Raw genomic sequence first — 114009 nt, 5'->3', positions numbered from 1 at the left:
CGCATCCGCGCCGCAGGCAACACGCCCGAAGGCATCCGCCGCATCATCTCCGCCAAGCTCGAAGAACAGACACCTGACCCGCAAGTTGAGGTCCGCCGTGCGGCAGGTGACGGCTCCACAGTTTCACTTGTTGGCACAGTAGGCGCACAAGGCGTCTATCCCATCGAACGCCCGACCCGCACCCTGTCCACGATGCTGGCGCAAGCAGGCGGTGTGACCATCGTGCCGGAGATCGCTCAGATCACCGTTTTGCGCGGCAACGAAACCGGCCAGATCTGGTTTCAGGATCTCTATGACAATCCGGAACTCGACATCGCCCTGCGCGGCGGTGACCGCATTCTGGTCGAAGAAGACACCCGCGCCTTCACTGCACTTGGCGCCACCGGCACCCAAAGCCGCGTGAACTTCTTCACCAAGGATCTGTCTGCTATCGAAGCCATCGCACAAGTCGGCGGGTTGATGGCCACCTCCAGTGACCCAACCGGTGTGTTCATTTTCCGCAACGAAGCTGACTTAGTTGCCAACAATGTCCTGGGCCGCAAAGATCTCGATGGCGCGCAACGCATGGTTTATGTCCTGAACCTGACCAAGCCAAACGGCATGTTCACCGCCCGTGACTTCATCGTCCGCGACGGCGACACACTTTACGTGACCGAAGCGCCAATCACCACATGGAACAAAACCATCGCAGCCATCACCGGCACACTGACTTCGGCAGACACGCTTCTGGCCGTTGGCGGCATCAGCACAGGTGGCTAACTTTGCTTGACCCCACAACCGAAGAAGCCGCCGGGAGCACCAATCCCCGGCGGCTTTTTGCATTCAATGGCGGTTTCTTTTTCCAGAAACGCCTACGCCGTATCCTGTCGCTCGCAGGGTATGAGCTGCGCTTCGGCCGCCCCACCACCGACGACTTGATCGCGATCTGGGGCAACAGCCCCACCGCCCATCGCGGCCATGCCATGGCGGAAAAAACCGGTGCCAAACAGCTCTATGTCGAGGACGCATTTTTGCGCTCTCTCTTCCCCGGCCGAACCGGTAAGGAGCCTCCTATTGGCTTGATGATCGATGGCATTTGCCCACATTTTGACCCCAGCCAACCCTCTGATCTGGAACGTCTACTTAAGCACGAACCGCTGGACGACACGGTTCTGCTAAACCGCGCTCGCGGTGCCATTGAACGGCTTAAGGAAACCCACCTCACCAAATACGCTGCGGTTGATCCGGATCTAGCCGCCCCCGATCCGGGTTATGTGCTGGTGATCGACCAAACCCGCGATGATGCCGCTGTGACGGCCTCTGGCGCCAATGATCTGCGCTTCAAAGAGATGTTGGTCATGGCGCAGGAGGAGAACCCCGGCGCGCGCGTCTTGATCAAGACCCATCCGGAAACCCAAAACGGGGCACGCGCAGGCTACTACAGTGAAAAAGACACCCGCGACAACGTCGAGCTCTACACCGATCCCATCAGCCCTTGGGTGCTGCTCGACGGCGCCATTGCTGTCTACACGGTCTCCTCACAGCTCGGCTTTGAAGCCATTCTTGCCGGACACAAACCCCGTGTCTTTGGGCAGCCGTTCTATTCTGGCTGGGATCTCACCCAAGACGAGTTCCCGCTCTACCGCCGCCAACGCCGCCTGACCCGCGCACAACTCTTCGCCGCCGCGATGATCCTCTACCCGACATGGTACGACCCTTGCCGCGACAAGCTCTGTGACCTCGAAGACAGCCTAGAACAACTCGCAGCTCAATCCCGCGCATGGCGCGAAGATCGCCAAGGCTGGAACGCCTTTGGTATGCGCCTGTGGAAGCGCAAACCGCTGCAAGGCTTCTTTGGCCACCACAAAGCGCTTAGCTTTGATAAGAAACGCTCCTCCCGTCCCGCCATGGTCTGGGCCAGCAAGCAAGGCCCGGATGGCGCGACACGTATTGAGGACGGCTTTCTGCGCTCCCGTGGCCTTGGGGCGGAGCTTGTCCCACCTTTGTCCTTGGTCTGTGATGACCTCGGCATCTACTACGACCCCACGCAGGAAAGCCGCCTTGAAAAGCTGATCAGCCAACGCGCCACCCTACGTCCGGCGCAACAGCTCCGCGCCGAACGGCTGATCAAAGCCCTGAAAAAACATCGTATTACCAAATACAATCTCGGAGGCACCTCCTTTGATCTGCCCGAAGGCCACCGCATTTTAGTGCCTGGCCAGGTCGAAGACGACGCCTCCATCCTCACTGGCACCACAGGGATCGCTACCAACCTCGCCCTGCTGAAAGCCACCCGCGCCGCCAACCCAACCGCGCGCATTCTCTACAAGCCGCACCCCGACGTCGAAGCAGGTCTGCGCAAAGGGCACGTCGCCCGCGAAGACGCAGAAGCTTTGGCCGACATTGTGTTAGATCAAGGCGACATGGCCGCGTTACTTGAGCAGGTCGATGAGGTCTGGACCATGACCTCGCTGACAGGTTTCGAAGCGCTGCTGCACGGTTGCAAGGTCACCACATTAGGCGCACCGTTTTATGCGGGCTGGGGCCTCACAGTTGATCGCGGTGACGTTCCCGCTCGCCGCACTGCCCAGCCCAACCTCGAAGGCCTCGTACACGCTGCATTGATCGATTACCCGCGATACCGCGACCCGGCGTCCGGCCTGCCCTGCCCTGTTGAAGTGGCCTTGGATCGCCTGGCTTCTGGCGAGATCCCACATCCTGGTTGGGGCAATCGGTTGTTGTCTAAACTACAGGGTCGCTTTGCCAGCTACCAATCGCTCTGGCGCTGACTGTCACCGCGGATGGCGCTGTGCTTCGATGCGGTGCCAGACACTCATGACGTCTTGCCCCATGCGTTGATGGGACACCAAATCAAACCGAGGCGCTTCGCCTAAGCGGGCCAACCCCATGGCACCAATGGCCGGATGGCCTTCGGCGCCGATCACCGCACCTGCGGAAAAGGTAATCAACTCATCCACCACGTCTGCAGCCAAAAGCGACGCCGCCAACGCCCCGCCGCCTTCGCAAAACACGCGCGTCAACCCTTGTTTTCCAAGCGCTTCCAGCACGCCTTGCGCGGACAAATGCACCCCATCCAACCGACACGGCAACAGAACAGCGCCAAGATCACGCCAAGTCTGTTGCAACGACGCATCCGCGTCACTGCCATGCACAATCCAAACCGGCACGTCTTTGGCCGTCTGCGCCAGAACACTCATCAACGGCAGGTCCAAGCGCCGCGACACCACCACTCGCACCGGCTGCGCCACCTCGCCAAACTCGCGCACTGTCAGCGAAGGATCATCCGCCCGCGCAGTGCCGCCTCCAACCATCACAGCGTCGTGGCGCAGGCGCATGCCATGCACAGCCCGGCGCGACTCCGGTCCGGTGATCCAACGGCTTTCGCCCGTGGCCGTGGCAATCCGCCCGTCCAACGTGGTCGCCAGCTTCAAGGTCAAAAACGGTCGCCCAAGATCGGTTTTCAGGAAAAACCCCTGCAGATCGCGCGCCGCTTCATCTGCTAGAACACCTGTGGTCACCTCGATGCCCGCATCTTGCAACATCGCCAATCCGCGCCCAGACACGCGCGCATCACTGTCTTCCACAGCCACCACAACGCGCGCCACCTGCGCCTTAATCAAAGCTTCTGCACAAGGCGGCGTTTGTCCATGATGGGCACAAGGTTCCAGCGTCACATAAGCCGTGGCGCCCTGTGCGGCGTCCCCAGCTTGCGTCAACGCTTCTGGTTCCGCATGTGGTCGCCCGCCAGGCTGGGTCCAGCCCCGCCCGACAACGCGTCCGTCTTTCACAATGACACAGCCCACGGCTGGATTTGGCCAGCAGAAACCTTGACCGCGCCGGCCCAATGACAGGGCCAACGCCATGTAACGGCGATCAGTCACGTTTACTCCTCAGGAGATTGGTCGGGACGCAGTTCGCTTACAAATTTATCAAAATCATCGGCCGCTTGGAAGTTCTTGTAGACGCTGGCAAAGCGCACATAAGCAACGGTATCAATCCGCGCCAGAGCTTCCATGACAATCTCACCAATGGTTTTAGACGGAATATCCGTCTCGCCCATGCTCTCCAGTCGCCGCACGATGCCGCTGATCATCTGATCGATGCGCTCCGGCTCCACTGGACGTTTCTGCATGGAAATACGGATCGAACGCTCCAGCTTGTCGCGGTCAAAGTCTTCGCGACGGCCGTTGGATTTCACCACCACCAAATCACGAAGCTGCACACGTTCGTAGGTTGTGAACCGCCCGCCACAAGCCGGACAAAACCGCCGACGACGGATCGATACGTGATCCTCCGCTGGCCGCGAATCTTTCACCTGAGTGTCGATGTTTCCGCAAAACGGACAGCGCATAGACTTCCCCTTGTTTCATCTGCTCTTTGCCTGTGCCGCAATAGGTTACGGCGTGGGTTGGGTATTTTCCCAAGTTATCCACAGGCACTATAGGAGAGCTACAACTCTTTGGGTAGAGGCAAAAAGCCACCCCAAGATAGGCGGTACTGGGAAAACACATCCCGCTTTCCCCCTGAAGATTTTCCGCCACGGCCCTATATCAATTGCATAGGCCCAACGGTCTTCCAATCATGCACCTAAATGCGCTGTCACACCCCTCGTGTGCGGCGCATTCCTGTGTTCAAACAGATAAATTCCCTGCCATGTTCCCAGTGCCAGCTGCCCGTTTGCCACCGGAATTGACAGCGACACCGGCATCATAGCCGCCTTGATATGCGCTGGCATATCGTCTGGCCCTTCGTAGGTGTGCGTCAAGTAGCCCATCGATGGATCAGAAGTTGGCGGAACCAGGCGGTGAAAGAAGTTCTGTAAATCCGTCTGCACTTCAGGGTCCGCATTTTCCTGAATGAGCAAACTGCAAGAGGTGTGCCGCACAAACAGCGTAAGCAAGCCTGTGCGCTCGGTCTGCAAGACCCAGCGCGTAACGTCACGCGTAAACTCATAGAGTCCGGGCCCACGCGTGGATATCTGAAACTCGGTTTGCATCGGCACAGCCCACTAGCTGACGTCACTGTTGCGTGGCGGAGCGCAGCTGTTGCGCGCGCGCCCAACACTATTTGCCTGCCCCACGCTCGGCCCCCAGTTGCCTGCACGCCCTGTTGCTCCTGAAACTTGTTCTGGTGGCTTGAGCGAAAACTGCGCCGCATCTGGGCTTTTCATAGTCACGCCCTGACCAGCGCCACCCACGGTATAAACCAATGCATTGTCAGACGCACCAAGCTGGCGACTGGCGTAAGAGCCCGCGCCACACCAAAAATCCGATTTGCGCCCGTTGGGCCGCGCGATCACCTCAAAAACATCAGCGTTCACCGGGTTAACGCGCACGCCATTGCGCGCGGTAAACGCGGCGCTCCCGCCCGTTTGACAGCCAACCAAGGCCAACAAGGAAGCGGAAATTACAAGGTTGGACGCAGACAGTTTCATTTGACCTCCAGCTGGCTCAAATCAGGCCCAAAAGTTGTTGCGATCGATGTTGCAATCCTGACGGGCAGCTCCCACCGATTTGCTAGACCCCAGGCGCGGTCCCCAACGCCCCGAACGCCCCGTTGCACCCTGCGCAACCTGAGGCGGCTTTAAGGAAAACTGCGCCGTTTCTGGATTGGACGTTACAGTTCCAGGACCGGTTCCTCCCACGACATATACACGTGCACCGTTTGGCGCGCCCAACTGTCGGCTCGCATAGTCACCAGCGCCGCACCAGAATTCGGCCTCAATGGCGTTAGGTCGCACACCCACCTCAAAGACATCCGCGTTCACCGGTGTCACACGCACACCTCCGCGGGACACAAACCCGCCACCGGAGCCGGTACTCATACATGCGCTCAGCGCTAGGGAGGCAATCATCAATCCAACTGAGAGTGTTTTCATTTGGCCCTCCAAAGCCCTGTGCCGTGATTCAGGTAGATCTCGATGCCGAATAATTTCTTAGAAAACCGCAAATGGATCACCAATTATGCGACAATACCTGCGCGCATCCGCCACAAACTCATCTTCACCGATCCGAGGACCATAGGTGCTGGTGCGCCCTGTGGCACCCGCCGCCTGCCCCGCAGGTTTCAAGGAAAACTGTGCTGTATCCAAACTTTCGCTGGCCACACCGCGACCCGCCTCGCCCACCACATAAACTCGCGCGCCCGCAGGGGCACCAAGCACTTGTGCCGCGTAATTTCCAGCACCACACCAATACTGAGCAGTTGGATTGCCGCCAGGACGAGCCGCCACTTCAAAAACGTCCGCAGACACTTGGTTCACACGAATATTGCCCACGGTCATAAAATCACTGGGGCCCAGACCGCCCCCTTCGGAGCACGCCGGTATCATCAAGAGCGCTAAAGCAAAAAGTCGTTTCATCAAAATCTCTGGGGTCAACGTCCACCCACGATGGTAGACAGGCTCAGACTACCTGCAATCTATCCAAGAGAAAAGGCCAGCAAAGCTGCTGGCCCGTTCACTTTTTCACATGCGCGGTCCAAGCCTGCGCGATGCATTTAGAAAATTTGATCACCCATCTGGTCAATCATCTGCTTTGCTTTGGCAATGGAGGCTTCTGCAGCCTCGCCTTGGTCGCGCAGAACATCTGCTCGGATCAACGTGTGGCTTTTGGCCTCACCGCTCACCACGCCATCAATGCGCGCTGAAATGCGAAACTGACCACCATCGGGGATAGGACACGGCGTGATCTGATAGCCTTTGTACTCCACCGGTTGGGCCGTCTTTTCGGCAGCGGCATCGTTTGAGCCACCACTGCCGAAGAGTTTCTTCAGGAACGACATTGCTTACTGATCCAGGAAGCTGCGCAGCTTGCGCGAACGGCTTGGATGCTTCAGCTTGCGCAGCGCTTTCGCCTCGATCTGACGGATACGTTCACGGGTCACGCTGAATTGCTGGCCAACTTCCTCAAGCGTGTGGTCCGTGTTCATGCCGATGCCAAAGCGCATCCGCAGTACACGCTCCTCACGCGGGGTGAGACTTGCCAGTACACGGGTGGTGGTCTCTTTGAGGTTTTCCTGAATGGCGCTGTCCAGCGGCAGCACGGCATTCTTGTCCTCGATGAAATCACCCAGCTGGCTGTCTTCCTCGTCCCCAATCGGAGTTTCCAGAGAGATCGGCTCCTTGGCGATTTTCATCACCTTGCGCACCTTCTCCAGAGGCATCTGCAGCTTCTCGGCCAGTTCTTCCGGCGTTGGCTCACGGCCAATCTCATGCAGCATCTGACGGGAGGTCCGCACCAGCTTGTTGATCGTTTCGATCATATGCACCGGAATACGGATGGTGCGGGCTTGGTCTGCAATCGAGCGGGTGATCGCCTGACGGATCCACCAGGTCGCATAAGTCGAGAATTTGTAGCCGCGACGGTATTCAAACTTGTCCACCGCCTTCATCAGGCCGATGTTACCTTCCTGAATAAGATCAAGAAATTGCAAGCCGCGGTTGGTGTATTTTTTGGCAATCGAGATCACCAGACGCAGGTTGGCCTCGACCATTTCTTTCTTGGCCTGACGCGCCTCTTTTTCACCCTTCTGAACCTGCTGCACAATGCGGCGGAATTCCGGGATGTCCAAGCCCACATACTGGCCCACTTGCGCCATGTCGTTGCGCAGCTCGGTCACTTTGTCGACAGAGCGCTCCATAAACATCTGCCATCCACGACCGGACTTCTCGGACATATCGTCCAGCCAGTTCGGATCGAGTTCGCGGCCACGGTAGGCGTCAATGAACTCACGGCGGTTGATACGCGCCTGATCCGCCAGCTTCACCATGGAGCTGTCGATCTGCATCACACGGCGGTTGATGCCGTAGAGCTGGTCAATCAGCGCTTCGATACGATTGTTGTGCAGGTGAAGCTCATTCACCAGTTCCACAATCTCGGACCGCAATTTTTGATACGTGTCTTCATCCGATTTGGAGAACGACCCATCTTCGTTCAGTGTCGCCGAAATCCGCGCGTCCTGCATATCCGACAGCATCGCAAAGTCGCGCGCAATGATGTCGAGCGTTTCGAGAACCCGCGGCTTCAGCGCGGCTTCCATCGCGGCCAACGACATGTTGGCCTGCTCATCTTCATCATCATCGTCATCTTCTTTGGCAATTGGATTGCCATCAGCGTCAAGCTCTTGTTGGCCGTCATCCGATTTGGGCGCCGAGGTCACATTGGCCGCTTCCGCGGCGACAGGGGTGGCACCACTCTCTTCGTCGTCCCCCATCTGGTTACCAAAGGTGGTCTCCAGATCGATCACATCGCGCAGCAAAATATCCTCAGAGAGAAGTTCGTCACGCCAGATGGTAATCGCTTGGAAGGTCAGCGGGCTTTCGCACAGCCCGGCAATCATTGTGTTGCGACCTGCCTCGATGCGCTTGGCAATCGCGATCTCGCCCTCACGGCTCAGAAGCTCAACCGAGCCCATCTCGCGCAGGTACATACGCACCGGATCGTCGGTGCGGTCGAGTTTCTCGTTGTTGCCGCTGGCAACGGCCACGCCACGTGCTGCCGAGGAGGTGTCCACAACAGCGGTGGATTTTGCCTCTTCTTCCTCAGCTTCTTCATCTTCAATGATGTTGATGCCCATCTCGGACAACATCGACATCACGTCTTCAATTTGCTCGGAGCTCACTTGATCAGGTGGCAGAACCTGGTTCAGCTGATCGTAAGTGATGTAGCCCTTCTCCCGGGCCTCGGCGATCATTTTCTTGACGGCAGTTTGGCTCATATCGAGCGAGATTTCTGCGTCCTGATCGGCGGGCTTCTGGTCGTCGGTGTCCTTGGCGGCCATTCAATGCTCCTGCAAGTTCGGGCTAAGGTGATTCGCTGGCTCCGAATCAACCCCGCAACAGGGTGATTCGCAACCCCACTGCGTCCGTTTTCTTCATGTGTTGCTCACAAGGCTGCGCCTTGGGGCGTTATCCCCGGCGTGGTGGCTTCCCACCCCTTGTAAAATCGATCATTTCTGCCAGCGCATCCAACGCTGCACGTTCATCTTTGTCAATTGGCGCCCCATTGTCGCCAACAGCAAAATCGCCCCCGCCTTCTTCGTCGAGACCGCTTTGCATTGCCTTATTTCGCGCCTCTGCTGCCTGGCCCAACCGCCAGGTCATCGCCTCATCAGCGACGCTCATGAGGTCTTCTTCAGCTTCGGCGATTTCTTCGCTCAATCCCCGCGCGGTTTTGAGCTTTGCGAGCTCTTCGGTCAGCGTCATGCGCGCCAGCGCCATGTCACCGGGTTTGCGTACGGCGGGGGTGATGGCGACATGGGGTTGGCGCAGCAGGTTTTCAACCATCTCGAGCCCCAAAGCTATTTCCACATTGCCACGCGGGTCCGGCGTGTTGGCATAGCGCAACAACACGTCGCGCAAATGCGCGTTGTCCTGATCCATGCAGTCCATGCTTTCGATTTCATATTCAAAATCATCCAGCAGTTCCGGATTGACCAATGCCACAGCCAAAACCACGGCCTCCCGCACGCGCATCTCCACAGGCCCTTCGCTGGCCGCCAGCATAGAAGACTTGGTATGGGCCTGAACCGTCGGCTCGGCGTTCCACTTGCCACGCTTGAAACTGCCTTTATTGCCGCCTCGTTGCGGCCGAAACAGTTGGAAGCGCAATTCCTTAATCGCTTCGCCGTAGTGGCTGCGGATTGACGGATCCTGGATCAGCTTGATCTTTTGTTTGAGCAGCTTGTCCAACGCTGCGCGCCGTTCCGGGCTGTCAAACACCTTGCCTTCAACTTCGCGCTGCCACAGAAGGTTCACCATTGGCATCGCGCCATCCAGCACCTTCTGCACCGCACCGGCACCTTTGGCTTTGATCAGGTCATCCGGGTCCTGCCCTTCTGGCATCACTGCAAAGCGCAGCGACTTACCTGCCTCAAGCAATGGTAACGCCAGATCAACCACCCGCATTGCGGCCCGAATGCCCGCCTTATCGCCATCCAACGCAATGATCGGCTCATCCGAGATACGCCACAGCAACTGCAGCTGGTTTTCCGTGACCGCTGTGCCAAGCGGGGCCACAGAGGCGCCAAAGCCAGCATCACACAAAGCAATCACATCCATGTAGCCTTCCGCCACAATCAGCGGCTGGCCTTTGCCTGCGGCTTCCCGCGCCGGACCATGGTTGTAAAGGCTGCGCCCTTTGTCAAACAGCTCAGTCTCCGGGCTGTTGAGATATTTGGCGTTGTCGTTGGGGTCCATCGCACGACCACCAAAGGCGATACACTTGCCGCGCGCATCCCGGATTGGGAACATGATCCGATTGCGAAAGGTGTCGTAAGGCTTGCCGCCTTTGTTGGACGGTTTGGCCAGCCCAGCGCCCATAATCAAATCAGGTGCCACACCTTTGCCGGTCAGCGCATCCCACAGACCTTGCCAGCCGTCCGGCGCAAAGCCAATGTCAAACCGATCCCGCGTTTCCTGCGCCATGCCGCGCTTGTCCAGATAGGCGCGCGCCTCGGACCCAGCCCCGGCATTCAACATCAGGCGGAAATGCTGCACTGCCATTTCCATAACATCAGCCAACTGCGTGCGACGGTCCGCCTTCTGCTGCGCCTGTGGATCACGCTTGGGCATAGTCATCCCGGCCTCTTCGGCCAGAATTTCCACCGCCTCCATAAAACCTACATTTTCGGTTTCGGTCACAAACTTGATCGCATCCCCTTTGGCCTGACAGCCAAAGCAGTAGTAATACCCCTTGCGGTCATCCACATGAAAAGACGCGGTTTTTTCATGATGAAACGGACACGGTGCCCACATGTCCCCTTTGCCCTGATTAGACTTGCGCGCTTCCCAAATGACTTTACGCCCCACCACCTGAACAATGGAGGTGCGGCTGCGAAGCTCATCTAGGAATCCGGGCGGTAAGGACATGGCAATCCGATCAGGTCAGTTTGAAGCGGACTTCTGCATTTCCTGAATTTGGTCCCAATTGTCCAGACACTGTTGTTCAACTTGTGCGCCCAGATCGATTTTTTTCAGGTCACGCTTTTTGGCGCCATACACAATAGGCGCAAAATGTGTGATTGCCGCGTTGTAGTTCTCCGGCCAAGTGGGCTCATTGGCGAGCAGATACTCTTCCAGATCCTTGGCTTTCACCTTCTCCAGACGCGCATCCTGAATGGCTTTGATCACCTGCCCCTGGTATTTGCAGGTGTCTTCTTTGCCATCGGCGGCATAGGCTGTTGCGCTGCTCAGCATCAGCGCCACGAGAGTATAACGGACCATCAAGGCCTCCTGAATCACTTTAGACTCAGAGAGACTACCCGCGCGCGGCGAGGCTTTCCATGGCCCTTTGCAAATCGTGAACAAGCGTCTTTGCCATGGAGCGGAACGCCATGATCTGAAACGCCTGCTCCCCAACCCGCGTGATCGACACGGTCATATGCCCCAGCATGGTGCGCGCCGTATGCCCCCGCTTGAAGGTCGCCATACTCAGATCCACCGGCACCAGCCGCGCCAGCACATCCTCTGCGCCCGCACCCTCCAGCTTCACAACCGCCCAAGCATCGCTTTGATCCACAACAGTTGCCTCGTTCTGCAGGCTCCAATTGGGTGCAGGCCCAACCAGCAAAACTTGATCGTGACCAAACCAAATGGCCCGTGCCGCAGCTGTGCCGGTTGCGCGATTGGGTTTTGGCATCGCCATCCCATACGCGGATTTCAACCGCTCGGAACAAGCCTCAAACCGTCCTTTGCGGGCGGTCAACATTGTCAGGCTTACAGGCAATACCTCGATTAACGACACATCACCCACAGTGATCGGCAACAGCCCCTCACAGGGCGTCTTTGCAAGCAACTCAACCACGCAACCGCCCTCCCTCTGGATCAAAGAACACCGGATCACAGACCTCACACCGCGCAGTCACACCGCGCAAGTGATCCACCATGATTACCTGTTCTCCATACCGCGCCCGCCCGTTGCGCAGAAACGCCAATCCCAGGAAGCTCTCCAAAGTCGGCGAGAACCCAACCGAGGTGGTGTAGCCCTGTTCATTCTCCCGCACCGGCTCCGCATCCACCTCAAACAAATGCGCCCCGGCGGTCAGCTGTTTCACCGCCCCCACCGGTTTTAAGCCCACCAGCTGTTCCCGCTCCGCGCCAGACAACCCCGGTCGCTCGCTCATGGTTTTGCCAATGCAGTCTTTCTTGGCGCTGACCATGCGCTCCATGCCAATGTCAAAAGCCGTTGTGCGCCCGTGAATTTCCGAATGGGTGATGAAGCCTTTCTCAATCCGAAGCACATTGAGCGCCTCCATGCCATACGCCCCACCGCCCAGCGCCTCTGCCTTTTGCACCAGCGTTTGATACAAGCTCTCCCCATAACGCGCAGGCACCGCAATCTCATAGGCGTGCTCTCCACTGAAAGAGATGCGGAACAACCGCCCCCGCACGCCACCGACGGTGATCTCGCCACAGCCCATGAACGAGAAACTATCGTTGTCTATCTCTTCCCCAACAACACCTGCCAACACCTCGCGCGATTTCTGCCCCGCGACCGCAAACTGCGCCCATTGCTCGGTCACTGACACCATCGATACATCCAGCTCCGGCCGCAGACACTGATGCACATACTCCAGATGCCGCATCACCGCCCCCGCCGCCGCCGTGGTCGTGGTCATCACAAAATGCTCGTTGCCCAACCGCGCCGTGGTGCCGTCATCCATGACAGTGCCGTCTTCGCGCAGCATCAGACCATAGCGCACCTTGCCAACCTTCAGCGTGCTGAAGGTATTGGTGTAGACAAGATCCAGAAACGCGCCCGCATCCGAGCCTTGGATGTCGATCTTGCCCAGCGTGGACACATCACAGACCCCAACCGCATGGCGCACCATCTGCACTTCGCGGTCACAGCTCTGGCGCCACTTGGTTTCGCCTGCTTTGGGGAAGTAACTTGGCCGATACCACAGCCCGGCCTCAATCATCGGCGCACCATCGGTGACGCTGGCGTCATGGCTGGTTGTGAACCTCTCCGGCGCAAAGCCAAGGCCCTGTCCGCCTGCGCCCAGCGCCGCGATACTTACCGGCACAAATGGCGGCCGGAAGGTGGTGGTGCCAGTCTCCGGTATTCCCCGCCCGGTCGCATCCGCCAAAACCGCCAGCGTGCCCATGTTGGAATTTTTCCCCTGATCCGGCGCCATACCCTGTGTGGTGTACCGCTTCATATGCTCCACAGAGCGGAAGTTCTCCCTCGCCGCCTGCTTCACATCCTTCACGGTCACGTCGTTCTGGAAATCCAGCCAAGCACGGCCCCGTCCCGCTACGGCCCAAAGTGGTTCCATGTTGTAAGGCGCATCCTCGGCTGACGGTAGATCCACATCCCCAACCTCAAGGCCCAGCGCTTCAACAGCCTCTTTTGCTTTTTCAGCGCCTTCCCGCAACGCGCCCACTGTAGAGAACGTGCCGTTACAAGCCCCCGCCGTGGTCAACCCCGGCACCATGCCCGCAACGGGGCCAAAGCTCTGAATATCCTCGCGCCATTCCGGACGCCCATTCATGTGGCACGTCAAATGCACCGTTGGATTCCAGCCGCCAGAGACCGCCAGACAATCGGTGCCAAGCTTCTCCTCCCCACTGACCGTGCGGTAAGACACGCTTTCCAGTGCCTTGCGCCCTCCAGTGTCACAGACCTCCGCACCGCGTATCACCGGGTAATCGTCTCCGCCTGGGCCGTCCTTCCGACTGTCCAACACGGCGGTCACATGAACGCCCGCGGCTTTCAGGTCCCGCGCGGTGCGATGACCATCATCGTTGTTGGTGAACACCGTCACCGCCCGCCCCGGCGCAACACCATACCGATGCAAGTAGGTCCGCACCGCCGCCGCACCCATGATCCCTGGACGATCATTGTTCTTAAACGCAATCGGCCGCTCGATGGCCCCCGCACAGAGGATCGTACGCTTCGCGACAATGCGCCAGAAACACTCCAAAGGCTGCCCTTTGGCTCCGCTGAGGTGGTGGCTCACCCGTTCCAGCGCGCCAAACGTGCCCTGATCATACGCACCCGTCACCGTGGTGCGCGGCATCAGCCGCACATTGGGCAAACCTGCCAGTTCATCCAGCACATCCGCCGCCCATTCCGCAGCGGGAATGCCATCAATCTCTTCGCGCTCACCATTCAGACGCCCGCCCAGCACGCTGTCCTCATCGGCCAAAAGCACGTCCGCTCCCGCGCGCGCCGCGGTCATCGCAGCCATAAGACCCGCAGGACCAGCGCCAATCACCAAGACATCGCAAAAGGCGAACACCTTTTCATAGAGATCTTCATTGTGATCCCCTGACAGCGCGCCCAAACCAGCGGACCGGCGAATGATCGGCTCATACACCCGCTCCCAAAACGCCTTGGGCCACATAAACGTCTTGTAATAAAACCCCGCCCCAAAAAACGGCGCCGCCAGATCATTTATCGCCAGCAGGTCCACATCCAGACTGGGCCACCGGTTCTGACTGCGCACTTCCAGCCCGTCATAAATCTCCTGCATCGTCGCCCGCACATTGGGCTCCTGATGCGCCCCGCGCCCAACGGTGACCAACGCGTTGGCCTCGTCCGACCCAGCGCCCATCACACCTCGTGGCCGATGATACTTAAACGAGCGCGCCACCAGATTGATGTCATTCGCCAGCAAGGCCGAGGCCACCGTATCCCCGGCAAACCCTTGCACAGTGTGGCCATCAAAGGTGAAGCTGACCGGCGTGCCCCTGTCCACCTGGCCTTTGTACGCAATCCTCATGCGCTGGCCTCCTTCGCATCAGACGCCAGTTCGGTCGCGAGCACCTCATGGGTCAGTGTGTTGCGGGTCACCACAATCCAGGCACCACATCCGCCTTCGTGATACCAAAGGTCTCGCGTCACACCCGCCGGGTTGTCTCGGTTGTGCAGATAGTCATCCCACACAACATCACTGGCCTCCGGGTCGGGGCGTTTCAACGCTTTGGCATCGCCCATATAATAAAACTCGCGCCGGTCACGCTCACCACAGTGTGGACAGGTCAATCTCATTTGCTGTCCCCGTCATCGCTTGGGCCATCAAAACCGGATTCGTCAGAAACGTCATAAACAGTCCGCGCGGCCTCACATTGCCGCGCGTCCCCACGGAGCAGCTTGTATTTCACCGCCTTGCCCGGCACCTCGGCCAGATCCACCGCGCCGCCGCAACTGTCGGTTTCGCCCACCATCAAATAGCTGGTCTCAATTGTCATCGCGTCGCCACTATCGCGCGTCACAAAGAAATTGCCGCCATCACACTCCACCGTGCAGCCCTTGCGCCCACCACTGTCAAAACACAACAGGAACTGGTCCAACACCTGCCCCGCATGTTGGGTGCCCGCAACGTGCCCTTGGTTGGTAAACCCCACGAGCATATTGGCCAGTTTGTTCTGGTTCTCATCACTGTAGACCCACAACTGCATCCAATCGACCACCTGTGCCGGTTGCCCTGCCAAATGTGCATCTGAATAGTCCCGCACGTAACAGCCCGCATCCGGTCCTTCGGCCAGCACAGGTCCGGCCATCAAAGCACCGCTCAACAACACACTCTTGAAAACGCTCTTCATCCCCGCCCCTCAATGCAGATTGTGTTGAGAGCCGGTGCCCTCTTCATCCATGATGCCGACACCGGTGCGGAACCGATCCATGCGGAACTTCGCCGCATAGTCGTGATGCTGATCCGTCGCCATCAAATGCGCCATGCACCAACCGCTCGCGGGCACAGCTTTGAACCCGCCATAGTTCCAACCACAATCGATGTAGAGCCCATCGATGCCCTCCATCTTGTCGATGATCGGGCTGCCATCCGGCGTCATATCCATTATACCGCCCCAGCTGCGCAGCACCTTGGCTTTACCGATCATCGGCATCAACGTCATGCCCGCCTCCATGACGTGCTCTTTCATCGGCAGGTTCCCGCGCTGCGCATAGGAGCTGTAGAAATCCAGATCCCCGCCAAAAACCAAGCCGCCCTTATCCGACTGGCTGATATAGAAATGCCCCATGCCAAAGCTGATCACATGATCCATGACCGGCTTCAGCCCCTCGGTCACAAAGGCCTGCAACACATGGCTCTCAATCGGCAACCGCCGCCCCGCCATACCCGCCACCAGACCAGACCGCCCAGCCACAATAATCCCAACCTTCTTAGCCCGGATCGCACCGCGTGTAGTCTGCACCCCCTTCACAACACCGCCCTCAATGTCGATGCCGGTCACTTCGCAGTTCTGCACCAAATCAATACCGCGATCCGATGCCCCACGCGCATACCCCCAGGCCACCGCATCATGCCGCGCTGTGCCGCCGCGCGGATGATACAGCCCGCCATAAATCGGGAAACGGCCCTGTTCAAAATCAAGGTAGGGCAGCTTCTTGCGCACCCCTTCACGATCCAACAGCTCCGCGTCATCACCTTGATTGATCATCATATTGCCACGGCGCGCAAATGCGTCGCGCTGCCCATCGCTGTGGAACAGATTGATCAGCCCGCGCTGCGAGAACATCACATTGTAGTTCAGCTCCTGCTCCAGCCCTTCCCAGAGCTTCATCGAATGGGAATAAAACTCGCTATTGCCCTGAAGGAAGTAGTTCGCGCGCACAATCGTGGTGTTGCGCCCGACATTACCACCGCCAAGATAACCTTTTTCTAGCACCGCAATATTGGTCATGCCATGGTTCTTGGCGAGGTAATACGCCGTGGACAGACCATGACCGCCACCGCCGATTATCACCATGTCGTATTCCGGCTTCGGCTGCGCATCGCGCCAATGCGCAGTCCAGCCTTTGTTGCCGGTCAGCCCTTCTGCCAAAACCTTGAGGCCGGAAAACCGCATATTGTTTATCCCCTGAATGCCTACAACAGGCGTGCCACCAAATCCGACACGACCTCCCGACATCAGGCGCAAAAAACACAGGCAAGGATGGTCGCTTAGCGACAGAATGCGTCGCTAGACGCACAATTGCAATTAGGCTCTCTCAAGCCCTCAAAACGATAGGGAAAACGCCACGCCCATTAGCGGCGCGGTGTCATAGCTCTGCTTGGACAGGGTTGCGCCAGTCGCGTTTTCCACCGCCAAACTGCCGTCCACTTCCGCACCGGCAAACACAACAAAGCTCATGCCAGGATTGGGATCATAAGACAGGCTCATCACCACGGGCACGCTCTTGTCCTGCCCCACATTGCCGCCCGCAAGCGCAAAGCGGTTGGTTTCTTGGCGGGCAGACAGGGTCAGCCCCCAAGTGTCACTCACGTCATAGCGCAGCGACAGACCCGGGCCCTGACTTGCACCGAGTGTGGGACCCGTGCTCAGGCTCCAGCGGTTGGCAAATTCCCAATCCAGCAAAAGCGCCGGAAAAGCGTCATAGTCATCACCGCCCAGACCTTCAAATGCCCCAAACGCCGGACCAATCACCAGATTGTCGCCCACTTCCCAACTGACGCCAGCAAACAGACCTGCGCTGCGCCCATCGCTTGCCGACGCGCCAGAGGCATAACGGCTGCGCACAGATGGCGCCACAAACCAGCGCATCCCATTGGCGGTGCGCCCCGCCAAAGACACCGTCACCGAACGCTCATCGACCTTGTCCCAAAGCGCAGGCATTCCGCTAAAGTCATAGTCTGACTGGCCAAACGTCGCCGACACGCCGTAGCTGATCCCACCCGGATTGCGCTTAAACGCGCCGACGCGGCTATAAACACGATCCGCCGAGAAGCTCCCGCCGCCATTTGTATCGCTGCTGTCCTGGTTCAGGTATGCGCCATCAAAGCTGAAGATCCAGCCCTCAGGCGCTTGAGCAGAAGCTGCACCAGCCGCGACACTCATTGCGGCAACTGTCAAAAAACGCATCATGAAATGATCCTCGAAAAGTTTGGTCCATACACGGTACGCGACCAGCGTCTGCAAGGATCACTCAAAACGAGAAAAGCGTGGGATGACTCTCAAGCGCAACACTTATGGTGTCGCGGCCCTGCGTTCCGCTTTGCTCAATACGCGCGGCTCTACAACAGGCGACCCTTCATCAAACAAAGGATTGTCCCGCACTTGGCCACGCATCAGCGCCCCAAAATGCCGCGCCAAGACGTTGAAACCCGCCTTGTTGAAGCCGTAGTCCTTAAGCGGCTCCGTGCCAAACGGCGCATCTTTGGTATGCACCACAGCAATCACCTTGCCGATAGCCCTGTCAATCGCGTCGCCCCGCATTGCGGGCACTGACACGCCGACAAAGGCCAGCTTGGTGCCGCCGAGCGTGTTGAACACCGGCGTGTCACAACAGCTCGCATACCACCGCATCAACCCTTTGGGTGACAGGCGCAAACAGGCCAGATGCTCTTGACCTTGGGTGAGTTCCAAATTGGATGGGATGGTCTGATAGATGTCGGAGCCGTTGCGCGGCATCAAGGTGTCGCCGGCGCCAAGCGCCATTGCACCCGTCTGACAATCTTTGCAGTAACATTGCACATGTGAGCCCGTTTTCGGGCTCACATTTTTTAGCTTTGCACCAAACTGCCCACACCGGCAGCTGATCGCGATATCAACCATTAAAGCCCTTTTGCACGGTAGCTGGCCGCCACCTTGTCAATCGACACGAGGTAGGCCGCTGTGCGCAAATCCTCTACATCGGCACGGTCGTGCCACACATCTCGCATAGATTGATAGGCAATCCGCATGGTGTCATCAAGGCCGGAGCGTACAAGCTCCAGCTCACCGGCACCACGCAGGTACTTCTGCTTGAAGCTGTCGGTCAGGCTGTACTGGGTGCCCAGCGCTTCGCTGATCTTTTCCAGTTCATCCACCACCAACTGGTGACGCGACTCTTCCTGACGCCGTTGCATACGACCAAAACGGATGTGGCTGAGGTTTTTGACCCACTCAAAGTAGGACACGGTCACACCACCGGCGTTGGCATACATGTCCGGAATGATCACAGTGCCCTTCTTGCGCAGAATCTCATCCGCACCCGCCGTCACAGGACCGTTCGCAGCCTCAATGATCAACGGCGCCTGAATGCGTGCCGCATTCTCCATGTTGATCACCCCTTCCAGCGCCGCCGGAATAAGGATGTCACAGGCTTCTTCCAGCACGGCGCCGCCTTCACGGGTGTAGGTTGCATCCGGATAGCCGGACACACCACCGTGTTTGGCCAGCCACTGCTGCACCGCATCTACGTCGATGCCGTCGTCATTATACAGCGCTCCGTCACGCTCAATGATGCCCACAACTTTACAGCCATCTTCATCCGACAGGAACTTGGCGGCGTGGTAGCCCACGTTACCCAGGCCCTGCACAATCACGCGCTTACCGTCCAGGCTGCCTTCAAGGCCCGCCTTCTCAATATCGCGCGCGTCGCGGAAGAACTCCTGAAGCGCATATTGCACACCGCGACCAGTGGCTTCGACACGGCCAGAGATACCACCAGCATTAAGCGGTTTACCGGTCACACAGGCGCGCGCGTTGATGTCTGTGGTGTTCATGCGCGCATATTGGTCTGCGATCCAGGCCATCTCGCGCTCACCGGTGCCCATGTCTGGTGCCGGCACGTTCTGGGATGGGTGGATCAGGTCACGCTTGGCCAGCTCATAAGCAAAACGGCGCGTGATACGCTCCAGCTCGTGCTCGTCATATTTGCGTGGATCAATACAGAGACCGCCCTTAGAGCCGCCAAACGGCGCTTCAACCAGCGCACATTTGTAGGTCATCAGCGCTGCCAGCGCCTCAACCTCGTTCTGGTTCACACTTGGCGCAAAACGGATACCGCCTTTGACCGGCTCCATGTGTTCCGAGTGAACCGAGCGGTACCCGGTAAACGTCTGGATCTGACCGCGCAAGCGCACACCAAAGCGCACGGTATAAGTCGCGTTGCACACCCGGATCTTTTCCTCCAGCCCCGGTGGCAAGTCCATCAGCGCCACCGCGCGATTGAACATCAGGTCAACACTTTCCCGAAAACTCGGTTCTTTAATAGCGCTCATCAATTTTCCTCCCGACAAGCAACACCATGCGACTCACCGTCACATTTACCGACTTAAGTATGAGTAAGGTCATAACACCACCGAAGATAACAGATGAAAATGTGCAACACTTTGAGTTGCCAGCGTTGCCTCAACGGAAACAGAACCACTCACAGGCCCAAGACTGTATCCAACTACCTGCAATAATTGAAAAAAATCTTAATCATCGTCAAATGAACTGCTAGGTTTTGCCCCAATTACGCCCCAATCCGTTGAAATAAGATCTTGCGACGCAGACCGTCTGGAGACGGAGAGTCCCATTTCGGGTGTGTCGCAGAGAGGTATGTAAAATGAAACAGTTTCAGGCACCGGTTAGGCCACCTGTTACGCCCCTGCCAAGGGCGCTTTGGCGGCTGGGCGCGCACCGTTTCCGAAAGGAAGAGGACGGTGTCATGGTTGGCTTTAGCGTCATTCTTGTAATTATGATGATCACGATTGGCGGCATTGGCGCCGACATCATGCTCGCGGAGATGCGGCGGACGCAGCTGCAACACACGTTGGACCGCGCCATTTTGGCAGCAGCCGACTTGGACCAGACCCGCGCCGCGGATGTTGTTGTGGCTGACTACTTTGAGAAAGCGGGCGTGGCCCACACTTTGAACGAAGTGACCGTGTCGCAATCGCTCAACCACCGGAGCGTCAGCGCAACCGCTGAAATCGAGTCCAATCTCGTTTACAGCACCGTGAGCCGGGACATGAAAACCCTGATGCCGGAGAAACCAGCCGGCGAGGTGTACTCCAGTGCGGAAATACAGGAACTGAAAGAAAAGCTGCCCGAGCGCACCAGCTTGACCATTGGCGCCAGCGGCACCGCTGAAGAGCGTATTGGCAACATCGAAATTTCGTTGGTCCTGGACGTCTCCGGTTCGATGAACAACAACAGCCGCCTGTCCAACCTCAAGGTCGCAGCCAAAGAGTTTGTTCAAACCATGGATGACACAACCGAAGACGACACCATGTCGATCTCGATTGTGCCCTACGCGGCACAGGTCTCCACACCGGACGAATTGATGAATGCGCTGACAACCAACGGTGAAAACCCGCGGGCCAATTGTCTGAACTTCCATTCGGCAGACTACAGCGAAGCCTTCATCGATCCGTATCGCGAATACGACCAAACGCTGCACGCCACCTGGAGCAGCAGCAGCTATGACCGCCGCCCCAGCAATGGCTATGTTGACGTGAACGCCTACACCGACTGTCGCGCGGAAACGTCTCGCGAGTTGACCCTTATTCAGAACGACACCGACACGCTGAAAGACTACATCGATGATATGTTCGGCAGCGGCAACACCTCGATCGACACCGGCATGAAATGGGGCACCGCCTTGCTTGATCCGGCCTTCCAGCCGGTTGTGTCCAGCATGATCGATAGCACGTCCGGCAACACAGGGACAATTTCCAATGTGTTCGAAGGTCGCCCCTACGAGTATGGCACCAATGAATCTCTGAAGATTGTGGTTCTGATGTCGGACGGTCAAAACACGCGCCAACACTTTGTCACCGACAACTATCGACTGGGCAACTCCAACGTCTGGTATAACGATCAGGAGGATTTCTATTCCCTGTACCTGGGTCAAGACGAAGGTGACGATGACGGTGACGGCATCACCGACGAGCCTATCTATTTCTGGCCTGAGGACGGAGTGTTCCGTAATCACGCCTATGGTGAAGGCACTTATGAAGTGACCGAAACGGTCAACAGCGACATTTGTAAGTCTTATCGTAGAAACGGTTCCTGTAAGCGGTACAAAAAGATCCAAAAGACCGTCACAGTAAACGAGCCTGGCGAAGCCGAGGTCATTTCCTACGCCGACCTTTGGGCCCGGACCACGCCAAAATACGTAGCCGATGTGCTCTATGCCCCGCTGATGGGCCAGGATGCCGCGCGCAACGCCTGGTACTATCCGGTCGTTGATGATGTGGGCTACGGCACCAAAGACACACGCACCCGCAGTGTATGTGAGGCGGCCAAGGATAACGGTATCATCGTTTACACCATCGGTTTCGAAGCGCCCAATGCAGCCCGTGTGGTTCTGCAGGACTGCGCCAGCTCTGACAGCCACTACTTCGATGTACAGGGTCTCGAAATCCGCGACGCCTTTGCCGCAATCGCAACATCTATCCGTCAGCTGAGGTTGATCCAATGATCTATTCGGTTCTCAAAAAAGCCCGCTCCCTCCTGCGCAAAGAGGACGGGGCCGTCACGGTCGACTTTGTGATCATGGTGCCCTTCTACTTGAGCGTCTTCCTGGCCTCTGCCGAACTCGGCTTGATGTCCCTGCGCTATGCGTATCTGGAACGGTCTCTGGATGTGGCGGTGCGCGACATCCGGCTCTCCACAGGGCACGTGCCGTCTCACGACGATTTGGTGCAACAGATCTGTGATCAGGCCAGCGTCATTCCAGACTGCACAAGCAATCTGTCGCTGCAAATGATCCAGCGCGACCCGCGCAATTGGGAAGAGCTGCCAGAAGCCAGCACATGCGGCACCCTGCACGAAGATAATGCAGACGTCGATCCGGTGGTGCGCTTTGATGACGGCGAAGCCAACGAGATGATGTTCTTGCGGGCCTGCGCGTCAGTACGAGCCATCTTCCCGGGCGCACTGTTTGTGCCGGTTGCGGTCCGCAACGCCGATGGCGAATACGCCTTGGTTGTTGAAAACACCTTTGTTCAGGAGCCTCGTTGATCCATGTCTGTATTGAACCTACGCAAATCACTTGCCGCGTTCCGCAAAGACACCACAGGCACAGTTGCGGTCGAAACAGCCATCATCTTCCCAACTTTGCTGTTCTGTCTGTTTGTCATGATGAACATCTTTGACGCGTACCGCGCCAAATCCACCACCGAGAAAGCCGCCTTTGCGGTGTCGGATATGCTGTCTCGTGAAACCATGGCGGTGAACGCGGACTACATTGACGGCATTCATGCTGTTTTGGAAGAAATCTCTACTGTACGCAGTGGCCATTCCCTAACGGTGAGCCACGTCTATTGGAGCCCGGTTTCCAGCGATTATGTGCTGGCCTGGTCCCACAGCAACGGCAGCGGCAGCGGCATCTCCGCCACCCAGTTTAACGAGATGAAAGACAAGCTGCCCGTTCTGGTGGACGGCGAAAGCCTGATCGTTGTGGAAACCACTGCTGAATACACCCCGCCAATTCTGGCAGGTTGGAACGGCAAACGCCCCTACGGCGAAGAAAGCGCGTTAAACATGGACATCGACACGTTTGTGTTCACACGCCCCCGCTTTGCGCCACAACTGGCCTGGAGCAACAGCTAAGACCGCGCCGCTGGCAGCGCGGAACCTTTACCCCTCGGTTTGGTTCCGCACTGCCAGCAGCGCTTCAATGATCTGGGCCATGGATTTGGCCTCGGATCCGGGTGTTACGCCGCCAATGCCCACCCGGCGGCCAAATGCCCACCAAAGCCCCGGTTGCCACTTGCGCGACCGGGGCTTTTTGAGATGCACGGTGAAGCCATTGGACGGCTTCATGTCAAACATACCCACTTTGATCGCGGCGATGTTGTCCAATAGTACAATGGTCTCACCAGACGTGCTGCGCAGGCCTTGCTGTGTGAGCTCAATGCGATGCTCCGTTGCCCGCCGAGTGGCAACTGCCAGCCAAAGCACCAATCCCCCTGTCACCAGCAGGAAAACCCGCCAGTGCAGCGCAGGCGCGGTGGTCAGCGCGAGGTAAATCAACACCCCCCCCAAGACAAACAGGGTTGCGAGGCCAAACAGGCGGCGCATTGGGGAAGCGGTGATGGTGGCCAGAACCTCTGGGAGGTCCGAAGTGTCTTGCGTGGTCATGTCTGTCCTGACGGAGTTAATACGGCATCGGATGCGCGCGATGCGCTGCGCTGATGTCTTTAAGCACTTCTGCGCTCAGCCGCAAATCAGCCCCTGCCAAAATGTGATCTAGCTGGTCCACCGTGGTAGCGCCAAAGATCGACGCACACATAAATGGCCGCTGCACCGTGAAGGCCATTGCCATATGCACCGGATCCAATCCGTGTTTGTCGGCGATATCCAGATAGGCCTGCACCGCATCAAACACCCGTGGGCTCACCCGCCCGCCAAGATCGCCATTGATCGACTTGCGCGATCCATCTGGCGTTACGCCACCTTGATATTTGCCTGTCAGAAGGCCGGTGGCCAGAGGTGAAAACGCCAAAATGCCGACGTCTTCGTTGACGCAAAGCTCTGCGAGATCGGTGTCCGCCATCCGGCAGAGCAGTGAGTATTCATTCTGGATCGAGGCCACCCGCGGTCCGCCTTTGTCCTCAGACAAACGCAGCCACTGCGCCGTGCCCCAGGTGCTTTCATTGGACAGACCAAAAGCACGAATGCGCCCCTTATCAACCTCTTTCTGCAACGCCTCCAGCGCCTCTTCCATATGCGCCAGCGTGTCCGCCTTGTTTTGCCCTGACGGATCAAAATCCCAATTTTGGCGGAACATGTAAGATCCACGGTTGGGCCAGTGGAACTGATAGAGATCGATGTGGTCGGTCTGCAATCGCTTGAGTGAGCCTTCGATGGCTTCCGGAATGGTTTTCGCCGAGATCAGCGCCCCATCGCGCACATGTGCCAAGCCCGCGCCGGAATGCTTCGTTGCCAGAACCATGTCTTTGCGCCGTCCCGTCTTGGCAAACCAGGTGCCAATGATTTCCTCGGTGCGCCCCTGGGTTTCCGGACTGATCGGGTTCACCGGATACATCTCCGCCGCATCAACAAAGTTGATGCCCGCGTCCAGCGATAGATCAATCTGCTGATGCGCCGCTGCCTCGCTGGTCTGTGTGCCAAAAGTCATGGTGCCGAGGCAATACTCCGACACTTCGATGCCGGTACGGCCCAAAGGGTTCATTTTCATAAAAGCTCATCCTGTCGCAAATCTTTGCGCTTAACTTAGGGTCTGTGGCGTTGATCTCAAGCGGGATTACGGGGGCCAGCCCCCGCTTGGCTGCGCCAAGTCTCCCCCGGGATATTTGCAGATTGTGAATGACCTGGGTCAGCGCGTGCTCCGGGCGTGGAAGATAAAGCCCAAAGTGTTGAGCAAAAGCTGCGCCGCAAGGATCGCAGTGGAGCCTGTGGGATCATAATCCGGTGCCACTTCAACAAGGTCGATGCCAACCACGTCATGCCGTTTCGCCAAGGCATGCATCATCTCCAGCACGTCGTAATAGAGGAACCCACCATGACTTGGCGTGCCGGTGCCCGGCGCTATCGACGGGCAGAAGGCGTCAATGTCCACCGTCACGTAAACCCGCGCGCCCTCGGGAATACGGTTGATCAGCGCCTCTGCCCCCAGCTTACGCGCCTGCCGCACGCTCAGGATATCGCTGCCCATCGCCCGCGCATCCGCATAGCCTTCTTTGGCGGTGGAGCTGACATTGCGAATACCCACCTGCGTGAGGCCGGTGACATAGTCTTTCTCCGCCGCCCGCCGCATCGGATTGCCATGGCCAAAGCGCACACCATGGCGCTCATCAACAAAATCCAGATGCGCGTCGATCTGCAAAATGTGGATTGGCCCCTGATCGTCAAACGCGTTGATGCAGGGGATGTTGACCGAATGATCCCCACCAATGGTGACCGGCAAAGCCCCCGCCTTCAGCATCGCCCGCACCCCTGCCTCGATATTGGCATGACTTTTGAGAGTGTCAGTATGCACGATATCTGCGTCACCAATATCCACAATCCGCACCGATCCGGGTAAGTAGGTGGCATCATCTTCATGGTCATAGGCCCCGGCGTGGCCAAAGCTGAACAGGGTGGAAGCCTCCCGCACCGCCCTAGGCCCAAACCGCGCTCCGCTGCGCCACTGCGTGCCAAAATCAAACGGCGCACCCATCACGGCCACATCCGCCTCAATCGCCGCCCAATCCGGCTGATACGCCCGCTTGCCAAAGGTCGAAATCCCCACAAACGGCAAATCCAGCCGCCCGCCCTCATAGCCATGTCCCGCCATCATCATCTCCCTGTTTGCTGCGACGGTGACGGATTTTTGCCCCGCCGTAAAGTATTCCCGATATTGAGAACAAAAGTGGAACATGTTATTCTGATGCCATGGCCACCCACCTCCTCAAACGCGCGCCCTCCCGCCCGGCAGACGCCCTTGCCCCTTTGCCTGAGGTGGCCCTGACTCTGGCGCGCCTGCATGAGGCCTGCGGCCCGGCGCGCTACAGCTTTGCGCTGTGGCTGGCGCATCAAGCCAAAGGTCCGCTGTTCTGGATTGCCCCAGATTGGGGCGCGGCCCCACTCAACCCCGCAGGCATGGCGCCCTTCCTCAACCCCGGCAGCGTGACCTTTGTCAGCCCGCGCCGCCCCGAAGAGGTGCTCTGGACCATGGAGGAGGTTCTGCGCGCCGGCACCGTGCCCTTGGTGGTGGCCGACCTGCCCGGCCCGCCCGCACTCACCCCGGTACGCCGCCTGCATCTTGCGGCCGAAACCGGCGCCAAGGCCAGTGGCAGGGCGCCTTTGGGATTGATCCTGACCCCCGGAGACGGCGGCGCACAGGGCATCGAGAGCCGCTGGCACATGGCGCCAGATCACCGCGGTGACACCGACGCCTGGTCCCTCACTCGCCTGCGCGCCCGCAACGCCCCCCCACAAAGCTGGCAGCTCAGCGGCCTGCCCCACGCCCCCAAGCTAACCCTACGGGACAGCGATACCGAGATAGCCTGACGCTGCGCGCATCACCCGGGCCTGCAAATCATCCAAGTCCGATTCCCCTCGCAACAATGCCCCGTCAATCATGCCGCGACACAGCGACAGTAAATCCAGCGCCGCCACCTCCACATCCGCTACGCGGTGGCGTTGCAACACCCGCTGCAACACGTCCAAAATCGCCGCAGTCAGTGCCGCGCCTTCTTCTGACAAAGGCACCAGAGCCGCTGCGCGATCCAAAGCCTGAGACAACTGCGGCCAGCCCTTTTGATGTGCAATCGTCGCTGCCACCAACGCCGCCAAAGCCTCGGGCAGATCGCTCTCCTGATGCGCCACCTCCGCCGCCTGCAACCCGTGCAACAGCCGCGTCCGCTTGGCCCGCACCATCTCCGCAATGATCGCCTCCTTATTGGGGAAATACTGATACAGCGAGCCCACAGACACCCCCGCCCGCTCCGCAACCGCATTGGTGTTGAACCCCTCAAAGCCTTGCGCCACCAGAATGTGAGCCGAGGCCTGCAAAATCGCATCCACAGTGGCTTTCGCCCGCGCTTGACGCGGTTTTTTACGTGGATTTGCAGCTGGTTGCGCGGAAGTCTTCACGGCCATGACAAAGCGAGTCCAAAACATGAGCAATAACTCACATATTGACGAAAACACACAGCAACACAAGGCTCGCCCATGCCCTATTTTGTCAATCACAGCATCCTGATCACCGGCGCCACCGGCGGCATCGGCCGCGCGCTCACCCGCGCCCTCACAGAGGCCGGCGCTTTGGTCATCGCCACGGGCCGCAGCGCGCAAGCTTTGGACCGCCTGACAGGCGCCTCACCGGAAACGCTGAAGAAACTTCAGGCGGATCTCTCCCACGCCGAGGGACGTCACGCCCTGCTGGCGCAACTCCAAGACCATCATGTCTCCGGCATCATCCATGCCGCGGGCGTGCAGTTTGCCCAAAAAATCCCCGAAGGTCTCGCGAAACACCCGCGCCAATCCGAACTTGAACTGGCCCTCAATTTGCAAGCCCCCATCCATCTCACCAGCGCCCTGCTTCCCACGCTGGCCAAACACCCCAAACCTTTTGTTTCCGCCATCACCTCTTCGCTGGCTCTGGCCCCAAAGCGCGACGCGCCCACCTACTGCGCAACCAAAGCAGGGCTGCGTCACTACTTGCGGGCCCTACGCTACCAATGTGCTGACGCCATCCCGCAGCTGCTGGTAAACGAAGTGTTGCCCGCGCTAGTCGACACACCCATGACCGCTGGACGAGGCACCGGCAAAGACAGCCCAGACAAAGTCGCCACAGAAATCCTACGCGGGCTTGTCGATCAGAAGTCAGAAACCTGGATAGGCAAAGCCCGCCTGCTGCGCGGCATCAATCGGGTCAGCCCCTCTCTGGCGGCGCGCATTTTGCGATAGCCACACGCAAAAACGACACGCCCAAGTCGAATTCCCTCTAGTCATTGCGCGCCAAACCGCCATGCTGCCCCCATGCGCATGATCATCACCTTCTCGGCCCTGTTCCTCTCGGTCATTCTCTTGCAACTCAGCTCCGGCGGTGTAGGGCCACTCGATGCGCTCTCCGGGATCGCGCTGGACTTCACAACAGAACAGATTGGTCTGTTGGGCTCGGCGCATTTTCTGGGATTCTTCATTGGCTGCTGGTGGTCGCCACGCCTGATGGGCAGCGTCGGTCACTCCCGTGCCTTTGCCACTTTTACGGCCATGGGGGCCATTGGCCTCTTAGGCCACTTCATCATCGTTGATCCCTACGCCTGGGCGCTCATGCGGGTGGCCTCTGGTCTGTGCGTGGCGGGCTGCTTCACCGTGGTCGAAGCCTGGTTGCAATCCAAAGTCACCAATGAAACCCGTGGCCGCGCCATGGGCACCTATCGTGTGGTTGACATGATCGCCTCCCTAGGTGCTCAGCTGGTGATCAGCGTTTTGGAGCCAGCCTCTTATGTGTCATACAACCTGCTCGCCCTGCTCTGCTGCGCAGCCCTCTTGCCCATCACGCTAACCACGTCTCCACAACCCAAAACCCCGAAGGCCCCGCGTTTGCGTCCCAGCCTCGCCTATGCGCGCTCGCCGTTGGCCGTCGCTGGCGTGATTGTCGCCGCCCTCAGCTCCGCGTCATTCCGCATGGTCGGGCCGGTCTATGGCACCGAGGTCGGTCTGCAAATTGAACAGATCGCCTGGTTCCTTGCCGCCTTTGTGCTCGGTGGCGCCATCGCGCAATATCCCGTTGGCTGGCTGGCGGACAAATTTGACCGCCGCTGGGTGCTGATCTGGCTTTCCGCCGCCGCCGTGGTGTCTTGCGGCACAACCGTCGCCATGGGCGCTGGCAGCACCAAGATGATCATGCTCAACGCGGCGTTTTTTGGCTTCACGTCATTCCCGATCTACTCAGTCTCCGCCGCCCACGCCAATGACTTTGCCACATCTGAAGAACGCGTCGAACTCTCCGCCGCCCTCATGTTCTTCTTTGCGGTCGGCGCCATTGGAACACCGCTATTTGCCTCTGGTCTCATCGAGCGTTTTGGCCCGCCTGCCCTCTTCATCATGATTGCAGCCGGTCACGCAATGCTGATCGTCTTTGGCCTGACCCGTATGCTCGCCCGCCCCACCGCCGAGCACCGCACCCGTTACGTCTACGCGCCGCGCACGTCTTTCACAGTGGGCCGCATCACAAAACGCCAGCGTGAAAAGCCCAATCGCACAGAAGAAACGCCCTCAAACGAGGGCAAATAGCCACCAATTTTGCACCTCCGCGATACAGTCGTGATACAGACACAATACCGACGTGAAAATTCGCCTGTGGAACTGGCTTACTCTTTGGGCTAATGGGGTTTGAAACAGTTAAGGGACACCCACATGGCGCGCCATCTGATCACCTCGGCCTTGCCGTATATCAACGGCATCAAACACCTCGGCAACCTTGTTGGCAGCCAGCTGCCAGCCGATCTGTTCGCCCGCTACATGCGTGCACGCGGCAACGAAGTGCTGTTCCTCTGCGCCACCGATGAACACGGCACACCAGCTGAGTTGGCCGCTGCCAAAGCGGGCAAAGATGTAGCCGATTACTGCGCCGAAATGCACGCTGTTCAGACCGAAATTGCCGACGGATTCCGCCTGTCTTTTGATCACTATGGCCGCTCTTCCAGCGCGGAAAACCACGCCCTGACCCAACACTTCGCCGGCCGCCTCTCTGACATGGGTCTAATCCGTGAAGTGTCTGAAAAGATGGTCTATTCAAACGCTGACGGCCGCTTCTTGCCGGATCGCTACATCGAAGGCACCTGCCCCAATTGCGGCTTTGAAAGCGCGCGTGGTGACCAGTGTGACAACTGCACAAAGCAGCTCGATCCCACCGATCTGATCAACCCGTATTCGACCATCTCCGGCTCTACCGACCTAGAAGAGCGCGAGACCAAACACCTGTTCCTGTGCCAGTCGCAAATGCGCGACAAACTGCAAGCCTGGATCGACAGCAAGACCGACTGGCCAGTGCTGACCACCTCGATTGCCAACAAGTGGCTAAACGACGGCGACGGCCTACAAGACCGCGGCATCACCCGTGATCTAGACTGGGGTGTGCCCGTTAAGAAAGGCGGCGAAGACTGGCCCGGCATGGAAGGCAAAGTCTTCTACGTCTGGTTCGACGCCCCCATCGAATACATCGCCTGCGCCCAGGAATGGGTAGCAGCCGAAAAAGGCACCGACTGGGAGCGCTGGTGGCGCACTGACAAAGGCGCGGACGACGTGACATACACTCAGTTCATGGGCAAAGATAACGTGCCGTTCCATACGCTGTCCTTCCCTGCGACAATTCTCGGCTCCGAGGAACCTTGGAAAGCGGTGGATTACATCAAATCTTTCAACTACTTGAACTATGATGGCGGCCAGTTCTCCACCTCACGTGGCCGAGGCGTCTTTATGGATCAGGCACTTGAAATCCTGCCGTCCGACTACTGGCGCTGGTGGCTTTTGTCCCATGCTCCAGAGAGCTCTGACAGCGAATTCACCTGGGAGAACTTCCAGCAATCGGTGAACAAAGATCTCGCAGACGTTCTTGGTAACTTTGTCAGCCGCGTGACCAAATTCTGCCGCTCTAAATTTGGCGAAGAGGTGCCAGCAGGCGGTGAATTCGGCGAAACTGAACATGCTTTGATTGCTGAGCTGACCACTCGCATGCGTGCTTATGAAGAGCACATGACTGCCATGGAAGTCCGCAAATCGGCACAGGAACTGCGCGCGATCTGGGTGGCGGGCAACGAATATCTACAAACCGCGGCCCCTTGGTCGACCTTCAAAACCGACCCGGAGACAGCCGCTGCGCAAATCCGTCTCGCCCTGAACCTGATCCGGTTTTATGCCGTGATTTCAGCGCCGTTCATTCCGGACGCCTCAGAGACCCTTATGACCGCGATGCAAACCGAAGACACAAATTGGCCAGATAACGTAACTGCGGCGCTCCAATCTCTGCAGCCTGGCCATGCCTTCACTGTGCCGGATGTCACCTTCCGCAAAATCAGTGATGATGAACGCGAAGAGTGGCAAGAGAAATTCGCAGGCAAACGCGAGAGCTAAACATCAGAAAGCGCGGCCAAATGGCCGCGCTTTCTACTTTTTACGTGCCGCAAAATGACCGCCCGGTTCGACCTATGTGACAAAGATCAAAGTCTCCCCCCTCGACTCACGCTACATCCTTAGACAAAATGAAGGCGTGCAGCCATGTTTGCACCTAAAGGAGATTGACCAATGGAAGCCATTCTGAACGTATTCTGGAGCATTATTGAAGCGCTCCCGCCAGTTGTGTCCGCGTCCCTGCTGATGTTGGGCATCAGTGTCTTTGTGGCACTTGTGCTTGGATTTATCGTTGCAAGCATCGCATCTGGCAAAGAAGTACGCTCGTAGCGGACTAATATTTTTCAGACATTACAATCTATTACTGATACCCGCGGCCGGAACCTGTTTCTTGTTTCAAAGTGTTGCAGTTCGCGGATTTTTCTTAAATAGTTGCTACCTACAACACTTGAAGCCGGCAAATTGTCGCAAACAATTGTTGGCTCAAATTGTGGCTTAGATCGTGTTACGTCGATGGTTTCGCAGCATCGTTTTAAACGGCTGTTCACATCGACATTTCTAAACGGTGCATTGTTTCACGACTGATTTATGTGTGATCAAGACAAAAGGATTTTTCTAAGATCACTGGATGGCGCATTGAGCTACGCCTTTGAAAAACACAATCCAAAAACAATCTTTCTTTGATTCGGAAGCCCAAAACCTTCACTTCCAGCCCTTAGCAAACATCTAAGGGAGACTTCCGCGCTCCGCCGTCTCATCGCCGAAGCGGTCATTTGCCTCGGGCATTGAGCCGCGCGTAAAAACCGCGCAGCCCGAGATCAACGTGGCAAAGGAGGCTAGGTCTCCAGTTTCAAAAAGTAGTCAAAAATCTCAGGCACATTGCCACCGCCCAAACCTTCTGCGACCGCAGCTTGCAAATTGCGAGACGTGCCCTCCGCGATTATCGCTTGAGTACCCATGTCTTCAACCATCTTTAGAAAGTATCCAAGATCCTTGTTGGCATTATTGATAGAGAAACCAAGGTCGCTCACGCCATCCACCGCGTAATTCTTGCAGAACGCCATAAAAGGCGAATTGGAAGGCCCGGTAGACATAATGTCAAACAGCTGCTGCCTGTCGACGCCTGCGCGCTCTGCCACTGCAAACGCCTGGCTCATCGCACATACGGTTGTCATCCCCATGAAGTTGTTGATCAACTTTGTTACGTGACCAGCTCCCAAAGCACCAAGATAAAATACGTTCTCGCCTTGCTGCTCAAGCACGGGCTTGACGCGATCAAAGGTTATAGGGTCGCCGGCAGCCATGATATTTAGCAAGCCGTCCCGTGCGTGCGCAGGCGTGCGTCCCAACGGGGCGTCAATCATGCCGGCACCCTTGGCCGCAAGATCCGCGCCGATCTTGCGCGTTGACGCGGGAATGGATGTTCCGAAATCGATAACAACACTGCCTTCCTTGATGCCGGTGAGGACACCTTCATCACCGTACACAATGTCCTCCACAACGTCCGAAGTTGTTAAGCAGAGCATCACAATGTCGCTTGCTTCAGCCAAGGCTTTAGGCGATGTAGCCGCAGATGCATTTCCGCGTTCAAGAACGTTTTTTACCGCTGTTGGATCAAGATCCATGACGACGAGATCGAAGCCACGTTTTTGCAGGTTTTCGACCATGTTTCCGCCCATGAGGCCAAGGCCAATAAATCCGATGACAGGTTTCGTCATGGTGTTTCTCCTTTGGGGAATAGATGTTTTTAGAATGCGCGGGGACTAGACAAAATCTTCACGATGAGGCGTGAAAATATCGAGCAATGTCCCAGCCTCTAGGCAGGTGGCTCCATGCACGATGTCGGGCTGTTTGTAGAGAGAGTCGCCCGCTGAAACGACATAGGTTTCCTCACCCACTTTGAATTCGAATTTTCCGGAAATGACATAGGTGATCTGCTCGTGCCGGTGGCTGTGCAAAGCCGCGACAGTCCCAGCTTCAAAACGCACTTCGGCACACATCACGTTGTCGTTGTAGGCGGCGACTTTGCGGGTCAAACCGGCTTGCACGTTGACCAACTCATTCTCGTCGGCAGGGAAATAGTTTTTCGGCTTCACTGTGAGACTCCTTGGCAAGTTTATGTATTTGCGAGCTTTTTCATCACGATTTTGAAGGTGTTCTCGTCCGCATCCGTAAAATAGAGGTCAGCGTCGTAGCCCTGATCATCCATGAAATTGAACACCCGCTTTGGTGCGTCGAGTTTGTAAGGCACGAGCAGCGTTGCAATTCGGTGCCGGGTCGCGGCTGGATAATGCGCAGTGAGAAAAGTACTCACTGGGAGCCCTTCGTAGTCCGCGGGATCAACGTCGGGAAAATCTGTTGTCTGCGAGATTGTTGGCTTTCCTGCTTCGGACCATACAACTTGTCCATAGAAACCGGCCTTTTCCCCCGTGTTGCGGAAGGAAGATTTCCCAAGGTCAAAGCGCTTGTTCGCGTGCAGCAAGAAATCAACAGTAACCGGTGTCTCCGCATCAACCTTGTCGACGATTACAAAGTAGGAGTTCCGGACAAAGTAGATCTCGCGTTCCGCGCGTGTCACTTCCGGAGACAAAGACTGATAGGCAGGCGTCGCATCACCGTGAATGAAAATGTGGTCTTCGCGTTCTTCGGCAGCAAGGATTTTCCCAGTAGCAGCCATGGCCTTGGACTTGTCTTTACCGGCATATTGGCCCTTGCCGTTGATCAAGATGGCGTTTTTTGAAGCGGTTTGGCGTCGCCAGTTTCGGTGCATCGACGAGTTAAAGGCCACATAGTGTCCGGATTGAATTGCTAGGTCTTCACCATACGCAGCGAGACAAAATGCATTTTGGTCTCCATGGCTATGGCTGATGGATCCGAACGGCGAAGACTTAAACACAAATTGAATGTGGTTGTCTGGATCCGACATTGCATGCTGAACGCCGACCCAACCGATGCCTTTGAAATGGCGCAAACCGTCTTCCGGTGGAGTGGCTTCGACAGCGGGGTAATCCGTTTGGAATACCAGCTCATCGAAATGAGTGTCCCACCAACCCCAATTGTAAAACTCGCCTTCGGTGCCAGGGTTGGTGCGTAGGTTCTCTTCACAGTACCACTGATAGGCCCCTTTGCCGGTTACCCCGGCAAACTGGCGTAGATTTAGGCCGGTTTTGATGCAAGGCAGATCACCCTGTGTACTGTCATCGCCAAATGTTGCCCGGCGCGTATTTGGTGCCTTACAGTAGAGAGGAAAGTCGGCTGTGTTTTGCAGAAAAGGCCGCTTGTAGAGATCAATGCCAGTGTAGGACTTCAGGCGGTTCGCCGCATCGATGAAGTAGGCCATGCCCATCATCCAATAGTTAGTACCCTCGGCCCAACCGCCGTCACTATCACCCCAAGGAGAATAGACGCCAGAAAGAAACTCGATACAGTAGTTCAGCCAATCACGAGCTTCGTCGTCCTCGTCATCCCCTAGCAGGGCAATGCAGGCCGGTATTAACGTCAAAGATACTGAACGCACAGCGTGGCTGTCATATGGAAAGAGGTGGATTTTTGCGTTCGCAATGGCGTGCTCTGCAATGTCGCGGGTGCGTTCTAGCAAAGCATTGCGGACAGCAACACGTTCGTCTTCATCTAACACATCGTAGAGCCAGTCATATCCCCAAGCCAAAGCATTACAGACGCGATAGGCCCATTCATCGGTATATGCGCGAGACGTGACGCCCATTGGATCCCATGTGGCAGCCTCCAAAAGCCAGGCCTTGGCACGAACGGTCATCGTTTCGTCATCCAAAACCTTGCCTGCGACAGCCAAATGTCGGATCGCATACCAGCATTCTTGCAAATCGATGTAGGTTTGCCGCCAAACCGGGGCAACACGCTTGTGATCTAGATACCCTTTCGGCTCCAGCATCACTTCCCGCGACATCCAAGGCAGCACAGATTTCTCGTAAAATGCTACCCAGGAACAATGCGCTGGATCCTCAGCAACGGCCGCTTTGAAGCCGTCAAGGCGATCCGGCGTCATCCACAAACGGGGGTGGCCAGTTTCAACACGGGACAGACGAGTTTTGCGTGAAGGCAGTGGGACCTCCGGTAGGCCCTCAGCCACAACAAATCCGCGGTCGCTACTCCACTGACTTGAAGGCGATTGCGTACCCGCGTCCCAAGTTGCATAGGACCAGTGATATTTACCTGGGTCGAGCACCACATCGGGAGTGAAAAAGTTGAGCGGCAGATTCTCAAATATCTGTGTCTTTTCTTTCGGGTAACTTGGATCTGTTGTGACCCGAAGAACGTAACGAGCCTCATCGTCGATCACTGGAATCCAAGAGAAGCACGGTGGGTTCTCTGTAACTTCACTTTGAGAGGTCGGACCGTATTGAATGGTCAGTCGCCCTGCTTTGGGTTCATCGAGCAAAGGAAGGGATTGTCCTGCCATCTTCATGTTCCGTTCGGTTCGCATAAAAAGGATAATTTGTTTTTGTGAGAGGGCAGCGCACAGACTGCCCTCTTCGAACTTCTCAATGAACCGCTCTCAAGAGGGTTAGGAGCACATTCATGAGACTAAAGATGATCAGTTGTACTGGCGCGTGTAGGCCGATTGCATGACCTCAAGCACCGCACTCAGACCCATGCTTTCAAGCTGCGCGAGGTAATCTTCCCATTCAGCTTCGACATCACCGCCACCAAGAATCCAAACCTGCTGACGCTCCAGCATGTAGTCGCGGATGCTGCTCCAGTGCTTGTCGTAGACTTTCTGCTCATCTGCGTCGAAAGCCACGCCCAAGAAGTCAGGGATCAGATAATCACCTTGGTCATAAAGCTTGATACCCTCTTGAGCGAATTCATTGGTCCATTGCCATTCGTAGTTATAATCCTGGAAATATCCCCGTGCTTGGAGTTGCGAACCAACTTGGTACAACGAGCGATTAACAGGGCCTGCATCAAGAAAGGCCTGCGTGAAGACGGGTTTGCCATCGACCATTTCATACTGTTCACCTTCGACACCAAAGTTGGCCAGACGGCGTCCTTCTTTCGAGAACCAGAAATCGAAGTACTTGATGGTTTCAACGGCATGCTCATTGGTGTGGCCAATGGCCCAGCCGTCAGGCTTCACAAGAATACGACGGTGCTCTTCAACGCGACGACCTGAAGGCGACGCTGGTGGAGCGAATGCCTTAAACTCGAAGCCTTCGATGTCAGCTGAAAGACGGTTGTAACCACCTGTGGAAGCAAACCAATCGTGCGTTGATCCTCCCAAGTTTTCAGAAAGCAAAAAATCACGCGCTGAGGAACCACGGGTGAACACTTCAGCGTCGATTAGTCCTTCATCATACCAGCGCGCCAGGTTCTTGATACCTTCACGATATCCTTCCCCGAGATAGCCATGAGAGACCTGACCGTCTTCTACGAGGAAGTCATGGTATGTGTCAGAGCCATGCGCACGGCCATCCCAAAGGGTTACCATGCGGATCAACTCAGGCCACTGACGGAAGAACAGAGGCACTTCGTCTGCCTCGCCATTCCCGTTGGGGTCTTGCGTTTTGAAAGCCCGCAGAACGTTTTCGTAGTCCTCGACAGTCTCAGGCATATCGAGCCCAAGTTTGTTGAGCCAGTCGGTGCGGATCCAATAGGCGCGACCATATTTTCCATCCGGCAAATATGGGATGTAGTACATTTGGCCGTCCGCAGCCTTCACCGCCGCTTCAATATCTGGGCGCTCAGCATAGTAGGCTGCGATGTTAGGCGCGTGCTCGGCGATCAGATCGTTGAGCGGGATGAAAGCACCTTCGGGACCGTACTGGTTTACGAAATCGCGAATACGCGAAGATCCCACGATATCTGGAATATGGCCAGATGCGAGCATGAGGTTCAATGCCTCAGTGCGACCAGTATTTTCGTCCGTGCGCATGTTGGCACCCACGGTGTCGTTGACCAGGTGAATACCCGTCATCTCGCGCGCAACCTGTTCAACCGGCCAGCTCTCTTCGTAAACCGGATAACGTGCGTGGTTCATCTGGATCGTAAGTTCTAATGGCTCGTCAACTATCCTGTGACTGTCTTCGGCCAAAACCGGCGTGGTGATGGCGCTGCAGGCAAGCAGGGCCGTTCCGATAGTGAGTTTACGCATGATTTCCTCCCTAATGCGTTGGGCTCATTATTCTTTGACGCCTCCGAGCAGGATGCCCTTCTCGAAGTATTTTTGGATGAATGGGTAGACAATTAGGACGGGGACAATTGAGCAGACGATGATGGCCGCAGTAACCGTCTCAGCGCTGAAACCCGCCGCGGTCTGCACCATCGCGAATTCGTCATCGTCTGACAGTGTCGCGATGGTATGGCGTAGGAAGACCTGCAGCGGAATCTTGTCCTCTGATTGCAACAAGACCATTGCCCAGAAGAAGCCATTCCAACGCGAGACGATGCAAAACAGCGTGATGGTTGCTATGGCTGGTTTGGACAGAGGAACAAAAACCTTCCAGAGTACCTGAAAATCATTGGCGCCGTCCATGCGCGCAGCCTCCTCGAAACTCTGAGGAATTGCCTCGAAGAAGTTTCGTAGCAGGATGATGTTGAAGGCGTTGACGGCGAAAGCCAGGATGATGCCAAACATGCTGTCGAGCAGCCCTAGGTCACGCATATTCAGGAAAAACGGTATGAGACCTGCATTAAACCACATCGTAAATGCGATGAAGAGATTGAAATATCTGCGTCCTTTGAGCTGCGGTCGAGATAGTGCGTATGCTCCCGGGATAATGAACACGAGGCTCATCACAGTTCCACCAATCGTGTAGATAAAGGTGTTCCGATATGAGATCCAAAACTTTGGATCGGTTATGATGAACCCATAAGCTTCCAGTGTCGCGTCAATTGGTGTGAGGACCACTTTGCCAGCTTGTGCCGCAAAACCCGAGCTTAAAGAAACCGCCGCGATGTAGATAAACGGGTAAAGCGTCGCGACGGTGAACATGCCAATCAAGACGGAGACCGTGATGGCAAAAAATTTGTCGCCGCGAGAGTAAAGGTTCCAGTTGTTCATGGTTTTCCCTCTCTTACCAAAGCGACGTGCGCGAGAAGCGGCGCGACAGCGTGTTGGCGGTCATCACCAGGACGAAGGCGACCATGGCATTGAACAGGCCTGCAGCAGCGGCGAGGTCGTATTGGCCGGACTGCAAACCTTGGCGGTAAACCCACGTATTCACCACATCTGAAGTCTCGTAGGTGGCGGGTTGATAGAGCAGTATCACCAGCTCAAAGCTCACTTCCATCACGTTTCCGATCCGGATTATCAGCATGATCAAGATAGTCGGAAGTATCGAAGGAATTGTGATCTTCCACATCATTTGCCACCGGTTCGCTCCGTCCACCACTGCGCTTTCGTAGAGCGAAGGGTTCACGCCAGCGATGGCTGCGAGAAAGACGATGGATCCAAAACCCGCTTCCTGCCAGATTCCTGTGCCGACAAAGATCGGGCGGAACCATTCCGGCTGCGTCAAGAAGTAGACGGGTTCCAGACCAAACCAACCGATCACGGTATTGATGATCCCTGCAGTGGGCGAGAAGGCCGTGATCACGATACCCGCGATAATGACGGACGAGATGAAATGCGGCAGATAAACGATTGTCTGTGCTGTGCGCTTATAGCTGGCATTCATTACTTCATTGAACATTAACGCCAGGATGATTGGTGCCGGAAAGCCAAAGAGGAGATTAAGCGCGCTTATTTTGATGGTGTTGGACACTGCTCGCCAGAACTGATCGTTTTCCCAGAGTGTATGGAAGTGTTCCAAGCCGACCCAAGGACTGTTCGCGACACCCTTGAAAATCGAGTAGTCTTTGAAGGCAATTTGCAGCCCATACATTGGCTTGTAGAGGAAAACGAGAAACCAAACGATGGTAGGCAATAGCATCAGGTAGATTTGCCACTCAGCCTTGATGTGATCTATCAGACGTGTCCAGCGATCGTTTTTGTGGTTGCTGTTCGGGGTGCTTTGCTCCGTCATGCCATCAGCCCTCTGAGCCTGAACCCGACTGTGCAACAAGTGCCCGCCCCGTAGCCGCGTCAAAGACCTTCGCTAGGTCGGCTGGCACATGAACTTCACTCACCCCTGATAGGTGGGCGATGTCTCCATTTGTCTCGGCCTTAAACACCAGCTCAGCATCACCTAATCGGGCGTGAAGTAGCGCTTCAGACCCTAGCGGCTCGACCAAATCTAGACTGATTGGCAGCGGCGAGGTGCCTTCAGAGACTTTCAATGAAACGTGTTCTGGTCGAATGCCAACTATGACCTCTCGCCCAGCTTGCCCGTGGTACTGAGCACCGAGCGCGATCTCTACGCCTGCTAAGTGCGCGCCCGTCTCGGTCAACACACCTTTCACCATGTTCATTGGAGGCGAACCAAGAAAACCAGCAACGAAAGTATTGGCAGGATTGTTGAACAGCTCCATCGGAGTGCCAATCTGTTCGATAGCTCCATCGTTCATCACGACAATCCGGTCGGCAAGTGTCATTGCCTCGACCTGATCGTGCGTCACATACACGGAAGTTACACCGAGACGTTTGTGGAGCCTTTTAATCTCGGCACGCATCTGGGTTCGCAATTTCGCATCGAGGTTGGAGAGGGGTTCATCGAAGAGAAACACCTTCGGGTGACGAACAATTGCCCGGCCCATAGCTACTCGCTGTCGTTGACCACCAGACAAATCCGCCGGGCGACGCTCTAAATAAGGTGTGAGACCTAGAACTTCCGCAACTTCATCAATTGTGGTTTTGATTTCGTCCTTCGGCATCTTCCGAATGCGAAGACCAAAGGCCATATTGTCGGCCACGTTAAGGTGCGGATAAAGCGCATAGTTTTGGAAAACCATCGCCACATCCCGATCTTTTGGTGCCACGCGATTCACGCGGCGGTCATCAATGGTTAGGTCGCCCGCTGTGATCTCTTCCAGTCCAGCAATCATGCGCAACGTTGTGGATTTCCCGCACCCGGAAGGTCCTACGAGAACAACGAACTCCTTCTCCGCGACCTCCAGATCAATTCCATGAACCACCTGTAGAGCGCCGTAAGACTTTACAATGCTGCTGAGATTTACGCCTGCCATTTTCCCCTCCCGAAGGCCCTTCAAGTCATCTTGCGAAAGATGATTCGTCGCTTTCTTCATCTGGTATACTAGATGGCAATCTGGAATACTAGTCTAGTATACCAGCTTGCAATTCCCCTCGCGTCATGTAGGGTTGCACCGGAAAGGTGAATTATGGTTCAGACGAAAGAAATTAACGGGGCGCGAACAAGCGTCGATGCGATCTTTGACTTCCTCCATGAGGAAATTTTGACTTTGCGTCTGCGACCGGGTGACCGGATTTCCGAAGCGGAAATCGCAACACGTTTTAATGTTTCGCGCCAGCCGGTGCGCGATGCATTCAGCCGCCTGGCAAATCTCGACCTACTAAAAATCCGCCCCAAACGCGCAACAGAAGTACGACGGTTTTCTATGCGCGAAATCAAGAAATCCCGCTTTGTACGCGTTGCAATCGAAACCGAGGTCTTGCGCAGAGCCTGCGCCTATTGCGACGTACTAAGTGCCGCACGCCTCAATGAAGCCATCGCAGCTCAGGAGGAGGCTGTCCTATCTTGCGACATCGATGGATTTGCTCGCCTGGACTACGAATTCCATCACATTCTGTGCGACATCGCTAAAGCCGAGTTCGCCTATGATGTTGTGATGGCGGAGAAAACAAAGGTTGACCGGCTTTGCGTTCTTGGCCTGGAAAAAGAGCAGCAAATGCCGGTTCTAATTGAGGATCATCGCAAAATTGCGGAAGCCGTGAAGGCGCATGACGCTGAGGCTGCAATTACCGCTGGTGTCGAGCATTTTTCCAGGCTTGATGACACTATTGAACGGATCCGAGTCAGCAACGCGAACTACTTCGAACCTCAGTCGTCGCTTCCCTGACTCCAGTGAACCAACCACACGAGCCCAACCACAGCCCCAAGCCACCTGGTTCTGGCGATATTTTTGCCTTGGCCTGGCCGATGACCCTCAAAGCCATCTTCTTACACGGCATGGTAGTTATAGATGGTTGGCTGGTCTCTTCACTCAGTGAATCTGCTGTAGGCGCAATGGGGCTCGCGGTGGCAATCGGAGGGATCATTCTTGGAACAATCTTTGCTTTCGCACACGCGATGCAGATCAGAGCGGCTCAGGCCTACGGGACCGGAGACCCTGTATTCATCAAGTCGGTTTTGGCCAGCGGGCTGACAATCAGTTTGGGAATTGGCTGCACAGGAGGAGTACTGCTTCTGTGTTTTGGGGACAGCTTCATTGACGATATTGCTCCATCAAAAGAAGTTGCCTCACATGCTTGGAGCTATCTTTCCATTTTCGTGCTTGTCGTCCTTTTTGAAGCCGTCGGGCAGTGCTTGTCGAGTTACTTCAATGGCATTGGCCGGACGCGCATCCCGCTTTACGGTTATCTGATTTCCGTTCCAATCAATGTGATCGTGAGCATCGCGCTAATCCACGGCCTCTGGGGATTGCCTGCGTTTGGCATCAGTGGCGCCGCGATGGGCAGCGCCTTCGCATCGCTGTTGCAGGCTTTATTCTTTATGTTGCGACTTTACCAAAGCGATCGCCACCTCTTGAGGGTAAGGGGATGGCGGCACGGACGTTTCATAACAACACTTGGGCGTCACATCAGGTTTGCCCTTCCGATCGCGGCTACTTTTGTGAGTGCAACTCTGGCAACCCATGTCTGCACAATGATTTACGCCGGGATGTCGTTGACGGATTTTGCAGCCCTTGCCTTGATTGCTCCATGGAACCTTTTGGTGGGCCAGTTATCGATGCAGTGGACACAGGCAACCGGTATCCTTGTCGCCCAGTTGCTGGGGCGCGGTGCAACGGAAAAAACACTCGATAGGTTTTTGTCAACCGCATGGCGCGGCGCGTTTGCAAGCGCTACGTTGGTTTCCTTGGTCTTTATTGCCCTCTGCTCGTCTGTCAATTTCTTGTACAGTGATCTGACAGCAGAAACCCGAGCTACACTTTTTAGTTTCTTGCCGATCCTTGTACTTGCCTCATTCCCACGCGCCACCAACGCCATCTGTGGAAATACTCTACGAGCAAGCGGAGACACAGTTTATGTCATGCACATTTTCGTCTGGTCACAATGGCTTTTTCGGGTGCCGACTACCGTACTTGCGGTCATGTGGTTCGAAGCAACAGCACCATTGGTGTTGTCTCTGATGCTGGCCGAAGAAGTCATAAAATTCTTCCCCTTTCACCGGCGCCTCTGGACTGGGAAGTGGAAGCAAATACAGCTAGAGGCGTAGAGCCCTGGCTCGGATTTGGAAGCTTAAAACGAGCAAATAGGAAGCAGCGTTCGGTTTTGCCCCCCGGTCCTTACCATAAAGATTCCTTCTTCGCTAAGGTCGATACCATATTATCGGCCCCACCCTTTTGCCCCGCACACGAAACAACGGTTGTTGCTATCTAAACCAATGCCGGCTGGCTAGCGTCCGACTTGGGCCGTTCAATTAACACACCAAAGGCCGCTTTACGAAACGGTCGATCCTCAAAGTTTTGACGCCCTCCTACGCAACCGATTTCCAATGACTGGCTTCCGTAATCTGTCCAATACACCGCCTTTTGCGCTCACAGCGAACGTCAGCTGTCCGCCCATAAGGACCAACGTAAACATCTATCTAAGGTCCAAATTCTCTGAACGCGCCCGCCCCCCGTTTAAAACAATGTTGAATTCACATGATAAATCGGGAGCCAAAACCCAACAGTTAACTACGTTACAACTCTCGTCATCCCTAGGACTTCATCAATCATCATCCTCAGTGCCTCATTAGCCGGGACAAAGTGTATCGGCTAAAGAAGCAAGGGATGCTGAAAACCTACAAGTTGGGTGGAAACGAGCCTTCCACGACCTTTTTAAGGCCGAAGAGGTGGATGAGCTGTTTGAAGTAGCCTGATCCTAGCAAAAGCTCAAAGGTGGCTCAGATGGTGGCTTAGATTTCTAAGTCGCCATTTTTTGTTTATTTTCATTATATTGATAGATTTATTTGGTACCCGCGGCCGGACTCGAACCGGCACGGCCATAATCGGCCTAGAGATTTTAAGTCTCCTGTGTCTACCATTCCACCACGCGGGCAACCAACACGCCAAACAAAGGTCAGCGGCGCGACAATAGCCGCTTTGTTTCTGGTGTAAAGTGCGGAAGGTTAGAGCTTTTCACCGGGTGCTTCGTTTATTGGCGGTGGTTTATACAAACTGCGCTCTGGCAACCAGGGGTTCAACTCTAGCGCCGCCGCCAGCGCATCCTGCGCCTCAGCCTCACGTCCCAATCCAATTAGGATGAGAGCCCGCCCCGACAACGCAGCCACATGACGTGGCGAGAGTTCAATCGCGCGATTCAGATCCGGCAATGCTGCTTCAAAATCCTGCTGTAGGAAGTTTACAAAAGCCCGTTGGTTGTACCCTTCGGCATACTCCGGACAGTAATGCACCAGCCGATCAAACTCCTCACGTGCACCCAACAAATCCCAGGACGACCGCTTCGCCATACCGCGATCCAAAATCTCCTGCGCAGCCTCATCTGGCGCATCCGCCCACAAGGCCCACATATCATTGGAAATCTCTTGCGCGGTCATCTGATTGTCCGCGACCTGCACCTGCGCAATCAATGCGTCCACCGCCGCTGAATGATCCGGTGCTTGTGGACACTCAGACGCTTGGACCGCCCCGGCAGTCAGCAAAAGTATCAATAAGAGTTTCATGCTTAATCGTGACACGTGCGACACGGCCCACCAAAGTCACATCTCCGCGAGGCCGGTCTCTTTCACCGCTTGCATCGCCACGTAAGTTGACGTGCTGGCGACATGTGGCAATGCCGAAATTTTCTCTCCTAAAACATGGCGATAGGCGGCCATGTTGGTTGTCCTGACTTTCAGCAAATAGTCAAAATGACTGGCAATCATGTGCGCTTGTTCAATCTCAGGCACCTCCGCAACAGCTGCGTTGAAGGCCCGCAGAGCTTTTTCGCGTGTGTCTGACAGCTTCACCTCAACAAAGGCCACATGGTCCAATCCAAGCCGGATCGGATCCAGTAACGCACGATACCCGGTGATCACCCCATCGCCTTCCAACCGACGCAGCCGGGCCTGTGTTGGGCTCTTGGAGAGGCCAATTTCTTTTGCCAGATCCGTGATCGAGATTCGCCCATCCCGCCCCAGAACATCCAGAATCGCCCGATCATACCGATCCAATTCAGACTTCTCGTTTTGCACAGTTTCAACCCTCATCTTTGGTCACATTGCCACGCTGAACTGCAACAATCAGTCAATTCGCCTGAGAATGCAAAGGTATACTGAACCAAACCACAGGAGACCCTCATGACCGAAGCGCGCGCCTTGATCGACACCAGCACCTACCGCAAAGAAGCCCCCTTGGTGGAAGAGCTTAAAGCCTGCAGTGGCCTGTCGACGGCAGACCGCAAATCTATCTGTGCCAAAGGCGCTTCTCTCGTGCGTGAAATCCGCGAAGAAACCAGCCCGGGCATGATGGAAGTCTTCTTGGCGGAATACGGCCTCTCCACCGATGAAGGTGTGGCTTTGATGTGTCTGGCCGAAGCGCTGCTGCGGGTGCCCGATGCGGACACCATCGACGCGTTGATCGAGGACAAAATTGCGCCGTCTGATTGGGGCAAGCACCTTGGCCAGTCCACGTCGTCTCTGGTGAACGCCTCAACATGGGCGCTGTTGCTGACGGGCAAAGTGATGGACGACCAAAACACCGGTCTGATTGGCACGTTGCGTGGCGCCGTCAAACGTCTAGGGGAACCTGTGATCCGCACCGCAGTAGGTCGCGCGATGAAAGAAATGGGCCGCCAGTTTGTATTGGGCGAAACCATCACCTCCGCCATGAAGCGTGCGGAAGGTATGGAAAACAATGGGTATACCTATTCCTACGACATGCTTGGCGAAGCGGCCAAAACCGACGCGGACGCCATGCGCTACCACCTCGCCTATTCGCGCGCGATCACAGCCATTGCCGCCGCCTGCACCAACCAGGCCACGCGTGACAACCCAGGCATCTCGGTTAAGCTTTCTGCCTTGCACCCCCGGTACGAGGTGGCGCAACGCGAACGCGTGATGGAAGAGTTGGTGCCCCGTCTGCGATCTTTGGCATTACTGGCCAAATCTGCGGGAATGGGCCTCAACATTGACGCAGAAGAAGCGGACCGTTTGGCGATCTCCATGGACGTGATTGAAACCGTACTTAGCGAGCCAGCTCTGGCTGGGTGGGACGGCTTTGGTGTTGTGGTGCAAGCCTACGGCAAACGCGCCGGCGCGACGCTGGATTACCTTTATGAGTTGTCCAATAGGCTGGACCGTAAAATCATGGTGCGGCTTGTAAAAGGCGCTTACTGGGATACGGAAATCAAGCGCGCGCAAGTGGAAGGCATCGACGGCTTCCCGGTCTTCACCAACAAAGCGGCAACGGATGTGTCCTACATCGCCAACGCCCGTAAATTGCTGGACATGACGGACCGCATCTACCCGCAATTTGCCACACACAATGCACATACGGTGGCGGCCATCCTACACATGGCCGAGGACAAATCGGCGTTTGAATTCCAACGCTTGCACGGCATGGGCGAAGCTCTGCATGACATTGTCCTTAAGGACCAAGGCACCCACTGCAGAATTTATGCCCCAGTGGGCGCGCATCGCGATCTACTGGCCTATTTGGTCCGGCGACTGCTTGAAAACGGCGCGAACTCCTCCTTTGTGAACCAGATTGTTGACGAAGACGTGCCTGCGGAAACCGTGGCCAGTGACCCGTTTGATCAAGTGCAGTCCACAGAAGGAGACTTACTGCGCGGGCCAGATCTATTCACACCGGAACGTGTAAACTCCAAAGGGTTTGATCTGACTGATCTCCCCACACTCAATGCGCTGGACACAGCCCGAGACCTGTATCGCAACACGCAATGGCAGGCCGCCCCTTTGCTGGCGACCACAGCCTCACCCGAGACGGCGCAGATCGTCGACAACCCATTCCTGCCAACCGACAGTCCTGGCGCCGTGGCCCATGCCAGCGCAGCCGATGTTGAGAGCGCCTTGAGCACCGCAAAGCCCTGGGATGCATCCGCTAGCGAACGTGGTGTTGTGCTGTCCAAAGCGGCGGACCTCTTTGAGGAGAATTACGGCGCGCTTTTTGCGCTGCTGGCGCGTGAAGCAGGCAAAACGCCAAATGATGCAGTCGCGGAGCTGCGCGAAGCCGTTGATTTCTTGCGTTACTATGGCGCCAACGCACCATCGACACCACCTGCGGGTGTGTTCACATGTATCTCCCCGTGGAACTTCCCGCTGGCGATTTTCTCGGGACAGGTCTCCGCTGCTTTGGCCGCTGGAAATGCGGTACTTGCCAAACCGGCGGACCAAACCCCACTTATCGCCCATGAGGCCGTCAAGCTTCTGCATGAGGCCGGCGTGCCACGTGATGCATTGCAACTCCTGCCCGGCTCCGGCGCAATCGTCGGCGCGGCGCTGACCTCTGACCCTCGAGTGAACGGCGTGGCCTTCACCGGCTCAACCGCCACCGCACTGCGCATCCGCGCCACCATGGCAGACAACCTAGCTCCAGGCGCGCCACTGATCGCTGAGACAGGTGGTTTGAACGCCATGATCGTCGACAGCACTGCCCTGCCCGAACAAGCAGTGACCGCGATTGTCGAAAGCGCCTTCCAATCCGCAGGCCAACGCTGCTCCGCGCTGAGATGCCTCTATGTGCAGGAAGACATTGCAGAAAACCTGCTGGAGATGTTGACCGGTGCGATGAAGGAACTGTCGCTAAACGACCCATGGCTGCTGTCCACCGACAGTGGCCCGGTCATTGACGGAACGGCACGTCGCGGTATTGCAGATCACATTGCGCAGGCGCAATCCGAAGGACGTGTGCTGTTCCAGATGCCGACGCCGCAGACCGGCACATTCATTGCGCCCACGCTGATCAAGGTGACTGGCATTGCTGATTTGGAGCGGGAAATCTTTGGTCCGGTGCTGCACGTGGCCACCTTCAAATCCAATGAACTCGACGCCGTAATCGATGCCATCAATGCAACCGGCTATGGCCTGACATTTGGTTTGCAAACGCGGATTGATGACCGGGTGCAGCACGTCTCTGACCGTGTGAAGGCGGGCAACATATATATAAACCGCAACCAGATTGGCGCAATTGTTGGTTCACAACCCTTTGGCGGCGAAGGCCTTTCCGGCACTGGCCCTAAGGCAGGTGGGCCACATTATCTTGGCCGCTTTGCTGCTGTGCCTACGGAGGATGCAGGGACATGGGACAGCATCATGCCCGCCGATGTGGCACAGGCGGAACTGGACAAAATCAATCGTGAGAGTGGCGACACCAGCGCCACCACCATTTCTTTGCCCGGCCCAACTGGCGAGTCCAACCGGCTGACCAGCTATGCGCGGGAGCCGATGGTGTGCATGGGTCCAGGTGCGGAGACCGCAAAAGCGCAAGCTGAGATCGTCAGAAGTCTTGGCGGACAAGCGATTGTAGCAACGGGCAAACTCCCGGGTGACGCGCTCACTGGTTTGCGGGGCTTTTGTGGCGCCATGTGGTGGGGAGAAGCAGGTCAGGCCCGGGCTTATGACCAAGCGTTGGCGCAACGCGATGGGCCTATCCTACCTTTGATCACCGGACAGCCAGATGCAGCGCGGGTGTTGGGAGAGCGGCATGTCTGTGTCGATACCACCGCAGCGGGCGGCAACGCGGCGCTTTTGAGCGGGAGCAGTTGACCTTCCGCGCAATTCCGCACAGCTTGGCGCCATGTTTCCAATTCGTGACCACAACCCCTCCGGGCGCACACCCTATGTCGTCTATGCGCTGATCCTTCTGAATGTCGGGATCTTCCTGAGTTATCAGCCGTTTATGGGGGACAATCTCCGTTTGGCCCAGTTCTTTCAGGACTGGGCCTTGCTTCCTGGCGAAGTCACTGAAGGACGCCAATTGCATGGGCTTGTGACATCCATGTTCCTGCACGGCGGCTGGATGCACCTCTTCGGTAACATGCTGTTTTTGTGGATCTTTGGTGACAACCTCGAAGATGAGATGGGCCACTTTGGCTTTCTCGCCTTCTACCTATTGTCCGGTCTCGGCGCGGATTTTGCCCAGATTGCCGCCGACTCGAATAGTCAAATCCCTATGGTGGGGGCCTCTGGAGCCATTGCCGGTGTGATGGGCGGCTACCTTTTGCTTTTCCCCAAGGCAAAGGTCGATATCTTGCTGATATTGATCATCATTTTCCGCATATTCACTGTCCCCGCGTGGGTCATGTTGGGCGTGTGGTTTGCCCTGCAGCTGTTTAATGGCCTGGCTGTCGATACGGCAGGCGGCGGCGTTGCCCATTGGGCGCATGCGGGCGGCTTTGTCGTCGGGGCCGTTTTGGCGATACCCGTGTGGCTCAAACGCGGCGGCACTGCCTATTGGCAGCATACCCACGGACATCCGCCCCACCCCGAAGCCAAATACAAACTCAGCCAAAGTTCGGTGCCCCGTGTAAGGAGAAAACGGCGATGAGCCACAAATTGACCTGCCATTGCGGCTCAGTAGAGCTGCGCGTGACGCTGGCCCAAGACCCAAGCGAAGCCATGTTGTGTGACTGTTCTTTCTGTCGTCGCCGCATGGTGCCAAATGTAGATGTGAAGCTCTCCGATCTGACAATCGTAAAAGGTCACGAATGCCTGACGCTGTACACATGGGGCACGGGCACTGCCAAACATTACTTTTGCCGCAACTGCGGGATTTACACACACCACCAACGCCGCTCACGTCCGGACGTCTATGGCGTCAGCATCGGCGCACTGGACGGCGTGAACCCCAGCGATTTTGCGCCGTTTGGCTGGGTTGACGGCGTCAATCACCCGTCAGACAAAAAAACCTGACCCAATTGGGCCAGGTTTCACTGTTTCACAGAGATGCAAAAGCCGCGTGACGACAGCGCGCGTTAAGCGTTGCGAATGACTTTTGCAAAGGTCGAGAAGATCGGCTCGTTTGCCACAATCATCTCGCCATCTTCCAGGATATTGCCTTCCGGGTTCATTGGCTCAACCAAAGCCCCGGCTTCCTTGGCAATCAGCAGGCCTGCGGCCACGTCCCATGGCTGCAGCTTGCGTTCCCAAAAGCCTTCGTACCGGCCTGCGGCCACATAGGCGAGGTCCAGAGACGCGGCGCCAAAGCGGCGTACACCGGCGGTGGCGGGCAACACGCGCGCCAGATCTTTCAGGGTCTCCGGCAGGTCGACACGCCCCGCAAATGGCAGGCCAGTTGCAAAGATCGACTCGATCATGCGGTGACGGGCCGACACGCGCAGGCGCAGGCTGTCATTGAGCCAGGCACCCTCGCCTTTTTCCGCATAAAACATCTCGTCTTTGGCGGCGTCAAACACCACACCCGCAACGATTTCGCCTTTATGTTCCAAGGCGATAGAGATCGCCCAGTGTGGCAAACCATGCAGGAAGTTGGTGGTGCCATCTAGCGGATCAACAATCCAGCGACGGGTTGGGTCTTTGCCCGCAATCTCGCCACCTTCTTCTGCGATCCAGCCGTATGTTGGACGCGCGCCCAGCAGCTCTTCTTTCAGGATTTCCTCGGCGGCGATGTCGGCACGGCTGACAAAGTCGCCGGCCCCTTTGGTCGACACCTGAAGGTTTTCAACTTCACGGAAGTCTTTGACCAGCGACCGGCCCGCTTTACGGGCGGCCTTCATCATGATGTTCAGATTTGCGCTGCCCGGCATGGCACGGCTCCTTTTGACACAGAGCGCGCGTATACGCCCGTAATCCCTTTTTGCCAAGGCCTTATAGGGGCTCGCGCATCGCTTTGGAAACGCCGCGTCACAAAAACTGGTTAAAATCCGCCTGCCCTTGCCAGAAAGGGTTGTGCCGCCCAAGCTGCGATCAAAGCTTTGGAGGATGCCCAGATGACAGAACAGATGCAGCGCATGGTGCTGGCAAGCCGGCCTACGGGGGAACCGCAGGACGAGAATTTCCGTTTGGAAACAGCGGACTTACCAACTATCGAAGATGGTGAGGTGCTGGTGCGTGTGCATTACATGTCGCTTGATCCCTATATGCGTGGGCGTATGGATGAAGCAAAATCTTACTCCGCTGCGGTGCAGATTGGTGAGACCATGGGCGGCGGTGCAGTTGGCGAGGTAATGGCCTCCAACCACAAGGATTTTGCCCCCGGAGATTTTGCCCTTGGCATGTTTGGGTGGGCCACGCATGGGGTGGCAAAAGGCCATGAAATGCAAAAGCTTAACCCCGGCCTGGCCCCGATCACCACAGCGCTTGGCGTGATGGGCATGCCCGGCTTTACGGGTTGGTTCGGGTTGACCGAATTGGGCAAACCCAAAGAGGGCGAGACGCTGGTTGTGGGGGCTGCAACTGGACCGGTGGGCTCGATGGTTGGACAGATTGCCAAATCCATGGGCCTGCGCGTGGTTGGGATTGCCGGCGGAGCAGAGAAATGTGCAAAGGCGACAGAGACTTACGGCTTTGACGCCTGCATCGATCACAAGGCGTTTGAAACCGCCAGTGGCCTGCGCAAGGCTGTGGCGGCAGAATGTCCGCAAGGCATTGATATTTATTTTGAAAACGTCGGTGGCAAACTGCTGGACGCCGTACTGCCGCTGATGAATGTGGGTGGGCGTATTCCGCTCTGTGGCATGATTGCCTGGTACAACGCCGGCGGGCTGGGTGCGGACGCGGCCATGGAGAGCCTGACAGGTCCACGGCTGTGGCGCACGATTCTAGTTAACCAACTGTCTGTGAACGGCTTTATCATCTCCAACCACTACGACCGCTATGGCGATTTCCTGCGCGATGTGGGGCCTAAACTGGCCGCTGGAGAGATCGCATATGGCGAGGATATTGCCGAAGGGTTGGAAAATGCGCCTGCAGCGTTCCGTTCCCTGTTGAAAGGCGGAAACACAGGCAAACAACTGGTGAAACTGATCTGATGTATCGCCGACCCAATGGGGGTGATTAAGGTTTGGCAAACGCCAAAAACCACGTCGGTATTGTGTCGGTATAACGGCTGTTTCGCGGAGGTGGGGGTTTTGTGCCCCTGCCCCCGGTGAACACAAAGTGCGGCGCGTTAATGCACCAGCAACCGCGCCTCACGCGCCTTCAACGACGGGCGGGCATCTTCGCCATAGACATGTAAGCCTTCGCTCAACAGTTCCGGGAACAGTTCGTAAATTTCGTCCTGCACCGCCTGCGCCATGGAGGAGAGACCCTGCTCGCCCGGCATAAAGCTCTCGCTGGGGATGCCGCCGCCGTAGATGATTTCGTGACAATCAAACAGCAGGTGCAGATAGGTAACTTCGCCGCCCTCGACTTGCACCACGGTGTCACCATTGATGAGGGCTTGCGCCGGGACCAGCACTTCGCTTTCGCCAAAGTTCACTTCAACCCGCCAGCCGCGCAGCATCATGCGGTGTTGCGGAGACACCATCAGCGGCACGTCATTGCCAAGCGCGCCGGGCGCAAAGCGGATGGGTGAAAGAGCCCCGCGTGCGAGTACCGTGCGGCGGCCAATCCAACGCAAAGGTTGGAAGCCATGGTCCATGGTCAGGATCATGTCGCCGGGTTCCAGCGCTTCCACCGGACGTTCGCCTTTTTGGGTGATGATCTTGGTGCCTTCAACAAAACACGGCACAAAATCCCATTCCTCCCGGCTCGCCGTCAGGCCGGAGTAGCGGTTGCCCAGTAGACTATCAAGGCTGATCGATTGGATTGGGCCCGCTTCCAGCGCCGCTTGGTCCGCATTGCTAGAAAACTCCGGCGCCAGATAAGCGTTGCCATTGGTGTCTTGAAACAGCACGGCGCTATAGGTGGCTGTGGTGCCGTCCACATAGGTGATTGTGGCATTGTACACGGCGGTGCCGTCAAAGGTCTGCGGGCTGCTGCCATCAACGGTGAAACGGTCGTTGGGACTGTTGTCCATGTCATAGGCCGAGCCAACATTGCCAACTGGTGAGATTTCAACAAAGTCGTTGACCAGCGGAGCACCAGCCCCGCCAAAAGTCAGCCCCACCAAGGCGGAGGCGTTTTCCGCCGTGGTGTTGCCTTCGTTGGTGTCGATGTCAGCCAATTGGCCAACGGAGATCGCATTAAACGTAGTAGGCATGGACAAATCTGGAGCCGCCCGCGCCGCGACCCTGACAGAGGCCAAATGCGCGCTGGGAGATACTCCACCCCCTAAACTGATGAACCGTTACGCAACAACATGGACATGAACGACCAGATTGTTCAGGGGGAGAAATACCAGAAGAGTCTCACCAACCCGTTTAAGTTGATTGGAGACGCCGTGCTTCTTTGCCTGCCAATTGAATCAAATCCTGCATGTAAGGCTTGTTCAGATCATCGGTGCGCGTGGCAGCAAACAAGGCTCGCGTCAGGCCTTTGTCAGTGATTGGGCGGGTCACATAATCAGACGAATACTTGACCTCGCGCACAACCCAGTCCGGCAAAACCGAAACGCCACGGTTGGAGGCCACAAGCAACAGGATCACAGCGGTAAGCTCCGCTTGCCGCACCGCCCCGGGTTCAACTTTGGCCGGGGTTAGCAGCTGAGAGAATACATCCAAACGTGACCGCTCTACCGGATAAGTGATCAGTGTTTCGCCGCGAAAGTCCTCTGCTTCGACAAAGTCTTTTTGCGCCAAAGGATGCGAAGACGAGGCTACAAAGACGGGCGCATAGTCAAACAGATGGCTGAACGACACATTGGGCATTTTCTCTGGATCAGAGCTGACCACCAGATCCACTTCTTCTTTCTGAAGCGCGGGCATGGCGTCAAAGGCCAGACCGGGGCGGATGTCCACGTCGACATCTGGCCAGTTCTTGCGGAATTGCTCCAGAACCGGGAACAGCCACTCAAAACAGGCGTGGCATTCAATGGCGATGTGCAGGCGGCCAGAGCTGCCCGCGCGCAGACCATTAAATTCCGCTTCAAGTTTTTCCACCTCAGGCAGCACCTGATTGGCCAGCCGCAGAAGGCGAACACCTGCGGCTGACAATTTCATTGGCTTGGAGCGGCGCACAAACAGCTCCACACCAGCCTGTTCTTCCAAACCTTTGATCTGGTGGGACAAAGCTGATTGCGTGATGTTGAGCTGATCTGCTGCGCGGGCCAGACCGCCACATTCATGAATGGCACGCACCGTGCGCAAGTGGCGGAATTCGATGTGCATCTTCATGTTTGGCTCATGACTTTCTTGAGTATTATGAATTTGCGTAAAGATGCCATGTGTGAGACATGAGGACAACCGCAAGTTACAGGATGCCCGTTATGACCACGCCTCAAGTCTCGTTTGAATTCTTCCCGCCGCAAAACCTGCAGGCGTCATTTCGGCTTTGGGACACTGTGCAAACGTTGGCACCGCTAAAACCACGTTTTGTTTCTGTGACTTATGGCGCTGGTGGCACCACACGTGACCTGACCCGCGAAGCCGTGGCCACCTTGCACAAATCCTCCGGCCTGAACGTGGCGGCGCATTTGACTTGTGTGAATGCCTCCAAGGTGGAGACTCTGGACATTGCAGACGGCTTTGCGGCGGCCGGTGTCTCTGAACTGGTGGCACTGCGCGGTGATCCGCCAAAAGGCAGCAACGGGTTTGAGCCACACCCCGAAGGCTTTGCCAACTCTCTGGAGCTGATCAACGCCCTGGCGGATACCGGCAAGTTCACCATTCGCGTGGGCGCCTACCCGGAGAAGCACCCGGAAGCAGCCGACATGGCGGCAGACGTGGAATGGCTCAAGCGCAAGATTGACGCCGGAGCGGATGAAGCGATCACACAATTCTTCTTTGAAGCCGAGACCTTCCTGCGGTTCCGCGATGCCTGTGCCAAAGCGGGCATCAACGCGCCCATCCTGCCCGGCGTGCTGCCGATCGAGAACTGGAAAGGCGTGCGCAAGTTTTCCGAGCGTTGTGGCACCTCTGTACCCGCCTGGCTGATCGACGCTTTTGAGAAAGCGGAACGGGACAACCGCGAAGACCTGCTGGCCACCGCCGTGTGCACCGAGATGTGCTCTGACCTGCTGGACGAAGGTGTGGACAGCCTGCACTTTTACACCATGAACCGTCCGGAACTGACCCGCGATGTGTGCCATGCTTTGGGTGTGACACCGGCGGTGAACTTGGAAAACGTGGCGTAACAGTCGCCCTGCCCCTCTTGAGACTCTCAGTGAATTGCGGCTTTCTTTAACGTGTTAAGGGAGGCCGTTTTCATGTCCGCACATCACTATGCCGTTTCGATTGATCAGTTGGCGTCAATGGACACCATCCTGTCGATGAGCGGGCTGGACTTTATGCGCGGGATTATCTCTGGCGAGCTGGCTGGGCCTCCTATTGGCCAGACGCTTGGCTTCAAGCCCATTGTGGCAGACGAAGGCACAGTGACCTTTGAAGGGACCCCCGAGTTCTGCACCATGAACCCGATTGGCACAGTGCATGGTGGTTGGTACGGGACCATCTTGGACAGCTGTATGGCCTGCGCCGTGCAGACCATGCTGAAACCCGGACAAATCTACACAACGCTGGAATACAAAATCAACATTCTGCGCCCGATACCTGTTGGTATGACGGTGCATGCGGTGGGCAAGGTGCAGCACGTGGGGCGCTCCACGGGCATTTCCACCGGCGAGGTGCGTGGGGTTGAGGATGGCAAGCTTTATGCCACCGGATCAACCACCTGCATCGTCATGCAGGGCCCGAAGCGGTAGCACTTAAGGGCTCTGCCCTCGGTGCAGTAGAGCTGCCCCTTCACCCGGGATATTTTTGGACTGTGAATGCGGGGTTGCGCCGGCTGCGCGCCTATCGCAGGGTCGCACCAAAATTGGAGGGTGACACATGCGGGCATTGTTGCAGCGGGTGAGTGAGGCGCAGGTGCGCGTCGATGGCGCCGTGATTGGTCAATGTGGACCTGGATTGATGGTGCTGGTCTGCGCGATGCAGGGCGACACCGAGGCGCAGGTGGAGAAGCTTGCTGCCAAAGTGGCCAAGTGCCGGATTTTTCACGATGAAAATGGCAAGATGAATAAGTCTGTGGCGGATATCGGCGGCAGCGCTTTGGTGATCAGCCAGTTTACCTTGGCGGCGGACACCCGCAGTGGCAACCGGCCGGGGTTTTCCACCGCAGCCGCGCCGGAGGACGGCAAACGGCTTTACGCGTTGTTTGCCCAGAAGCTTGGTGAGGTTGTGCCGGTGGAGACCGGGGAATTTGGCGCGGACATGAAGGTCTCGCTGACCAATGACGGGCCGGTGACCATCTGGATGGAGATCTGAGTCGAAAAGCCTCAGCTCTTTTTCACAAATTTGGTTAAGATCACAATCCGCTGGCTTTCGACCCGGCCTTCGATGTGCTCGGCATTGTCCATCACCAAAGAGATGTTGCGCACGGAAGTGCCCCGTTTGGCGGTGAAGCCGGCACCTTTCACAGGCAGGTCTTTGATCAACACCACGGTGTCGCCTGATGTGAGCGCCGCACCGTTGCTGTCGCGATGGATGACTGTATCCTCTGTATCCGAAAGACCAGCCTCTGCCCATGCCTGCACCTCTGGTTCCAGATAGGCCATGTCCAGCAAGTCCCGCGCCCAAGGCGCCTCGGGCAGCGCTTTAAGCAAGCGCCAGGCCAAAACCTGCACCGCAGGCTCCGTGCTCCAGATCGCCCCCTGTAGACATTGCCAATGGGGCCCGTCCAGTGGGCCGTCGGTGACGCCGGTGGCACAGAGGGCGCAGAGATCAACAGAGACATCCCGCGGCACAACAGCTAAGGGAGACACGGCGCCAGTGGCGCCGCAAAGAGCACAAGAAGTGGACATGAAGCGCTCCGCGCTTGAGAGGTTACTCGGTCATCGCCAGCGTGGCATTGATGGCCTTTTGCCAGCCCGCATAACGCCCTTCACGCCAGCTGTCATCCTGCTTTGGCGTGAACTGGCTCTCTTTCTCCCAAGTGGCAGCAAAGCCCGCCATGTCCGGATAGGCCCCAATTTGCATCCCCGCGAGCCAGGCTGCGCCTTTGGCAGTGCTTTCCGCCACCACAGGCCGGTCCACCGGCGCGCCCAGAATGTCAGACAGGAACTGCATCGCCCAATTGGAGGCAATCATACCACCATCGACGCGCAACACGGTGTCACCGGAGAAGTCAAAATCTGCCTGCATGGCTTCCAGCAAATCGCGCGTCTGAAACCCAACGCTTTCAAGCGCCGCGCGGGAAAACTCTTTGGGGCCAGAGCCGCGTGTCAAACCAAAGACCGCACCACGGGCTTCCGGGTTCCAATACGGCGCGCCCAGACCAACAAAGGCGGGCACAAGGATCAGTTCCTGCCCCGGGTCTGCCGCATCAGCCAAGGCAGCGGTCTCGGACGCATCGTTGATGATGCCCAGCCCGTCGCGCAGCCATTGCACCACCGCGCCAGCTATGAAGATGGCGCCTTCCAGCGCATAGGTCGGCTTGCCATCGAGCTGATAGGCGATGGTGGTCAGCAAACGGTTTTGCGAGGTCACTGGTGTGTCGCCAGTGTTCAGAAGCGCAAAGCAACCGGTGCCATAGGTCGACTTAAGCATGCCCGCCTCAAAACAGGCCTGGCCAATGGTCGCCGCCTGTTGATCGCCCGCGACACCGCGAATGGGGATCGCGGCGCCAAACAGATCGGCATCGGTTTCACCAAAATCGGCAGCGCAGTCTTTGACCTCCGGCAGCATCGACATCGGAATGCCAAGCAGCGCGCAGATGTCTTTGCTCCAGACACCGTTGTGGATGTCATAGATCAGCGTACGCGCCGCGTTGGTAGCGTCGGTGGCATGCACCTTGCCGCCGGTCAGCTTCCAAATCAGGTAGCAATCCACGGTGCCAAACAGCAGATCACCCGCCTCAGCCGCTGCGCGGGCGCCTTCGACGTTGTCCAAAATCCACTTGATCTTGGTGCCGGAGAAATAGGGATCCAGCAGTAGGCCGGTGGTGGCTTGCACTATCTCCGCATGACCGCCTGCCTTCAGTTCCTCGCAGATCGCGGCGGTGCGGCGGTCCTGCCAGACAATGGCGTTGTGCACCGGCTCGCCGGTTGTCTTGTTCCACACCAGCGTCGTCTCGCGCTGGTTGGTGATGCCAATGGCGTCGATGTCTTTGGCAGAAAGCTTGGCCTTCGCAAGTGCACCGGAACAGGTTTCCACCGTGGTGACCCAGATGTCCGCCGGATCATGCTCCACCCAGCCGGATTGTGGGAAGTGCTGTTCAAACTCCAACTGTGCGCTGGCAATCGGGCGGATGTCTCCGTCAAACACAATCGCGCGGCTGGATGTGGTGCCCTGATCAATGGCGAGAATATGGGTCATCTGTCCCCTCCCTGAACTCTGTTGCAGGCACAGTAGGCACGGAAAACTGTTACCGCAATCAGGAAGGACGCCGCTTGACGCCGCGCCCTACTATTTTTTTCGTAGATGTCCTTCATGGTCCCCAAATATCCCGGGGGTGAAGGCACCGCCCTGCGGTGACGAGGGGGCTGGCCCCCTCCCCTCTGCGCCGGATCAGGCCGCCGATTCGCCGCTGGCCCATTCCCATGGGCGGACAAAATCGCCCAGCACCTTGCCAACTTCTTCGTCTGTGGCATCGCCAGATTTTTTGATCTGTGCCACCAGACCACGCTTCTTGTCATCCAGGACAAAGTCGACCTGCGCTGGCACGCCTTCTTTCTCAAGGGCCGCGTTGTAGATGCGAGTGATGGCCGCTTTGCGCAGGTCCGGCTTGAAGATTTTGCCAACAGCGGTTTTGGGCAGCTCTGGCATGATCTCCACATATTTCGGATGCGCGGCACGTTCATGCACGTGCACCTTGGCGTGACTCATCAGGTCCTCAACTGTCGCGGTCGCGCCGTCCACGAGCTCAACATAGACACAGGGCACCTCACCGGAATGCGCGTCAGGCTGGCCAATCGCGCCAGCAAAGGCCACGTCGTGGTGCGCCAGCAGCGCCTCTTCAATCTCCGCCGGGTCAATGTTGTGGCCGCCACGGATGATCAGGTCTTTGGCCCGGCCGGTGATCCAGAGGTAGCCGTCCTCATCCAGACGCCCGAGGTCACCGGTGCGCAGGTGGGTGCCGTAGTGGAACAGATCAACGTTTTTGTCCGCTTCGGTGTAGGTGTTGCCCGCGTAAACGCCCGGGTTGGACACACAGATTTCGCCCACTTCGTCTGCAGCACATTCCACCGGACCGTCCGGCGTGTTCTTGATGATACGCACATCGGTGTAGGGGAACGGCAGGCCCACAGAGCCAACTTTCTTGGCGCCCGAAGGCGGGTTGCAGGACACAAGACAGGTCGCCTCGGTCAGGCCGTAGCCTTCAACAATGTCCACACCACAAGTGCTTTCAAAGCGTTTGAACAGCTCCATCGGCATCGGCGCGGAGCCGGAGAAGGCAGTTTTCACAGAGGAGATATCTGCATCCACCGGACGCTGCATCAGCGCGGACACGGCGGTTGGCACAGTGATGATGAAGGAGATTTTCCAGCGTTCGATCAGCTTCCAGAAGTTATCAAACACACCGTCGCCACGATAACCCGCAGGCGTTGGGAAGACTACATGCGCGCCGGATTTGATCGCCGCCTGCATGATGACGTGCACGGCAAATACGTGGAACAGCGGCAGTGGGCACATGATGTTGTCTTCTTCGGTGAAGAGCAGACGGTCGCCCAACCAGCCGTTGTAGATCATGCCGGAATAGAGGTGCTGTGCCACCTTGGGCATGCCGGTGGTGCCACCGGTGTGGAAATAGGCCCCTACCCGGTCACCTTCGCTGTCGGCAAACTGCAGCGTGGTTGGGTGTTTAGCCAGCTCCTTGTTGAAGTCTTTGAAATCCGCGTGCTGCGGGCCGGAGACCTTGGGTCGGATCAGTGGCACGATCCAAGATTTTGGCGGGGTCAGATATTTGACCAGATCGATTTCCAGTACGGTGTGCACATGTGGCGCGTGACGCACGGCCTCGGCCACCTTTTGGGCCACGTCGGTTTTGGGGAAGCCTTTGAGGGTCACCACCACTTTGGCGTCAGTCTCCCGCAGGATGGCGGAGATTTGCTCCGGCTCCAGCAGCGGGTTGATCGGGTTCACAATGCCCGCAACCATGCCACCGAGCAGCGCATACATGGTCTCGTTACAGTTTGGCAGCACAAAAGCCACGGTGTCTTTCTCACCCACGCCCAGATCGCGGAACATATTGGCGGCCTGGGTGGTCTTGGCGTGCAGCTCGGACCAGGTGACGGTTTCGGCTTTGTCTTTGGGGCCAGAGAAGATCTGATAGCTGACCGCAGGACGGTTTGGAAACTTGTCCTTGGTGTTGGTCAGCATCTCATAAACCGTGGTCGGGTTGTCCCGCTGATCCCACGGTTTTTCGTTCTCGATGGCTTTCAGGTCTGCCAAAGATTCAAAGCTCATAGTCTATTCTCCCCCCTTGGGTTGCTTGCCCCAATCCGCCAGACCTCCGCCTGTCTGCTCCGGTTGGACGCGTTCCGTCAAGATGATCCCAAAAACACCCTGCGCCCCGTTCAAGGCCAGCCGAACCTAAGGTCAAGCGCGCCTGAAACGTTACGTCAGATTAACCGTAAAAGGGATGCAGTCCACCTCAAAATCAGCCTGTGGTCGCGCGGCCTATTCAGCCGCGCTCCCTCTCTGATTTAGGCAGCGCCGGCGGTGAATTGAAGACGTGCCAGTTTGGCATAGAGCCCATCTTCAGCGACGAGGTCGTCGTGGCGGCCTTGGGCGACGATGCGCCCCTCTTCCATCACGATGATGCGGTCAGCCTTTTTCACGGTGGCCAAACGGTGCGCGACAATGATGGTGGTGCGGCTCTCAGCCAGCTCATCCACCGCCGCCTGCACCAGACGTTCGCTTTCCGCATCCAAGGCCGAAGTGGCCTCGTCCAGCAGCAACACAGGCGCGTCACGCAGTATGGCGCGGGCGATGGCGATGCGTTGTTTCTGACCACCTGACAGCATCACGCCACGCTCGCCCAATGGGCTGTCATAGCCCTCTGGCAAAGCCATGATAAAGTCATGTGCGGCGGCGGCTTTGGCGGCGACTTCGACCTCAGCATCGGTGGCGTCCAGCCGGCCAAAGCGGATGTTTTCACGCGCGCTGTCCGCAAAGATCACCGGATCTTGCGGCACCAGTGCCATATGCTGGCGGAAGTCGTCGCGCTGCATATCCTGCAGAGCCATGCCGTCCAACAAAACCTGACCTTCAACCGGATCATAAAAGCGCTGAATCATCTGAATGATGGTGGTTTTGCCAGCGCCGGACGGACCAACCAACGCCACCGTTTCACCGGGTTGAATGGTGAGGTTCACCGCATCCAACGCAGAAACATTTGGCCGCGACGGGTATTGGAAAGACACATTGTCAAAAGTGATTTCGCCCTGTGCTGGGGCGGACAACGCTTTTGGTGTTGCGGGATCATTCACGCTGTCTTCGGCATAAAGCAGCTCCACCAGACGCTCAGTTGCACCAGCGGCGCGCTGCAGTTCACTCCAGATCTCGGACAGAGCCCCGACGGCCCCGGCCACCATCACCGAATAGATCACAAACTGCACCAACACACCGACACTCATGCCACCGGCGCGCACGTCGCGTGCGCCCATCCAGAGCACAACAACCACGCCGGTGAAGATCAGGAAGATCACGATCATTGTGAGCAACGCACGCGTATTGATCCGGCGCATCGCTGCGCTGAGCGACAGGTCGGTCACCCGATCAAAGTTGGACCGGGTTTGGGTTTCATGGGTAAAGGCTTGCACGGTTTGCACCGACAAAAGCGCCTCAGAGGCGTTGCCGGAGCTTTCAGCAATCCAGTCCTGATTTTCCCGGCTGAGTTTGCGCAGACGACGGCCCAACACCATGATGGGCACAATCACCATCGGTACCACCAAAAGCACCATCAAGGTGAGCTTGGTGGAAGTGAACAGCATCAGCACCAAACCACCAAGGAACAGCAGCACATTGCGCAGCGCGATGGAAATCGACGAACCAATCACCGATTGGATCACGGTGGTGTCGGTGGTGATACGGCTGAGCACCTCGCCGGTCATGACGTTTTCGAAAAACGCCGGGCTCATGTTGATGACGCGCGCAAACACCGCTTTGCGAATGTCGGTCACAACCAGCTCACCCAGGCGCGTGACCAAAAGGTAGCGCAGCGCCGTGCCGACCGCCAACATTGCGGCAATGCCCAAAGCCGCCAGGAAGTATTTGTCCAGCAGCGCATCACTTTCGGTGCCGAAGTTGTCCACCACGCGGCGCACGGCCACGGGCAACATCAAAGACACAGAGGCGGTCAGCGTCAGGGCACACAGCGCCAGAAACACAAGAAACCGATAAGGGGCCAAAAACGGACGCAACCCACGCAGGGCGCCAATGTTCTTGCTTTTCTCGCGGTCTTGTTCGGTATTCGCGTGCTGCGGCTGTCTGGCCATCTTGGGGTCCTTGGCTTTCGTGTTAGCCGTTAGTGGACGCAGCATGCAGCCGGGTCAAGACGTCAGCGACGCATAAGCCTCATGCACCCCTGCGACATGGGATAGCACCCATGCGAAGTTCCGTGATTTCAGGGAAGTTTGACCTTGGAGCGGGTAGAGGGAATCGAACCCTCACCTTAAGCTTGGAAGGCTCTTATGATACCATTTCACCATACCCGCCCGAGGTTCGCTTGATGTATTTCAGCCTTTTGAGGAGGTCAAGTGGGTTCACCGAGTTTCCCGCAACTTGAGCGACTTTTCTTTTCACTGGCACAAAAAGTTTACCCGGCAAGGCGCTGGATTTGGGTGTCTTTTCAAAGACACATCTGGCCACAGTTGCCGACGGCGGCACCTCTACGCCTAGCGCTCACGTCCAGCACAGTCCAATCACCGAAGTTTACAAAAACAGCAGATCAATCGCGGTGAGCACAAGGAACACCGGGATAGAGATCACGGTGGCCAGAAGCACAGCAGCGGCTTTGGTCCATGTCACGGTCGGGGCCACCTGCCCCATTACGGCGGATTGTTTTGAGTTTCTCATTCTTTCATTAACCATGAATTAGGTTTCAGATGCGTTAATGGCGCTCATGTTGGATGTCTCTCTCCCCCTCCCCGCGTGTCCCTTGCAGCAGAGTGACGAATACCGTCAGGCTTTGTCGCTGATCGAGACGCAGACCAAGACGTTAAGTGACGGCACCTTGGTGCTGCGCCGCAAGATGGGTGGCGTGAACATCGCCATGTTGCCGCGCGCCACAATTGAGAAAGACACTTTGCCGGGTCTGATCCGCGAGGCTGGATTGCGGCGTGAAGTTTTGGTGATCAACCCGGACCATCCAGCCTCTTGGATGGGCACTCTGGGTGCGGTGCCGGTGATGACGCCCACCCATGTGGCGGAGCTGGACCTGACCGGCGATCTGCGCGGACAGCTGCATCAGAAATGGCGCAACCGCTTGGTGTTTGCCGAGGGTCAAGGCCTGCGCGTAACGCGGCAGAACCTTCCCATCAAACCCGACAACTGGATTTTACAACAGGACGCACAGCAACAGGCATCGCGCGGCTATTCGACTTGGTCGGACGCGCTCACGCTGGCCTATAGCAAGGCCAATCGCGGCAGTGCAAAACTGTTTACCGCCTTTGACGGCAAAGAGCCGGTCGCGGCAATGCTGTTCCTGTGTCACGGCGACGCCGCCACCTATCACATCAGCCACACCACCGAAGCCGGCCGCGCGGCCAGCGCGCACAACCTGCTTTTGTGGGAAGGCATGACCTGGCTGGCCAACAAAGGTGTCACCACGCTGGAACTCGGTCAGGTGGACACGGAAAAAGCCGCCGGTCTGGCGCGGTTCAAATTGGGCACCGGCGCCACCTTGCGGCCCTTAGGCGGCAGTTGGATTTGGTGGCCACCCTTAGGCAAACTGTTGTCGCCCCTAAGGTTTCTGGACCGCAAGGCAATGTCGGCAGGTTAACTCCTGCCGATGTGCGCCGTGGCTTCGATCTCCAAAAGCGCTTCGTCTTCTACGAGATCAGCCACCACAACCAAGGACATCGCCGGGAAATGTCGCCCCATGACCGATCGGTAAGCCTGTCCAACCTCGCGTTGATGCGCGAGGTACTCAGATTTGCTTTTCACAAACCACGTCAGCCGCGCAATATCACTTGGCTGCCCGCCCGCGGCTTCAACAATCTCGCGGATATTTTGTAGCACCTGCGTCATCTGGCCAATGAAATCATGGCTTTCAAAGACCTTCTGACTGTTCCAGCCAATCTGCCCGCCAATGTGCAGCGTGCCGTCTTCGGCCAGCATGCCGTTGGCGTAGCCCAGCGCGGGCGCCCAGCCCTCAGGATGTATCGTTTTCAAACCCATTGTCCTCGTCTTACGTCACGCGTGAGCGCACGTTGTACTTCTCTTCGCGCCAAATCTCATTGGTCATCACATCCTCGATGATCTTTGCAGCAGCCACAATATCCGCGTCATCCAGATAGAGCGGTGTGAAGCCAAAGCGCATGATGTTGGGGGCACGGAAATCGCCAATCACCCCACGATCAATGATTGCCTGCATCGCGGCATAGCCATTCTTAAAGGCAAAGGACACCTGCGAGCCGCGCGCATTGGCGTCCCGTGGGCTGGCGAGCGTCAACATGGGACAACGCGCCTCGACCTCTTTGATAAACAGATCAGACAAGCGTTGCGATGCGGCGCGCAGTTCCGCCATGTCGACGCCGTCCCAAGCCTTCAGCGCCTCTTGCAAAACGCCCAATTGCAGGATCGGCGGGGTGCCCACACGCATCCGTTCGGTCGCAGAAGCCGGGCGATAGTTCAACTCCATCGCAAATGGCGCATCATGGCCCAACCAACCGGACAGCGCTGGCTCAATTCCATCCACAATGTCAGGACGCACATAGATAAACGCAGGCGCACCCGGCCCGCCGTTGAGATATTTGTAGGTACAGCCCACCGCAAACTCGGCGTTGCAACCCGCCATATCCACCGCCAGCGCCCCGGCGGAATGCGCCAGATCCCAGATCATCACCGCACCGACTTCATGTGCGCGTTTGGTGATAGCCTGCATGTCGTGCATCCGACCAGAGCGGTAATCCACCTGCGTCAGCATCACCACGGCGACGTCGTCAGAGATGGCCTCGGCCACATCTTCAGGCGCAGGGGTGCGCAACTCGTAGCCTTGATCCAGCGTCTTGATCAGGCCTTCGGCCATGTAGAGATCGGAGGGAAAGTTGCCATTATCAGACAGGATCACCTTGCGATCCGGGCGCATTTTCAGCGCCGCCGCCAAGGCCTGGTAGACTTTGATCGACAGCGTATCACCGGTGGCGACAGACCCTGCTGGTGCACAGATCAAGTCACCAATCCGATCTCCAACAACCTGCGGCAGAGCCATCCAGCCAGCGGTGTTCCAGGCTTTGATGAGTTGCCCGCCCCACTCCTCAGTGATGGTCTTTTGCGCGCGCTCAGCCGCGCCCTTGGGCAGCACGCCCAGTGAGTTGCCATCGAGGTAGATCACGCCCTCAGGCACATCAAACAGCTCTTTTCTAGGAAGGGTCACGCCCATGCTCACAAATCTCCGCGCAGGTGCCAAAGTTCAGGAAAGAGCTCCACATCCAGCATCCTGCGCAGATACTGCACGCCCGACGTGCCGCCGGTCCCGCGTTTGAAGCCGATCACCCGTTCTACCGTGGTGACGTGATTAAACCGCCAGCGGCGGAAGTAATCCTCCAGATCAACCAGTTTCTCCGCCAGCTCATACAGCCGCCAATGGGTGTCCACATCCTCATAGACGGTTTTCCAGCGCGCCTGAACCTCATCAACCACAGAGTGCGGTTGATTGAGCTGCGGAGCAGGCATGGCGCTGTCATCCCCATCCAGCGAGACATAAAGATAGCGGATCACCTCGTCATAAAAGCTCGGTTGCGCCAATTCTGCTTCCAATGCGGCCTTGGCCTCCGGCACATGGGCGTGCGGCTTCACCATATTGGGATTGCGATTACCCAGCACATATTCAATCAACCGGTACTGATGGCTCTGAAAACCGGAGCTTGGTCCCAGACTTTCGCGGAATGTGGTGTAATCCGCCGGTGTCATCGTACGCAGCACATCCCAGGCGTTGTTGAGCTGTTCAAATATCCGGCTGACTCGCGCGAGCATCTTGAACATATGGCTCAAGTCACCGGATTTGAGCGCCTCCCGCGCTGCGCCAAGTTCATGCAACGCCAGTTTCATCCACAGCTCAGACGTCTGGTGCTGGATGATAAACAACATCTCATCATGCGCCTCAGACTGCGGGTGCTGCTGGTTCAGGATGCCGTCCAGATGCAGATAGTCGCCATAGGACATGGAATCCTTGAAGGACATTTTGGCCCCGTCGCTGGACGGATCATAAGCTTTCTCAGTCATTGGGCAGTCCTTAAGTTTTTGGCCTCAGGCGGAAGCGCTGAATTTTCCCGGTTTCCGTCTTGGGTAGCGCGTCGGTGAACACCACCGAGCGCGGATATTTAAAGGGGGCGATGGAGGCTTTCACGTGATCTTGCAACTCTTTGGTCATGGCTTCATCACCGACCCCGCTGGCCAGTACCACATGCGCCTCCACAATCGCCCCGCGCGCCTCATCCGGCACAGCAATCACAGCACATTCCGTCACAGCCTCATGCGCCAGCAAAGCCGCCTCCACTTCGGGACCCGCGATGTTGTAGCCAGATGAAATGATCATGTCGTCGTTGCGCGCGGCAAAGTGGAAGTAACCGTCCTCGTCCTGCCAGAAGGCATCGCCAGAGATGTTCCAGCCGTCCACCACATATTCGTCCTGCCGTTCGCCTCCCAGATAGCGACATCCGGTTGGGCCACGAACGGCCAGTCGTCCCACTTCGCCACGTGGCAAAGACGCGCCATCCAGTCCCACCACCTTAGCCTCATAACCGGTCACAGGCTTGCCAGTGCAGGCCGGGCGGTGATCGTCAAACCGGTTAGAGATGAAGATATGCAGCAACTCCGTTGCACCAATGCCATCGAGCATCGGCTTGCCAGTCTTGGCCTGCCATTCTTCATAGACCGGCGCAGGCAAAGTCTCCCCCGCGCTCACAGCGGCCCTCAAGGAAGACAAGTCCGCCCCCTCGTCCATCGCCGCCAGCATCGCGCGATAGGCGGTTGGCGCGGTGAAACACACAGTCGCTTTGTACTTCTCGATGATCTCAATCATATTGGGCGGCGTGGCCTGCTCCAACAACGTCGCCGCGGCGCCAAATCGCAATGGGAAGATCGCCAGCCCGCCAAGACCAAAGGTAAAGGCCAAAGGTGGAGAGCCGACAAAGACATCCTCCGGCTGTACGTCCAGCACTTCCTTGGCGTAGCCATCGGCAATGATCATCAGATCGCGATGGAAATGCATGGTGCCTTTGGGCTCACCCGTGCTGCCGGAGGTGAACCCGATCAGCGCCACATCATCCGCGGCTGTCGGCACGGCCTCAAAGGTTACAGGCTTCTCCAGCGCCAGCCGGTCCAGCTCTGCATCGTGGTTGGCTGTGCCGTCAAAGCCGATCACTTTCAGCCCGTCACAGGCCTCCGCACAGGCCGTCATTTCTTCCATCAACCGCGTGTCACAAATGGCGTGGCTGATCTCTGCCTTCTCGACATATTTGGTCAGTTCCACCGCGCGCAGCATCGGCATGGTGTTCACCACCACCGCGCCGGCCTTAGTGGCGGCCAGCCAACAGGCCACCATGGCCGGATTATTTGCAGAACGAATAAGTACGCGATTTCCTGGCCTTACCCCCAGATCCTCAACCAACACATGCGCCAGCCGGTTGGTCCAGTCCGTCAGTTCCTTGTAGGTCCGGCGGCGCCCATTCCCGATCAACGCCGTGTTGTCGCCAAAGCCTTTGGCGACCATGCCATCGGTCAACTCCCACCCAGCGTTCATCTGCTCCGGATAGTCAAACCCCGCCAGCAACAGGTCCGGCCACATCTCTTTGGGCGGGAGATTGTCCCGCGTGAAGCTGTCTTCATGTGCGCTTGCGCCCATCATTTCCCTGCTCCTTCTGCTGCTGCATTTGCCAAGGTCTGGCGGGCAATCACCACGCGCTGCACATCGCTGGCACCTTCATAAATCCGCAAGGCCCGGATCTCGCGATAGAGCCGCTCCACCACCTCGCCGGATTTCACCCCGTCGCCACCAAACAGCTGCACCGCCTTATCGATCACCTGCTGCGCGCGGTCGGTGGCAAACAGTTTCGCCATCGCCGCTTCGCGCGTCACCCGGGGTGCACCGGAATCCTTGGCCCAGGCCGCGCGGTAGACCAGCAACGCCGCCGCATCCACATCCAGCGCCATATCCGCAATATGCCCCTGCACCATCTGCAACTCAAACAACGGCGCGCCCTGGACTTCCCGCGTTTGCACCCGCGCCACGGCCTCATCCAACGCGCGACGGGCAAAGCCCAATGCCGCCGCCGCCACAGTTGAGCGGAACACGTCCAACACCGACATGGCGATGGCAAAGCCGCGCCCTGCTTCGCCAATCAGCGCATTTGCGGGAATTCGGCAATCCTCAAACCGCAAGGTTGCCAAAGGATGTGGCGCGATGGTTTCCAAGCGCTCCACCACCGACAGGCCCGGCGTGTCCGCGGGCACCACAAAGGCGCTTAGCCCTTTGGCCCCCGGCGCCTCGCCGGTGCGGGCAAAGACCGTATACACATCGGCAATGCCGCCGTTGGAAATCCAAGTCTTTTCGCCATTGAGTACAAAGTCATCGCCTTTCCGCGTGGCAGTCATAGTGGAATTGGCCACATCAGAACCAGACTGCGGCTCGGTCAGCGCAAAAGCCGCAATCGCCTTGCCCGCGCGCGTCAACGGCAGCCATTTGGCCTTCTGTTCGTCCGTGCCAAACAGCGAAATCGCCCCGGTGCCCAAACCCTGCATGGCAAAGGCAAAATCTGCCAGCCCATCATGGCGTGCTAGAATCTCCCGGCTCAAGCACAAGGTCCGCACATCCAACGCGCCCTCCTCAGAGGCCGTGGCTTGCAAGAATCCCGCCTCACCCAATTGCGCAACCAAGTCGCGGCAGGTGCCATCCACATCGGTGTGGTTCACAGAGGCCAAGGCACTCTCGGCCCAGGCCTCTAACTCAGCGGCCCGTGCACGATGACCCACCTCAAAGAAAGGCCAGTCCAAAAAAGTTTGATCCGCCATGTGAAAGCCTCCCCTGCTTTCTCATTCGTCAAATATCTCGGGGGTTCGGGGGCTGCCCCCCGGCTACCCTCGCGTGATCAGTCGCCTTCAAACACCGGCCGCTCTTTGGCAACAAAGGCATGATAAGCCCGGTGGAAATCCTGCCCCTGCATACAAATCGCCTGTGCCTGTGCCTCTGCCTCGATCGCTTGCTCAATCGACATCGACCATTCCTGCGCCAGCATGGTTTTGGTCATCATATTGGCAAACCCCGGCCCATCCGCGATGCGCCGCGCCAAAGCCTGCGCCTCGCCCATCAAAGCATCCGCCTCAACCACGCGGTTGAAATAGCCCCAGGCGTGACCTTCTTCCGCCGTCATCGCGCGGCCCAAATACAGCAGCTCCGCCGCCCGACCTTGGCCGATGATACGCGGCAGGATTGCGCAGGCCCCCATGTCGCAGCCCGCCAATCCTACGCGGTTGAACAGGAACGCGGTCTTGGCCTCTGGCGTGGCAATACGCAGATCAGACGCCATCGAAATGATCGCCCCTGCGCCTGCACAAACCCCGTCCACCGCCGCAATGATCGGCTTGCCGCAATTCACCATGGCTTTGACCAGATCGCCGGTCATGCGGGTGAAGGCCAAAAGCTCTTTCATTGTCATCTTGGTCAGCGGGCCGATGATGTCATGCACATCGCCGCCGGAGCTGAAGTTGCCACCATTGGGGGCAAACACCACCGCTTTGACCTCGTCATCATAGCTCAAATCGCGAAAACAGTCGCGCAGCTCAGCATAGCTGTCAAAGGTCAGCGGGTTTTTCCGCTCCGGCCGGTTCAATTGCACCGTCGCGATGCCATCCACAACACTGCACAAAAAGTGCTCCACATCCGTGCGCATCGCTCAGATCTCCCTGTCTTCCAATGTCTCAATCAGACGTTCCAGACGTGTGGCCATGCCATCCACGTCGTCCGCGCCAAGGCCACCCAGCATCTCGTCAAGCCAGCTCTCATGGGTCGCGGCATGTTCCGCAAAAGCGGCAATGCCTTTGCCGGTCAGTTTCACCAACGAGGCGCGGCGGTCCCCCGGAACCGCCACCCGCTGTGCCAGCCCTTCGTCCGAGAGTTTGTCGACAATACCGGTGACATTGCCATTAGAAACGCGCAGCAAATCACTGATCTGGCTCATCTTTTGCCCTTCAGGAAAGCGCGCCAACACGGACATCACGTCAAACCGTGGCAAGGTGCTGTCAAACTCGCGGCGCAGGCGGCGTCGAATTTCATCTTCGATCATGCCCGAAGCTTTCAGAAGCTTCAGCCAAAGCCGCAGCCGCTCTTTGCTCAGGTCGCTTTGTGTCTCGCTCATACTTCCCCTCCCGACAGGGTCATGGCGTGGCCGTTCACCGAACGTGCCGCATCGTCGCACAGCCAAAGCGCGGCGCCCGCCACCTCATCCACCTCGATAAACCGTCCCTGTGGGTTGCCCCGCGTGAGGCTGGCGCGGGCTTTTTCGGCGCTCATGCCGGTCTTCGCCACAATATTCTCAATCGAGCGATCCAGCATTGGCGTGTCGACAAATCCAGGACAAATCGCATTGGCGGTGATGCCGCTGTCGCCCATTTCGATCGCCACAGAACGGGTCAGTCCCACAACGCCATGTTTGGCGGCGCAGTAGCCGCTCACATAAGGGTAGCCTTTGAGACCGGCCGTGGAGGCCACCGCAATCAACCGTCCCCAGCCCGCCGTTTGCATATCCGCCAAAGCGGCCTGCCAGACGTTCACCACACCTGCGAGGTTCACGTTCAACATCGTGGTCAAATGATCCGGCGTCATCTTGGCAAAGGGCACACTTGCGGCCGCGCCAGCGTTCGCCACAACAATCTCAATCGGCCCGTCCAAAGCCCGCGCTTCGGCAAAGGCCGCACGTACGGCTTCTGCGTCAGTCACATCACAGACCTTCCAGCCGATGAATTTGTGCTTACCCGCCACCTCGCGCAGCGGAGCTTCACGTCTGCCCACCACGGTGACCTTGGCACCGGCGTGCGCCATGGATTCGGCAATCGCAGCCCCAACGCCGGTGCCGCCGCCGGTCACAATCGCATGTTTGCCCGCAACACTCATACCCGGATCATCTCCGCTTCACGATCAGCCAAGCGCCAGGCTTGATCCCGACCAGCCTCATAGGGCTTGGGCCAATTGGCATGGCGGTCGCCAATCCGCGCCGCCTCATGATGCAGCCAATATGGATCGGCCAGATGCGGACGACCCACGGCCACCAGATCGGCCCGCCCCGCAATTAGGATCGAGTTGGCGTGGTCGGCCTCGTAGATATTGCCCACCGCCATGGTTGGCATGCCCGTCTCGTTGCGGATGCGGTCGCTAAACGGCGTCTGGAACATGCGGCCATAAACCGGCTTGGCTTTGATGCTGGTCTGCCCCGCGCTTACGTCGATGATGTCGGCGCCAGCGGCACGGAAGGCCTTGGCAATCTCCACCGCCTCCTGTGGGGTCACGCCATCGTCCCCCACCCAATCATTGGCTGAAATCCGCACCGACAAAGGTTTTTCTGCAGGCCAAACGGCCCGCATCGCTTCGAACACTTCCAGCGGATAGCGCAGGCGGTTTTCCAGGCTGCCGCCGTACTCATCGTCGCGCTGATTGCTGACCGGTGAAATGAAGCTGGAGATCAGATACCCATGCGCCGCATGCAATTCGATCATGTCAAAGCCAGCGCGCTCTGCCATTTCCGCCGCCGCCACAAACTGCACTTTGATTGCATCCATGTCCTCGCGCGTCGCGGCACGTGGCACGGCGTTGTTGTCACTCCAAGGAATTGCGGACGCAGAGACCAAGTCCCAATTGCCGTCTTTCAAAGGCGCATCCATGACCTCCCAGCCAACCTGCGTCGAGCCTTTGCGCCCCGAGTGGCCAATCTGACAGCAGATTTTGGCCTCTGTCTCGGCATGCACAAAATCCGTCAACCGCCGCCACGACGTCTCATGCTCCAGCGCATAGAGACCCGGACAGCCCGGCGTGATCCGCCCCTCGGCGCTGACACAGGTCATCTCGGTATAGACCAGCCCCGCCCCACCCTTGGCGCGCTCGCCGTAATGGATCAGGTGCCAATCGGTTGGGCAGCCATCCACGGCCTTATACTGCGCCATGGGTGAGACCACGATGCGGTTGGGCAGGTCCATATCGCGCATTTTGTAGGGTGCAAACATTGGCGCACGCACTGGCGCATCTCCAGGCGCGCCTGCCTGATCCTGAAACCATTTTTCCGCCGATTTGAGCCAATCAGCATCCCGCAGCCGCAAGTTTTCGTGGCTGATCCGTTGGCTGCGGGTCAGCAGCGAGTAGTTGAACTGTACCGGGTCCAAATCGAGGTAGCGCTCCACCTCCTCAAACCACTCCAGCGAATTGCGCGCCGCCGATTGCAGCCGCAACACATCCAACCGCCGCTCGTCTTGATAGCGTTCAAACGCGCCTTCCATGGTTGGCTCAGAATGCAGAAACTCCGCCAGCGCAATCGCACTGTCAAACGCCAATCGCGAGCCAGATCCAATCGAGAAATGCGCCGTGGCGGAGGCATCGCCCAGCAGCACCACATTTTCGTGGTGCCACTTTTCGCACAGCACACGCGGGAAGTTCATGAAGACCGCCGAGCCGCGTAGATGCGCAGCGTTGCTCATCAGGTCGTGGCCACCAAGATGATCGGCAAAGACCGCGCGGCAGGTCTCGACAATCTCTTCCTTGGACATGTCTTCAAAACCGAAGTTGTCCCAGGTCTCCTGTCCGCATTCCACGATGAAAGTCGCCGTCTCATCATCAAACTGATAGACATGCGCCCAGATCCAGCCGTGCTCAGTCTTTTCAAAGATAAACGTAAAGGCGTCGTCAAACTTTTGATGGGTGCCCAGCCAGACAAATTTGCAGGCGCGCACGTCGACCTCCGGCTTGAAGTGTTCCGCGTAAGTCTCTCTGACAACACTGTTTAAGCCATCACAGCCCACCACAAGATCATACGCGGCACGGATCGCTTCGACGTCGTCAAACTCGGTCTCATATTGCAGTTCAACCCCCAGCTCGCGGGCGCGGTCCTGCAACAGCAGCAACATCTGCATACGGCCAATGCCGGCAAATCCATGGCCGCCGGACACCGTGCGCACACCATCATGCACCACGGCAATGTCATCCCAATAAGCAAAGTGATCGCGGATCATTTGTGCCGATTTGGGATCATTGACCTGAAGGTTTTCAAGCGCGTCATCGCTGAGCACCACGCCCCAGCCAAAGGTGTCATTGGCGCGGTTGCGCTCGATCACGGTAATCTGATGCGACGGGTCGCGCAGCTTCATCGAAATGGCAAAGTACAGCCCAGCCGGGCCTCCACCCAAACACGCAACACGCATATCTTCCCTCCCTGACGAAGATCGCGGAGCCGCAAGCGCCCCGTCGCTGTCTTTACGCTAGGATGAGTCGCCATTTACTTCAAGCTTGAAATTTCTAACCTGTGAATTTCTCACATGTACCGTTATCTCCGTCGACCATTGCGCGACTCTGCAACCCGTGGTTCGATCCGCATAAGCTTCGAAAGGACGCGCTATGACACTGCCCGCGACAATGAATGCCATGATCCTCACCGGTCACGGCGATATGGACCAATACGCGTGGCGCACGGATTGGCCGGTGCCTTCCGCTGGTCCGGGCGAGGTTCTGGTGCAGGTCAAAGCCTGCGGCATGAACAACACCGATGTGAACACCCGCGCGGGCTGGTATTCCAAAGCGGTCACCGGCGCGACCGACGGCTCAGCAGAAGAAGCCCCCGATGGCGACGATCCCAGCTGGGGTGGCAAACCCCTCGCCTTCCCGCGCATTCAGGGCGCAGACATCTGCGGAGAAGTCGTGGCCGTGGGGGACGGTGTGGATACCGCCCGCATTGGCGAACGGATCATCACCGATTGCTGGCTGCGCGCCCAGGACAACCTCACAGACAAAACCAAAACCGGCTATGTCGGCTCCGAATGTGACGGCGGCTTTGCGCAATACTGTGTGCTGCCCTCGCGCAATGCATTGGCGGTCAACAGCCCTCTGTCGGATGCGGAACTGGCCACCTACTCCTGCTCTTACTCCACCGCCGAAGGCATGCTCACCCGCGCCAAAGTCACCGAGGCCGACACCGTGCTGGTGCCCGGCGCCTCCGGTGGCGTAGGCGGCGCTTTGGTGCAGCTTGCCAAACGCCGCGGTGCGCGCGTGATCGCCATGGCCAGCGAAGCCAAACACGAGGCTGTGGCCAAGCTCGGCCCGGACCACATCCTACCCCGTGCACCAGTCAATCTGCGCGCCGCTTTGGGCGACGAGAAAATCTCCGTCGTCGGCGACGTGGTCGGCGGCCCATATTGGCCGACATTGATTGACGTGCTGGAACGCGGCGGGCGCTATACCTGTTCCGGCGCCATCGCTGGACCGATGGTGGATCTGGACCTGCGCACGCTCTATCTGCGCGACCTTACGTTCACCGGCTCTACCGTGATTGAACTTGAGGTCATGCCCAACCTGATCCGCTACATCGAAGCGGGCGACATTCAGCCAGCCCTGGCGGCGACCTTTCCGCTTAGGGATCTGGTCGCCGCGCAAACCGCCTTTATTGCCAAAGAGCACACCGGCAATATCGTTGTGTTGCCCTAACCCATGGGTGTGGAAAGCTATAGCGCCAGCCTCCCCCAAGACGCGCGCGATGCGCTGTTCAGCCTACGTGACATCATCCGCGCGGCGGCAGAGGCCAGTGGCACCGCGCCGCTGGAAGAAAACCTAAAATGGGGGCAACCCAGCTTTGCGCCTACCAAACGCAAAGGCACGCCCATCCGGTTAAGCTGGTCACAAAAAGCGCCGGACCGCGTGGAGATGTTGGTGCATTGCCAAACAACATTGGTAGAGGCTTGGCGGCACAAGTTTGGCGATTTGTTTGCGTATTCCGGCACACGAGCGGTCCATATCCCCCTAGGCGCGCCCTTGCCGGAAGAGGCGTTACACATCATGGCGGTGATGGCGCTGACCTATCATCAGCGTAAGGCCTGAGTCAGGTCCGGACGTCTTCGAGTTGGGTCACCGCCTCGGTTGTCAACGCCGTCATCACGTCGGCCACCACCATCGCGGCGATCACCTCTGGCCGTTTGTCCGTGCTGCCGCCTGCCCCAATTGGACACTGCAACGCCGCCGCACTCAACCCATTACATTCACTTTGGGCAAACCGCTCAAACTTCACCCGTTTGGTGGCAGAACCAATCATACCCACCCAGCGCGCGTCTTTGCGGAGCAAGGCTTCAGACGTGAGCAGGAAATCCAATGCGTGATCATGTGTCAGCACAATGAAGGCACTGCCCTTCGGCGCGCCGCGAACGTCGGCTTCTGGCAAGGCGGTCAGGCGTTTTTCCACATTGGCCTGCGACAGCCCCAACTCTTCAGAGCGGCTGTCCACCAGAAGGCAACGGACTGGCAAATGCTGGAATAAGTTCGCCAGCGCCCGACCAACATGGCCCGCGCCAAACACGTAGACATGGGGCAAGGCGGCCTCTCGCGCTTCAACGTCGGCCACCAGTTTTGCACGGGCCGCGCTGTCCATTTCGGTGAGCGTGATTTCCACGCGCCCGCCACAACACTGACCAATCTCTGGCCCCAAAGGCACGTCCATGAAACCGGAGGGTTGTCTTAATTTCAGCAGCTTACGCGCCTCATCTAAAGCCATATACTCCAGCTGCCCGCCGCCAATAGTGCCGATCATTGCCGACGCAGACACAACCATCACAGCGCCTTCTTCACGCGGAGAGCTGCCGCGCACGCGGGTGATTTCCACCCGCATGGCCCACGCTTCCCGAGCAAAAAACGCTATGAGGTCGGCCGATTTCATTTGCGCAAACGCTCCACCGCCATCAACACACATTCCGGTGTCGCTGGCGCGTCCAGACGTGGACATTCGGCGTAATCCGCCACCGAGGCCACCGCCATGCCCAGCGCCTCAAAGACGCAGATCGGCAGCATAAACGGCGGCTCACCCACCGCTTTGGAGCGTTTGATGGTCAGCTCGCGGTTCTCCGACCAATCGGCCAGATTGACGTTGAACTCACGCGGGACATCTCCCGCCAGCGGGATTTTATAGGTGCTTGGGGCGTGGGTACGCAGCTGACCCTTGTCGTCCCATTTGAGCTCTTCGGTGGTGAGCCAGCCCATGCCCTGAACAAATGCGCCTTCAACCTGACCTTTGTCCAAAATCGGGTTCAGCGATTTGCCCACATCATGCAACACGTCAGCCCGATCCACGGTGTATTCACCGGTCAGCGTGTCCACAGATACTTCGGCCACAGCGGCCCCATAGGCGTAGTAGTAGAACGGCCGACCCTGGCCTTTTTCGCGATCCCAGTGAATTTTGGGCGTCTTGTAAAACCCTGCGGCCCAGAGTTGAACGCGAGACATATAGGCCTGCTTGATGAACTCGCCAAAAGTGAAGGTCTGATCACCGACATGCACCTGATTTGGGGCAAACTCGACCAACAGTGCTTCTACGCCAAAGTGATCACAGGCCCAACGCACCAAGCGTTCTTTGATCTGTTCACAGGCATTGAGTGCCGCCATACCATTGAGGTCCGTGCCGGAACTCGCCGCCGTGGCGGAGGTGTTGGGCACTTTCTCCGTGGTGGTTTTGGTGATTTTGATGGTGTCGAAATCCACCTGGAAGGCCTCGGCCACAACCTGGGCAATTTTGGTGTTCAGCCCCTGCCCCATCTCGGTGCCACCGTGGTTCAGCATGATGGAGCCGTCGTTATAGATGTGCACCAGTGCGCCCGCCTGATTGTACCAGGTGGCGGTGAAGCTGATCCCGAATTTCACTGGTGTGAGCGACAGGCCTTTGCGGATGATACCGCCTTTGGCGTTGTGCTCCAGCACAGCTTTGCGGCGTGCCTGATAATCAGAGCTTTGCTCCAATTCTTCGACCAGCCGAGGCATGACGTTGTCTTCCACAGTCTGGTGATAGGGCGTCACGTTGCGGTCGGTGTCGCCATAGAAGTTTGCCTTGCGCACCTCGAGCGGGTCTTTGCCCAGCTTGTAGGCAATCTCTTCCATCATGCGCTCTGCGGCAACCACGCCTTGTGGGCCACCAAAGCCACGGAAGGCGGTGTTGGAAACCGTGTTGGTCTTCATCGGGCGGCTTTGCAGTTTGACGTGCGGGTAGAAATAGGCGTTGTCGGCGTGAAACAGTGCGCGGTCGGTCACCGGCCCGGACAGATCCGAGGTCCAGCCACAGCGGGCGGCAAAGGTGTTGTCCACCGCCTGGATTTTACCGTCGCCATCAAAGGCCACGTCATAGTCGACCACAAAGTCATGCCGCTTGCCGGTGGTTTCCATGTCCTGATCGCGGTCCGGGCGAATTTTCACCGCGCGGTTCCACTTTTTGGCCGCCATGGCAGCTACAGCACAGAACTGGTTCATCTGGCTTTCTTTGCCGCCAAACCCGCCGCCCATGCGGCGCACATTTACCACCACAGCGTTGGAGGGCACCCCCAAGACATGGGCCACCATATGCTGTGCCTCGCTTGGGTGCTGCGTGGAGGAATGCACAATCACATCGTCGTCCTCGCCAGGCATGGCAAAGGCGATATGGCCTTCCAGATACATGTGATCCTGACCACCAATACGCATCTGGCCCTGAATGCGGTGTGCGGCCTCAGCTTGTCCTTCGGCCACATCGCCACGCTTCAATGTCATCGGCGGGGTCACATGCGGATAGCCTTTTGCCACCGCCTCATCGGCATCAATCACATGCTCCAGCGGTGTGTAGTCGATTTTGGCCAATTCCACCGCACGACGGGCGACGTCGCGGCTTTCAGCGACCACAGCAAACAACACCTGCCCCCAGAACTCGACCTTCTCCGTGGCAAAAAGCGGCTCGTCATGCCGGCCGGTTGGGCTCACGTCGTTCACGCCGGGCACATCCTCGGCGGTCAGCACCCCAACCACACCAGGCGCGGCGCGCACGGCGGAGAGGTCCATGGAATTGATCGTCGCATGGGCGACTTTGGCGGTGCCAAAATAGGCATGCAGCGTGCCAATCGGCTCTGCGATATCGTCACAATAGTCCGCGCCACCAGAGACATGTTTGATCGCACTGTCGTGGATCAGATCGGTGTGGGCGGAGCCGCGAATGGAGACGGTCTGTTTCATAGTATTTTCTCCTTACGCGCTGGCCAGACGGGCGGTGTCGCCAGTGGATTCATGCCAGAACCGGCGGAACAGGTTTTGCGCAACTTTCATGCGGTAGTCCGCGCTGGCCCGCATGTCGGTCAGCGGCTGAAAGTCTTCTGGCAGCTTGGCTGCAGCAGCCACCAAGGTGGCTTCGCTCCATGGCTGGCCAACAAGAGCGGCTTCGGCGGCGGCGGCACGTTTTGGCGTGGCGGCCATGCCGCCAAAGGCCAGCACGGCTGCGGTGATCATACCATTTTCGACCTGCACAGTCATGCCCACGGCCACGGAGGAGATATCCTCATCCCGGCGTTTGGAAATCTTGTAGGCGGCATGGTGGCCGGTGGAGACACGCGGAATGGTGATGCTCTCCACAAACTCGCCAGCGGCGCGGTCCTGCTTGCCATAGGCTATAAAGAACTCTTCGAGCGGCAATACGCGACGGGTCGCGCCTTTGCGCAGGGTGATCGACGCCCCCAAGGCAATCAGCACCGGTGGGGTGTCCCCAATGGGCGAGCCGTTGGCGATATTGCCACCCAGGGTGCCCATGTTGCGCACCTGCCAACCGGCGATGCGGTCCCAATAGTCGCTCAGGTGTGGGTAATGTTCCGCAACCACATCTTGCGCTTCGGTGTAGGTCACGCCCGCGCCCATGGTCACGGCATCTTCGTTGACGTCGATGGCTTTCAATCCGTCCAACTGACCAATGAAGACCGCAGGTGAAATCCGCTTGAGGAACTTGGTCACCCAGAGCCCCACATCGGTGGAGCCTGCAATGATGGTGGCCTCTGGTTCAGCTTCCAGAACGGCGGCGAGGTCATCCACATCCGCAGGCAGGATTGCGCGGCTATCGCCTTTGGCAACCTCCACCCGTTTGCCGTCCCGCAGACCGTTAAGAGCAGCCACAACGCCATCGCGTTCGGTGGCCAAATGTTCCGCGGATGGCGTACCATAGTTGGTCACCTCCTGCGCGGCGCGGATAATCGGCGCATAGCCGGTGCAGCGGCACAGGTTGCCTTGCAATGCGGTTTCCACCTGTTTCACGGTTGGGTGCTCATGCTGCATCCACAGCGCGTAAAGCGACATGACAATGCCCGGCGTGCAGAAGCCACATTGGCTGCCGTGATGCTCCACCATCGCCTGTTGCACCGGTGACAGACGGCCATTTGGCCCGCCAAGGTACTCAATGGTGACCACGTGACAGCCATCCAGAGAGGCCAGAAACCGGATGCAGGCGTTCACGGTCTCATAGACCAACCCACCGTCCGTAAGCCGCCCGACCAACACGGTGCAAGCGCCACAATCACCTTCGGCACAGCCCTCCTTGGAGCCGGTAAGCCGTTGATCAATGCGCAAAAAGTCCAGGAGCGTGTCGTCTGCTCCCACATCGGAAAGCGCGACATTGCGCCCGTTGAGTAAAAAACGAATTTCGCTGCGGTGCTGCATCCTGACCTCTTGCTGGGAGTCGGCACGGAAATGGCCTTGGCTCACTCTACCTGTGCATTAGCCTTCAATGAAACGAGGGTTTTGGCAAATCTATTTCAACGATTTATTGAAAATCAAATTCCCAAACCCACGCTATTGAGGCACAATCCCATAAGGAGGCACTCTTATGCCCTATCTGGAAAGCCTGCGAGTCTTTGTGCGTGTGGTCGAGCTTGGTTCGATCACTTCAGGTGGCCGCGATCTGCGCCTGACCCCGGCGGTGGCCTCCAATCGAGTCAAAGAATTGGAAGGCCGGCTTGGTGTGCGCCTGTTCAATCGGACCACCCGCAACCTGTCACCCACCGAAGTGGGCAAGGTGTTTTATGACCACGCCCGCAAAGTGATTGAGACTCTGGACGAGGCCGAGGCCGTGGTGGCCGGGTTTTCCGACAAGCCGCGCGGCACCATCCGCGTCACGGCTCCATTGGGCGTTGGGCGCCGGATTGTGGCGCCACTGATCCCAGCCTTTGCCGACAAGTATCCCAATGTGGATGTTCAACTGCGCCTGTCGGACCGCAAGGTGGATTTATTTGAGGATGGGCTTGATGTGGCCTTTGTGCTGGGCGAACTCAAAGACAGCAATCTTAAACTGCGCAAGATTGCCGATTGTGACCGGGTTCTGGTGGCCGCGCCGGAGTATCTGGAGGCGCACGGCACGCCACACACACCCGATGATCTGCTGGGGGAACACAACTGCCTGTTGCTACGGTTCCCGCGCAGTCCCGAGTATTTCTGGACCCTGCAAACCGAGGACGGATTGCGCAAGATTGAGGCCAAAGGGCGCTATGACGCGGATGATGGTGACGTGCTGACCCAATGGGCCTTGGAAGGCGCGGGCATTGCCAACAAGCCGCGCTTTGACGTGGCCCAACATCTCAAAAGCGGCGCGCTGGTGGAGGTGCTGTCCGACACGCCGCCGCTGCCTGCATCTTTTGGATGTCTCTATCCGCACCGCAAATTGCAGGACCCAAAGATCCGCCTGTTTGTGGATTTTGTCGCAAGCGAAAGCAAGCAGCGCATCGCGCAGCTTTGAGCCGGTCTACCTGAAGCCGTTTTAGTGGTTGATCGCCAGAGGGCTCTCTTCACGCAACTTGGGCGTATACAACGTGTAGGTCGCACGGCCATCATGCTTGGACGCATAGAGCGCCACATCCGCGTCATCCATCAACTGATCCGCTGATGCCTCGCCGGTGCCGTCATAGATCGCGATACCCACACTGGCGGACACTTTGCACAGGCTGTCTTTGTAGGCGACCGGACGTTCCACCTCTTTGATGATCCGGGTGCAGATACGCCCCAGAATTTCCTCATCAATGGTGCCGTTGATCACCAGGACAAATTCATCCCCACCGACCCGCGCGACAACATCGTCGCCCCGGCTGCTGTCCACCAGCACTTTGGCGACATGCTGCAACACAACGTCCCCGGCTGCGTGGCCTTTGGTGTCGTTGACCTCCTTGAAGAAATCGAGATCCACATGCAGCAGGCCAAACGGCGTGCGGTCCTCGACCATGCGTGGCAGGATGTGATCCAGCGCACGACGGTTCTTCAGACCGGTCAGCGTATCGGTATAGGCCTGTTCCTCGGCCGCAACCTTGGCACCCTGCAAGCGTTGGTTCAGCTTGCGGTGCGCTTCCATCGCGGCGGATTTGGCTTCCACCAGATACAACATCTCGATGGTCAAATCCGTGGCCGCAAAATCGGAGGCGTTGAGCGAGTACTCCTGAACCGCGTCCAAGATCGAGATGCCAAAACTCAGGTTCACTATGGCGCCGCCTTCGGCGCAGGGCATCAACACACCTTTGAGCCCAGTCTGCGGCTCCACACGTTTTTTTAAGTGCAACTTCTTGCCAGCTGCCGCAAGCAAGGTTTCCATCGAGGTGATGGAATGTGGACGGTTCAATTCAAATGCTTCCAGAAACCGGGTTCCGAGAATGCTGTGCTCTCCATACAGCTTTGTCACTGTTGGGCCAGCGTGGGTGATTTTGCCAAACTTATCCAGACACACGTGCATTGGGCACAACACATCCAGTGTTGCGATGGCGTGGCTGTTGTCCTGCAGATCGCTCATCCGGCCCGCGCCCCCAATTCAAACTCTCGCCCACTGGCAAACGCCTGTTCCACCAAAGTAATGTCGATCACCTCAGCCTCAGCCTGCTCGCCGCGATGCTCCAAAAACACCAAGGCGCCGTAGTCATCCGCCAGCGTACGCAAAATGCCAATCATAACGTAGCCAAAGCCCGGGTTGTCACCTTTTAGCGTCAGGCTAAAAGATTCCGCCGAATGCTGACGCACCTCCATCGAAGGTAGGACCAAGTCATCCACCGCCAGCTTTGCACGGTCCGGCAGTTCGTCCAGAGAGTGTAGGAAGTCGACAAAATCAACGCCCCCAAACCGCAACAGGCGGCGCAGCGCCTCAACATTCGGATGGGTCACAAGATAGGTGCCGATGTCTTCCAGAACGGTTTCTTCAGGCACACCAATCACATCTTTCGCCGCGTCGATGAGACTCTCCGTCACTGCATCATCATAATGCAACATCGCTTCAAAATCAGTGGTTTCCACACCGGCACGGCGCGTGACCTCATGCCACCGCGACAGCCCATAGCTATCGCGGACAAAGCACTGTATCGCCCTGTTGACCAACCCATGCATCACGTCACCTCATTCGTCTTGATCTATCAGACCAGACTCACCTTAAGATTTCCCCAACAGCCTCAAAATTCCGGAAACAATTCAACGTCTCCGACCCAGAGTGAGCGCCGGCTGCTGGGAGCAACCTCATAGCGCCCCGCCAATATAGAGCGAACTTCTTCCACCGTCACCTCTTTGTCGCCAAAGGGCGTCACGTATTCTCCTATGACGAGATCACCACCATTAACAAACACGCTTAATACGTCAAATTTGCGACTTTGGTCTGGAATAAACAGCAGCCCCTGAGGGTCTCCCGGCCCCGTCTCAAACCTGTCCAACAGCAGAACGCAGCCCGGATCGGCGTTGTCAGCACAGCTTTTCGACCAATCCCGTAACCGGTAGCGCGGCCAGTTTTGCAACATGTCTACCGACACTGATGCAGACTGCGGCAAAACCGTCAGATGTGCGTGGATTTCCGCCGCCAAAGTCTCTGTCCCGCGGCCAGCCTCCCCGCGCTCAAACTGCCACCGGCTCCCAGCAGACAAAGCGCGTGCCACGCTTGCTTGAAGCGCCGTATCCCCTTGCACAGCGCCACTTTTCAATACCGCAATGCCAGCCTGGCCGGGTTTCCCCCACTCATGCGCCAATTCGTAAAGCGCCATATCCTGCGCCGCGACATCCCCACTCTCAATCCGCGCAACCTGCGAGTCGCTGGAAATTTGCTCCGCATTCAGCAGCGGGCTCAACCACGCGGCAGCGGTCGCAAGCACCACCACGGCGGCAAGAATATTGGCCTGCCGAATACGTGCCATCCACGGCCCGCGCAGCACCACGGCCACCGCATAAGTCAGCGCATAAAGCGCAACAACACCCGCCGTACAGGCCGCCGCTAGACGCGATGGCGTCCAGCCGTATTGCCCCACCCGCAGCGACAGCGCATAGATCGCCAATCCGGCAATCACCGGCAACAACAACGCCAGAGCAGCCGTGCAAAGCCGCATCCATTGTGAGCGCACCGCATCCGCGTCGCCGCGATCAAGCGACACACTGACCAAACAAATCATCGCCAAGCCAACAAACAGCAAGGTCGCCGTGCGGCTCAAGTTGCCAAACAGCTTGCCCGGATCCTGCAACAGCGCCGCCACAACAAATATCAGCACAACCGCCAGCACAACCGGCACCAACAGCCGCAACAGGCGCAACACCAGAAACGGCGACAGATACTCGCGCATCTCATGCACCACCGACAGGCCCAACCCAAGGGCAAAACCGGTGATCACAAACGGCACACCGTCAATGTCGAGGATGTCTTCAATGATGGTGAGCCCAACGATCTCCAAAAGCGCATGGCTCATGAACAGCACCGCCCAGGACAGCCCGGCAAACAACCATCCCGCCGAATAGCGCACCAAAATGCTCCAGCTCACGTCAAACAGATGGCCGTAATCCCGAAGGCTGTGATGATCCCGCAAAAGCGCCGCAGCAAATGGCGTGCCAATCGAGACAAACACCGCCCAAGCCAAAATCGGATGCATGGCTTCGGCAAAGGCGTCCAGCGTGTCAAAGCGCCACCCGGCCCATGTCAACAAAAGCGCGGCAACAGCGGACAGCCACAGCGCAGGTAATGCTGCCCGCACCACACGATACGGCCCGCTCAACCCCAGCAACACCGCAAAAAACCCCGCCACAAAGGAGGTCACGGCAAGATACACATGGGGGTGGGTGATGACGTCGGAAAGATGCTCAACCAAAGCCCAAATCGCCAGCCCGGCAATGGCTCCAATAACAGCCATCTCGGCCCGTCCGGCGACCGTGCGCCCGTCCTGAGTGTGCATGGTACCCCTCCTGCAACCCTGTGCGGCGTTTATAGCGGGGAGTATATCAAAAACAATGATTTATAACAAAACCCGCATATGACAATTCTGGCAGGCGACACCAGGCCATTTTGCACAATATTGTCAGAAATCTGTCGGCGCCCCGCCCTGCTGCTTGCGGGTTTCAACAAACTGAACCAGCGCCGCGTGATGCTCTGGCGGCATCGACGGCGCATCAAATTCGGCCAGAATATCCTTGTAGAGATGATGCGCCCGTTCCGCCGTCCAGGCGCCCCCGGCGGCCTCAAAGGCTTCGTAGTTGCGCCAGTCCGACACAAACGGTTGGTAGAAGGCTGAGGTGTAGCGCGCCTGTGTGTGTTCCGTGCCAAAAAAATGTCCGTCGGTGCCAACTTCGGCAATGGCGTCAAAGGCAATCTCCTCCGGCCCTGTGGCGCAGATCTCCGGCTCTAGGTAGCGCTGGATCATCTGCAATTCTTCACAATCCATCACAAACTTCTCCGGGCTGGCGATCAAGCCGCCTTCGAGCCAACCCGCCGCGTGATAGACCATATTGCTGCCCGACTGCACCGCGCTCCACAGGCTGTTACAGGTCTCCCACATCGCCTGCGCATCCGGCACATTGGCGGCGCAGACTCCACTGGCGCGCATCGGCAATCCGTAAAACCGCGCCATTTGACCGGTCATCTGGGTGGCGCGCATATACTCCGGCGTGCCAAAGGCGGGAGCGCCAGATTTCATGTCCACGTTGCTGGTGAACGTGCCAATGGCGCAGGCCGCGCCGGGCCGGATATACTGCGCCAGAGCCACGGCGCTCAGCGCCTCCGCCAAAGATTGCGCCACAGCCCCTGCCATGGTCACGGGCGCCATCGCGCCTGCCAACGTAAAGGGCGTGACCACCAACCCCTGATTGCGCCGCGCCATGCGCATCCAGCCGTCCATCATCGGTTGGTCATGTTTGAGCGGAGAGGTCGAATTGATATTGGTGAACATCCTTGGACTTGCCTCGAACGCCTCATGGCTCAACCCGCTTGCAAGCCGCACCAACTCCATTGCGTCTTCGACCCGTTCCGCGCCCAACGCATAGGCGTGCACCACTTTGTCGGTCAGAGTGAGCGTGTCAAACAACACGTCCAAATGCCGGATCGAGGCGTGGATATCCTGCGGCTCGACCGGATAGCCTCCTGTGAAATGGATACAGTTGAAATACTGCGTCAGCTTGAGCAGGTTGGCACAGTGCTCCCGCGTGCCGGGCACTTTGCGCCCCAGTTCCAGATCCCAATAGTTTGGCGGGCTGGAGACATTGCCAAACAGGATGTGCGCGTCGCCCATCACCAGCTGCCGATCGGGATTGCGTGGCGTTATGGTCCAACGGGACGGAGCGCGGCCAACCATCTCCATGACAAAGGCGCGGTCCATAAAAACCTGATCACCGTCAACACGACAACCCGCTTGCTTCAGGATCTTGCGCGCCTCGTCATTGTAAAACGCAATGCCAAGCTCTTCGAGAATGCGCATGGCCCCAGCGTGGATCGCCTGCACCCCCTCTTCAGAGAGCGGTTCGGTTGGGCGATCGATGTTTTTTGGCAAACGCCAGGGCATTTGCTCGATCACGCCAGATGTCCTGCGTCGCGCCGCATTGCCCGCGCGTCCACCGCCGCGCCGTCCTCTTGGCCTTCCCTCTGGTTCCGACATGGATGCCTCCCCTTCGCGTTAGAGAAAGCAAAGGACATCTTACGCGACCTGTCTGCGCGTTTGCGACAAAAGTCGTCGCTTTTGACATCTCACCTTGCGCGCAGCGCGCAAACCAAAACGGCGCACCCAAAGGCGCGCCGTCAAAAGCAGGCTGAAGGAAAGGAAACTAGGCAACCATCCACGCTGGGATATGGCCAATATTGGGTAAAACCACATCTGCGTGGGGGGCGAGCTCCGCTTCAAGCGCCACACCGGTCAACACCGCAATGGTCTGCATCCCGGCCCGCCGCCCTGCAATCAAATCATGGGTGCTGTCGCCAACCATCGCCACGCGGGCGGGTGTCAATTGAGTGTGTTCGGCAAAAGCTAAAAGCGGGCCTGGATCAGGCTTGGCCCCAAAACCACTGTCAAACCCAGCGATAAAATCAAAGCGATCCTCTACCCCTGCTCCGGACAAATGGGCTTTGGCCCCATATTCCGTGTCATTGGTCATCACGCCCAATTTTAGCCCTTGAGCGCGAAACCCGTCCATCAGAGGCGCCAAAGGCACAGCCGGTGCCAGCGGGGCATCTGCCGCCGCGAACATCAAAGCTTCATCAATTGCATCCACATCAGAGCCGGGCAAAACGCTGGCCACCGCCTCCGCTGCCTCGCGGTTGGTGCCCGCAATCACAAAGCTGTCCGGGCGGAATGCTTTGGCAGAGAGGTCAAACATCAACGCATCGGCAATCCGTTGCGACAGCCCTGCGTCGCCTTGGGCAAAGCGCTCGATCATGCTTGCCGCCCAGCCGTTCCAGGTGGCCCCGAAATCAAACAGGGTGCCATCTTTGTCAAACAGAAGTCCGTCTACCCGCATCTATGATCTGCCTTACCTTTGTATGTGGTCTGCCGCCGACCCTGCCCTGCCCCTCACATCAGTGCAAGCAGATCTGCGCCGTTAACGGATCAGCAACTTCAGGTCCAATGCGTCCGGGCCGTGCCAAGCAGCGTTGCGGCCGCCATCATTGGCACTTCATAGGCGAGTGCATTTGTGTCACAAAATTCAACCACCCAGGCATCATCCATAGTGATAAACTCAAGCACAGAGCCCAAAAAATCAGGCTCCGCCGCCCGCGCGCGCAGATCATCAATCGACGCGCCGGTGGAGCCCAAAAACATCGAACACACCTCTTCGTTATTCACCAACCAGGCCAGGGCCTTCAGGGCGGTGGTCTCCGCGACCTCCTGAGAAACACTCATTTTTTCTCACTTTCGAAAGGGTTTGTTAACCATTCATACCACATTATGAACGTGTCCCTTCTTTCCACAGTTTCAGGTTTCTCTATGGCAGCTCGTGTCTTGATCGTCGACAGCATTTCGGCGAACCGTATCTTGTTGAAAGTCAAACTTGCCGGCGCATTCGCTCAGGTTGAGCAAGCCGCCAGCGCAGGAGAGGCTTTGGACCTCCTTGAATGTGAGGCCACGCCCGACCTTTTGGTGCTGGGTGGCGACCTCGTGGATATGAGCGCAATTGACCTTTGCACGCTCATCAAAAAGCGTCCCGCGCTGGCCAACTTGCCGGTGTTGCTGGTGCACACCGACGGCCACCGCGCCGACCTGATTGATGCCCTGCGCGTGGGGGCAGATGACGCCTTTGACATGTCGGTCAGCACCGACGCGCTTCTCGCCCGCATCCGCTCCATTGTGCGCGCCCGCAACAGCTTTGAAGAGTTGCGCCTGCGCGAAAGCACCGGGCATATTCCCGGCCTTGCCGAAACCCCCGCCGCGTTTGACACGCCCGCCGCTGTGCTGATTGCCGCCCGCAATGAGACCGAAGGCGCGCGCTGGCAGGCGCAGCTGTCCAAGCTGGCTCCGTTTACCCTGCGCCACCAGATGGAAGCGGACATCATGCGGAATATGGGGCAATTCACTGCGCCGGATGCCATTGTGATTTCACTGGCCGTGGCCGCGCCGGAAGAAGCCTTGCACCTTCTGGCCGAAATCCGCGCCCGCGCCGCCACCCGCCAGGCGGCTGTGCTGGTTGTTTTGGACGAGAACAACGACACCGCCCGCATCAGCGCCTTGGATTTGGGGGCCAACGATGTGATTGCCGAAGGGTTTGATGCAGAAGAGGCTGTGTTGCGCTTGGACAAAATGATCGCCCGCAAACGCCTGACGGATCGCCTGCGCCAAAAGGTGGAAGATGGCCTGACCGCCTCTGTCACCGACCCGCTGACAGGCCTGTTCAACCGGCGCTATGCCATGCCGCACTTGGACAACATGGCGCAGCGCGCCACTGGGCACAGCGAGCAGACCGGCGATTTTGCCGTGATGCTGGCGGATCTCGACCACTTCAAAGACGTAAATGACAAATACGGCCATGCTGCCGGTGACATTGTTCTGGCTGAGATTGCCCGCCGCATGCGCGCCAATATCAAATCCGCCGATCTGATTGCCCGCATGGGTGGAGAAGAGTTCCTGGTGGTGGTGCAGACCGACAACCGCGAGAGTGCCGCCAAAGTCGCCCAGCGCCTCTGTGATGTGGTGCGCGCCGAACCGGTCTATCTGCGCGGCCGCGACATTCAGATCCCTGTAACCGTGAGCATCGGCGTCGCCATGGGCAGCGACATGCTGGACGCCAAAAAGACCAAGTTTGGCACCAGCGAGGACAGCCTTGCCAGTGCGCTGATCGATCAAGCAGATCAGGCGCTTTATGGTGCTAAGGCGGACGGGCGCGACAAGGTGCTGCTGTCGATCACTGCGGCCTGACACCAGCGCAGTTGGGGGCGCTGCCCCCGCCCCATCTGGCGATGGGACTCCCCCGGGATATTCTCTGACTGATGAAGATCAGGGCTGTTTGGGCGGACGAGGCTTTCCGTCTTTGGGGGGATGTTTCTTGTCTTTTGGACCCCGCTCCAGCACTTCCTCCAACCTGTCGGCATAAACAGCGCGCTCTGCGTCACTCATCGACAGGATTTTGGCTAGGAACACATCCCGCGCCATGGCGCGACGGCGCTCGCCCGCCTGATCCAACGTCTTGACCAACTCGCGCAGCGCGGCTTCGTCCAAAGGCGAAGACCGCAGCACCATCAAAGCCTCTTTGTAGTGCTGATGATCTGCGCGGTGATCCACGTTGCTCTTACGGTACGTACTGCGAATGGCACGGCCGACTTCGCGCTTGTCATCAAAGGTCAGCGCCTTGATGTGCGGCGATCCAAACCTGTCACTGACCGGCGCTTTGTCGCCGTGCCCCCGCAGGCTGATCACGGCACCGCCAACCACACCAATGATCAACAGGTTCAAGGCCAAAGACCCAATCAGAAGCGCACGGGTCAAACGACGGGGCTTTGTGCTGGGCTGCGTGCTATTTGGCTCAGTCATGCTCATTCCTCCGCCGTAAAATCAAAGGCATAGATGTCATCTAGGTCGGAGAGGTAGCTTTGAGCGGTCTCTCCATAAATATCAAGACCAAGGGTGTCTTCCATCAGGCTTGTGCCCGCGGCCACCCCAATCCAGACACCAGCCACACCGGCCATGGCCACTCCGCTAAGCGCAGGCCACCCACCCACGGCAGCCACCAAAGCCGCCCACAGGCTGCGGCGCTGCGGCACCTCCACCGGGGCCGGGTCCGCCACCTGCAGACCTGCGGCTTCACTCAGCACCCGTGCCAGCAGATCCGGCGACGGGGTAGCGCGGCTGTCGGTCCGGGCCGCTGCAAACAGATCGTCCAGCATGTCCCCGTCTCTTTTACTGGTGTCAAACTTCTCAGCCATCGGTATACCCCAGTGCCTCGCGTTGGCTGGCCAAAGCCTGTGCCAACGCCCGTTTCCCCCGCGCCGTGAGGCTTTCCACTGCCTCGACGCTGATCTCCATGATCTCCGCAATCTCGGGATTGCTTTGACCGTCTATGTGCCGCAGCACCACTGCCTGCCGTTGCCGGTCCGGCAACGTTGCCAACGCGTTTTGCAAAGCATCAACGCGGGCGCGGTCCTGCATTTCTTGAGCCGCCGATTTGGCCCCGTCTTCCGGTTCTGGAATGGCATCCAGCGCCACCCCTTTTGTTTTACGCAGCCGGTCGGTGCACAGATTGGCGGTCACGCGATATAGCCAGGTTGTCACCTTGGCCTCACCCTGCCGCCAGTCAGGCGCAAGTTTGAACAGCCGGATCATGGCCTCTTGTGCCACATCCTCGGCTTCTGCCCGATCCCCCAACATCCGGAAGGCATGCGCAAAGGCGCGCGGCGTCAACCGCAGCGTCAAAGTCCGCGCCGCCGCTCCGTCGCCGTTGGCATAAAGCACCAACAAGGCGTCGTCCGGCGTGTCCTCCTGTTGATCGTAAGGCATCGTCATAGTCTCGATGGCTAGCCTCTTAAGGGCGGTTGTGCAATCAGTCTCGGTTGGGCGGCGCGAAGGCCGCCCTCCCGTGAGTGGGATCAGTTGTCCTGCGTATCGCCACGCTTTTTAAAGCCACGCGCTTCCTTGGCGGCATCCCATTCTTCTTGTGAGATGGTGCCGTCACCATTGGTGTCGAGCTTCTTGAACATCTCCGCCTTACGCTCAGAGCGTTTGGTCTTGCGTTCCGCCTGCGCGGTTTCAAACTCGGCTTTGGAAATCTTGCCATCGCCGTCTGTGTCCAGCTTTTCGATCATCTTGGCCGAGCGATCAGATTTGGGCTTCATCTCATCCACGCTCAACTGCCCGTCGCCGTTGGCATCCATCCGACTGATCATGCGATCCAGTTTCTTGACCATCCGGTCGTTGCCTTGAGATTCGGCAAAAGCGGTCAACTCTTCTTTGGTAATCACCCCATCGCCGTTGGCATCAATCCCGGCAAAACGCTCTGCAGCCTTGGCTTGCAGCTCTTCGGCGGTGATAAACCCGTCGCCATTGGTGTCGAGTTGCTCAAAGCTTGGCATCTGCCCGCGCATGTGGCGCATCTTGCCGCCCTCTTTGGCGGACGCGGCAACCGCGGTCACACCCAGGGCTGCAATCACTACGGCGCTGATCATCATTGTGCTCTTCATGGTGGTCTCCTTTTGGGCCTGTCTTTTGTCTCTCTGCGTCGGCTCATTGCCTGTTCAGTGATGGTAAAACGCGCCGCCTCAGGGTTTCCGTCGCACTTTCTCAATCTTTTTTTGGCAAGGCAGAACAACGGGGGCCTTTGCGACATCGCGACGCAAGTCAGATTGCCCCCTTTATTGTTTGCGCAAACCACCACATCTTGGCGACGCGAGCACCGAGGGGAAACGTGATGAGTGAAACCAATATGTCTGATGCGGTCATGGCCGAAGACGACCGCCCAATGAAGCAGGCCCTGTATCGGGGTTGGCGCCGGAAATGCCCAAATTGTGGGACAGGCCCGATGCTTAAGGGCTATCTGAAGGTGCGTGACCATTGTCCGGTCTGCAAAGAGGACCTGAGCCACCACCGCGCCGATGACGGCCCGGCCTATCTGACGATTCTTGTGGTCGGCCACCTGCTGGCCCCGCTGCTGCACGTGGCTTTTGTGCACTGGCGCCCGGATCCCCTTATTCTTTTCACCGTTTTTTCGGTTGGCTGCGTCGGGCTCTCGCTCTACCTTCTGCCGAGATTGAAGGGGTGTGTGGTCGCCTTCCAATGGGCGCGCCGGATGCACGGGTTCAAATAGAACCCGGCCACCCCATCATGTGAGGGGAGCACAGCATGACAAACGCCACCACAGTGGACAAAACCGCGATCCGCAACGCCGCCACGGTGATTGTGCTCAGAGATCGTGACACCAATCCACAAATCCTGATGGGCCAGCGCGGCGCCAAAGCCGCGTTTATGCCCAACAAAGTGGTGTTCCCCGGCGGGGCTGTGGACCTTGAGGATGCCGACATCCCGCTGGCCACGCCAATTTCCGACTTCTGCAGCCAGCGTCTGCTGGAAGACCGGCGCGAAGACACCAGCGAGCACATCGTACATGCGCTGGCGGTCGCCGCCATTCGCGAACTCTGGGAAGAGACCGGTCTGATCCTTGGCGCCCGGGGCAACTGGTCGATCACTCCGCCCGCGGACTGGGAAACCTACGCCGCCACCGGCCATGTGCCCACCGCACAAGCGCTGCAATTTGTCTTCCGCGCCATCACCCCTCCAGGCCGCCCGCGCCGCTTTGATGCGCGGTTCTTCCTGTTGGATGCGGATGAAATCACCAGCGACCTGGATGACTTCTCCGCCGCCTGCGAAGAGCTCTCTCACTTGCAGTGGATCCCCCTCAAAGAGGCCCGCAGCTTTGATCTGCCCTTCATCACCGAGGTGGTGCTGGCCGAAATCGAAGCCCGCGTGACCGACCGCACTCCGCCCGAGGCCGTGCCTTTCTTCCGCAATGATGACGAAGAAAGCCTGTTTCTGCGCCTGAAAGGCCGCTTGCCGGACCTCAAAGGCCGCGACGATTAAGCCAAAAGCACCAGCGTCAGGATCGACACAGCCAAAAGCGCCATGCCGAGGTATTCGCGGCGGCTGATACTTTCTTTGAAGATCAGCACTGTGCCGAGGATGCCAAACACCAGCTCGATCTGCCCCACCGCTTTCACATAAGCCGCATTTTGCAACGTGAAGGCAGTGAACCAGCAAAACGTGCCCGCCATGCTGGTCAGTCCAATGAAGCCCGCGCTGCGCCAGGCCGACAACACTCGGCCCACTTCCCCCGGTTCGCGCACGGTAAGCCAAAGCCACATGCTGACCATCTGCATCAGGGTTACAGCGGCCAAAGTCACCAAGGCACGCAACAATGGCGCATCGGTGACCACCTCAAGCGATGCCCCGCGATAACACACGGCTGAGACCCCAAACAGCGCCCCGGCCACCAACCCCAGCACTGCCGAGGGTGTCAAAACCCGCCGCCAGCCTGTCGCCTCGGCCTCAATTGGACCAGACAGCACCAAAACCCCGCCCACGCCAATGGTGATCGCAATCAACCCCACGCCGGAAATGGTTTCAGACAGCAGCACCAAACCAATAAACGCCGTGAAGAACACTTCGCTTTTGATAAAGGCCATACCGACAGCAAAGTTGCGCCGCCCAAACAGCATCACAGTGCAAACTGTCGCCGTGATCTGCGCCGCGCCGCCGACGGCGCCAAACAACCAGAAGCTTGGCGACACGCCTGGCAAGGTCACACGGCCCGTACCTACCAGCGTTGCCAGAACCGCCGCAGCTATCGGCGCGGAATAAACAAACCGCGCAAAAGTCGCCCCAGCGGCGGACAAAGACACCTGCGCCAGATGTTTTTGCAGCATGAAGCGCACAGTTTGAAAAGCCGCAGCGGCGACGGAGGCGATAATCCAAAATTCCATGGCCGCCTTGATGCCGAGCTAAGCCTTAGAAGTCACGAGAAAGATTGTACCCCTACACGCGCAGCTGTCAGCCGTCGCGCTTCCAAAGCGGATGTGCCACCGGATCTTTGCGCCGCCAGAAAAACTTACGGAACACGTCGCTATATGAGGCAAAATAATAGCCGTCGTTGCGAGAAAGATAGCGCTCACGATTGCTGCGAAACAGCTCCGGCAACCGATACCAAGGCATCTTGGGATGCATATGATGCACCACATGCAAGTTATTGTTCAGGAAAATCCACGCCAGCGGCCCGCGATCCTCAATGATCACCGTGCGCCCCCGCGCCCGTTCATGCGCCTGATGCTCCAAAAAGGTGCGGATTTTTAGGATCGACAGCGCAGCATAGGCGCAGAGCAGATAAGCCCAGACGGGCACCGCCCCAAAGGTCCGCATCCACAAAACCACAAGCATCACCGCTGGCACATGCCACAGCCACCCCGCCAAAACCCGACGGTCTCCGCGCCGGATCGCCTGCCAATCACTGACCACAAAACACACTTGCCCGACCAGCGGCCCCACCAACAACCGCCCCACCAGCGTGTTGTTGAATAGAAGCACCGCCTGCCTCCATTTGGGCAAAGCTTGCCAGTCTTCTGCATAGAGGTAATTGCTTTCCGGATCGTCATAGGGATCGGTCAAACGGCTGTCCAAATGGTGGTCCAGATGCGTATCTTTGAAGCGCAGATAAGGCACAAACAGTCCAATTGCCGGAAACACCAGCGCGGCGTTCAAGATTTTGTTTTCAAATGGATGTCCATGCAGCACCTCATGGCTCAACGAGCTGTGCAACGCCAGCGCGACAATCGTCAGCACCATGCCCAAAGGCAGCCAAAGCTGCGCCGCCCAAACTGTGCCCAAAACATAAAGCCCGTAGCAACCTGCAACCAAAACAAGTGTGGGCCACTCCACTTTGGACAGGCGCCGCTCAGCCATGTTGCCGCCCCCAGCGCACACGGGACCACACCCGCTCGTAAATCACATACATGCTGAACCCCAATCCGGTGTTGATCAGCGCCATCTTCCCCCCAAGAGCCGCTGATCCGGTGGCCAAAATCCCCACCACGGACATCGATATGATGCCAATCACATTCCAAATCACCGCTTTCACGATGGAGCGTTTTTGTGTGTCCATTCTGTTGTCCCGTGCCTCAGTCTTCACAGATGTGTTACCGACAAAAAGCACGTTGCAGAATTCTGTATCTGATTAACAAAACTCGACAGATGTGATATTTATCCCCACATGAGTGAAATTATCGACAAATGGTTGCGCGCAGATCAGTTCCGCAAGCGCCTGGCCAGCGCCATGCGCAGCAAAGACATCACCCAAGCCGGCCTGGCCCGCAGCATTGGCGTGGACCGCTCCACCATCAGCCAACTGCTTAAGGATACTGGCGCCCGCTTGCCCAACGCACAGGTGGTGGGCGAATGTGCCGCTGCGCTTGGCGTCTCGGCGGACTGGCTGCTCTCCCTCACCGACCGGCCCGAAAACACCGCCGATATTCTTGCCAACGCATTGACCGTCACCAAAGCCCCGCGCGCCTTGGTGGATGAACAGATTTTTGCCTGGCATCAGGAAGCTGCGGGTTACAAAATTCGTCATGTGCCCGCCGGGCTGCCAGATATGCTCAAAACCAACGAGATGCTGGACTGGGAATATGCACCGCACCTTGGCCGGACCACGGAACAGGCGATCAACGCCTCACGCGACCGCCTCAATTGGATGCGCGAGTCGCAATCGGACTACGAAATAGCCCTGCCGATGCATGAAATGGCAGCCTTTGCCCGAGGCGAAGGATATTATGCGGGCCTGCCCGAAGACGTGCGCACCCAGCAACTCGATCACTTCGCCGATCTCAGCAGCCAGCTCTATCCACGCCTGCGCCTTTACCTGTTTGACGCACGCCGCCTCTATTCCAGTCCAATCACCGTCTTTGGTCCCCTACTGGCTGTGCTCTATCTGGGCCGCAACTATCTCGCCTTCCGCGACCGCGAACGCGTCACCAGCTTCACGGAGCACTTCGACGAGCTCATCAGGCAAGCAAATGTCACCGCCCGCCAAATCCCGGAACATGTGGAAATGCTGAAAGCAGAGATCGCAGCTTAAACTTTTGGATCCGGGTTCACCGTAAACCCATCCACGGCAATCACCTGTCCGCTCACCAGCCGCGCCTTGTCGCTGCACAAAAACACCGCCATCTCGGCCACATCACGCCCCTCTACGAAGGACCCCATAGCGGTGCCGGAGGCATAGCCCTCATAAACCGCATTCCGCGTCATGCCTTTGGCTTCTGCCTCACGCGCCAGCACCCCTTCCATGCGCGGTCCCTCAACAGAACCGGGACAAATCACATTGGCACGCACGCCAAACGGCCCCAACTCCATGGCCAGGGTTTTGGTCAGACCGATGACCGCCCATTTCGCCGCCGCATAGGGCGCGCGATAAGGATAGCCATATTGCCCTGCCGTGGATGAGGTCACCACAATCGCCCCCTCGCCCGCCGCCTTCATCATCGGCGCGGCATATTTGGCGGCCAGAAACGCGCCTTCGAGATTGACCGCCACACAGGCCTGCCAATCTTGCAGGTTTATATCTTCCACCGCCGCCGTTGGCCCGGCAACACCGGCATTTGCGCAAAGCGCATCCAGCCCGCCCCAGACTTGTCCAATCTCAGAAAACAAAACAGAAACAGCCGCCTCATCGGTCACATCCAATTGTGTCCTGCGCCAGTCTTCAGGCACCTCCGCCAAAGCCGTCGCATCCACATCCGCAACCCAAACCTGCCAGCCGTCGCGATCAAACACCTCCGCCATAGCCCGCCCAACACCAGACGCGCCCGCGGTGATCAGAACCCGCCCCGTCATCGGGGTTGCCCAACGTAGCGCCCGAGCCCCTCAGGTGCAGGCAAATCCGCCTGTGCTTCGCTGATCATCTTCAGGTTGGCGGCGATTTCCGGACTAAACGGCGCTGGCCGCCGGGTCTCAAGGCTCACGTGGATCAGGATATGCTCCGCCGTCGCCAGCAGTTTTTCGCCTGCATACATCTCATGCCAGAGGTGCATCTTCTTGCCCTCCGCCATCAGCACACGTGTCCGCACATCGATCACACTGCCCAGATGGGTCTCATCAATGTGCCGGATATGCGTCTCCGCCGTGAAAAAACTACCCCCCGTCGCGATGTACGCCTGGTCACAACCAATGATCTCCATCAGCCGGTCACTCGCATCCGCAAAGGCCTGCAAATAACGGCTTTCGGTCATATGTCCGTTGTAATCCAACCAATCCACCGGCACCGCGCGACGCACCGTCTCGATGGGTTGCATCGGGTTGGCTATGTCGCTGGCCCTTCGCACCAAACCAGCCGCCGCTGAGAGCTTGACGTCGTGCTGGTTGAGCACTGCACCCGATGCAAAATCCTGCGCTTTTAGCGCGCGCATCATGGCCACAAGGTTGTTGTCCCGTATCCGCTCCATTTCGCGGATTGTCAAATGGCCGGACTGCGCGTCACTTTGCCCGGCAATCAAATCCACCAACTCGTCAGTGAACTCCGGCACATCCATCAGCTTGGTCCAGGGCCATTCCAACGCCGGGCCAAACTGCGCCATGAAATGCTTCATGCCCGCCTCGCCACCAGCCACACGATAGGTGTCAAACAACCCCATCTGCGCCCAGCGAATGCCAAAACCCATGCGGATGGCCTCATCGATCTCTTCCGTGGTGGCAATCCCATCTTTCACCAACCAAAGCGCCTCGCGCCACACCGCCTCAAGGAACCGGTCCGCGATATGGGCATCAATTTCCTTGCGTACATGCAGCGGGAACATGCCCACGCCTTTGAGCGTTTCCTTGGCGCGCTCGATCAGCTCCGGCGGATTTTTCGCTGTTGGCACCAGTTCCACCAGCGGCATCAGGTAGACCGGGTTAAACGGATGTGTGACCACAATCTGCTCTGGCCGCGTCGCGCAGCCTTGTAACTCGCTGGGCTTAAACCCGCTGGTCGAGCTGCCCAAAATCGCCTCGGGGTCACAATGCTCCTGCAACGTCTGGTACACTTTGCGCTTAAGTTCCAACCGCTCTGGAACGCTTTCCTGTATCCAGCTCGCGCCCGCCACGGCCTCCGACATGGTCTCATGAAACGTGAGCGTCCCTTCCGCTGGCAAGGCCGTATCGCTCAACCCCGGCAAAGACACCCGCGCATTGGCAATCACTTCGCCAATCTTGCGCTCCGCCTCCGGGTCCGGGTCGAATACCCGCACATCCCAGCCATTGAGCAAAAACCGCGCCGCCCAGCCGCCGCCAATCACCCCACCGCCAATAATCGCTGCTGTCGCCATGGTCAGTTCTTTCCTTCTTCACAGCGCACCAGATTTGCGGTCACGCCACTTTCATTCAAAATCAAAAGCCGATCCTCATGGGTTACGAGGAACATCTGCGTCTCGCTGTAGGCATAGCCCGCATCCAGACACTCCGTGGTCAGCGCCCAACTGTTGGCCATGCCGGTGGGCTGGATTGTGCGGATGTCACAGCTCCACTCGATGCCAAAGAAGCCATCGCGCCCGTACCAGGTTGGGGTTTCATCTCCCACCGCTCCAGCCCGCGCGCACCAGGCAGCATTGCCGGTCCAATAGCCTTCCCAGAGCGGGCGCTCATCTGCCGCCAAGGGTGTTGCTGCCAAAATCGCAATCAGGGCTGTTCCAAATCTCTGTGTCATCCTCTTCCCTTTCCGCAGGAAACGGGTCGCCGCATGCCCAATCCACATCATAGCGTCCCCTCAAAAGGAGAGCTTACATGACCATCCAGTTTCACCCACTGCCCGCCGATCACATTGCCGCCATCCGCGACAGCCGCACCGACGCCTATGGCAACGCCGTTGAGGTTGCGATCAGCGACGGAGACGGCATCCCCTGCCGATCCTGCTTGAAGGTCACGCCCAAGGGCGCGCCCTTCCTGATCCTCGCGCACCGCCCGTTTGAAGGTCAAAACGCCTACACCGAAACCGGCCCGATCTTTTTGTGCGAAGACTGTGCTGGCACCGCGCCGTCCAGCACGCTGCCCAACATCCTGACCGCGCCGACTTACATTGTGCGTGGCTACTCGGCGGAGGAACGCATTGTCTACGGCACGGGCCAAGTGACCCCGACCGCGGACATTGCGGGCTACGCCGAAAGCCTGCTTGCGCGTGACGACATCGCCTTTGTTGATGTGCGCAGCGCGTCCAACAACTGCTTTCTGTGTCGGGTTAAGCCTGCAGAGTGATCCAACGGTTTTCTTAACGCGCAACACGTGCCGCGGAGGTCGATTTTTCGCACCTCCGCAAAACAGTCGCGATACAGACAACATACCGACGTGTTGCGCCCCACTGTGCAAACGCACCAAACCGCCAGTTCTAAAGCCTACATGCGCAGCTGTTGCCGCAACGCTCACCCTAGCGGCGCCCGCTTCACCAGCCCCAGTTTCTCGCGCACTTCTGCAGGCCCAATCACCCGCGCGCCCATGTTTTCAATGATGGTGCCTGCACGCTCCACAAGCTGCCAGTTTTGCGCCAACTCCCCTTTGCCAAGCCACAGGTTGTCCTCAAGCCCCACGCGCACATTGCCGCCCGCCAGCACCGCTGCCGCCACATAAGCCATCTGATTGCGGCCCAGCGAGAACGCGCTAAACGTCCAATCGTCCGGCACATTATTGACCATCGCCATAAAGGTGTTGAGGTCGTCCGGCGCTCCCCATGGCACGCCCATGCACAGCTGCACCAGCGCATCCGGCGCCAGCACGCCCTCTTTCACGAGCTCCTTGGCAAACCACAGGTGTCCGGTGTCAAAGGCCTCAATTTCAGGCTTAACCCCCAGGTCGGCCATCATTTTTCCCATGCTGCGCAGCATACCAGGCGTGTTGGTCATCACATAATCGGCTTCGGCAAAATTCATCGTGCCACAATCCAGCGTGCAGATTTCCGGGAGACATTCCGCCACATGCGCCACCCGCTCCGTAGCCCCTACCATGTCCGTCCCATCCACCGTGGGCAGCGGGCTTTCCACACCGCCAAACACAATGTCACCGCCCATACCAGCGGTCAGGTTGAGCACCATGTCCACCTCGCTGTCCCGAATGCGATCGGTGACCTCGCGATAGTAGCCAAGGTCGCGGCTTGGCGCGCCAGTCTCCGGGTCGCGCACATGGCAATGCACCACCGCAGCACCGGCTTTGGCCGCCGCAATCGCGCTCTCGGCAATCTGCTTCGGACTGCGCGGCACATGCGGGCTGCGGTCCTGCGTGCCACCCGATCCGGTCACGGCACAGGTGATGAAAACCTCGCGGTTCATTTGCAACGGCATGGCGATTCCTTTCGTGTTCCTTGCCCAACCGTACCGCACTTGCCACGCAACACTTCTCATTATACGAAATCAATATGTCTATTTCCGCAGAAACCAGCGTTTTCCGCCACGACCCAGCCCCTTTGAACGTCGCCATTCTGGTGCTGGACGACTGCAACACCCTCAGCTTCGCCGCCGCCGTGGACCCCATGCGCGCCGCAAACCGCCGGGCCGGAAAATCCCTGTTTGACTGGCAGTTTTACACCGCCACCGAGGTACCTGCGGATCTCACAAGTGGATTACAAATCAATGCCTTACCCATCGACCAACTGTTGCGCTGTGACCTCTTGTTGATCGTGGCCGGCTTTCGATTGGAAGAGCAAGCCACACCACGCCTATCGGCCTCCCTGCGACGGCTCTACGGCACCGGCACCACCATCGCCGCCATCGACGGAGGTCCGTGGATTCTGGCAGAAGCAGGCTTGCTGGACGGTCACAACGCCACCACCCACTGGGAAGACATCGAGAAATTCTCCCAACAATTCCCAAAGGTTACAACGCTACGAGATCGTTTTTGCATCTCAGACCGCATCGCAACCTCCGGCGGCGCCAGCCCCTGTATCGACATGATGCTTTATCTGATTGAAACCCGATACGGTGCGGATCTGGCCCGCCGCGTCAGCAGCGCTTTTGTCTATGACCCCATGCCCGCCAGCGCCCAGCGCCCCATTTCCATTCCCCGTGCGATCCACCACCATCCCAAGGTCATCACGGCGCTGGATCTCATGGGGCAGACGTTAGACACCCCACTCTCCATCCCAGAAATCGCAACAAAAACAGGGCTTTCCGCGCGCACCTTGGAACTCAACTTCCAAACCCACCTGCACAAATCCCCGCAAGCGGTCTATCTGACCATGCGCCTAGAGGAAGCCCTGCGCCTCGCCACAGACACGCAAACCCCGGTGCGCGACATCGCCCTTGCGACTGGGTTCAACAGCCCCACAAGCTTCGCCCGCGCTTTCAAGGCCGCACATGGCACCTCTGTACGATCCCTACGCAACAGACGACAGTAAGCCACTGATTTTATGAGACTCTAACGAGCCACCGCCAACAAGCCGTCCACATCCAGGTGGGCCTCGATGTGATCCGCCAACCGATCCAACACCGCCTCGACAGTGGCGTCATAACCTTCGTTGCCAACCTCTGCACCCAATGCCGCCAACCACGCCCGCCGAAACCCGTCGTCCCGGAACATGCCGTGCAGGTAGCTGCCGGAGACACGCCCATCCGCGGACACAGCCCCCTCATCACGCCCATTCACAGTGGCAAACGGCCGTGCTCTATCCACCCCATCGGTGCGCCCGATGTGGATTTCATACCCCCGAAACGCCTGCCCCGACGCCACATGCTGCGCGGCGGTTTCGGTCAAACGTTTGTCCTGTGTCATCTCCGTGACCACATCCAACAAGCTCAGACCTTCCGTTGTACCAGCCGCGCCTTCGATCCCATCCGGGTCGCGCACCTCTTGGCCAAGCATCTGATATCCGCCGCAAATCCCCAACACATGCCCCCCACGGCGCACATGCGCCAGAAGGTCCCCATCCCAGCCTTGTTCGCGCAGAAACGCCAGATCGCCCCGCGTGGATTTGCTGCCTGGGATGATCACCACATCTGTGTCACCCGGAATCGGCTCCCCCGCCCGCAACATCGTCAACGACACGCCCGGCTCCTGCGCCAAAGGGTCCAGATCATCAAAATTCGCAATCCGCGAGAGGCCAAGACAGACCACATTCAACCCGCCAGCCTTTTTGGCATTCTTGATGTCGAGCGCATCTTCGGCGGGCAATTTCCAAGCCTCGCCAAAATACGGCAACACCCCAAAGCCCGCCCAGCCGGTCGTGTCTTTAATCAGCTCGTAACCATCGTCAAACAAACTGGGATCACCGCGAAATTTGTTCACAAGGAAGCCCGCCACCAGCGCCGCGTCCTCTTCAGAGATCACCGCCTGCGTGCCAACAATCTGCGCGATCACGCCACCACGATCGATGTCCCCAGCCAACACCACCGGCACATCCGCCGCCTGCGCAAAGCCCATGTTGGCGATGTCACCGTTGCGCAGATTGACCTCTGCCGGGCTGCCAGCCCCTTCAACAATCACCAGATCATTTTTTGATTTCAGCCTGTTAAAACTCTCAAGCACCGCTTCCATTAGCTGCGGTTTTAACCTTGCATATTCCCGCGCTTTCACTGTGGTCAGCCGCTTGCCCTGCACCACAACTTGGCTGCCAACATCGGTTTCCGGCTTCAACAGCACCGGGTTCATATCCACTGTTAACGCTTTGCCACAGGCCAAAGCCTGTAGCGCCTGCGCCCGCCCAATCTCGCCGCCGTCGCTGGTCACAGCCGCGTTGTTGGACATGTTTTGCGGCTTAAATGGCGCCACAGACAGCCCCCGACGCGCCGCCGCCCGACACAGCCCAGCCACCAACATCGACTTACCAACATTGGAGCCAGTGCCTTGAATCATAAGCGCTTTGGTCACATTACACCTGCTTGGGCAAAAACGCCTCAACCGCCGCGGAGGCGATCACCAACACGTTGCCGTCATCCGGATTGGTCACGTTCATACCGCCAAACACGGCTTTCACCTCGGCGCGACCACGCGGCAGCTTCTCAGCCAGCGCGGCACAATCCACCTTCTTCGGCTCCTGCACGCCCACCGTCACCTGCACCCGCATTTCCTTTGGGTCTTTGCCAAGCGCAGCAAACATCGAGATAGCGGAATGGCGGATCGCATCCTCAATCGCCCGCGCGGCGGCCTTGGTGTAGTCCTGACCATATTGGTCGTTGCCCATGCCCATTTCGATAATGAAGCGCTGATCGCTCATGCCGCCACCTCCACATCCAGCGCCACAGAGATCGCCACATTGGCAATCACAGTTGGGTTTCCGCCATCGTAGCGCGGCACATCCAAGCCACCTTTCACAGGTTTTACAGTGACTTGGCCATAGGGAAAGATTGCAGCAATGACGTCTGCATCGAGTTTCTCGGGCTGCTGCACAGCCACTTCCACCGTGATGATCATCTCTGATTTGTCTTTGCCAAACAGCTCCGCGAGGTTGATCGAATTGTGCCACAACGCGTCTTTCACTGCCCGGCTTGCGGCTTCTGTATAGTCCTGCCGCCGCAACGACGAGCCCATGCCAAATTCGGTGAGCAAACGCTTCACGGTCATCAGAACTCCACCCCAGCCTGCGCTTTGATGCCGTCACGGAACGGGTGCTTTAGTAATGTCATCTCAGTCACCAAATCAGCCGCTTCAATCAGCTCCGGCTTGGCATTCCGCCCGGTCAACAGCACATGAGTCATGTCTGGCTTTTCGCTCAGCAGGAAATCGACCACATCATCGATGTTCAGGTAGTCATTGCGCAGCGCGATGTTGATTTCATCGAGCATCACAAACTTGTTCGCCGGGTCGCGGATCAGCTCTTTCGCCAGCTCCCAGCCCGCTTCGGCCTTGGCGATGTCGCGCTCGCGGTCCTGCGTTTCCCAGGTAAAGCCTTCGCCGGACACGTGAAATTTCACTTCCTCGGCAAAGTGCTCTTCCAAAAACGCGCGTTCGCCAGTCGCCATCGCGCCTTTGATGAACTGAACCACAGCCACCGGCATCTCGTGGGCAATGCAGCGCATGATCATGCCAAACCCGGACGAACTTTTGCCCTTGCCCGGCCCAGTATGCACCATGATCAGACCCTTTTCTTCGGTCTTGCTGGCCATCATCCGATCCCGCGCCGCCTTGATTTTTGCCATCTTGGCCTTGTGACGCTCGTTATGTTCGACGCTATCAGACATGCTGCCTCTCCGTTCCGACTTGACTCAGCCGTGATGATTGCCCATTCGGGTGTCGCTGGTTCCTGCTCGCTTGAGCAGGTGAAAAGGGAATGTGAAACGGGCCTGTCGTCAAGGCCCAAAGCGCAGCCGCCCCCGCGACCGTGACCGGAGAGGTCCGCCAAACGCCACTGGAACGATCCGGGAAGGCAGGCAGACCGCAGGCATCTGATGCCAGGATCCGCAAGCCGGGAGACCTGCCCGCACAAATGACATGAACCGGACGGGGTGTTTCGGTGTCGGGCTCTCCAAGATGTCCCGTGTTGCCCCGTCCCTGAAAAGGGACTGAATACCAATGGCTGACGCAACCGCGCCTGTCGAACTACTCGTCTGCACCACCTGTCGTGCCGGCCAGCCAACCGACGTTGAGGGGCCCCGCCCTGGCACGCAACTATTTGATGCACTTAATGCCTCTGATCTGCCTGAGAATGTCACAATCAAAGGCGTGGAATGCTTTTCCAACTGTGATTTTGGCTGTTCCATCACCATTCGCGGTGGTGATGAGCGCTGGACTTATGTCTATGGCAATTTCACTGGCGGAGATGATGCGGACCTGGTTGCAGACGGCGTGACCAAATACGCCGCAACCGCTGATGGTCTTGTCCCGTGGCGCGAACGCTCCACCCATTTCCGCAAAAACTGCATCGCCCGCATCCCCCCTCTGGAGACCACATAATGAGCACCCTTGAGAAACTCCCCGTCACCGTCATCACCGGCTTTCTGGGCTCCGGCAAAACCACTTTGGTGCGCAGCCTGATGCAAAAGCCACAGGGCAAGCGCCTTGCCGTGATCGTAAATGAATTTGGCGACGTGGGTGTAGATGGTGAGATCCTCAAATCCTGCGCCATTCCGGATTGCCCGGCGGAAAACATTCTGGAGCTGGCCAACGGTTGCATTTGTTGCACGGTCGCGGATGACTTTATCCCCACCATCGAAGCGCTGATGGCGCTGGAACCACGGCCTGAGCACATCCTGATTGAGACCTCCGGCCTGGCGCTGCCCAAGCCGCTGCTGAAGGCGTTTGACTGGCCCGATATCCGCTCCAAGATCACGGTCGACGGCGTGATTGCTTTGGCCGATGCCGAGGCGGTGGCGGATGGCCGTTTTGCCACCAACGTCGCCGCTGTGGATGCCCAGCGCGAAGCGGACGAAGGGTTGGACCACGAGACACCCTTGTCGGAGGTCTTTCAGGATCAGATCAACTGCGCCGATATCGTGTTGTTGACCAAGCCTGACTTGGCCGGCCCGGAAGGCACAGCCAAGGCCAAGGAGATCGTACTGAAAGCTGCCCCACGCGCGCTGCCAGTTGTGGAAGTGGCTGAAGGCGAAGTCGATCCGCGTGTGATTCTGGGGCTCGAAGCCGCAGCCGAAGACGACATCGACGCGCGTCCGTCGCATCACGAGGACCATCATCACCACCACGATCATGACCATGATCACGACGACGATCACCACCATCATCACGGGCACGACCACGATCACGATGCCTTCAACAGCATTGTGGTAGATGTGCCTGAACAGTCTGATCCAGCGACCTTTGCCGCCAAGATCGAGAAAATGGCCAAAGATCAGAACATCTTGCGTGTGAAAGGCTATGCCGCTGTGGTAGGCAAACCCATGCGTTTGCTGGTGCAAGCGGTCGGTGCACGTGTGCGGCATCAGTTCGACCGCCCGTGGAAACCCGAAGAAGGTCGCCAAGGCCGCATGGTCGTGATTGCCGAACAGGGTGACGTAAACGTCGATGCGATCCGCGCAGCTCTGGTAGACTAAGCCCCATGCACGTTGTCTTTCGCGAAAGCCATGGTCTGGATGAGGCCGACACACCAATGGACCTGGGTCAAACCCCGGCCGATCTTGTGGTGTTGTCTTTCTCTGACAGTGACCTCGGGGCTTTCGCGGCAGGCTGGCACCGCAGCAAAGGCGACCTGCCCACGCTGCGACTGGCCAATCTGACAGCACTTAAACATCCGCTGTCGGTTGACACCTACATCGAACAGACATTGGTCGGCGCCAAGGCCATTCTGATCCGGCTGATTGGCGGGATTTCTTACTGGCAATACGGAATTCAACAGGTGCAGGCGCTGGCCCAGGAAAAAGGCATCGCGCTGGCGGTGTTGCCAGCCGACGGGCGCCCGGACGAGCGGTTGAATGAAGTCTCCACCCTGCCCGCCTCCACGCTGCACCGTTTGACCCACCTGTGTGACACCGGCGGCGCGATTGCAGCGCAGGCTGCGCTCGCTCAACTTGCTTTGGCTGCTGGACTTTACGCCAAACCGGTCATGGGCTCCAAGGCGCTGCCAGACCACGGTGGGTGGACGCCGGAAGGCGGCCTTTGTGACCCACTGGCATACCGCGACACAGAAAAGCCTTTGATCGCCCTGACGTTTTATCGCGCTTACGTCAGTTCCGCCGATACAGCCCCGATTGAAGCGCTGTTTGATGAGTTCCGTGGGCGCGGTTTTGACGTCGTTGGTCTATTTGCCCCCTCGCTGAAAGTTCCCGCCTCAGCAGCATGGCTGGCGAACACGCTCCAAGAGCTCTCCCCCGCCGCCATAGTGAATGCCACATCCTTCTCCGGCAAAGGCGACAGCGGCACGTCGCCGCTGGATGCCACCGATGCACCCGTGTTTCAGGTCGCGCTTGCGACCTCACGCAAGAAAGCTTGGGCGGAGTCCGAGCGCGGCTTGGCTCCAGCAGACCTCGCGATGCATGTGGTTCTGCCGGAAGTCGACGGACGTCTCTTTGCAGGCGTGATTTCGTTCAAGGAGCCCGGCAAAAAAGACGACGCGTTGGAATACTCCCGCTTTGCCCACCGCGCTTTGCCAGAACGTATTGCGGCGGTGGCCGACAAGGTCGAAGGCTGGGTTTCGCTCGCTAAGAGACCCAATGCGGACAAACGAATTGCCTGTGTTCTGAGCACCTATCCCAGCAAAGACTGGAATATGGCGCATGCGGTTGGACTAGACCCTCTGGCCAGCGTCGAGGCCATTCTTGTCGATTTGCAGAACCCGGGGTTTCAGACCGCAACCGCCGGCAAACTCGACGACGCGCTACTGGCGGAAACCCTGTCTTGGTCTCTTGCGGACTACTACGCCGCGTTGGCAACGCTGCCCGAAGCACTACGCAACGACGTGACCGAGGTTTGGGGCGCTCCCGAAAACGACCCGACTTTTGCAAACGGCGCTTTCCACTTCAAAGCCACAAAACGCGGCAACGTGCTTGTTGCTCTGCAGCCCGAACGCGGCAGTGATCAGCAACGCGAAGACGAATACCACGATCTCTCTCGTGTCCCGCGCCACAGCTATGTCGCCTTCTATCTGTGGCTGCGCCATACGCTCAAATCCGATGCGCTGATCCATATGGGTGCACACGGCACATTGGAATGGCTGCCGGGCAAATCCGTGGCGCTTTGCGATGACTGCTGGCCCGAGGCGCTGATTGGCGATCTGCCGGTGATCTACCCGTTTATTGTGAACGACCCCGGTGAGGCCGCCCAAGCCAAACGTCGCATCAACGCGCTTACGCTTGGCCATGTGCCGCCGCCGCTTAAGCAATCTGCAACGCCGGACCGGTTTGCCCGCCTGGAAACCATTCTCGACGAGTTTTCCAACGCCGATGGGTTGGATCCCAAACGCCGTGACCGGCTGCAAACCGACATTCGAGACGAGGCGGAAGCGCTTGGTTTGCAATCGGAATTGGGAATGGACGCAGCGACATCTTTGGCTGAAGCCATCACCCGTATCGACACTTTTGTCTGCGACATCAAGGAAAGCCAGTTTGGCGACGGCTTGCACATCTATGGCCGCGCGCCGCAGACCGCTGGCGACTTTAACGCCGCGCCATCTGCCACCGCAGAAAGGGACGCACTGATCAAAGCGCTCGAAGGCAAACGCATTGAAGCGGGCCCGTCCGGCTCGCCTTACCGTGGCCGCCATGATGTGCTGCCTACCGGACGCAATCTTTACACCACAGACCCTCGCTCGGTTCCGTCGCGGTCTGCCTATTCGCAGGGTGTGAAACTCGCCGAAGAGCTGGTCCGTCGCCATCTGCAAGAAGAAGGCGACTATCCCAGAAACCTGATTGTGGATCTCTGGGGCTCCGCCACCATGCGCACAGCGGGCGAAGAGTTTGCCATGGCTCTGCATCTTTTGGGCGCGAAACCCGTTTGGGACGAAGGCTCTGAACGTGTGTCCGGTGTGGAAATTCTGCCGATCGCCCTGTTGGAGCGCCCCCGCATCGACGTCACCTTACGTGTCTCTGGCCTGTTCCGCGACGTGTTCCCAACGCTCTCCACTCTGTTTGGCCAAGCTGTGAAGGCGCTCTCCGAACGCGACGAGGCCGCCGATTGGAACCCCTTTGCAGGCCGCATCACCGCACCGCGTGTCTATGGCCCTGCGCCGGGCAGCTATGGCCTTGGCATGGGGCATGAGATCGAGAACTATTCCGATGAGGGCCGTAAAAACGCTGGCGAAGCCTGGCTCAACGCCTCCGCCTATGCGCTCGACACCGGTGAAGGCACCAAAGACCTTGATGGCATCCGCAGCCGCGTGGGTGCGGCGGACAGCTTTGTTCACCTGCAAGATCTGCCAGAAACCGATGTGCTGGTGGCCTCCGATTATGCGGCCCACGAGGCGGGCTTTGCCGCAGCGCAGGCCATCACTGGTGGGGAGGCCAATCTCTACCACATGGACAACACCAGCCCGGAAAAACCGCGCGCGCGCAGCCTGACCGAAGAGATTGCCCGCGTGGTGCATGCCCGTGCGACCAACCCAGACTGGCTCGCCGGCATGATGCGGCATGGCTTCCGCGGCGGCGCCGAGATTGCCGCAACGCTGGATCATATGGGAGCCTTTGCCAACTTGGCAGGAGCGGTACCACCGCAACTGTTTGACGCGTACCACGATGCCACCTTGGGCAACGAAAAAATTGTCGCCTTCCTTGAGCGTGAAAACCCGCAAGCTTTGGCCGCTATGCGGGACCGCTTCGCCGCGCTGCATGACGCGGGCCTGTGGGTCACCCGGCGCAACTCCATTCTCGCAGATCTGGAGCGCGTCTCATGAGCCGCCCGGACGCCAAAGGCTGGTGCCCCGGAGCCTACAAACCCATGATGTCCGGCGACGGTTTGGTGGTGCGCGTGCGCCCCGTGATGGCACGATTGACGCAAGAGCAGGCTCTGGGGCTGTGCGAAACAGCAGATCGATTTGGCTCCGGCTTGATCGACCTGACAAGTCGCGCCAACCTGCAAATTCGCGGCGTTAAAGAAGCGGACCACGGGGCGGTCTTGGCGGCGCTGCACAAACTCAACCTGCTGCCGGATGACCCCGCTCTGGAAAGCCGACGCAACATCCTGATCCCGCCACTGTGGCAGGAAGGCGATGACACACACCGCGTGGCTACCGAATTGGTGGCCTGTCTTGGTGAACTCCCTAGCCTACCACCAAAAATGGGCTACGCCATCGACCTGCAAGGCGGCCCGCAACTCTCTGACAAATCAGCAGACTTCCGCATTGAGCGCGACGCCAACGATGGCATGATTCTGCGCGCTGACGGGGCGTCTCGCGGACGCGTCGTGACTGTGGACACTGCCGTAGACGCTGTTCTGGAAATGGCGCAGTGGTTTGTTGACACGGATGGCCCCGCGCGCCGCCGCATGGCCGCGCATGTGGCTCTAACGCCTTTGCCAGCGGACTGGCAGGCCGTGCCACCTGCCGCCTCACAAAAGCCGCCTGAGCCCGGAGAGACACCTTTCGGCGCGATGTTTGGTGTGGCTTTTGGCCAAATCGAAGCGGCGCAATTGGCACATTTGGTCACAGCAACCGATGCAGACGCCATGCGCGTGACACCGTGGCGGCTGTTTTTGGTGGAAGGCGCGCAGATGGTGGACACAGAGATGTTCATCACTGACGCGCACGACCCACTCTTAAACGTAAACGCATGCCCCGGCGCGCCACTGTGCAACTCCGCCACCGTGGAAACGCGCAACCTAGCGCGCCAACTGACAAGCAAATTTCCAACACCACTGCATATCTCGGGCTGCGCCAAAGGCTGCGCCCTGCCACGCCCCTGTGCGACAACGTTGGTCGGCAATGACGGCGCATTTGATCTTGTGAAAAATGGCCACCCATGGGATGCGCCTGTAAAAACCGGTCTCACACCGGACATCTTGCTTGAAGCCCGAGGAGAGCTTTAGTGCCCTACGAATACGAAAAAAATGGTCAGGCGATCTATGATGAGAGCTTCGCAACCATCCGGCGCGAAGCGGCGCTGAACGGTTTTGACAAAGACGAAGAGCAAGTTGTGGTGCGCATGATCCACGCTGCGGGCATGATCGGGTTGGAAGAGCACGTGAAATTCACGCCCGGTATGGTCGCAGCCTCGCGCAAAGCCATGGAAGATGGTGCGCCGATCTTTTGTGACGCGCGTATGGTCAGCGAAGGTGTGACCCGTCCTCGCTTGCCTGCCGACAACGAGGTGATCTGCACTCTGCACGCCGACGGCATCTATGAGTTGGCCGCCAAGATTGGCAACACCCGCTCCGCCGCCGCGCTGGAACATTGGCGCGACAAATTGGGCGGGGCGATTGTGGCCATTGGCAACGCACCCACCGCCCTCTTTCACCTGCTGAACATGCTCGAAGACCCGGACTGCCCGCGCCCTGCCGCCATCATCGGCTGCCCGGTGGGTTTTGTTGGCGCGATGGAAAGCAAAGATGCGCTGTGGAACGATCAACCCGTACCCTGCATGATTGTCGAAGGCCGCCTTGGCGGCTCCGCCATGACTGTGGCTGCCATCAACGCTATTGCGAGCCGCAAAGAATGACCCAGACCGGAACGATTTACGGCGTTGGGCTTGGCCCTGGCGAACCTGACCTGATGAGCGTGCGCTCGCACCGCCTTATTACCAACGCAAAACACGTTGCCTTCTTCCGCAAAGCGGGTCGCAAAGGTCAGGCACGCGCCATTGTTGATGGCATGTTGCCTGAGACAGCGATTGAGTTCCCGATGGAGTATCCGGTCACCACGGAAATCTCGGTACATGATCCACGCTACAACGCGGCGCTGTCCGCGTTCTATGAGGAGGTCACGCAACACCTGATCGCGCTGGCCAAGTCTGGCGAAGATGTGGTTGTGCTCTGCGAAGGTGACCCGTTCTTTTATGGCTCTTTCATGCACATCTATGCCCGCGTGCGCGATGTCGTTCCAACCCACGTTGTGCCTGCTATCACTGGCATGTCCGGTGCATGGACGGCCACCGAAGCGCCGATCACTTGGGGAGACGACGTCCTGACCGTGCTGATGGGCACGTTGGATGAAGAAAAACTCACACGACACATGGCGGACACGGACGCTTTGGTGGTGATGAAAATTGGCTCCAACTACGACAAAGTCATCCGCGCCTTGAAGGCATCAAATCGCTATGACGAAGCCTGGTTGGTGCAATTTGCCACTATGCAAAAACAAAGCGTGCAAAAGCTGTCAGAAACCACAGATCACGGCACGCCCTATTTCTCGATCATAGTGGTGCACGGACAAGGACGGCGCCCATGAGAGGCTGGGTTCAGATTGTAGGCATTGGGCCCGGTGACGACGCGCTGGTGACACCCCAAGTACAAGCTGTTTTGGCCGAGGCAACCGACGCTGTCGGGTACATCCCTTATGTGGAGCGCGTGGCTCAAAACCCTAGTCTGACCCTGCATGCCTCCGACAATCGCGTGGAAATTGACCGCTCCCGCCATGCTCTGGAGATGGCAGTGGACGGTAAACGCGTGGTGGTGGTCAGCTCCGGCGACCCTGGTGTGTTTGCCATGGCGGCGGCGGTGTTTGAAGCTGTGGAACACGGTGAGCCAGAATGGCGCGATCTCGACATTCGCGTTTTGCCCGGCATCACCGCCATGTTGGCTGCCTCTGCGGCTTGCGGTGCCCCACTGGGCCATGATTTCTGCGCCATCAACCTCAGCGACAATCTGAAGCCGTGGGAGCTCATAGACAAACGTCTGCGACTTGCGGCTGAAGCGGACTTTGCCATGGCGTTTTACAATCCACGCTCAAAGTCCCGCCCGGAAGGCTTTGAAAAGGCGCTCAAAACACTCAAGGCAAGCTGCGGCGACAATCGCCCAATGATCTTTGCCCGCAACGTCTCCCGCCCGGACCAAACGATCAAAATTGTGCCTCTGCAAGAGACGATGCCGGACATGGCCGACATGCGCACAGTTGTGCTTTTGGGGTCCAGCCAGACCCGGATTATCGAACGTGAGGGTGCACCCATCGTCTACACTCCACGCTCGGTGGAGGGTTAAGTGACTTGGAGTGCCGGTCACACGGCGACAAAGCGCAGCCACTCAGGACTGCGCCCGTTAGCTTGCAATCCACTCCAGCACCGCGTCCACGGTCGCGACCTCGGATCGTGGCGGCAACTTTGGTCGATCAATCATGATCACCGGGACACCGAGTTCACGGGCCGCGGTCAGCTTGGCCTCCGCCCCAACCCCACCCGCGTTTTTGCAGACCAGCAGCTCAATGCCGTGCTCCTGCATCAACGCCCGGTCGCCCGCCACATCAAACGGCCCGCGCGCGACAACAACCGTGTGATTGGGCAGCGCTGGTGGGGTTTCGGGCTCATCCACAAGTCGCAACACATAATGATGCTGCGGCTGCGCCGAAAAGGCGGGCACATTCAGCTTACCCAGCGCCAGAAGCACACGTTTGGGATCACCGGCCAAAGCCGTCATAGCTCCGTCAATGTTCGCTACATGCGTCCATTGATCTCCAGCCTGCGCTTGCCAAGCTGGACGGGTCAAAGCCATCAGTTTGGTGCCAACCTGCTGACAGGCCTCAAACCCATTCCAGCTCATTTGCGCCGCAAAGGGATGCGTGGCGTCCACCACATGGGTGATGCTATGCTCCTGCAAATACTGGACCAATCCATCCACACCGCCAAAGCCCCCCACCCGCGTGGGCAACGGCTGCGCCTTGGGGCTCGCGACACGTCCGGCGTAAGAAAACACGGCCTGAACATCACGCTCTGCCAAGGCGCGCGCCAAGAGGCTGGCCTCGGTTGTGCCACCGAGAAGAAGGAGTTTGGGCACCATGTCTGAAAATCCGTGGTTGACCATTGTCGGTTTGGGCGAAGATGGCCCAGAAGGCCTGTCGCCCGCAAGTCGCAAAGCATTGGAAGAAGCTGAAGTCATCTTGGGCGCGGAGCGGCATTTGTCTCTTTTGCCAGACCTATCGGCAGAACTCATCACTTGGCCGGTGCCATTTGTTGACGGCATTCCGCTTGTGCTTGAACACCGTGGACGCAATACAGTTGCTTTGGCCTCTGGCGATCCATTCTGGTATGGCGCGGGTACGTCGCTGACCAAACACTTGAACCGTGGTGAGTGGCTCACTTTGCCCGCGCCATCCACCATGTCCCTCGCCGCTGCCGCCTTGGGCTGGCCGCTGGACAGCACCACCACGCTGGGTCTACATGCCGCGCCTTTCGCGCGCCTGCGTCCGCATCTGGCCGAGGGCACCCGCACAATTGTGACACTGCGTAGCGGCGCAACCGTGCCAACCTTTGCCACATGGCTCACAGAGATTGGCTTTGGCACAAGCACGCTACATGTGCTCGAGGCTTTGGGCGGGCCGCGCCAGCGCATCCGCGAAACACGCGCAAACGCCTTTGATTTAGAGAACATCCAACATCCGGTTTGCGTCGCCATCGATGCTGTCGGCGGCCCTGCCCTCACCTCTGTCGGTGGCAAAGATGACGCTTTCTTTGACAACGACGGCCAAATCACAAAGCGCCCTGTGCGCGCGCTGACTCTCTCTGCTCTGGCCCCGTTGCCCGGCGAGCACCTTTGGGACATCGGCGGCGGCTCCGGCTCCATCGCCATTGAATGGCTGCTCGCGCACCCCACAACACAAGCCACATCGGTCGAAATTGACCCAACACGCGCGGAACGCATTACACAAAACGCCGCGAGTCTTGGCGCAGACCGTCTCTCTGTCGTCACCGGCGCAGCTCCAAGCGCCTTAGAAGGCCTGCCCGCACCCGACGCCGTGTTCATCGGCGGCGGCATTTCCGAAGAGGTGTTGCGATCTGCCTGGGCTGCCCTTCCAGACGGTGCACGCCTTGTGGCCAACGCGGTGACATTGGAAACCGAAGTTCTGCTGGCCAATTGGCAGGCTGACAAGGGCGGCGACCTCTTGCGTATTGAGTTGGCGCAATCTAAGCCTTTGGGCCGCAAGCGGGGCTGGAAATCCAGCTATCCCATTGTGCAATGGAGTGTGCAGAAATGATCGTCGCCGGCTTTGGATTTCGCGCCTCTGCCACAGAGGACAGTTTGTGCAATGCACTCGCTCTGACGGCAGTCGCCAGTGTCGACGCTATCGCCACACCTACCGACAAGGCGCAAAACAACGCGCTGCAAGCCTTTGCCAAAACACACAATTTGCCAGTTTTGGAAATTGACACAAGCGCAATGCAAACTGTTGAGACACAGACCCAATCCGTCAAGGTACGCGAAAAACGCGGCACCGGTTCGGTGGCCGAAGCCTGCGCGCTTGCAGCACTCAACAACGCCGCCCTCACAACCCCGCGTGTCGTCTCCGCCGACCGCCTTGCCACCTGCGCCATCGCGCAAGGAGAGCCCAAATGACTGTTCACTTCATTGGCGCGGGCCCCGGTGCCGCCGACCTGCTAACTTTGCGGGGTCGCGACTTAATCGCCGCCTGCCCGGTCTGCCTCTACGCAGGCTCATTGGTGCCAGAAGCTATCCTGTCTCATTGCCCGGACAACGCCCGCGTGATCAACACCGCGCCGTTGGACCTCGACGCCATTGTGACAGAGTGCAAAGCGGCCCATGAGGCTGGTCAAGACGTGGCCCGTCTGCATTCCGGAGACCTATCTGTCTGGTCCGCCATGGGCGAACAAATCCGCCGACTGAAGGCCGAAGGCATCCCTGTGTCTGTGACCCCCGGCGTGCCCAGTTTTGCCGCTGCCGCTGCTGCCTTGCAAACCGAGTTGACCTTGCCCGGTCTGGCGCAATCTGTGGTTCTGACCCGCACTCCTGGACGCGCATCCACTATGCCCGAAGG

At 58.0% G+C, this 114009-nt stretch carries 112 protein-coding genes, 2 tRNA genes and 1 riboswitch (2 of these 115 cut by a window edge); of the genes, 39 read left to right on the top strand and 75 right to left on the bottom strand.

All coding sequences use genetic code 11. The features are described from left to right. Together JXR15_RS09405 and JXR15_RS09400 are read left to right on the top strand one after the other, a co-directional pair. Positions 1–759 carry the 3' portion of a polysaccharide biosynthesis/export family protein gene (locus tag JXR15_RS09405; RefSeq protein WP_422052979.1) on the top strand. 390 nt of this gene lie to the left of the window's left edge, so the window shows 759 of its 1149 coding nt (coding positions 391–1149); its start codon lies beyond the left edge, outside the window; the stop codon is at positions 757–759. A 2-nt stretch (positions 760–761) separates the two neighbouring features. Beyond that, positions 762–2768 (top strand): capsular polysaccharide biosynthesis protein, encoded by a 2007-nt coding sequence (locus tag JXR15_RS09400; protein WP_422052978.1) that lies wholly within the window; start codon positions 762–764, stop codon positions 2766–2768. A 3-nt stretch (positions 2769–2771) separates the two neighbouring features. Here the strand turns inward: JXR15_RS09400 and ribD are convergent, their stop codons facing one another. From ribD to JXR15_RS09310, 18 genes are all read right to left on the bottom strand, one after another. After that, positions 2772–3881 (bottom strand): bifunctional diaminohydroxyphosphoribosylaminopyrimidine deaminase/5-amino-6-(5-phosphoribosylamino)uracil reductase RibD, encoded by a 1110-nt coding sequence (gene ribD / locus JXR15_RS09395; protein ID WP_422052977.1) that lies wholly within the window; start codon positions 3879–3881, stop codon positions 2772–2774. A gap of 2 nt (positions 3882–3883) precedes the next feature. Next, the gene (gene nrdR / locus JXR15_RS09390; protein ID WP_299419473.1) at positions 3884–4351 is read right to left on the bottom strand and encodes a transcriptional regulator NrdR; all 468 of its coding nucleotides are present in this window, start codon (positions 4349–4351) and stop codon (positions 3884–3886) included. Between the two features lie 228 nt (positions 4352–4579). Beyond that, a complete protein-coding gene (locus JXR15_RS09385) occupies positions 4580–4996 on the bottom strand; it encodes a secondary thiamine-phosphate synthase enzyme YjbQ (RefSeq protein ID WP_422052976.1) in 417 nt (138 codons plus the stop codon). 12 nt (positions 4997–5008) lie between these two features. Further along, positions 5009–5434, bottom strand: a complete 426-nt coding sequence (locus JXR15_RS09380) for a hypothetical protein (protein WP_422052975.1) — start codon at positions 5432–5434, stop codon at positions 5009–5011. A 21-nt stretch (positions 5435–5455) separates the two neighbouring features. Further along, entirely contained in the window at positions 5456–5878 is a 423-nt protein-coding gene (locus tag JXR15_RS09375; RefSeq protein WP_422052974.1) for a hypothetical protein, read from the bottom strand. Between the two features lie 57 nt (positions 5879–5935). Beyond that, positions 5936–6361: a hypothetical protein gene (locus JXR15_RS09370; protein WP_422052973.1), complete on the bottom strand. Its 426-nt coding sequence runs from the start codon at positions 6359–6361 to the stop codon at positions 5936–5938. Between the two features lie 137 nt (positions 6362–6498). Then, positions 6499–6783, bottom strand: a complete 285-nt coding sequence (locus JXR15_RS09365; RefSeq protein ID WP_422052972.1) for an HlyU family transcriptional regulator — start codon at positions 6781–6783, stop codon at positions 6499–6501. A 3-nt stretch (positions 6784–6786) separates the two neighbouring features. Beyond that, the gene (rpoD, locus tag JXR15_RS09360; RefSeq protein ID WP_422052971.1) at positions 6787–8781 is read right to left on the bottom strand and encodes an RNA polymerase sigma factor RpoD; all 1995 of its coding nucleotides are present in this window, start codon (positions 8779–8781) and stop codon (positions 6787–6789) included. A gap of 127 nt (positions 8782–8908) precedes the next feature. Then, positions 8909–10870 (bottom strand): DNA primase, encoded by a 1962-nt coding sequence (gene dnaG, locus JXR15_RS09355; RefSeq protein WP_422052970.1) that lies wholly within the window; start codon positions 10868–10870, stop codon positions 8909–8911. Between the two features lie 15 nt (positions 10871–10885). Continuing rightward, the gene (locus tag JXR15_RS09350; protein ID WP_299419452.1) at positions 10886–11224 is read right to left on the bottom strand and encodes a hypothetical protein; all 339 of its coding nucleotides are present in this window, start codon (positions 11222–11224) and stop codon (positions 10886–10888) included. Between the two features lie 34 nt (positions 11225–11258). Then, positions 11259–11804 carry a sarcosine oxidase subunit gamma gene (locus JXR15_RS09345; protein ID WP_422052968.1) on the bottom strand — a complete coding sequence of 182 codons (546 nt, stop codon included), beginning with the start codon at positions 11802–11804 and terminating at the stop codon, positions 11259–11261. Next, positions 11797–14727, bottom strand: a complete 2931-nt coding sequence (locus tag JXR15_RS09340) for a sarcosine oxidase subunit alpha family protein (protein ID WP_422052967.1) — start codon at positions 14725–14727, stop codon at positions 11797–11799. The genes JXR15_RS09345 and JXR15_RS09340 overlap by 8 nt, the downstream gene beginning before the upstream one ends. Next, on the bottom strand, positions 14724–14996 hold the full coding sequence (locus JXR15_RS09335) for a sarcosine oxidase subunit delta (protein WP_422052966.1): 273 nt from the start codon (positions 14994–14996) through the stop codon (positions 14724–14726). Before JXR15_RS09335 ends, JXR15_RS09340 begins: the two co-directional genes overlap by 4 nt. Then, the gene (locus tag JXR15_RS09330; RefSeq protein ID WP_422052965.1) at positions 14993–15550 is read right to left on the bottom strand and encodes a hypothetical protein; all 558 of its coding nucleotides are present in this window, start codon (positions 15548–15550) and stop codon (positions 14993–14995) included. Before JXR15_RS09330 ends, JXR15_RS09335 begins: the two co-directional genes overlap by 4 nt. 9 nt (positions 15551–15559) lie before the next feature. Continuing rightward, positions 15560–16816: a sarcosine oxidase subunit beta family protein gene (locus JXR15_RS09325; protein ID WP_422052964.1), complete on the bottom strand. Its 1257-nt coding sequence runs from the start codon at positions 16814–16816 to the stop codon at positions 15560–15562. A 150-nt stretch (positions 16817–16966) separates the two neighbouring features. Then, positions 16967–17833, bottom strand: coding sequence for a hypothetical protein (locus JXR15_RS09320; protein WP_422052963.1), 867 nt, complete (start codon positions 17831–17833; stop codon positions 16967–16969). 102 nt (positions 17834–17935) lie between these two features. After that, entirely contained in the window at positions 17936–18523 is a 588-nt protein-coding gene (locus JXR15_RS09315) for a DUF6151 family protein (RefSeq protein WP_422052962.1), read from the bottom strand. Beyond that, positions 18523–19953: a Glu/Leu/Phe/Val family dehydrogenase gene (locus JXR15_RS09310; protein ID WP_422052961.1), complete on the bottom strand. Its 1431-nt coding sequence runs from the start codon at positions 19951–19953 to the stop codon at positions 18523–18525. Before JXR15_RS09310 ends, JXR15_RS09315 begins: the two co-directional genes overlap by 1 nt. A gap of 431 nt (positions 19954–20384) precedes the next feature. Between JXR15_RS09310 and JXR15_RS09305 the strand changes: the two genes are divergently transcribed. From JXR15_RS09305 to JXR15_RS09295, 3 genes are read left to right on the top strand one after another with little or no spacing between them, the layout of a single operon-like run. Further along, the gene (locus JXR15_RS09305) at positions 20385–22142 is read left to right on the top strand and encodes a pilus assembly protein TadG-related protein (protein ID WP_422052960.1); all 1758 of its coding nucleotides are present in this window, start codon (positions 20385–20387) and stop codon (positions 22140–22142) included. Then, on the top strand, positions 22139–22684 hold the full coding sequence (locus JXR15_RS09300) for a TadE/TadG family type IV pilus assembly protein (protein WP_422052959.1): 546 nt from the start codon (positions 22139–22141) through the stop codon (positions 22682–22684). The genes JXR15_RS09305 and JXR15_RS09300 overlap by 4 nt, the downstream gene beginning before the upstream one ends. A gap of 3 nt (positions 22685–22687) precedes the next feature. Then, positions 22688–23275, top strand: a complete 588-nt coding sequence (locus tag JXR15_RS09295) for a TadE/TadG family type IV pilus assembly protein (protein WP_422052958.1) — start codon at positions 22688–22690, stop codon at positions 23273–23275. A 27-nt stretch (positions 23276–23302) separates the two neighbouring features. Here JXR15_RS09295 and JXR15_RS09290 read toward each other — a convergent pair whose 3' ends face one another. The 3 genes from JXR15_RS09290 to speB all read right to left on the bottom strand — a co-directional run bounded on the left by JXR15_RS09290 (position 23303) and on the right by speB (position 25964). Further along, positions 23303–23806, bottom strand: a complete 504-nt coding sequence (locus JXR15_RS09290) for a hypothetical protein (RefSeq protein WP_422052957.1) — start codon at positions 23804–23806, stop codon at positions 23303–23305. 16 nt (positions 23807–23822) lie between these two features. Then, positions 23823–24866: an aldo/keto reductase gene (locus tag JXR15_RS09285; RefSeq protein WP_422052956.1), complete on the bottom strand. Its 1044-nt coding sequence runs from the start codon at positions 24864–24866 to the stop codon at positions 23823–23825. 138 nt (positions 24867–25004) lie between these two features. Continuing rightward, entirely contained in the window at positions 25005–25964 is a 960-nt protein-coding gene (gene speB, locus JXR15_RS09280; RefSeq protein WP_422052955.1) for an agmatinase, read from the bottom strand. 98 nt (positions 25965–26062) lie between these two features. Here speB and JXR15_RS09275 point away from each other — a divergent pair, with 98 nt between their 5' ends. Then, positions 26063–26680, top strand: coding sequence for an ImuA family protein (locus tag JXR15_RS09275; protein WP_422052954.1), 618 nt, complete (start codon positions 26063–26065; stop codon positions 26678–26680). On the opposite strand, the gene JXR15_RS09270 is transcribed toward JXR15_RS09275, so the two are convergent. Further along, on the bottom strand, positions 26651–27292 hold the full coding sequence (locus JXR15_RS09270; RefSeq protein ID WP_422052953.1) for a TetR/AcrR family transcriptional regulator: 642 nt from the start codon (positions 27290–27292) through the stop codon (positions 26651–26653). The genes JXR15_RS09275 and JXR15_RS09270 overlap by 30 nt on opposite strands. A 51-nt stretch (positions 27293–27343) precedes the next feature. Between JXR15_RS09270 and JXR15_RS09265 the strand changes: the two genes are divergently transcribed. From JXR15_RS09265 to JXR15_RS09250, 4 genes are all read left to right on the top strand, one after another. Continuing rightward, entirely contained in the window at positions 27344–28081 is a 738-nt protein-coding gene (locus tag JXR15_RS09265) for an SDR family NAD(P)-dependent oxidoreductase (RefSeq protein ID WP_422052952.1), read from the top strand. A 72-nt stretch (positions 28082–28153) separates the two neighbouring features. Then, positions 28154–29413, top strand: coding sequence for an MFS transporter (locus tag JXR15_RS09260; RefSeq protein ID WP_422052951.1), 1260 nt, complete (start codon positions 28154–28156; stop codon positions 29411–29413). 123 nt (positions 29414–29536) lie between these two features. Further along, a complete protein-coding gene (gene metG / locus JXR15_RS09255) occupies positions 29537–31252 on the top strand; it encodes a methionine--tRNA ligase (protein WP_422052950.1) in 1716 nt (571 codons plus the stop codon). Between the two features lie 171 nt (positions 31253–31423). After that, complete coding sequence (locus JXR15_RS09250) at positions 31424–31579, top strand: hypothetical protein (RefSeq protein ID WP_299419403.1); 156 nt, start codon at positions 31424–31426, stop codon at positions 31577–31579. A 506-nt stretch (positions 31580–32085) separates the two neighbouring features. On the opposite strand, the gene JXR15_RS09245 is transcribed toward JXR15_RS09250, so the two are convergent. The 7 genes from JXR15_RS09245 to JXR15_RS09215 form a co-directional block, all read right to left on the bottom strand. Continuing rightward, positions 32086–32967, bottom strand: coding sequence for an NAD(P)-dependent oxidoreductase (locus JXR15_RS09245; protein ID WP_422052948.1), 882 nt, complete (start codon positions 32965–32967; stop codon positions 32086–32088). Between the two features lie 45 nt (positions 32968–33012). Continuing rightward, positions 33013–33345 carry a cupin domain-containing protein gene (locus JXR15_RS09240; protein ID WP_422052947.1) on the bottom strand — a complete coding sequence of 111 codons (333 nt, stop codon included), beginning with the start codon at positions 33343–33345 and terminating at the stop codon, positions 33013–33015. A gap of 20 nt (positions 33346–33365) precedes the next feature. Then, positions 33366–35687, bottom strand: coding sequence for a DUF4962 domain-containing protein (locus JXR15_RS09235; protein ID WP_422052946.1), 2322 nt, complete (start codon positions 35685–35687; stop codon positions 33366–33368). 135 nt (positions 35688–35822) lie between these two features. Beyond that, complete coding sequence (locus JXR15_RS09230; protein ID WP_422052945.1) at positions 35823–37379, bottom strand: sugar ABC transporter permease; 1557 nt, start codon at positions 37377–37379, stop codon at positions 35823–35825. Between the two features lie 27 nt (positions 37380–37406). Beyond that, complete coding sequence (locus JXR15_RS09225) at positions 37407–38288, bottom strand: carbohydrate ABC transporter permease (protein ID WP_422052944.1); 882 nt, start codon at positions 38286–38288, stop codon at positions 37407–37409. A gap of 13 nt (positions 38289–38301) precedes the next feature. Next, a complete protein-coding gene (locus tag JXR15_RS09220; RefSeq protein ID WP_422052942.1) occupies positions 38302–39252 on the bottom strand; it encodes an ABC transporter permease in 951 nt (316 codons plus the stop codon). Positions 39253–39256: 4 nt separating this feature from the next. Further along, entirely contained in the window at positions 39257–40351 is a 1095-nt protein-coding gene (locus JXR15_RS09215) for an ABC transporter ATP-binding protein (protein WP_422052941.1), read from the bottom strand. Between the two features lie 153 nt (positions 40352–40504). Here JXR15_RS09215 and JXR15_RS09210 point away from each other — a divergent pair, with 153 nt between their 5' ends. After that, positions 40505–41203: a GntR family transcriptional regulator gene (locus JXR15_RS09210; RefSeq protein ID WP_422052939.1), complete on the top strand. Its 699-nt coding sequence runs from the start codon at positions 40505–40507 to the stop codon at positions 41201–41203. An 80-nt stretch (positions 41204–41283) separates the two neighbouring features. Then, positions 41284–42582 (top strand): MATE family efflux transporter, encoded by a 1299-nt coding sequence (locus tag JXR15_RS09205; protein ID WP_422052938.1) that lies wholly within the window; start codon positions 41284–41286, stop codon positions 42580–42582. 739 nt (positions 42583–43321) lie between these two features. Here JXR15_RS09205 and JXR15_RS09200 read toward each other — a convergent pair. From JXR15_RS09200 to JXR15_RS09190, 3 genes are all read right to left on the bottom strand, one after another. Next, positions 43322–43409: transfer RNA gene (locus tag JXR15_RS09200), tRNA-Leu, on the bottom strand. A gap of 70 nt (positions 43410–43479) precedes the next feature. After that, complete coding sequence (locus JXR15_RS09195; protein WP_422052937.1) at positions 43480–44034, bottom strand: tetratricopeptide repeat protein; 555 nt, start codon at positions 44032–44034, stop codon at positions 43480–43482. Between the two features lie 36 nt (positions 44035–44070). Next, complete coding sequence (locus tag JXR15_RS09190; protein WP_422052936.1) at positions 44071–44559, bottom strand: Lrp/AsnC family transcriptional regulator; 489 nt, start codon at positions 44557–44559, stop codon at positions 44071–44073. A 90-nt stretch (positions 44560–44649) separates the two neighbouring features. On the opposite strand from JXR15_RS09190, the gene putA reads away from it, so the two are divergent. Genes putA through JXR15_RS09175 form a run of 3 tightly spaced genes read left to right on the top strand, consistent with a single transcriptional unit; the run spans position 44650 to position 49221 of the window. Further along, positions 44650–48075, top strand: a complete 3426-nt coding sequence (putA, locus tag JXR15_RS09185) for a bifunctional proline dehydrogenase/L-glutamate gamma-semialdehyde dehydrogenase PutA (protein ID WP_422052935.1) — start codon at positions 44650–44652, stop codon at positions 48073–48075. Positions 48076–48106: 31 nt separating this feature from the next. Beyond that, positions 48107–48856 (top strand): rhomboid family intramembrane serine protease, encoded by a 750-nt coding sequence (locus JXR15_RS09180; protein ID WP_422052934.1) that lies wholly within the window; start codon positions 48107–48109, stop codon positions 48854–48856. Beyond that, a complete protein-coding gene (locus JXR15_RS09175; RefSeq protein ID WP_422052933.1) occupies positions 48853–49221 on the top strand; it encodes a GFA family protein in 369 nt (122 codons plus the stop codon). The genes JXR15_RS09180 and JXR15_RS09175 overlap by 4 nt, the downstream gene beginning before the upstream one ends. 62 nt (positions 49222–49283) lie before the next feature. Here JXR15_RS09175 and JXR15_RS09170 read toward each other — a convergent pair whose 3' ends face one another. Further along, complete coding sequence (locus JXR15_RS09170) at positions 49284–50075, bottom strand: inositol monophosphatase family protein (RefSeq protein WP_422052932.1); 792 nt, start codon at positions 50073–50075, stop codon at positions 49284–49286. A 183-nt stretch (positions 50076–50258) separates the two neighbouring features. Between JXR15_RS09170 and JXR15_RS09165 the strand changes: the two genes are divergently transcribed. Continuing rightward, entirely contained in the window at positions 50259–51299 is a 1041-nt protein-coding gene (locus JXR15_RS09165; RefSeq protein ID WP_422052931.1) for an NADP-dependent oxidoreductase, read from the top strand. A 137-nt stretch (positions 51300–51436) separates the two neighbouring features. Here the strand turns inward: JXR15_RS09165 and JXR15_RS09160 are convergent, their stop codons facing one another. Both JXR15_RS09160 and JXR15_RS09155 read right to left on the bottom strand, forming a co-directional pair. Further along, positions 51437–52471, bottom strand: a complete 1035-nt coding sequence (locus JXR15_RS09160) for a Hint domain-containing protein (protein WP_422052930.1) — start codon at positions 52469–52471, stop codon at positions 51437–51439. Positions 52472–52631: 160 nt separating this feature from the next. Next, entirely contained in the window at positions 52632–53537 is a 906-nt protein-coding gene (locus JXR15_RS09155; RefSeq protein WP_422053707.1) for a LysR family transcriptional regulator, read from the bottom strand. Positions 53538–53635: 98 nt separating this feature from the next. Between JXR15_RS09155 and metF the strand changes: the two genes are divergently transcribed. From metF to dtd, 3 genes are all read left to right on the top strand, one after another. After that, positions 53636–54502, top strand: a complete 867-nt coding sequence (gene metF / locus JXR15_RS09150; RefSeq protein ID WP_422052929.1) for a methylenetetrahydrofolate reductase [NAD(P)H] — start codon at positions 53636–53638, stop codon at positions 54500–54502. A gap of 72 nt (positions 54503–54574) precedes the next feature. Then, positions 54575–55069 (top strand): PaaI family thioesterase, encoded by a 495-nt coding sequence (locus JXR15_RS09145; RefSeq protein ID WP_422052928.1) that lies wholly within the window; start codon positions 54575–54577, stop codon positions 55067–55069. Positions 55070–55196: 127 nt separating this feature from the next. After that, a complete protein-coding gene (dtd, locus tag JXR15_RS09140; protein ID WP_422052927.1) occupies positions 55197–55631 on the top strand; it encodes a D-aminoacyl-tRNA deacylase in 435 nt (144 codons plus the stop codon). 11 nt (positions 55632–55642) lie between these two features. Here the strand turns inward: dtd and JXR15_RS09135 are convergent, their stop codons facing one another. The 6 genes from JXR15_RS09135 to JXR15_RS09110 form a co-directional block, all read right to left on the bottom strand. Next, a complete protein-coding gene (locus JXR15_RS09135) occupies positions 55643–56167 on the bottom strand; it encodes an alkylphosphonate utilization protein (protein WP_422052926.1) in 525 nt (174 codons plus the stop codon). A 22-nt stretch (positions 56168–56189) separates the two neighbouring features. Beyond that, on the bottom strand, positions 56190–57680 hold the full coding sequence (glpK, locus tag JXR15_RS09130) for a glycerol kinase GlpK (protein WP_422052925.1): 1491 nt from the start codon (positions 57678–57680) through the stop codon (positions 56190–56192). A 192-nt stretch (positions 57681–57872) separates the two neighbouring features. Next, on the bottom strand, positions 57873–59771 hold the full coding sequence (locus JXR15_RS09125; protein ID WP_422052924.1) for an acyl-CoA synthetase: 1899 nt from the start codon (positions 59769–59771) through the stop codon (positions 57873–57875). A 239-nt stretch (positions 59772–60010) separates the two neighbouring features. Next, entirely contained in the window at positions 60011–61804 is a 1794-nt protein-coding gene (locus JXR15_RS09120; RefSeq protein ID WP_422052923.1) for an ABC transporter transmembrane domain-containing protein, read from the bottom strand. A 145-nt stretch (positions 61805–61949) separates the two neighbouring features. Beyond that, positions 61950–62023 (bottom strand) — tRNA-Gly (locus JXR15_RS09115). Between the two features lie 217 nt (positions 62024–62240). Next, a complete protein-coding gene (locus JXR15_RS09110) occupies positions 62241–62384 on the bottom strand; it encodes a hypothetical protein (RefSeq protein ID WP_422052922.1) in 144 nt (47 codons plus the stop codon). 37 nt (positions 62385–62421) lie between these two features. On the opposite strand from JXR15_RS09110, the gene JXR15_RS09105 reads away from it, so the two are divergent. Beyond that, entirely contained in the window at positions 62422–63309 is an 888-nt protein-coding gene (locus JXR15_RS09105) for a GNAT family N-acetyltransferase (protein WP_422052921.1), read from the top strand. Here JXR15_RS09105 and JXR15_RS09100 read toward each other — a convergent pair. The 9 genes from JXR15_RS09100 to JXR15_RS09060 all read right to left on the bottom strand — a co-directional run bounded on the left by JXR15_RS09100 (position 63306) and on the right by JXR15_RS09060 (position 72929). Next, on the bottom strand, positions 63306–63707 hold the full coding sequence (locus tag JXR15_RS09100) for a RidA family protein (RefSeq protein ID WP_422052920.1): 402 nt from the start codon (positions 63705–63707) through the stop codon (positions 63306–63308). The genes JXR15_RS09105 and JXR15_RS09100 overlap by 4 nt on opposite strands. Positions 63708–63717: 10 nt before the next feature. After that, entirely contained in the window at positions 63718–64911 is a 1194-nt protein-coding gene (gene kynU, locus JXR15_RS09095) for a kynureninase (protein WP_422052919.1), read from the bottom strand. A gap of 2 nt (positions 64912–64913) precedes the next feature. After that, positions 64914–65753 (bottom strand): tryptophan 2,3-dioxygenase, encoded by an 840-nt coding sequence (locus tag JXR15_RS09090; protein ID WP_422052918.1) that lies wholly within the window; start codon positions 65751–65753, stop codon positions 64914–64916. 10 nt (positions 65754–65763) lie between these two features. Then, a complete protein-coding gene (locus JXR15_RS09085) occupies positions 65764–67377 on the bottom strand; it encodes an AMP-binding protein (protein ID WP_422052917.1) in 1614 nt (537 codons plus the stop codon). Next, positions 67374–68540 (bottom strand): acyl-CoA dehydrogenase family protein, encoded by a 1167-nt coding sequence (locus JXR15_RS09080; protein WP_422052916.1) that lies wholly within the window; start codon positions 68538–68540, stop codon positions 67374–67376. Before JXR15_RS09080 ends, JXR15_RS09085 begins: the two co-directional genes overlap by 4 nt. A gap of 77 nt (positions 68541–68617) precedes the next feature. Further along, complete coding sequence (locus JXR15_RS09075; protein WP_422052915.1) at positions 68618–69418, bottom strand: enoyl-CoA hydratase family protein; 801 nt, start codon at positions 69416–69418, stop codon at positions 68618–68620. 3 nt (positions 69419–69421) lie between these two features. Continuing rightward, the gene (locus JXR15_RS09070; protein WP_422052914.1) at positions 69422–69883 is read right to left on the bottom strand and encodes a MarR family winged helix-turn-helix transcriptional regulator; all 462 of its coding nucleotides are present in this window, start codon (positions 69881–69883) and stop codon (positions 69422–69424) included. Further along, complete coding sequence (locus tag JXR15_RS09065; protein WP_422052913.1) at positions 69880–70638, bottom strand: SDR family NAD(P)-dependent oxidoreductase; 759 nt, start codon at positions 70636–70638, stop codon at positions 69880–69882. Before JXR15_RS09065 ends, JXR15_RS09070 begins: the two co-directional genes overlap by 4 nt. After that, positions 70635–72929 carry a bifunctional salicylyl-CoA 5-hydroxylase/oxidoreductase gene (locus JXR15_RS09060; RefSeq protein WP_422052912.1) on the bottom strand — a complete coding sequence of 765 codons (2295 nt, stop codon included), beginning with the start codon at positions 72927–72929 and terminating at the stop codon, positions 70635–70637. Before JXR15_RS09060 ends, JXR15_RS09065 begins: the two co-directional genes overlap by 4 nt. 193 nt (positions 72930–73122) lie before the next feature. On the opposite strand from JXR15_RS09060, the gene JXR15_RS09055 reads away from it, so the two are divergent. Beyond that, on the top strand, positions 73123–74205 hold the full coding sequence (locus JXR15_RS09055) for an alcohol dehydrogenase family protein (protein WP_422052911.1): 1083 nt from the start codon (positions 73123–73125) through the stop codon (positions 74203–74205). A 3-nt stretch (positions 74206–74208) separates the two neighbouring features. Then, on the top strand, positions 74209–74595 hold the full coding sequence (locus JXR15_RS09050; RefSeq protein ID WP_422052910.1) for a DUF1801 domain-containing protein: 387 nt from the start codon (positions 74209–74211) through the stop codon (positions 74593–74595). Position 74596: 1 nt separating this feature from the next. Here the strand turns inward: JXR15_RS09050 and xdhC are convergent, their stop codons facing one another. Genes xdhC through xdhA form a run of 3 tightly spaced genes read right to left on the bottom strand, consistent with a single transcriptional unit; the run spans position 74597 to position 79197 of the window. Next, positions 74597–75424, bottom strand: a complete 828-nt coding sequence (gene xdhC / locus JXR15_RS09045) for a xanthine dehydrogenase accessory protein XdhC (protein ID WP_422052909.1) — start codon at positions 75422–75424, stop codon at positions 74597–74599. Next, on the bottom strand, positions 75421–77733 hold the full coding sequence (gene xdhB, locus JXR15_RS09040) for a xanthine dehydrogenase molybdopterin binding subunit (protein WP_422052908.1): 2313 nt from the start codon (positions 77731–77733) through the stop codon (positions 75421–75423). The genes xdhC and xdhB overlap by 4 nt, the downstream gene beginning before the upstream one ends. A 12-nt stretch (positions 77734–77745) precedes the next feature. Next, positions 77746–79197 carry a xanthine dehydrogenase small subunit gene (gene xdhA / locus JXR15_RS09035; RefSeq protein WP_422052907.1) on the bottom strand — a complete coding sequence of 484 codons (1452 nt, stop codon included), beginning with the start codon at positions 79195–79197 and terminating at the stop codon, positions 77746–77748. A 166-nt stretch (positions 79198–79363) separates the two neighbouring features. Here xdhA and JXR15_RS09030 point away from each other — a divergent pair, with 166 nt between their 5' ends. Beyond that, a complete protein-coding gene (locus JXR15_RS09030) occupies positions 79364–80269 on the top strand; it encodes a LysR family transcriptional regulator (protein WP_422052906.1) in 906 nt (301 codons plus the stop codon). Positions 80270–80290: 21 nt separating this feature from the next. On the opposite strand, the gene JXR15_RS09025 is transcribed toward JXR15_RS09030, so the two are convergent. The 6 genes from JXR15_RS09025 to JXR15_RS09000 form a co-directional block, all read right to left on the bottom strand. After that, positions 80291–81307 (bottom strand): diguanylate cyclase, encoded by a 1017-nt coding sequence (locus tag JXR15_RS09025; RefSeq protein ID WP_422052905.1) that lies wholly within the window; start codon positions 81305–81307, stop codon positions 80291–80293. Further along, positions 81304–81891 (bottom strand): heme NO-binding domain-containing protein, encoded by a 588-nt coding sequence (locus JXR15_RS09020; RefSeq protein ID WP_422052904.1) that lies wholly within the window; start codon positions 81889–81891, stop codon positions 81304–81306. The genes JXR15_RS09025 and JXR15_RS09020 overlap by 4 nt, the downstream gene beginning before the upstream one ends. Positions 81892–81953: 62 nt before the next feature. Then, positions 81954–83705 (bottom strand): DUF4153 domain-containing protein, encoded by a 1752-nt coding sequence (locus tag JXR15_RS09015; protein ID WP_422052903.1) that lies wholly within the window; start codon positions 83703–83705, stop codon positions 81954–81956. Positions 83706–83828: 123 nt separating this feature from the next. Then, positions 83829–85397 carry a trimethylamine methyltransferase family protein gene (locus tag JXR15_RS09010; RefSeq protein ID WP_422052902.1) on the bottom strand — a complete coding sequence of 523 codons (1569 nt, stop codon included), beginning with the start codon at positions 85395–85397 and terminating at the stop codon, positions 83829–83831. A gap of 166 nt (positions 85398–85563) precedes the next feature. Beyond that, positions 85564–86253, bottom strand: coding sequence for an HAD family hydrolase (locus JXR15_RS09005; RefSeq protein WP_422052901.1), 690 nt, complete (start codon positions 86251–86253; stop codon positions 85564–85566). A gap of 98 nt (positions 86254–86351) precedes the next feature. Continuing rightward, positions 86352–86636, bottom strand: coding sequence for a DUF3572 domain-containing protein (locus JXR15_RS09000; RefSeq protein WP_422052900.1), 285 nt, complete (start codon positions 86634–86636; stop codon positions 86352–86354). 84 nt (positions 86637–86720) lie between these two features. Here JXR15_RS09000 and JXR15_RS08995 point away from each other — a divergent pair, with 84 nt between their 5' ends. After that, positions 86721–88145, top strand: a complete 1425-nt coding sequence (locus JXR15_RS08995) for a diguanylate cyclase (protein ID WP_422052899.1) — start codon at positions 86721–86723, stop codon at positions 88143–88145. A gap of 78 nt (positions 88146–88223) precedes the next feature. On the opposite strand, the gene JXR15_RS08990 is transcribed toward JXR15_RS08995, so the two are convergent. The 4 genes from JXR15_RS08990 to JXR15_RS08975 all read right to left on the bottom strand — a co-directional run bounded on the left by JXR15_RS08990 (position 88224) and on the right by JXR15_RS08975 (position 90400). Continuing rightward, entirely contained in the window at positions 88224–88757 is a 534-nt protein-coding gene (locus JXR15_RS08990) for a periplasmic heavy metal sensor (protein ID WP_422052898.1), read from the bottom strand. Positions 88758–88759: 2 nt separating this feature from the next. After that, complete coding sequence (locus JXR15_RS08985; RefSeq protein WP_422052897.1) at positions 88760–89149, bottom strand: hypothetical protein; 390 nt, start codon at positions 89147–89149, stop codon at positions 88760–88762. Beyond that, positions 89142–89726 (bottom strand): RNA polymerase sigma factor, encoded by a 585-nt coding sequence (locus tag JXR15_RS08980; RefSeq protein WP_422052896.1) that lies wholly within the window; start codon positions 89724–89726, stop codon positions 89142–89144. The genes JXR15_RS08985 and JXR15_RS08980 overlap by 8 nt, the downstream gene beginning before the upstream one ends. Positions 89727–89809: 83 nt before the next feature. After that, positions 89810–90400: an EF-hand domain-containing protein gene (locus tag JXR15_RS08975; protein ID WP_422052895.1), complete on the bottom strand. Its 591-nt coding sequence runs from the start codon at positions 90398–90400 to the stop codon at positions 89810–89812. Positions 90401–90627: 227 nt separating this feature from the next. On the opposite strand from JXR15_RS08975, the gene JXR15_RS08970 reads away from it, so the two are divergent. Together JXR15_RS08970 and JXR15_RS08965 are read left to right on the top strand one after the other, a co-directional pair. After that, a complete protein-coding gene (locus JXR15_RS08970) occupies positions 90628–91023 on the top strand; it encodes a DUF983 domain-containing protein (protein ID WP_422052894.1) in 396 nt (131 codons plus the stop codon). Positions 91024–91058: 35 nt separating this feature from the next. Continuing rightward, a complete protein-coding gene (locus JXR15_RS08965) occupies positions 91059–91793 on the top strand; it encodes an NUDIX hydrolase (protein WP_422052893.1) in 735 nt (244 codons plus the stop codon). On the opposite strand, the gene JXR15_RS08960 is transcribed toward JXR15_RS08965, so the two are convergent. The 3 genes from JXR15_RS08960 to JXR15_RS08950 all read right to left on the bottom strand — a co-directional run bounded on the left by JXR15_RS08960 (position 91790) and on the right by JXR15_RS08950 (position 93864). Next, entirely contained in the window at positions 91790–92692 is a 903-nt protein-coding gene (locus JXR15_RS08960) for an EamA/RhaT family transporter (protein WP_422052892.1), read from the bottom strand. The genes JXR15_RS08965 and JXR15_RS08960 overlap by 4 nt on opposite strands. Positions 92693–92759: 67 nt before the next feature. Continuing rightward, on the bottom strand, positions 92760–93665 hold the full coding sequence (locus JXR15_RS08955) for a fatty acid desaturase (RefSeq protein ID WP_422052891.1): 906 nt from the start codon (positions 93663–93665) through the stop codon (positions 92760–92762). After that, positions 93658–93864, bottom strand: a complete 207-nt coding sequence (locus JXR15_RS08950) for a DUF2061 domain-containing protein (RefSeq protein ID WP_299419284.1) — start codon at positions 93862–93864, stop codon at positions 93658–93660. Before JXR15_RS08950 ends, JXR15_RS08955 begins: the two co-directional genes overlap by 8 nt. 108 nt (positions 93865–93972) lie before the next feature. Between JXR15_RS08950 and JXR15_RS08945 the strand changes: the two genes are divergently transcribed. Next, on the top strand, positions 93973–94836 hold the full coding sequence (locus JXR15_RS08945) for a helix-turn-helix domain-containing protein (protein WP_422052890.1): 864 nt from the start codon (positions 93973–93975) through the stop codon (positions 94834–94836). On the opposite strand, the gene JXR15_RS08940 is transcribed toward JXR15_RS08945, so the two are convergent. Genes JXR15_RS08940 through JXR15_RS08930 form a run of 3 tightly spaced genes read right to left on the bottom strand, consistent with a single transcriptional unit; the run spans position 94833 to position 97440 of the window. Beyond that, a complete protein-coding gene (locus tag JXR15_RS08940; protein WP_422052889.1) occupies positions 94833–95594 on the bottom strand; it encodes an SDR family oxidoreductase in 762 nt (253 codons plus the stop codon). The two genes, JXR15_RS08945 and JXR15_RS08940, sit on opposite strands and share 4 nt — an antisense overlap. Then, on the bottom strand, positions 95591–97063 hold the full coding sequence (locus JXR15_RS08935; protein WP_422052888.1) for a carnitine 3-dehydrogenase: 1473 nt from the start codon (positions 97061–97063) through the stop codon (positions 95591–95593). The genes JXR15_RS08940 and JXR15_RS08935 overlap by 4 nt, the downstream gene beginning before the upstream one ends. A 2-nt stretch (positions 97064–97065) precedes the next feature. Beyond that, positions 97066–97440 carry a hypothetical protein gene (locus tag JXR15_RS08930; RefSeq protein WP_422052887.1) on the bottom strand — a complete coding sequence of 125 codons (375 nt, stop codon included), beginning with the start codon at positions 97438–97440 and terminating at the stop codon, positions 97066–97068. A 77-nt stretch (positions 97441–97517) separates the two neighbouring features. On the opposite strand from JXR15_RS08930, the gene JXR15_RS08925 reads away from it, so the two are divergent. Further along, positions 97518–97985, top strand: a complete 468-nt coding sequence (locus tag JXR15_RS08925) for a DUF1203 domain-containing protein (protein ID WP_422052886.1) — start codon at positions 97518–97520, stop codon at positions 97983–97985. Between the two features lie 164 nt (positions 97986–98149). On the opposite strand, the gene JXR15_RS08920 is transcribed toward JXR15_RS08925, so the two are convergent. Beyond that, positions 98150–99061: a 3-keto-5-aminohexanoate cleavage protein gene (locus tag JXR15_RS08920; protein ID WP_422052885.1), complete on the bottom strand. Its 912-nt coding sequence runs from the start codon at positions 99059–99061 to the stop codon at positions 98150–98152. A 74-nt stretch (positions 99062–99135) separates the two neighbouring features. Between JXR15_RS08920 and JXR15_RS08915 the strand changes: the two genes are divergently transcribed. Continuing rightward, entirely contained in the window at positions 99136–100113 is a 978-nt protein-coding gene (locus tag JXR15_RS08915; RefSeq protein WP_422052884.1) for a GlxA family transcriptional regulator, read from the top strand. A gap of 20 nt (positions 100114–100133) precedes the next feature. On the opposite strand, the gene JXR15_RS08910 is transcribed toward JXR15_RS08915, so the two are convergent. Genes JXR15_RS08910 through cobO form a run of 4 tightly spaced genes read right to left on the bottom strand, consistent with a single transcriptional unit; the run spans position 100134 to position 102892 of the window. Continuing rightward, positions 100134–101567: a cobyric acid synthase gene (locus tag JXR15_RS08910; RefSeq protein WP_422053706.1), complete on the bottom strand. Its 1434-nt coding sequence runs from the start codon at positions 101565–101567 to the stop codon at positions 100134–100136. Positions 101568–101583: 16 nt separating this feature from the next. Continuing rightward, complete coding sequence (locus JXR15_RS08905) at positions 101584–101928, bottom strand: Lin0512 family protein (RefSeq protein WP_422052883.1); 345 nt, start codon at positions 101926–101928, stop codon at positions 101584–101586. After that, positions 101925–102275, bottom strand: coding sequence for a Lin0512 family protein (locus JXR15_RS08900; RefSeq protein ID WP_422052882.1), 351 nt, complete (start codon positions 102273–102275; stop codon positions 101925–101927). The genes JXR15_RS08905 and JXR15_RS08900 overlap by 4 nt, the downstream gene beginning before the upstream one ends. Next, the gene (gene cobO, locus JXR15_RS08895) at positions 102275–102892 is read right to left on the bottom strand and encodes a cob(I)yrinic acid a,c-diamide adenosyltransferase (protein ID WP_422052881.1); all 618 of its coding nucleotides are present in this window, start codon (positions 102890–102892) and stop codon (positions 102275–102277) included. Before cobO ends, JXR15_RS08900 begins: the two co-directional genes overlap by 1 nt. A gap of 39 nt (positions 102893–102931) precedes the next feature. After that, positions 102932–103147, top strand: a riboswitch (cobalamin riboswitch). 76 nt (positions 103148–103223) lie between these two features. On the opposite strand from cobO, the gene JXR15_RS08890 reads away from it, so the two are divergent. Genes JXR15_RS08890 through cobJ form a run of 7 tightly spaced genes read left to right on the top strand, consistent with a single transcriptional unit; the run spans position 103224 to position 111224 of the window. Beyond that, positions 103224–103604: a DUF1636 family protein gene (locus tag JXR15_RS08890; protein WP_422052880.1), complete on the top strand. Its 381-nt coding sequence runs from the start codon at positions 103224–103226 to the stop codon at positions 103602–103604. Beyond that, positions 103604–104698: a cobalamin biosynthesis protein CobW gene (gene cobW / locus JXR15_RS08885; protein WP_422052879.1), complete on the top strand. Its 1095-nt coding sequence runs from the start codon at positions 103604–103606 to the stop codon at positions 104696–104698. The genes JXR15_RS08890 and cobW overlap by 1 nt, the downstream gene beginning before the upstream one ends. Before the next feature lie 5 nt (positions 104699–104703). Continuing rightward, positions 104704–107988 (top strand): cobaltochelatase subunit CobN, encoded by a 3285-nt coding sequence (cobN, locus tag JXR15_RS08880; RefSeq protein ID WP_422052878.1) that lies wholly within the window; start codon positions 104704–104706, stop codon positions 107986–107988. Then, the gene (gene cobG / locus JXR15_RS08875) at positions 107985–109118 is read left to right on the top strand and encodes a precorrin-3B synthase (protein ID WP_422052877.1); all 1134 of its coding nucleotides are present in this window, start codon (positions 107985–107987) and stop codon (positions 109116–109118) included. Before cobN ends, cobG begins: the two co-directional genes overlap by 4 nt. Then, positions 109118–109747, top strand: coding sequence for a precorrin-8X methylmutase (locus tag JXR15_RS08870; RefSeq protein ID WP_422052876.1), 630 nt, complete (start codon positions 109118–109120; stop codon positions 109745–109747). The genes cobG and JXR15_RS08870 overlap by 1 nt, the downstream gene beginning before the upstream one ends. Continuing rightward, positions 109744–110475 carry a precorrin-2 C(20)-methyltransferase gene (gene cobI / locus JXR15_RS08865; protein ID WP_422052875.1) on the top strand — a complete coding sequence of 244 codons (732 nt, stop codon included), beginning with the start codon at positions 109744–109746 and terminating at the stop codon, positions 110473–110475. The genes JXR15_RS08870 and cobI overlap by 4 nt, the downstream gene beginning before the upstream one ends. Further along, positions 110472–111224 carry a precorrin-3B C(17)-methyltransferase gene (gene cobJ, locus JXR15_RS08860; protein WP_422052874.1) on the top strand — a complete coding sequence of 251 codons (753 nt, stop codon included), beginning with the start codon at positions 110472–110474 and terminating at the stop codon, positions 111222–111224. The genes cobI and cobJ overlap by 4 nt, the downstream gene beginning before the upstream one ends. Before the next feature lie 57 nt (positions 111225–111281). Here the strand turns inward: cobJ and JXR15_RS08855 are convergent, their stop codons facing one another. After that, the gene (locus tag JXR15_RS08855) at positions 111282–112013 is read right to left on the bottom strand and encodes a cobalt-precorrin-6A reductase (RefSeq protein WP_422053705.1); all 732 of its coding nucleotides are present in this window, start codon (positions 112011–112013) and stop codon (positions 111282–111284) included. 1 nt (position 112014) lies between these two features. Between JXR15_RS08855 and cbiE the strand changes: the two genes are divergently transcribed. The 3 genes in view from cbiE to cobM are tightly spaced (each overlapping or abutting the next) and all read left to right on the top strand, a layout consistent with a single transcriptional unit that may run on beyond the window. After that, entirely contained in the window at positions 112015–113211 is a 1197-nt protein-coding gene (gene cbiE / locus JXR15_RS08850) for a precorrin-6y C5,15-methyltransferase (decarboxylating) subunit CbiE (RefSeq protein ID WP_422052873.1), read from the top strand. Continuing rightward, the gene (locus JXR15_RS08845) at positions 113208–113570 is read left to right on the top strand and encodes a cobalamin biosynthesis protein (RefSeq protein ID WP_422052872.1); all 363 of its coding nucleotides are present in this window, start codon (positions 113208–113210) and stop codon (positions 113568–113570) included. Before cbiE ends, JXR15_RS08845 begins: the two co-directional genes overlap by 4 nt. Further along, positions 113567–114009 carry the 5' portion of a precorrin-4 C(11)-methyltransferase gene (gene cobM, locus JXR15_RS08840; protein ID WP_422052871.1) on the top strand. 352 nt of this gene lie beyond the right edge of the window, so only the first 443 of its 795 coding nucleotides appear in the window; it begins with the start codon at positions 113567–113569; the stop codon falls past the right edge of the window. Before JXR15_RS08845 ends, cobM begins: the two co-directional genes overlap by 4 nt.

The sequence above is a fragment of the Shimia sp. genome, from assembly GCF_049116215.1.
Lineage (GTDB): Bacteria > Pseudomonadota > Alphaproteobacteria > Rhodobacterales > Rhodobacteraceae > Shimia.
This window is presented reverse-complemented; position numbering and strand designations above follow the sequence as displayed.

Bases quoted from the DNA above. Each gene is read 5' to 3' on its own strand.
- JXR15_RS08845 (WP_422052872.1), top strand. From the start codon at position 113,208: ATGATCGTCGCCGGCTTTGGATTTCGCGCCTCTGCCACAGAGGACAGT.
- JXR15_RS08970 (WP_422052894.1), top strand. From the start codon at position 90,628: ATGAGTGAAACCAATATGTCTGATGCGGTCATGGCCGAAGACGACCGC.
- cobI (WP_422052875.1), top strand. From the start codon at position 109,744: ATGACCCAGACCGGAACGATTTACGGCGTTGGGCTTGGCCCTGGCGAA.
- JXR15_RS09105 (WP_422052921.1), top strand. From the start codon at position 62,422: ATGGCGCTCATGTTGGATGTCTCTCTCCCCCTCCCCGCGTGTCCCTTG.
- dnaG (WP_422052970.1), bottom strand. From the start codon at position 10,870: ATGTCCTTACCGCCCGGATTCCTAGATGAGCTTCGCAGCCGCACCTCC.
- JXR15_RS09065 (WP_422052913.1), bottom strand. From the start codon at position 70,638: ATGAGTGTTGCGGGCAAACATGCGATTGTGACCGGCGGCGGCACCGGC.
- JXR15_RS08990 (WP_422052898.1), bottom strand. From the start codon at position 88,757: ATGACTGAGCCAAATAGCACGCAGCCCAGCACAAAGCCCCGTCGTTTG.
- cobN (WP_422052878.1), top strand. From the start codon at position 104,704: ATGCACGTTGTCTTTCGCGAAAGCCATGGTCTGGATGAGGCCGACACA.
- JXR15_RS09160 (WP_422052930.1), bottom strand. From the start codon at position 52,471: ATGCCTACTACGTTTAATGCGATCTCCGTTGGCCAATTGGCTGACATC.
- glpK (WP_422052925.1), bottom strand. From the start codon at position 57,680: ATGACCCATATTCTCGCCATTGATCAGGGCACCACATCCAGCCGCGCG.
- JXR15_RS09260 (WP_422052951.1), top strand. From the start codon at position 28,154: ATGCGCATGATCATCACCTTCTCGGCCCTGTTCCTCTCGGTCATTCTC.
- JXR15_RS09080 (WP_422052916.1), bottom strand. From the start codon at position 68,540: ATGGCGGATCAAACTTTTTTGGACTGGCCTTTCTTTGAGGTGGGTCAT.
- JXR15_RS09365 (WP_422052972.1), bottom strand. From the start codon at position 6,783: ATGTCGTTCCTGAAGAAACTCTTCGGCAGTGGTGGCTCAAACGATGCC.
- metF (WP_422052929.1), top strand. From the start codon at position 53,636: ATGACCACGCCTCAAGTCTCGTTTGAATTCTTCCCGCCGCAAAACCTG.
- JXR15_RS08975 (WP_422052895.1), bottom strand. From the start codon at position 90,400: ATGAAGAGCACAATGATGATCAGCGCCGTAGTGATTGCAGCCCTGGGT.
- JXR15_RS09020 (WP_422052904.1), bottom strand. From the start codon at position 81,891: ATGCATGGGTTGGTCAACAGGGCGATACAGTGCTTTGTCCGCGATAGC.
- xdhA (WP_422052907.1), bottom strand. From the start codon at position 79,197: ATGCAGCACCGCAGCGAAATTCGTTTTTTACTCAACGGGCGCAATGTC.
- JXR15_RS09190 (WP_422052936.1), bottom strand. From the start codon at position 44,559: ATGAGGGTTGAAACTGTGCAAAACGAGAAGTCTGAATTGGATCGGTAT.
- JXR15_RS09250 (WP_299419403.1), top strand. From the start codon at position 31,424: ATGGAAGCCATTCTGAACGTATTCTGGAGCATTATTGAAGCGCTCCCG.
- JXR15_RS09015 (WP_422052903.1), bottom strand. From the start codon at position 83,705: ATGCACACTCAGGACGGGCGCACGGTCGCCGGACGGGCCGAGATGGCT.
- JXR15_RS09230 (WP_422052945.1), bottom strand. From the start codon at position 37,379: ATGCGTAAACTCACTATCGGAACGGCCCTGCTTGCCTGCAGCGCCATC.
- JXR15_RS09145 (WP_422052928.1), top strand. From the start codon at position 54,575: ATGTCCGCACATCACTATGCCGTTTCGATTGATCAGTTGGCGTCAATG.
- JXR15_RS09220 (WP_422052942.1), bottom strand. From the start codon at position 39,252: ATGACGGAGCAAAGCACCCCGAACAGCAACCACAAAAACGATCGCTGG.
- JXR15_RS09180 (WP_422052934.1), top strand. From the start codon at position 48,107: ATGTTTCCAATTCGTGACCACAACCCCTCCGGGCGCACACCCTATGTC.
- cobG (WP_422052877.1), top strand. From the start codon at position 107,985: ATGAGCCGCCCGGACGCCAAAGGCTGGTGCCCCGGAGCCTACAAACCC.
- speB (WP_422052955.1), bottom strand. From the start codon at position 25,964: ATGGCGGGACATGGCTATGAGGGCGGGCGGCTGGATTTGCCGTTTGTG.
- JXR15_RS09070 (WP_422052914.1), bottom strand. From the start codon at position 69,883: ATGAGCGAGACACAAAGCGACCTGAGCAAAGAGCGGCTGCGGCTTTGG.
- JXR15_RS09350 (WP_299419452.1), bottom strand. From the start codon at position 11,224: ATGGTCCGTTATACTCTCGTGGCGCTGATGCTGAGCAGCGCAACAGCC.
- cobJ (WP_422052874.1), top strand. From the start codon at position 110,472: ATGAGAGGCTGGGTTCAGATTGTAGGCATTGGGCCCGGTGACGACGCG.
- kynU (WP_422052919.1), bottom strand. From the start codon at position 64,911: ATGGGCGTGACCCTTCCTAGAAAAGAGCTGTTTGATGTGCCTGAGGGC.
- JXR15_RS09385 (WP_422052976.1), bottom strand. From the start codon at position 4,996: ATGCAAACCGAGTTTCAGATATCCACGCGTGGGCCCGGACTCTATGAG.
- JXR15_RS09295 (WP_422052958.1), top strand. From the start codon at position 22,688: ATGTCTGTATTGAACCTACGCAAATCACTTGCCGCGTTCCGCAAAGAC.
- JXR15_RS09310 (WP_422052961.1), bottom strand. From the start codon at position 19,953: ATGAGCGCTATTAAAGAACCGAGTTTTCGGGAAAGTGTTGACCTGATG.
- JXR15_RS09135 (WP_422052926.1), bottom strand. From the start codon at position 56,167: ATGTCCACTTCTTGTGCTCTTTGCGGCGCCACTGGCGCCGTGTCTCCC.
- xdhB (WP_422052908.1), bottom strand. From the start codon at position 77,733: ATGAAACAGACCGTCTCCATTCGCGGCTCCGCCCACACCGATCTGATC.
- JXR15_RS09380 (WP_422052975.1), bottom strand. From the start codon at position 5,434: ATGAAACTGTCTGCGTCCAACCTTGTAATTTCCGCTTCCTTGTTGGCC.
- JXR15_RS09245 (WP_422052948.1), bottom strand. From the start codon at position 32,967: ATGACGAAACCTGTCATCGGATTTATTGGCCTTGGCCTCATGGGCGGA.
- JXR15_RS09120 (WP_422052923.1), bottom strand. From the start codon at position 61,804: ATGGCCAGACAGCCGCAGCACGCGAATACCGAACAAGACCGCGAGAAA.
- JXR15_RS09155 (WP_422053707.1), bottom strand. From the start codon at position 53,537: ATGCACATCGAATTCCGCCACTTGCGCACGGTGCGTGCCATTCATGAA.
- JXR15_RS09290 (WP_422052957.1), bottom strand. From the start codon at position 23,806: ATGACCACGCAAGACACTTCGGACCTCCCAGAGGTTCTGGCCACCATC.
- JXR15_RS08925 (WP_422052886.1), top strand. From the start codon at position 97,518: ATGACCATCCAGTTTCACCCACTGCCCGCCGATCACATTGCCGCCATC.
- JXR15_RS09085 (WP_422052917.1), bottom strand. From the start codon at position 67,377: ATGATGGGCGCAAGCGCACATGAAGACAGCTTCACGCGGGACAATCTC.
- JXR15_RS08905 (WP_422052883.1), bottom strand. From the start codon at position 101,928: ATGAGCGATCAGCGCTTCATTATCGAAATGGGCATGGGCAACGACCAA.
- JXR15_RS08940 (WP_422052889.1), bottom strand. From the start codon at position 95,594: ATGACGGGGCGGGTTCTGATCACCGCGGGCGCGTCTGGTGTTGGGCGG.
- JXR15_RS09175 (WP_422052933.1), top strand. From the start codon at position 48,853: ATGAGCCACAAATTGACCTGCCATTGCGGCTCAGTAGAGCTGCGCGTG.
- JXR15_RS08900 (WP_422052882.1), bottom strand. From the start codon at position 102,275: ATGACCGTGAAGCGTTTGCTCACCGAATTTGGCATGGGCTCGTCGTTG.
- JXR15_RS09170 (WP_422052932.1), bottom strand. From the start codon at position 50,075: ATGCCGGGCAGCGCAAATCTGAACATCATGATGAAGGCCGCCCGTAAA.
- JXR15_RS09325 (WP_422052964.1), bottom strand. From the start codon at position 16,816: ATGCGGTTTTCCGGCCTCAAGGTTTTGGCAGAAGGGCTGACCGGCAAC.
- JXR15_RS09030 (WP_422052906.1), top strand. From the start codon at position 79,364: ATGCCCTATCTGGAAAGCCTGCGAGTCTTTGTGCGTGTGGTCGAGCTT.
- JXR15_RS09025 (WP_422052905.1), bottom strand. From the start codon at position 81,307: ATGAGCGATCTGCAGGACAACAGCCACGCCATCGCAACACTGGATGTG.
- JXR15_RS08980 (WP_422052896.1), bottom strand. From the start codon at position 89,726: ATGACGATGCCTTACGATCAACAGGAGGACACGCCGGACGACGCCTTG.
- JXR15_RS08930 (WP_422052887.1), bottom strand. From the start codon at position 97,440: ATGACACAGAGATTTGGAACAGCCCTGATTGCGATTTTGGCAGCAACA.
- JXR15_RS09275 (WP_422052954.1), top strand. From the start codon at position 26,063: ATGGCCACCCACCTCCTCAAACGCGCGCCCTCCCGCCCGGCAGACGCC.
- JXR15_RS09110 (WP_422052922.1), bottom strand. From the start codon at position 62,384: ATGAGAAACTCAAAACAATCCGCCGTAATGGGGCAGGTGGCCCCGACC.
- JXR15_RS09205 (WP_422052938.1), top strand. From the start codon at position 41,284: ATGACCCTCAAAGCCATCTTCTTACACGGCATGGTAGTTATAGATGGT.
- JXR15_RS08950 (WP_299419284.1), bottom strand. From the start codon at position 93,864: ATGGACACACAAAAACGCTCCATCGTGAAAGCGGTGATTTGGAATGTG.
- JXR15_RS09010 (WP_422052902.1), bottom strand. From the start codon at position 85,397: ATGTCGGAACCAGAGGGAAGGCCAAGAGGACGGCGCGGCGGTGGACGC.
- JXR15_RS08960 (WP_422052892.1), bottom strand. From the start codon at position 92,692: ATGGAATTTTGGATTATCGCCTCCGTCGCCGCTGCGGCTTTTCAAACT.
- JXR15_RS09075 (WP_422052915.1), bottom strand. From the start codon at position 69,418: ATGCGCACGGATGTGGAGCACTTTTTGTGCAGTGTTGTGGATGGCATC.
- nrdR (WP_299419473.1), bottom strand. From the start codon at position 4,351: ATGCGCTGTCCGTTTTGCGGAAACATCGACACTCAGGTGAAAGATTCG.
- JXR15_RS08955 (WP_422052891.1), bottom strand. From the start codon at position 93,665: ATGGCTGAGCGGCGCCTGTCCAAAGTGGAGTGGCCCACACTTGTTTTG.
- JXR15_RS09265 (WP_422052952.1), top strand. From the start codon at position 27,344: ATGCCCTATTTTGTCAATCACAGCATCCTGATCACCGGCGCCACCGGC.
- JXR15_RS09210 (WP_422052939.1), top strand. From the start codon at position 40,505: ATGGTTCAGACGAAAGAAATTAACGGGGCGCGAACAAGCGTCGATGCG.
- JXR15_RS08985 (WP_422052897.1), bottom strand. From the start codon at position 89,149: ATGGCTGAGAAGTTTGACACCAGTAAAAGAGACGGGGACATGCTGGAC.
- xdhC (WP_422052909.1), bottom strand. From the start codon at position 75,424: ATGAAATCGGCCGACCTCATAGCGTTTTTTGCTCGGGAAGCGTGGGCC.
- JXR15_RS09370 (WP_422052973.1), bottom strand. From the start codon at position 6,361: ATGAAACGACTTTTTGCTTTAGCGCTCTTGATGATACCGGCGTGCTCC.
- JXR15_RS09050 (WP_422052910.1), top strand. From the start codon at position 74,209: ATGGGTGTGGAAAGCTATAGCGCCAGCCTCCCCCAAGACGCGCGCGAT.
- JXR15_RS09235 (WP_422052946.1), bottom strand. From the start codon at position 35,687: ATGGCAGGACAATCCCTTCCTTTGCTCGATGAACCCAAAGCAGGGCGA.
- JXR15_RS09330 (WP_422052965.1), bottom strand. From the start codon at position 15,550: ATGAAGAGCGTTTTCAAGAGTGTGTTGTTGAGCGGTGCTTTGATGGCC.
- JXR15_RS08915 (WP_422052884.1), top strand. From the start codon at position 99,136: ATGTCTATTTCCGCAGAAACCAGCGTTTTCCGCCACGACCCAGCCCCT.
- JXR15_RS09195 (WP_422052937.1), bottom strand. From the start codon at position 44,034: ATGAAACTCTTATTGATACTTTTGCTGACTGCCGGGGCGGTCCAAGCG.
- JXR15_RS08965 (WP_422052893.1), top strand. From the start codon at position 91,059: ATGACAAACGCCACCACAGTGGACAAAACCGCGATCCGCAACGCCGCC.
- putA (WP_422052935.1), top strand. From the start codon at position 44,650: ATGACCGAAGCGCGCGCCTTGATCGACACCAGCACCTACCGCAAAGAA.
- JXR15_RS08995 (WP_422052899.1), top strand. From the start codon at position 86,721: ATGGCAGCTCGTGTCTTGATCGTCGACAGCATTTCGGCGAACCGTATC.
- JXR15_RS09270 (WP_422052953.1), bottom strand. From the start codon at position 27,292: ATGTTTTGGACTCGCTTTGTCATGGCCGTGAAGACTTCCGCGCAACCA.
- JXR15_RS08890 (WP_422052880.1), top strand. From the start codon at position 103,224: ATGGCTGACGCAACCGCGCCTGTCGAACTACTCGTCTGCACCACCTGT.
- JXR15_RS09060 (WP_422052912.1), bottom strand. From the start codon at position 72,929: ATGCGTGTTGCGTGTTTGGGTGGAGGCCCGGCTGGGCTGTACTTTGCC.
- JXR15_RS09090 (WP_422052918.1), bottom strand. From the start codon at position 65,753: ATGACTGAGAAAGCTTATGATCCGTCCAGCGACGGGGCCAAAATGTCC.
- metG (WP_422052950.1), top strand. From the start codon at position 29,537: ATGGCGCGCCATCTGATCACCTCGGCCTTGCCGTATATCAACGGCATC.
- JXR15_RS09000 (WP_422052900.1), bottom strand. From the start codon at position 86,636: ATGAGTGTTTCTCAGGAGGTCGCGGAGACCACCGCCCTGAAGGCCCTG.
- JXR15_RS09165 (WP_422052931.1), top strand. From the start codon at position 50,259: ATGACAGAACAGATGCAGCGCATGGTGCTGGCAAGCCGGCCTACGGGG.
- JXR15_RS09375 (WP_422052974.1), bottom strand. From the start codon at position 5,878: ATGAAAACACTCTCAGTTGGATTGATGATTGCCTCCCTAGCGCTGAGC.
- JXR15_RS09340 (WP_422052967.1), bottom strand. From the start codon at position 14,727: ATGAGGATTGCGTACAAAGGCCAGGTGGACAGGGGCACGCCGGTCAGC.
- JXR15_RS09005 (WP_422052901.1), bottom strand. From the start codon at position 86,253: ATGCGGGTAGACGGACTTCTGTTTGACAAAGATGGCACCCTGTTTGAT.
- JXR15_RS09215 (WP_422052941.1), bottom strand. From the start codon at position 40,351: ATGGCAGGCGTAAATCTCAGCAGCATTGTAAAGTCTTACGGCGCTCTA.
- cobW (WP_422052879.1), top strand. From the start codon at position 103,604: ATGAGCACCCTTGAGAAACTCCCCGTCACCGTCATCACCGGCTTTCTG.
- JXR15_RS08935 (WP_422052888.1), bottom strand. From the start codon at position 97,063: ATGGCGACAGCAGCGATTATTGGCGGTGGGGTGATTGGCGGCGGCTGG.
- JXR15_RS09225 (WP_422052944.1), bottom strand. From the start codon at position 38,288: ATGAACAACTGGAACCTTTACTCTCGCGGCGACAAATTTTTTGCCATC.
- JXR15_RS09320 (WP_422052963.1), bottom strand. From the start codon at position 17,833: ATGATGCGTTTTTTGACAGTTGCCGCAATGAGTGTCGCGGCTGGTGCA.
- JXR15_RS09300 (WP_422052959.1), top strand. From the start codon at position 22,139: ATGATCTATTCGGTTCTCAAAAAAGCCCGCTCCCTCCTGCGCAAAGAG.
- dtd (WP_422052927.1), top strand. From the start codon at position 55,197: ATGCGGGCATTGTTGCAGCGGGTGAGTGAGGCGCAGGTGCGCGTCGAT.
- JXR15_RS08920 (WP_422052885.1), bottom strand. From the start codon at position 99,061: ATGCCGTTGCAAATGAACCGCGAGGTTTTCATCACCTGTGCCGTGACC.
- JXR15_RS09315 (WP_422052962.1), bottom strand. From the start codon at position 18,523: ATGGTTGATATCGCGATCAGCTGCCGGTGTGGGCAGTTTGGTGCAAAG.
- cobO (WP_422052881.1), bottom strand. From the start codon at position 102,892: ATGTCTGATAGCGTCGAACATAACGAGCGTCACAAGGCCAAGATGGCA.
- JXR15_RS09305 (WP_422052960.1), top strand. From the start codon at position 20,385: ATGGTTGGCTTTAGCGTCATTCTTGTAATTATGATGATCACGATTGGC.
- JXR15_RS09285 (WP_422052956.1), bottom strand. From the start codon at position 24,866: ATGAAAATGAACCCTTTGGGCCGTACCGGCATCGAAGTGTCGGAGTAT.
- JXR15_RS08945 (WP_422052890.1), top strand. From the start codon at position 93,973: ATGAGTGAAATTATCGACAAATGGTTGCGCGCAGATCAGTTCCGCAAG.
- JXR15_RS09335 (WP_422052966.1), bottom strand. From the start codon at position 14,996: ATGAGATTGACCTGTCCACACTGTGGTGAGCGTGACCGGCGCGAGTTT.
- JXR15_RS09125 (WP_422052924.1), bottom strand. From the start codon at position 59,771: ATGAGCTTTGAATCTTTGGCAGACCTGAAAGCCATCGAGAACGAAAAA.
- JXR15_RS09055 (WP_422052911.1), top strand. From the start codon at position 73,123: ATGACACTGCCCGCGACAATGAATGCCATGATCCTCACCGGTCACGGC.
- JXR15_RS08910 (WP_422053706.1), bottom strand. From the start codon at position 101,567: ATGATTCAAGGCACTGGCTCCAATGTTGGTAAGTCGATGTTGGTGGCT.
- cbiE (WP_422052873.1), top strand. From the start codon at position 112,015: ATGTCTGAAAATCCGTGGTTGACCATTGTCGGTTTGGGCGAAGATGGC.
- rpoD (WP_422052971.1), bottom strand. From the start codon at position 8,781: ATGGCCGCCAAGGACACCGACGACCAGAAGCCCGCCGATCAGGACGCA.
- JXR15_RS09100 (WP_422052920.1), bottom strand. From the start codon at position 63,707: ATGGGTTTGAAAACGATACATCCTGAGGGCTGGGCGCCCGCGCTGGGC.